The organism is Photobacterium angustum (assembly GCF_002954615.1).
Lineage (GTDB): Bacteria > Pseudomonadota > Gammaproteobacteria > Enterobacterales > Vibrionaceae > Photobacterium > Photobacterium angustum_A.
On the sequence record NZ_MSCJ01000001.1, the window covers coordinates 57,672 to 173,014 of the forward strand.

Consider the following 115,343-nt stretch of genomic DNA (forward strand, 5'->3'; position numbering starts at 1 on the left):
AGTATTGCTATTTATCAAGACTTGAAGGGTTATTCAATATTGTCTTTAGGCTGTAACATATTCTGTTGTAGTGAATAAGTATCAAAGTAATTGATGCAATCACAATAATGGCTTTTGTGATCTGAATCTGAAAGGGTTTAGATAAAACAAAAGGCAGAGAAGGATTAACCTTTTCTGCCTTTCTATGTTTGGTGGCCCCTCCCAGACTTGAACTGGGGACCAAGCGATTATGAGTCGCCTGCTCTAACCACTGAGCTAAGGGGCCAATATGGGGCAAATTATAGGGGATGGATTTGCCCTTGTCTAGCGATTAAGGCTAGGATTTTGTTTGCTTTTTCAACAGTTAGTATTCTATTCGAGATATTTGCAGCATAAATCAAATAAGTGGCTTTGTTATTTTATTGTGCGCATTACTTTAGATACAAAAAAGCGAGCGCTAGGCTCGCTTTTTTTAATGCTTAAGTTTACTCATCGAGGAAACTGCGTAGCACATCAGAACGGCTTGGGTGGCGTAATTTACGTAACGCTTTTGCTTCAATCTGACGAATACGCTCACGCGTTACATCAAACTGTTTACCCACTTCTTCTAACGTGTGGTCAGTATTCATATCAATACCGAAACGCATACGTAGTACTTTAGCTTCACGTGGTGTTAGGCCTGCAAGTACATCGTTTGTCGCTGCACGTAGATTGGTTGCCGTTGCTGCATCCATTGGTAATTGAAGAGTAGTATCTTCAATGAAGTCACCAAGATGTGAGTCTTCATCATCACCAATTGGAGTTTCCATTGAGATTGGCTCTTTAGCAATCTTCAATACCTTACGGATCTTGTCTTCCGGCATTTGCATGCGTTCAGCCAATTCTTCTGGTAATGGTTCACGACCCATCTCCTGAAGCATCTGACGAGAGATACGGTTCAGTTTGTTGATGGTTTCAATCATATGAACAGGGATACGAATAGTACGTGCCTGATCTGCGATTGAACGTGTGATTGCCTGACGAATCCACCATGTCGCATAAGTTGAGAATTTGTAACCACGACGGTATTCAAATTTATCAACGGCTTTCATCAAACCAATGTTACCTTCTTGGATTAGATCCAAGAACTGCAGACCGCGGTTGGTGTACTTCTTCGCGATAGAAATAACCAGACGTAAGTTTGCTTCAACCATCTCTTTTTTCGCACGGCGAGCTTTTGCTTCACCGATAGACATACGACGGCTAATGTCTTTAATACGTTCGATTGAAAGACCTGTTTCTTCTTCTAGCATGCGTAGCTTAAGCGAAGAACGACGAAGATCTTCTTCGTATACTTTTAAGCGCTCAGCATAAGGTTTGCCAGAATTTAGTGCTTCATCAATCCAATCTTGGCTTGATTCGTTACCCGCAAATAAGGAAACGAATGTTTTCTTTGGCATTTTGCTGTTATCAACACACATACGCATGATAAGACGCTCGTTAGTGCGTACTTTATCCATAGAGTCACGTAGTGAGCTAACCAAACGGTCAAACTGCTTAGGGATCAGACGGAACTGCTTGAATACTTCTGATAGCTCTTCAACTGCAACTTCAGTCGTCGCATTTTGACGACCGTTTGTTTCAATTGCTAACGCCATTTTATCGTAGGCTTGGCGTAGTTCTAAGAACTTCTCGCGAGCAAGCTCTGGATCGATGCTGCCGTCATCTTCTTCTTCATCGCTATCTTCAGCGTCTTCGTCATCTTCAAGATCTTTATCTTCGTCTTCAAGATCACTTTCGCTTAGCTCTGAACCAATGTGCGTTGCTGTTGGTGCAGCCGTTGCTTCTTCGTTAGGATCAACAAAGCCTGAAATAATATCAGTTAGGCGAAGCTCATCAGCTTCAACTTTATCGAATTGCTCAAGTAAGTGAGCAATTGCGGATGGGTATTCAGCGACAGAACATTGAACTTGGTTAATACCATCTTCAATGCGTTTTGCGATATCAATTTCGCCTTCACGAGTAAGTAGTTCAACAGTACCCATCTCACGCATGTACATACGTACTGGGTCTGTCGTGCGGCCGATCTCGCTTTCTACGCTAGATAATGCTTGCGCCGCTGCTTCAATGGCGTCTTCGTCGGCATTATCTTCAGTCATCATGAGTTCATCGGCATCAGGGGCAGTTTCAACTACCTTAATACCCATGTCATTAATCATTTGAATAATGTCTTCAACCTGATCAGAATCAACAATATCTTCTGGTAGGTGGTCATTTACTTCGGCGTAGGTCAGATAGCCTTGTTCCTTGCCTTTCGCAACAAGTAACTTTAGCTGTGACTGCGGATTTTGCTCCATAGACGGTATCCAACTTCGGGTCTGAGTGATAATTTAGTATGCAGAGTTGCAAACCGTTAATTATAACAAATTTCTTAATTGTTGACTACTTATTAAACAGGGCGATTCAGTATTAGTAACTGTAATTCCTGTTTTTCTTCGACTGATAAGCCGACAGTTCTCGATTTAGTCTGCAACTGTTCAATTTGTTGTTTGACGCACTGATCAATAATTTTGTCCATTGCGTCTAAAAATACATCTAAGCTGTTGTCTTCATCTTTCGACAACGGTAATACCCACGCAGCGAGACGAGCCATTGTGGCTTCATTCTTGGTACCGCGCCAGTGTTCTAAAAGTTGTCCAGTGCTAATATTGGGGTTACTTCGGCATTTATCAACTATCGATAGCAATAAATTTAAGCCTGATAATTCAATATTTTCAAATGCACTCATGTCAAACTCAAGTTGAGTGACAAAGTTAGGATGCTGAATCAATAATGCGATCACTTCTCGCATTGGTGTTCGTTTAATTTGTACTTGGCCAACAGGTTTTGATGTTTTGCCATGCATTGATATTAGTTGCTGAAGCTGTGCTTCGTCAGGCAAACCTAAATTTTTGCCAAGCAGCTCACGTAAGTATAGTCTGAGCGTGCCACCTGGGACCTTATCGATCAGTGGAACGGCGAGGGTGCTAAGTTTCGCTTTCCCTTCGCGGCTGGTGGTATCTACCTGTCGCATTAAACTGTTGAAGAGAAACTCTGATAATGGCATCGCTTCATCAACACGTTGTTCAAAGGCGTCTTTCCCTTCAGCACGAATACATGAATCAGGATCTTCGCCGTCAGGCAAGAACATGAATTTGAGTTGGCGACCATCCGTTAAATACGGTAGTGCTTGCTCCATTGCTCGCCATGCAGCGTCTCGTCCTGCTCTGTCGCCATCATAACAACACACAACCGTGCTCGTTTGACGAAATAGACTTTGAATATGATCGCCTGTGGTTGATGTACCGAGTGACGCTACGGCGTAATCAACACCAAATTGCGCTAACGCGACGACATCCATATAGCCTTCAACCACCATGATTTTATTTGGTTCACGGTGAGTTTGTAACACTTCATATAAGCCGTATAATTCACGACCTTTATGAAAAATATCGGTTTCTGGTGAGTTGAGGTATTTGGGGGTACCATCACCTAACACGCGACCGCCAAAACCAATGACTCGTCCACGTCGATCATGGATCGGAAACATCACTCGGCCACGGAAGCGATCATAACGACGACCATTGTCGTTTTCGATCAGCATACCTGTGTTTACAAGTGCTTTTTGCGATTCATTATCTCTGCCAAAACGACTACGTACCATGTCCCATTGATCAGGAATAAACCCGATCGAGAATTTTTTTACGATTTCACCGGATAAGCCACGACCTTTGAGATAATCGATAGCAATTTCACCTTCTTTGGTACGAAGTTGAGATTGGTAAAATTGTGAAACTTGGCCCATCAACTCATAGTAATTACGTTTGTCAGCGGCTTTTGGGCCACGATGGGTATTATTTCCATCATTTTCACGTGGCACTTCCAAACCTAGCTGTGAAGCTAATTCTTCAATCGCATCAACAAAATCAAGGCGATCAAACTCCATGACAAAATCGAGTACGTTACCGTGCACACCACAACCGAAACAGTGGTAAAACTGCTTTTCTTGACTAACAGAGAAAGAGGGCGTTTTTTCATTATGGAAAGGACAACAAGCACCAAAGTTTTTGCCTTGTTTTTTGAGTTTTACCCGTGCATCAATGACATCGACAATGTCATGTCGAGAAATAAGATCATCAATGAATGAACGTGGTATTTTTCCTGCCATAAGAAAGCAAATAACCTGATAGTGAAATGAAAGAAGATTGTTGTTGGAGTGTATTGAGTTCTTGTTCAATCAGATACGAACAAGCCGTGCATCCCCAAAAGGATAGCACGGCTTGTCGCTGAATAGGAGAGTGATTAACCTAGTTTAGTTTTCACTAACTTGCTAACAATCCCCATATCGGCACGACCCTGAATTTGCGGTTTCAGTACGCCCATCACTTTGCCCATATCTTGCATAGTGGCAGCGCCAGTCGCAGCAATAGCTTCATCCATTAACGCAGAGATTTCCTCTTCAGTTAGTGGTTGAGGCATAAACTCGGCTAGAACACTGATTTCAGCATGCTCAACATCAGCTAAGTCTTGACGGCCTGCAGCTTCATATTGGGCTACAGAGTCACGACGTTGCTTAACCATTTTTGTTAATACAACCAACACGTCGTCGTCGTTAAGAGTGATCTTTTCGTCAACTTCACGCTGTTTAATTGCTGCAAGAACTAAACGGATAGCGCCAAGACGAGGTTTATCCTTCGCCTTCATCGCCGCTTTTTGTTCGTCTTTAAGACGTTCAATTAGAGTCATTACGCGATCCTTCTGTATTAAAATCTAAAGATTAGTACAGACGAACGCGACGCGCGTTTTCGCGAGCCAATTTCTTCAGGTGACGCTTAACTGCCGCTGCTTTAGCGCGCTTACGTACAGTTGTTGGCTTTTCGAAGTGCTCACGACGACGAACTTCAGAAAGGATACCTGCTTTTTCGCAAGAGCGCTTAAAACGACGTAGTGCTACGTCAAACGGTTCGTTTTCACGTACTTTGATTACTGGCATGTAATACTCACCTCAGAGTGATTCTATTTAAAGCTGACGTTCAAAGTGTCAGCTGATTAAAAATGGTGCGAAATTCTAATCTGATCTGGGGGCATTTGTAAAGCATTCTACGCCTATGAACTGGTTAATTTATGTCAACAACGGTAACATGCCCCTTAATTAGTACTTCCTAACCCTATTTGAGTTATCGGTTGTTATTGAAACTATACCGATTTTTCATTTAAACCCCCTAATAGTATAGAGGTTGTTATGCGTATACTGGGCATCGAGACTTCCTGTGATGAAACAGGTATTGCGATTTTCGATGATGAAAAAGGTCTCTTGGCACATGAACTTTACAGTCAAGTAAAGCTACATGCGGATTACGGTGGTGTTGTGCCTGAGTTGGCATCGCGTGATCACGTTAAGAAAACGATTCCATTGATTAAGGCTGCGCTTGCTTCTGCCGGACTGACTCATGACGATCTTGATGGTGTTGCTTATACTGCAGGCCCGGGTCTTGTTGGTGCATTATTAGTGGGTGCAACCATTGGACGCAGCCTAGCGTACGCGTGGGATTTACCTGCCGTTGCGGTGCACCATATGGAAGGACACCTTCTCGCGCCAATGTTAGAAGATAATGCACCTGAATTCCCATTCGTTGCCTTGCTGGTTTCTGGCGGTCATACCATGATGGTTGAAGTTAAAGGTATTGGTGAATACCAAATCCTAGGCGAGTCGATTGATGACGCGGCTGGTGAGGCTTTTGATAAAACAGCGAAGATGATGGGTCTTGATTACCCTGGCGGTCCATTACTGTCTAAAATGGCAGAAAAAGGGATCAAAGGACGTTTTAAATTCCCTCGTCCAATGACAGATCGTCCCGGTCTTGATTTTAGCTTTTCTGGTTTAAAAACATTCGCGGCGAATACGATTCGTGCTAACGACGACGATGAACAAACCAGAGCTGATATCGCGTTTGCATTCCAAGAGGCGGTAGTCGATACCTTAGCCATTAAATGTAAACGTGCACTAAAACAAACAGGTTTAAAGCGCTTAGTGATTGCTGGCGGCGTTAGTGCTAATAAGTACTTACGTCAAGAACTTGAAAGCATGATGAAGAATCTAAAAGGTGAAGTGTTCTATCCTCGTACAGAATTTTGTACAGATAACGGTGCAATGATCGCTTATGCAGGCATGCAGCGTTTGAAAAACAAAGAGACGATGGATTTAGGTGTTAAAGCCTTCCCACGCTGGCCAATTGATCAACTTAAACCGATTGCTGACTAATAAAAGCTGGCATAGCAATAGAAAAGCGAAGCAAAGAGCTTCGCTTTTTTTGTTTAAGCGTCTTTGTTTTTCTTGGAAAACTTATCCCAAATCTTAGTTTCTTGTCCATCGAGTAGGCGACGAATATTTTCGTGGTGTCGCAAAATGATTAAGCAAGAGAGCATGGAGACGGGCATGGTGTATTCAGGTTTTACCAGCCAAGTGAGCATCGGTGCAGCAAGGGCTGTGATAAGTGAAGCGAGTGAAGAGTAGCCAGTTACAACCAGTGTGAGTACCCATGTTGTAATGAGCATGCCGCTTAAATCCCATCCAATAGGCGCTAATGCCCCAAGGGCTGTTGCAACCCCTTTCCCGCCTTGGAAATGAAAAAACAGCGGGTAGATGTGGCCTAGACAAGCCGCAATACCGATGATACCGAGTAAAAAAGGATTAATACCTAAAAAGTAGCTTAGCCACACAGGTAACATGCCTTTTAGAATATCTGACACTAAGACTAACGCAGCTGCACTTTTTCCACCTAAACGAAGCACATTGGTGGCGCCAGGATTACCGGAACCACTTTTTCGAGGATCGGGAAGTCGATACAACCGTGAAATTAATACGGCGCTAGAAATAGACCCAAGTAAGTAGGCGGCAATGATCATCAGTAGCGCTAGTGGTGTCATGCATTTTTCCGGATATCTAAGGTAAGTGCCAGTTCAACAGGAATTGAAATGTTAACTGGATCTTATCTGCGTCAATATTACGGAACAGTAATTTTGACTCGTTCATGGCTGTGGTATAGTTCCAGCCAAGTTAACAGTGATAATGTTGCATTGTTACTAACAACACTCATGTTAACGAATATTACCTGATAATACGCGCTTTTGCTGACATTGGGTATCCGACCTCTAACAAAATTAGCGATTGAGCATGGATACGGTATTTATCGAAAAACTAGAAGTTATTGCCACTATTGGGGTATATGACTGGGAGCAAGAAATTAAGCAAAAATTAGTGCTTGATTTGGAAATGGCGCATGATAATCGACCTGCAGCTAACAGTGACGATGTTACTTATGCGTTGGATTATTCAACGGTAAGTACCGCTGTCACTAACTTGATTGAACAGGGACGATTTCTGTTAGTTGAGCGTGTAGCTGAAGATGTGGCAAATTTAATCATGACAGACTTTAATGTGCCTTGGATCAAAGTACGAGTGACTAAACCTGGTGCTGTGGTGAATGCACGTGGCGTTGGAGTGCAAATAGAGCGAGGTAGTAAGTGATCACCGCGTATATCAGTATTGGTAGTAATATTGAACGTGAATATCATTTAAAAGCTGGCTTAGATGCGGTAAAGACACTGGCAAGCAAATGGCGAATGTCTCGCATTTTTGAAGCTGAGCCTGTGGGTTTTGATGGCGATAATTTTTTTAATGCAGTGATCGAAATACAGACATCGTTGTCGTTATCTGCATTACAATTTCAACTTAAAGAGATTGAACGCCAATTAGGGCGTCCGGCACATGCTGTTAAAAATCAAAGTCGTACAATTGACCTTGATTTGTTGTTGTATGGCGATGCTGTGAGTGATGCTTTACCGTCGTTACCACGTTCTGATATTTACCGTTTTGCTTTTGTTCTGTGGCCGCTCAGTGAGTTAAATCCTGATTTAGTGATACCACAAGAGACTCAAACATTAGCGCAACTTTGGCAAAATTTTTCTCAACAGCAAATATTATGGCCTGTTGAATGAGTCGTTTAGTAGAAAGTTAGTTATTACTCACTTTTTATGCTGTGTTTAATTAAGGACAATTAATGAGTCATTTTGAAGCATTTATGTTAGCCCTTATTCAAGGACTGACAGAGTTTTTACCCGTCTCTAGCTCTGCCCATTTAATATTACCGTCTGAGATCTTAGGTTGGCCTGATCAAGGCTTAGCGTTTGATGTCGCTGTACACGTCGGTACGTTGATGGCAGTTATTCTTTATTTTCGCAAAGAAGTGGTTTCATTATTAACCGCTTGGATTAACTCCATTTTTAAACGTGAACATAGCGCTGAATCGAAATTAGCATGGATGATTGTGATAGCAACAATTCCCGCCTGTATATTCGGTTTGGTGATGAAAGATTTTATCGAAATGTACTTGCGTTCAGCATGGGTGATTGCGTGTACTACGATTATCTTTGGTTTGTTGCTATGGTGGGTTGATAAACGTGCTAAGCAAACCGATAACGAGTATCAAGCGAATTGGAAGAGTGCGTTGTTTATTGGTCTAGCGCAGGCGGCGGCAATTATCCCTGGTACCTCACGCTCTGGTGCGACGATGACTGCTGCTCTTTATCTTGGCTTTACTCGTGAGGCTGCAGCGCGCTTTTCATTTTTAATGTCGATTCCTATTATTCTTTTAGCGGGCGGTTATCTAGGTTTAAAGCTGGTGACAGGCGCTGATCCTATTGATGTAGGAAACTTAAGTATTGGTATCGCAGTATCATTTATCAGTGCTTATGCGTGTATCCACGTATTTTTGAAATTAGTAACGCGTTTGGGAATGACGCCGTTCGTTATCTACCGTTTAATTTTGGGTATTGGTTTGTTCTTATTCTTGATGTCCAAGTAATTTGAACGCGCATTTATGCACAAAAAAGCCGACATCATGTCGGCTTTTTTTGTATTTATCATTGAGCGAGTATTGGAATTATTTTCTGGTTTCTTTTAGATATTGCGCGACGGCTTCGGTACGTTTTAAGGCAAGTTGCTCTCTGATCTCTGCGCCTCTAAAACCTGCGGCGACAATAGCTTTGACATCGACGGTTAGTGCAGTCTTAAAGACCGCTTGCAGAATGTCAGCTTGCTGATACGGTGTTTGTTCAAAGTGGGTGCGTCCACGAGCATCAGCACGGCAGCACGTTGCTAGTTGAGCAACACGGTCGGGTTTCCGCCATGCGTCAATTTGATCAAAGATTTTAATAAAGGTATCAGCACGCATTTCTTCGGCATAATGGATTTTGGTGTGTTGTTCACAGACTAATAATGCCAGATCGCGAAAGTCATTCGGTATACGTAATCGTTGGCACAGCGCTTTGATAGGTTTAATACCATCTCGACAGTGTGTCTTGTGATGAGGAAGATCCTCTTTTGGGGATAAGGCTTTACCCAAATCATGTACCTGTGCGGCAAAACGAATAGTTTTATCGGTGGTTAACTCAGCGGCTTTTTTAGCCACTAATAAAGTATGGATACCGCAATCAATTTCAGGATGCCATTTTTCAGGTTGTGGTACGCCAAACAGCGCATCAATTTCAGGCATGACAACCGATAAAGCACCACATTGGCGCAGTACCGTAAGAAATACTTGTGGATCATCACTAGAGAGTGATTTCTCCCACTCTTTCCATACCCGCTCAGGTGTGAGACTTTCTAATTCACCACTGATCACCATCTCTTGCATTAACGCGATAGTTTCAGGTGCGACAGTAAAACCTAAATGAGCAAAACGCGCGGCAAAACGAGCAACACGTAAGACACGTAAAGGATCTTCACTAAATGCAGGGGAGACGTGACGTAAAATTTTATCGTGAAGATCTTGTTGACCATGGTAAGGATCAATTAACTCACCCGTTGGTGCTTGAGCTATCGCATTGATGGTAAGATCACGGCGCTGTAAATCTTGTTCAAGTGTTACATCCGGTGCAGAATAACAAACAAAGCCAGTATAACCATGACCTGATTTTCGCTCGGTTCGAGCTAGAGCATGTTCCTGTTTCGTTTTTGGGTGAAGAAAAACAGGAAAGTCACTGCCTATTTGTTCAAATCCTGCAGCTAGCATTGCTTCAGGTGTTGTGCCAACCACAACCCAGTCTTTATCTGTTACCGTAAGGTTTAATAAGGTGTCACGAACGGCACCACCAACAAGATAGGTTTGCAATGAAAGCTCCTTATATTTGAAACAAATGAGACGAATCTCTACCGATTTTAGTTAAAAACTGACCATAATACTGTATTCAGTGTGAACTTGGTCTATGCGCTACTGCTTGGCAGTATACAATAACCCAATCAATACCCATGATAATAAATACCGCAATGTTGACGGGTATTTTAGAACAAAAGAGCATTTAACCTTGTTTTACGGTTATCACTTATTTTAAGCATCAGAGTATTTTTATGTATCAGGACTTTTTCGGGATCACTGAAGCGCCTTTTTCTATTGTCCCCAGCGCACGCTTTTTATATCTCAGTGAACGACATCGAGAAGCATTGACACATATGTTGTCAGGATTAACCGATGGTGGTGGTTTTGGTTTATTAACGGGAGAGGTTGGTACCGGTAAAACAACCGTACTACGTGCGATGATTTCCCGATTGTCACACCAAACACAAGTTGCTGTTATTTTAAACCCAGCGTTATCTGCTCATGATTTATTAGCTGCGATTTGTGATGAGTTAGGCTTACATTATCAATCCGACGCGAGCTTTAAACAGTTAACAGATATCATTTATCGCCATTTAATTGCGAATCATGCTGAAGGTCGACAAACATTGCTGCTGGTGGATGAAGCACAGCACCTTATGCCTGATGTATTAGAACAATTACGCTTATTGACCAACTTAGAAACAGACAGCAGAAAACTGCTTAAGGTTGTATTAATTGGTCAGCCTGAATTACAGCAATTATTGCAACAAGAGCGTTTACGTCAGCTTGCTCAACGTATAACTTCTCGTTATCACCTGTTGCCCTTAACCGAAACGGAAGTGAGTGAGTATATTCACTATCGTTTAACTGCTGTCGATTGTTTATATCCTGTATTTGATGCAAGTAGCATCAAATATATTGCGAAAGAAACCCAAGGTATTCCGCGCTTAATTAATCTTGTGTGTGATAAGTCGATGCAATTGGCTTGTCAAGCCGGTACGCATCAAGTGACTAAAACAATGGCGGTTCAAGCGTGTGAAGATATTTTAAGTTGGCAAGTCCCTGTTCAGTCAAAAGCGCGCTCAAAAGGAGCTAAAACTGCGGCATCATGGCTTCCATGGGGAGTTGCTATGACATTATGCTCAACTTTAGTGATAGGGGTATGGCATTATTGGCCATTACCTGTCGCGCCAGTTGCATCACCGATAGCACCGAACCATTCGTCATACGCTGCGGTAAATTTGTCAGCCGTTGAAACATCGAGTGAGCTGCAAAATCAGAAAATAACAACAGCCTTAAATCCTCCGGAAAATACCCAAGAGCGTTTAGCTAAACTGATTGATGCGAGTCGTAAAGAGCGAACTTCGATGCAAACGTTATATCGTTTATGGGGCTTTGATACCGCATTAAATCAAGCAACATGTGCTACCAGTTCGCGGATCAACTTAGCGTGTTTTAGTGGTAAAGCGACATTAGCAAAATTAGGCTTAATTAACCGTCCTGTGATCGTAACTTTAAAAGATGGCGCGCAGAAGCCTTTTTACGCGGTGTTATACGCGATTACCGATGATCGTATTGAATTACTCTTAGGGAAAGAGCGAATTTCGGTGACACCAAAATGGTTTGAATCACGTTGGGGTGGGCAATTTAGTTTATTGTGGCGCCCACCATTAGGTGATAAAACCAGTATTCGTTTTGGACAGAATGGTCCACGCGTTGCGTGGCTTGATCAACAGTTGAATGATTTTCTTGGTGAGGAGTCGCCAAGAAAAGGCTATTTTGATCAATCAATATTAGATAAATTGCGTCGTTTCCAACGTTCACAAGATTTAGCGGCTGATGGGATAGCAGGGCCAATGACACTTATGGTGCTGGATTCTGCGATGAACCTACCTGGGCCAACGTTACAGCCGGAGCACAGCTAATGTCTCAATTGCTAGATAGTTTAAAACAATCAGATAATAAAAATACGGATCAGTCTGAACGAGAAGCGGGTCAAGGAACCGTTAAAGTTGTGCATCCAATGCGAAGTGTTAAAGCTCAGAAAATGTCGACATCATGGGCATGGCCACTTGTTATTGCATTACTTCCTGCGGCTTCTATTGTTGGATATAAGTTTTATCAGCAAGCCAAATATGAGCAGGTTCAAACAACAGCGCTGAGTGCACCGTTAAAGCAAGTACCTCAATCGCAACCCTCGACATCAACATATGATCAGCGAGTATTGCAAGCGCCAGCAGAGAGCCGTCAGGCGACAGTATTATCACCAAATAAAGACGTCGTTTTTCTGGATTATCCTCAATTGGTGACAGAGCCTCTTCCTGTTGGTGATAGCCTGTATTCAGCCGCGCCTGCTTATCAAGATTATGAAGTTTCAACGCCAACTAAACCTTATTCAGCCGACGCTTCTACAGATAGTTATGCCCCGGTAACTAAACCAGCAGCAAAGCAATCTGGAGATCAAGATCCATATCAACTGGATAATTTAGATCTTTCTGGGTTATCACCTAAGTTAGCCGCTCAGCTTAAATCCGCGATTGTGGCAACAGATGGCGAAAGTTATCAAGATAATGAACTGGATCGCAGTGGGGATGAAGTCGATGCTCAACCTGTAGTTAAAGCGTCTAAACAATCACAAAGTAAAGTGATCCCAATTGGCTTGCTACCATCATCGATTCAAAACCAATTACCTAAAATGAACTTTGAGCAGCATATCTATTCTTCAGCTCCTGCTAAACGTTGGGTTAAGGTCAATGGTAAAGAATTGCATGAAGGCGACAGTATTGCGCCAGGCGTCAAATTAGCCCGTATAGAGTCACGTGATGTGGTATTAAAATTTGATGGTTATGAAATCAGTATGCCAGCATTATCAGAGTGGTAATGCGCGCTGACAATAGATAATAAAAAAGGCAGCTAAGCTGCCTTTTTTGATCCAGATATTGAGACCTCTGCCTCTTTGAGCATTAAGCCCAACCGTTATTTCGTTTACGACGGCGTGGGATAAGGTGAGGTAGCACAAGACCAAATAATAAGCCTGCACCTGCAACAAGACCACCATAAGTGAACCACTTCATTAAAAGGTCGTCTTTTTGGGTATCAATTTTTGCGCGAAGTTCACGGATTTGATCTTGAGATGAAGATAACTCGCTTTGCAGCTTATTATTGCGTGTTTCTAGATCATTAATCTGTGTATTACGTTGAGCTAATGTGTTTTTAAGCCCTGCGTTTTGACTATCGCTTGAAGTAAGCGCTTCAGCAAGTTTAGCCTTCACTTCTGTTAATTCAGTTTGTAGCGCAGGAACGCGCTCTTTTAGGCCAATTTCAGTTGAAACAAATTTTGAATCGACCCAACCACTACGACCACGGTCATCAGTAATTTGACTAAAGCCTGCTGCTTTATTGGTATTGATTAGGGTGATTTTGCTTCCTGCATCAATACTGCCAATAATGCGGTATTGTGTGCCGGGGCCTGAATGCATGTAAGTAAATAGGTTGTCGGAGATATAACGAACTTGTGCTGCATTTGCAACGGGCGTTATTACCGCACAAATAAGTAAACAAAGACTAATGAGGTACTTCACAATCTGATCCTTGGGGAGTCTTGATTTTGTTAAGGTCGTTGATAGTAAGAATTTTGGAAGGAAGGTGCAAGAAAAGAGGGAGGCTAAGCCTCCCTCTTTTGAACCTGTGCCACTATTTAACCAAATACGGCTTGCATAATGTAGAAGAAAATGACAGCAAGTAGTGCACCTGCTGGCAGAGTTACTACCCATGATGCAACGATGTTACGAACAACACCAAGATTCAATGCTGCAATACCACGAGCAAAGCCCACACCTAAAACTGCACCAACAAGTGTTTGTGTCGTTGAAATAGGTAAACCTGTACCTGATGCCAGCACAACAGTCGATGCTGTTGCTAGCTGAGCAGCAAAACCACGGCTTGGGGTTAGTTCTGTGATACCTGTGCCTACGGTAGCCATTACTTTATGACCTAGAGTCGCAAGGCCGATAACAATACCGATACCACCTAGTGGAAGGATCCACCATGCAATTTCACTTTTATCTGCAATTTGACCGGCATGTTCAACCGTAGAAACTACAGCAGACAGAGGACCAATCGCATTAGCTACGTCATTTGAGCCGTGAGCAAATGCCATTGCACAAGCGGTTACTACCATTAGTACGCTAAATACACTTTCAACACCGGCATAACCATTACTATCAACAGAAGAGCCGTCGTCTGTGTATTTACGTTGAATGTAGAAGTAACCTGCTACCATCACAAGTAGTGATACTACAAGTGACGCAACCCAAGCTTCACTGGTTGTTAAATGCAAACCAACGTGCTTTAGACCTTTCTTAATTGTTACTAGTGCAATGACCATCGCAGTAATAAACATGTAGACAGGAACAAAGCGCTTTGCATTTATCAGTGGAGTATCAGTGTCAAAAATTAATTTTTGGGCGCTGATAAATATTAGGTAAGCAAAAATACCTGCAATAAGAGGGGTAATTAACCAGCTACCAACAATACCTTGGATTGAATGCCAATCCACTGCATTAGTACCAACAGACACACACGCAAAACCGATAATTGCACCGATAATTGAGTGAGTTGTTGATACTGGCCAGCCCATATAAGAAGCGAGCAGTAGCCATGTACCAGCGGCAAGTAGCGCTGACATCATGCCGTATACCAGTACTTCAGGTTGGGCTGCGTAGAGTGAGGTATCGATAACACCTTTACGGATTGTATCTGTTACTTCACCACCAGCAAGATAAGCACCAGCGAATTCAAAAATCATCGCAATGATGATTGCTTGCTTCACAGTCAGTGCTTTTGAACCTACTGAAGTACCCATGGCATTGGCAACATCATTTGCACCAATACCAATCGCCATTAAAAGACCAAAAATAGCTGCCACTCCAATAATTAGAGTGCCGTAGTTAGCCAGGATTTCCATTGTAAAACCTTGTTTTGTTAATTCTCGTTATTAAGAACGCGAAAGCATAATCTCTAAACGCGAGCCTACACGCTGTGCTTGATCAGCAATCGCGCCTACCCACTCGAGAATCTTATACAGGAACATGACATCCACCGGGCTGTGTTGGTCTTCGATGGACATTAATTGTTGACGTAAGACAATCTGCATAGAATCAGTATCATCTTCGATAACATCTAGCTGATTAATCATTTCGGCAACAAGCGTCACTTCTCTGCCTTTGAAACCAGTCTCAAGAAGCTCATCCAATTCGTTAATTACACGGCGTGCTTGATCAGCAGCGTCTAAACAACGTTGAACGTAAGCGACAAAGTCTGGGTACATGATCGCAGGGATTTGTAGCTTACGACCTAAGACACGACCAGCGATATCTTTAGAGAGGTTAGCGAGTTTATCCTGCTGGGTTAACAGTCCTAACATGTCAGTACGATCTACTGGCATGAAAAGACCACGAGGAAGCTTCAGACGGATCTCACGCTTAAGCACATCCGCATCTTTTTCAAGTTGCGAGATCTGTTCGCGTAAAACTGCCGCCTTTTCCCAGTCTCCAGCATTACATGCTTCAAAGAATGGGATAAGCAAGTTACAACATTCAGTTACGCGAATAACGTGACGTTGCAGTGGTTTGATTGGGGATTTTGCAAAGAGCCCCATAATTGTATTTACTGGCATAGCCGATCAACCTAGAGAGCGCCCGAAAAAGGCTAAATCTTGAGCGATGGTCATTGAAGCGCGCATGTTAACGTATATGTGAGTATAGTGGAACTAATTTTGATCAAGGTTTTATCGATATTTCTGACTTGCCCTTAAGCGCAGAAGCAAATATCCTTGGATTGCCACTGTTTATAGGTATAACTATGGAAACCGAGATAGAACTGAAGTTTATCGTCTCACCAGAATTTTCTAGTCAATTATTGAACAAAATAACTGAAGCGAAAATTCTGCAGCAGAGCAGTCGAGAATTAGGCAATATTTACTTTGATACGCCAGACCAATTATTGCGTCAGCATGATATTGGCCTTCGGATACGTCGTTTTGACGATGTTTATGTACAAACATTAAAAACTGCAGGTCGGGTCGTTGCGGGGTTACACCAGCGTCCTGAGTATAATGTAGAAATTGATGGTGATGCGCCCACTTTGGCTTTACATCCAGCGGATGCGTGGCCAGAAGGTTTTGATGTTGATCTTGCTCAACAGCAAATTAAACCTTTATTCTCAACCGATTTCACCCGTCAGCAATGGTTAGTCGCCATGCCTGATGGAAGCCAGATTGAATTGGCCTATGATCATGGTGATGTCCATACTAATGGTAAATCATCGCCAATTTGTGAAGTTGAGTTAGAGCTTAAATCGGGTCAAACCGATGCTTTATTTACGCTTGCCCGTGAACTTTGCGCGGATGGTGGTATGCGATTAGGTAATTTGAGTAAAGCGGCTCGTGGCTACCGCTTAGCAGCAGATTATCAAGGTGATACACCAAAGCCTTTAACGCTGGTGGCAACGACTGAGCAAGATACGGTTGAATCGACGTTCATTAAAACGTTAGAGCATGCATTAGAGCATTGGTTATACCACGAACAAATTTATACTGAATCGCAAGATCAGCAAGCGTTAGTTCAAATCTCCCAATCATTAAGCTTATTGCGCCAAACCTTTGCAACGTTCGGCGGTATTATCCCGCGTCGTGCAAGTGCTTTGTTACGCCAAGAATTACAATGGTTAGAAGGTGAGTTGGTGTGGTTAGAGGATGCCAATAGTATTCAAGCGCTAACGGACGATAAATCTTATGTTTTGCGTAAGTTAAATGTCCGAAAATCGCTACAACAGCAGTTAGATACGCGCTATGAACAGTTACCCGATAGCGAAGATATGCTGCGCTTGATGAATTCTGCACGTTATTGCGGTTTATTGCTTGATTTAAGTCGTTGGGTATTAAGCCGTGGTTGGCAGCCGTTTTTAGATGATAAATCACGCGCAAAACTTGCTGGTGCGATTAAACCTTTTGCCGATAATATCTTATCTCGTTCATGGCGTGAGCTAATGGATGCTTTTCCTGCTGAGCGCCAATTAACACGTTCTGATTACATTGATCAGAAACCACGTTTGCAACGAAATTTGATGTGTGGTTTATCTTTTGCTGCGCTTTACGATCCTGAATTACGTCAAGCTTTCCGTATGCCATGGTTTGATTTATTGCAAGGCATTGACGACCTTTATGCCTTAGAGCCAATACGTCAGTTATTGCCGTTATTTGAAGGTGATGACTTTGTACAAATTGAGAAATGGTTGCAGCGTCAAAATGAATCATTGATCCATGCAATGGATCAAACACGTAAGATGAGTATTGAACTCGCGCCATATTGGCCTTAAGTGCTAGAGATAAAATAAAAGCCTTGCTCAAGCAAGGCTTTTTTATAGCGATATATTTTTGTTTTCTTAATGCTGGCTTGGTGTATTGGTGCTTTTATCTTGTGATAGTTGATCAAGTTTCGTTTCCAAACGATCTAACTTAGCCAGTAAGACTTGTTGATTTGCTAGCATTTCTCGCCATTCTTTTCGATGTGCTTTTTCGAGTAAGTCTTTTTCATGTTGTGGATCTGAAATTATTGAGCTTATCAAGCCTGCCACCATACCAAATAAACCTACGCCACAAATGATGATACCAATAGCAATCATCCTACCTAATGTTGTAACCGGATAATAATCGCCATAACCCACGGTCGATATAGTGACAAATACCCACCATAGTGCATCCCCTGCAGTATGAATGTTAGCTTCTGGAACATTGCCTTCTACAAACAAGATAGAACTTGCGCCAATGGTGATAAGAACCGTCAATAATAAGAAGATCGAAGCCAAAGTGGTTTCTCGGCGATTGTTCTGTAGCTGAAAGTAAATGTTTTTACTCGAACGTAATAAGCGAATAACACGCAGAACCTGTAAAATACGCATAAAACGTAACGGTTCGATAGCGGGAATACTGGCGATAAAATCAGGCCAGTGGTGCTTTAGGTAGGCAGCTTTACTTTTACTTCTAAATAAATCTATCAGTAGTTGGCACCAGAAAATCAGGCAGATAAAAGTGTCGATGGCAATAAAAATACGAAACGTTGGACTGTGTTTATTGAGAAAAAGTGTGCTAGTCACAATGATAAGCGAGGTAATAGAGAGAACCAATGCCATCAAACTCATGGGATGTAGCTCATACTTTACGTCATCAATTACTTTCATCACTAAGGTCTTTGTGGTTATTGTCGATATATTGCTATTAAGAAAGAAGATAGCAAAATTTATTGATAGTTATTGTGCTTCATCTTCATTTATTTGACTTGAAAATTGAAGGGCAATAGGGAGGCTCCAAATGGCAACGATGCATTTTTCATCATGGGAAAAAGGACTAACAAATATCCGTCTTGTGCCCAAACTGATCCTATTAATGGTGTTTAGTACGGTACTGCTACTTGGAAAGCAGTTATGGGATGCTCAAACATTTTATTCTGCTGTCTCACAAATCCAAAAAGATCGCGCTAAAGAACAAGCGGTTTCATATGCTAATTTGTTGAAAAACATGGATCAAGCCGACGCCGATATAACAAAGACCTTTCTTAATCAAGCTTCAGCTCAAGATGCGTATGTTTATATTATTGATCGTAAAAGTGGCAAGGTAGTTGGGCATCCATCTGTAACGAAACTTGCCCAACTCAATGCAACAACATCAGCGAATCAGCCTTTATCAGCTTTACTTCCTCAATTAACGATTTCTTCTCCCTTAACGTTAGAGCAAGGTCGTTATGAGTATGCAGAATTACTTCCCCAGCGTGATTTAGTGGTCGTGGGCTCTCAGTCAACTCAAGTTGCTAAAAATTATTACTATCAATACTTATGGCAAATTGCATGGCAAACAGGGGTCATGATCCTTGCTTTTATGGTGCTGCTATTAGGGGGCTCAAGGATAATGTTACGTCAAATTAATTACTTAAAACTAAGTATTAAAAATTTGGCACAACGTAATTTAATTGAACCGATTGAGATGAATTGCCGTGATGAATTTGGTGATTTAGCGCGTGAATTAGAAACAGCACGCTTTCAGTTACAGGAAGTATTGCAAGCTCAACGTACAGTGGCGAGCGAGCTTTCCAGCCTGTCCGATATTATGTCAATTAGCATGGTAGAGACGAAAGCGTCGGCACAAGAAGAGTTTGCTGAGATTGATCAATTAGCTTCTGCGATGTCAGAAATGACCTCTACGGTACAAACCGTCGCTGAACACGCAAGGCAAGCTTCTGATGCCACAGTTGGAACATCTGAACAAGCCGCGCAAGGGCAAGAATTTGTAGGCAAAACAATGAGCACAATTAATCAGCTTTCTGGCGATATTCGCCAATCAGCTGATGCGGTTAATCAGGTTGAAGCGCGTGTTGAGAAGATCAGTACAGTGATAGTGACGATCCAAAGTATCTCAGAGCAAACCAATTTACTGGCACTGAACGCTGCGATTGAAGCTGCACGTGCAGGAGATGCAGGACGCGGTTTTGCTGTTGTTGCTGATGAAGTTCGTAATTTGGCACAACGGACGCAAACTGCAACGGTTGAAATTCAAGAGATGATCAGCCAATTACAACAAAGTGCCCAGCAAGCAGTGGGTTTGATGGAGCAAAGTGTTGAAGAAGCGGCAGAAGGGGTCGATTTGGTGACCAGTGCTGGGGATGAATTAGAAAAAATTGTCGCACAAGTAAAAATAATCAATGACATGAATTTCCATATTGCAACTGCAGCAGAGCAGCAAACAACGGTTGCTGATGAGATGAACCAGAATTTAACCAATGTACGAGAGTTGGTAGAAGCGTCGGTAACAGTGGTTACTGAACTCGCCGAAACGTCAGATACCATGCATCAACATGCTAATGATTTAGAGACAAAAATTAAGGCATTTCAGGTGTAATACAGCATCTCATGTAATGAGATAATCAGTAATATATAAAATTATAACGCCCATCATTTGATGGGCGTTTTTCTATGCTAATGTAGAAACAATTCTGTCAGATTACTTGTTCAAGGAAAGCACATGACTGTAGAAAAGACCGCTTTTTTTCCTAATATTTCTCGTTTTACTTCTCTGGATGATGCAGCTGATCTTGCTATTCATAAACTTGCCGAACATCACCCTGAAGCGTTAGCGCAATGGCAAGGACAAGATAGAGAAGAGCTACGTTCTGTTTTAGGCTTAAGTGATTTTATTTTTTCGTCATTAGTGCAAGATCCTGAATGGCTAACTTGGCTACTACAACATCGTCAGCATGTTGGATCGATTGATTACCGTCAGTGCTTATCTGAGCAGTTAAATGATGTGAAAGATGAAAACCAATTAATGCATGTATTAAGGCAATTTCGTCGTCGACAAATGTGCCTTATTGCTTGGCATGACTTTACCAATGTAGTTCCGTTGGAGCAGAGTTTAGAGTCTTTATCGCAGCTTGCTGAAGCGTTGATCATGGAAGCCTACCATTGGTTATATCGTCAATGTTGTGCTGATTGGGGCACACCAATGAACGCAAGCGGTGAAGCTCAACCTATGTTGGTATTAGGAATGGGTAAACTGGGTGGTGGAGAGCTAAACTTTTCTTCCGATATCGATCTTATTTTTACCTATCCAGAAAATGGTGAAACGCAAGGTGGGCGTCGAAGTCTTGCCAATGCACAGTTCTTTACCCGACTAGGACAGAAGCTGATTAAAGCGTTAGATCAACAAACTTATGATGGTTTTTGTTATCGCGTTGATATGCGTTTACGTCCTTTTGGCGACAGTGGCCCATTAGTGATGAGCTATGCTGCACTTGAAGATTATTACCAAGAGCAAGGACGTGATTGGGAACGTTATGCGATGATCAAAGCGCGCGTTATGGGAAAAGAAAGCTTTAGCCAGTATCAAGAATTACGCCAAATGCTACGCCCCTTTGTTTTTCGCCGTTATATCGATTTCAGTGCCGTACAAGCTTTGCGTCGAATGAAAGCGATGATCAGCAGTGAAGTAAGACGTCGAGGACTTAGCAATAATATTAAATTAGGCGCTGGTGGGATCCGAGAAGTTGAATTTATTGCCCAGTCATTTCAGTTGATCCGTGGTGGACGTGAACCGAGTCTGCGAGGACGAGGATTACTTCCTACGTTATCAGCGATGAATGAATTAGGTTTATTGCCATCACAAGAGGTGGCTGTGTTACAAGATGGCTATTGTTTCTTGCGCCGTTTAGAGAATTTACTCCAAGCAATCGACGATAAACAAACGCAAACGTTACCAGATAAAGCACTTGATCAAGCGCGTTTAGCGTGTGCAATGGGATATGCTGATTGGGCTGCTTTAATGCAAGATGTCGAATCACATATGTCTGCAATTCACTTAATTTTCGAAGATATCATCGGTGTGGAAGAGCAAGATGATCAAACAAGTGTAGATGCTCAATACCATGAAATGTGGGCAATGGTACTCAATTATGAAGTTTTACTTGCGATTCTAGCTGAACTAAATGAGCCAGCATCAATTGAGTTAGCAGAGCACTTAATTGGTTTTAAAGCTGAGCTATCTAAACGTACATTGGGCCCTCGTGGGCGCGAAGTGTTAGCTCGTCTAATGCCCGAAGTGTTATCGAAAGTGGTGATGCGCGATGATGCCACTCAACTGTTACCGCGTTTAACCAAATTAATCATTCGGATTGCAACACGTACCACTTATCTTGAACTATTGGTTGAACACCCAGCGGCTTTACAGCAATTAATACGACTTTGTGCTGCAAGCCCTATGGTTGCGGATCAACTGGCGTTATATCCACTTTTATTAGATGAATTACTCGATCCACAGCACCTTTATAAGCCGACAGAACTCACCAGTTATAAAGACGAACTGCGTGAATATCTTGCTCGTATTCCAGAGGAAGATATGGAGCAGCAAATGGAGGCGATTCGACAGTTTAAACAAGTTCAGTTATTGAAAATTGCAGCGGCTGACATTGCAGGCATTTTACCGGTGATGAAGGTTAGTGATCACTTAACTTATTTAGCTGAAGCGATTGTTGCAGCTGTAGTGAACCAAGCATGGTTACAAATCGCTCAGAAATATGGTGAGCCGAGCCATTTAGTTGAACGACAGGGTAAAGGGTTTGGTGTTGTGGGCTATGGCAAAGTTGGTGGTTGGGAGCTTGGTTATGGCTCTGATCTTGATTTGGTCTTTATGCATGATTGCCCTGATAATGTTTACACCAACGGCCTTAAAGAAATAGATGGCCGCCAATTTTATTTACGTCTAGCGCAACGAATCATTCACCTATTTTCAACTCGAACTGCATCAGGCGTGTTATATGAGGTTGATATGCGGTTACGTCCATCAGGTGCTTCAGGATTATTGGTTAGTACCGTTACCGCGTTTGCTGATTATCAGCAGCAAGATGCGTGGACATGGGAACACCAAGCGCTTGTTCGTGCCCGCATGATTTATGGTGATCAACAACTGCAACTCGCTTTTGCTGATGTTCGTCAGCAGATATTATCAATTCCTCGCAAACGAGATGAATTAGCCAAAGCAGTTGTCGAGATGCGCCATAAAATGCGTGATCATTTAGGTAAGAAAAAAGCGGGAATGTTTGGTTTAAAACAAGATAAAGGTGGGATCACCGATATTGAATTTCTAGCCCAATTTCTTGTGTTAGCGAATGCTGCTGAGCAACCTGACGTAACCCGTTGGTCTGATAATATCCGTATCTTTTCATCGATGACACAAGAAGGCATTATTTCTGCTGAGGATGCAAACTTACTCCAGCATGCTTACTGTGAAATGCGTAATGAAACGCACAAGCTTAATTTATTAGGTTCAGATGCGTATGTATCCGATCAACAATTTGTTGAGCTACGAGAAAATGTTGAAGCGATCTGGCAGCAAATTTTAGAGCCAATCAATATTGATGATAATTAACTGAATAACATTGTCCTGATGCATCTTGATTTTAGTTTATGCTAGTATTTGAGCGTTTTCACATTCCCGGAGAGAAAAATGAAACTGACCCTTCCTGATTATAACCAAGCAGGTGTCTTGATCGTTGGTGATGTCATGCTAGACCGTTATTGGACAGGTCCTACAGGACGTATTTCACCAGAAGCGCCAGTACCTGTTGTTAAGGTTGATCAGATTGAAGAGCGCCCGGGTGGTGCCGCGAACGTTGCAATGAATATTGCAGCATTAGGCGGACATGCAAAATTGATAGGTTTAACCGGCATTGACGAGCAGGCGAAAGCGCTGACTGAGAAGTTATCTTCACTGAACGTTTACTGTGATTTTGTTTCACTGCCTAACTATCCGACAATTACTAAACTTCGTGTAATGAGTCGAGGGCAACAGTTGATCCGTTTAGACTTTGAAGAAGGTTTTCATAACGTTGATCCCGCACCGATCATTGCGCGCATGAAGCAATCATTAACGGATGTGAAAGCCGTCATTTTATCTGATTATGCGAAAGGCGTATTAGAGCACGTTCAAGGTATGATCCAATTAGCGCGCGAAGCAAATGTGCCTGTGTTAATTGATCCAAAAGGTTCGGATTTTGAACGTTACCGTGGTGCTACGCTACTTACACCGAACTTATCTGAGTTTGAAGCGGTAGTAGGTAAAGTCACGTCAGATGAAGACTTAGTTGAGAAAGGTTTAGCCCTTATTGAAAAGTTTGACTTTGAAGCCTTGTTAGTCACTCGCTCTGAGCATGGTATGACGTTACTTGAAAAAGGCGGTGAGCCTTTACATATGCCAACGCAAGCGCAAGAAGTGTATGACGTAACAGGTGCTGGTGATACGGTGATTTCAGTGCTTGCCGCTTCATTATCTGCAGGTAAATCGTTATCAGATGCTTGTAAATTAGCGAATGCTGCGGCTGGTGTCGTTGTCGCTAAACTGGGTACATCAACCTTATCTACTATTGAATTAACAGATGCCATTCATGGTAGCCAAGACAGTGGTTTTGGTGTTATTTCCGAGCCTCAATTAATTCAAGCCGTAAAATCAGCACGTGCACGTGGTGAGACGGTAGTTATGACGAATGGTTGTTTTGATATTTTACATGCCGGCCATGTTGCTTATTTAACTGAAGCGGCAAAATTAGGCGATCGTTTAATTGTTGCGGTGAACTCTGATAGCTCAGTTAAAGGTTTAAAAGGTCCTGGTCGTCCAGTCAACCCAGAAGATCGTCGTATGGCGGTATTGGCAGGCCTTGGTGCCGTTGATTGGGTGGTACCGTTTACCGAAGAAACACCACAACGTTTGATCAGTGAAGTGCTTCCGAGTATTTTGGTGAAAGGTGGCGATTATAAACCTGAAGAAATTGCGGGTGGTAAAGAAGTGGTGGCGGCTGGTGGTCAAGTACTGGTACTTAACTTTGAAGACGGCTGCTCTACGTCAAAAATTATTGAAGCGATCCGTGGTGGTCGTGGCTAATAAGTTATAGCGACAAAAATCGCAGATAATAAAAAAGCGCCTTTAGGCGCTTTTTTATTTTTGATGATTAAAGCTTATTGTTTAATTAAGCCTTTATTTATATCAACAATATCTTGCTCACTCAGGGTACCTACCGCTTGTTTTAGCTGTAGTTGTGCAAGAATGTAATCATAACGAGCATTAGCTAATAGGCTGTTTGCTGAATAGAGGCTCTTTGTTGAGTCAAGAACATCAACAATAGTACGCGTACCCACATCAAAGCCCGCTTCTGTTGCTTCTAAAGCTGATTTAGCTGAAATAACGAGTTGTTTGTATGCTTTTATTGAACCAGCAGCGGCATGAATGTTGTTGTAATAGTTACGTACATCTTTTACAACCGTGCGGTATTGACCTTCAAGCTCTTCACTTGACGCTACATACGCGTATTGCGCTTGTTTTACTTGAGAGCTGATATTACCACCAGAATAAACGGGCAGGTTTAACTGAATTCCTGCAGTTAAAGAACCTTGATCTGGATCGCCTACTGGTCCTGACTTATCGTATTTATAACCCGAAGTGAACGATAAGGTTGGTAGGTGCCCAGATTCTGCAAGTGAAATATTGTCTCTTGCGATATCTTGACCAATTCTTGACGCCAATAATGATAGGTTGTCAGTTTCAGCTGTTTTTACAAACGTATCAGGTGATTGTTGTAATGGCGTCACTGAGAAAGTCTTGGTGTTCAAGGTATCCAGAGAGGTGTACTCACGGCCTGTAATTTCACGCAATTCTTCGTAGCTATTTGCAACTGCATTTTCTTTTAGAATCACATCAGCCGCAACTTGATCGTATTGTGCTTGGGCGTCATGGACATCTGTAATGGCAGATAGACCCACTTCAAAGCGTTGTTTCATCTGTTCTAGTTGTCGGCCTACAGCTTTCTTTTCGGCCTCACCAAAACTTAGATCGTCTTTAGCTTTTAAAATATTAAAGTAAGCCTGTGCAACACGAAGAATTAAGCCTTGCTGCTCAGCTGAGTATGCAGCATCACTTTGACGTGCTGTTTTTTCTGATACGTCTAAACCAATCCAGCTTGAGCGATTATAAATTTCTTGGTCAAGCTGAAGACCGCCAACAAATCCATCTTTATTGTTTTTGGCATCTAAATGGTAAGTATTGTAGCCCGCGCTTAAGTTAATTTGCGGTAGTAATACACTACGAGAAGAGTTAATTGCTTCAAATGCTGCATCTTTATCTGCTGCGGCTTTTAGAAGTTGTGGATCATTTTGTTTTGCTTGCTGATAAATTTGAGCGAGATCATCAGCAAGAGCTGATTGACTTAGTGAGCCAAATGCAAGGCTGATAACGATTGGAAGCAATTTTTTCATGGATGCCTTTCCTGGTCTTGCTGACAAAATGGGAGCTAAAAATATAATTACAAACTGTAGTTTACCTCAACATGCCTTGCTTGAAACTGATCATTGCAAAAATTTACCTAAATATGATGGTTTATTTTTTATTTATGGTGGTTGAAATTTGAACTTTGAGCAATTGATTTAAAAAAAATTGTAATCTTTATTAATTTTGTTGAAGTAAATCATTGCTGATAATCTGATTGAATGAAAAGATAGCCAACCTTCTCTGTTTGTTATGGTTATCTGTTAATTATTGCGAGCTAGCGCACTTTATTTATAAAGGGAATAATGATGAGCCAAAATAAGACAAGTCCACTGCAGTTTGGTGTGGATGATGTAAAAGTTGAGGCGAAAGATATTGTCTACAATGGCTTTTTTAAAATGGTGAAATACCGTTTTCGTCATAAACTATTTGCTGGTGGATGGAGCGATACGGTCAACCGAGAAATGTTTGAACGTGGGCATGCCGCTGCTTTATTACCTTATGATCCTGTCACTGATGAAGTGGTTTTAATTGAACAATTTCGTGTCGGTGCGATGGTGGCTGGATGTGAGCCTTGGCAATTAGAAATTGTCGCGGGCATGATTGATCACCAAGATGAATCTGCAGAAGATGTCGTTAAACGAGAAGCGGTTGAAGAGGCGGGGTTAACCGTCACTGAACTTCAAAAGGTGACGCGTTATTTATCAAGCTCTGGTGGTTGTTCTGAAATGCTGGATATATTCGTTGGCACTGTTGATAGCACAATAGCGAGTGGTATTCATGGTTTAGCTGAAGAAAGTGAAGATATTCGTGTTCACGTTGTGCCGAGAACACAAGCCTATCAGTGGGTAGAATCTGGTAAAATTGAAAATGCAGCCTCGATTATTGCCTTACAATGGTTACAGCTTCATTATTTACAGCTACGACAATAGGCCAATAAAAGGTTATAACTATTTAAAGGATTTTATCATTGAACTCTCGATATTCAGTCGATTTATCAAGCCTTATGCGCTTGTACGAAACCAATTATGCTAAGTTGCTCCCGTTATTACCTCGTAGTGACGAAGTAGGTGATGAAAGGTTTTATCGAGTGTGTGATGATATATATCGCTTAAAAATCATAGAATCCACACGCTATACTACGATGATTTCTCTAGGATTAAAGAGTGATCAAGATGTTGTCGATTATTTATCGCCAGTGTTAACAGTAAGGCTTTATCATGATGCTAGAGTCGCAGAAGTGTGTTCCGCTCAACAGATTTCTCGTTTAAAGCCAATATATGATTATCCTAACTTGCGTATGCATCAGAAAGATGAGAAACATCAAGTAAATCGTTTTTTAGGCGATTGGTTAAACCATTGTTTACGCCGTGGGATCAGTAACCAATCTGTTTGTTAATTGTTTTTGATTGATTAAAAGACAAGGTTTTTGACGTTTTGCAGACCTATTCGCTGCCACAGACGAACCCTGATAGTGTGGTTCTTCTTCAAATTACAGACACTCATTTGTTTGCCAATGAATCAGGCGCTCTGCTTGGTGTGGCAACTCAACAGAGCTTTCATGCCGTACTTAATGCGGTAGATGCTTCTTCGCGTAAATTTGATGCAATTGTTGCAACAGGAGATATTTCCCAAGATCACACTCCCGATTCTTATCAACGTTTTGCTGAAGGCATTTCTCGTTGGGAACAACCGTGTTTTTGGTTACCGGGCAATCATGATTACCAACCAACAATGGCATCAATATTACCTTCTGAACAAATTAAAGATTGTGAGCAAATCTTAGTCGGTGAACATTGGCAAGTTGTACTACTTGATAGCCAAGTTGCTGGTGTTCCACATGGTGAATTATCACATCATCAATTAGCATTACTTGATCACGCTTTATCGCTACACCCTGAACGACATGCATTGGTATTACTCCATCACCATCCGTTACCCGCTGGGAGCGCATGGCTTGATCAACATCAGTTACACAATAGTGATGCACTGTGGCAGGTCATTGATAAACATCCTCAAGTGAAAGCTATTTTATGCGGCCACATTCATCAAGAGTTGGATCGTATTCATCGTGATGTCAGAGTGCTAGCTACACCTTCGACGTGTATTCAATTTCTTCCCGATTCTGATGATTTTGCATTAGATCAAGTAACCCCTGGTTGGCGTTATTTAGAATTAACCGCGACAGGGGATATTATTACTCATGTTGAACGCCTTGAAGGTGATGTATTTCAACCAACTTTTGATTCAGCAGGGTATTAATGGCACCGCTACTTATTTATTTACACGGCTTTAATAGCTCGCCACAATCACTAAAAGCGCAACAGATGGCGCAGTATTGTGCAGACCATCGACCTGATATTAAGGTTGTGATGCCGCAATTACCTAGCTATCCTGAAGAGGCGCAGGTTTATCTTGAACAGTTGATCCTTCGCTTTAAAGACGAGTACAAGATAGGTTTAGTAGGGAGTTCATTAGGTGGGTATTTATGTACTTGGTTAAGTGAACGGTTTGCTTTACCTGCGGTATTAATTAACCCAGCAGTAAAACCTTATGAGTTGTTAGTTGATTATTTAGGACCACAGCAGAATCCATATAGTGGTGAAAATTATGTACTTGTTCCCCAGCATATGGCGCAATTACAACAACTAGATGTGGCGACAATACATGCTCCACAACGCTTTTGGGTGCTATTGCAAGAAGGTGATGAAGTATTAGATTATCGCCAATCCATGTTGAAATATGCTGAATCAAAATTGACCGTTGAACCTAATGGGGATCATAGTTTTGTCAATTTTGAACGATTTCCTGCGTCAATTATCCAATTCTTAGAATTATAACTGGTAGAATGCTGCCATGTTTAGCATTCGCGAATGACTCAGTGTCGCGATATGTTTTCTGATAATGCTTATATTTCTATGACATGTTCTATCTGATGTTCTTGTAAATAACATCATTACTCACAGTCATGAGCCTTCATGTGTCCCAGAACTTGACATATAGCGCTGGGTTACTGACTATTATTTTCAAAACTTTCCCGTAAATTTCCGTGATATGACAGATCAAAGCTATAACGCTGGAGCCATTGAGGTTCTTAATGGCCTTGAGCCAGTACGCCGCCGTCCCGGTATGTATACCGATACGGCTCGACCTAACCACTTAGGTCAAGAAGTTATCGATAACAGTGTCGATGAAGCATTGGCTGGACATGCCCGTAAAGTTGAAGTGATTCTTCATGCCGATCAATCATTAGAGGTGGTTGATGATGGTCGTGGTATGCCTGTTGATATTCACCCCGAAGAAGGTGTATCAGGGGTTGAACTTATTTTATGTAAGCTTCACGCCGGTGGTAAGTTTTCTGGTAAAAACTACCAATTTTCAGGTGGTTTACACGGGGTAGGCATCTCGGTTGTAAACGCCCTTTCTAAGCGTGTTGAAGTCACGGTAAAACGTGATGGTCAAGTGTATCAAATTGCCTTTGAAAATGGCGATAAAGTCTCAGAGCTTGAGGTGATAGGCACTTGTGGCCGTCGTGCAAAAGGCACACGAGTTCACTTTTGGCCAGATCCAAAATATTTCGACAGTGCCAAGTTCTCAGTTTCCCGCCTGAAGAGCAATCTAAAAGCTAAAGCAGTGTTATGCCCTGGTTTAGAAATTGTATTCACCAATAAAATCACTGATGAAACGATTCGTTGGTGCTATGAAGATGGCTTAAAAGACTACCTTGCTGAAGGTGTAAAAGGGTATACATTACTGCCAGAAGAACCATTTACTGGTGTGTTCAGTTCGCAAACAGAAGCCGCTGATTGGGCGCTGTTATGGCTACCTGAAGGTGGTGAATTGATCACTGAAAGTTATGTTAACTTGATCCCAACAGCGCAAGGGGGTACTCACGTTAACGGTTTACGCCAAGGCTTGTTAGATGCGATGCGTGAATTCTGTGAATTCCGTAATCTTCTGCCACGAGGTGTGAAATTAACGGCTGATGATATTTGGGATCGTTGTGCGTATGTCCTGTCGGTAAAAATTCAAGATCCACAATTTGCCGGTCAAACCAAAGAACGTTTATCGTCGCGTCAATGTGCGGCGTTTGTTTCTGGTGTGGTAAAAGATGCCTTTAGCTTATGGCTTAATGAACGTCCACAACTGGCAGAGCAATTAGCAGAAGTCTGTATTGCAAATGCGCACCGTCGTATGCGTGCAAGCAAAAAAGTGGTACGTAAGAAAATTGCATCAGGCCCTGCACTACCTGGTAAGTTAGCGGACTGTTCACAACAAGATCTTAATCGCACTGAATTATTCCTTGTCGAGGGTGACTCGGCGGGCGGCTCGGCGAAACAAGCTCGTGATCGTATGTTCCAAGCGATCATGCCACTTCGCGGTAAAATTTTAAATACGTGGGAAGTGTCTGCCGATCAAGTCCTTGCCTCTCAAGAAGTACATGATATTTCGGTTGCACTTGGTATTGATCCAGATAGTGATGATTTAAGTGGACTACGTTACGGTAAGATCTGCGTCCTTGCGGATGCGGACTCCGACGGTCTTCACATTGCTACCTTGTTGTGTGCGTTATTTATGAAGCACTTTGAAACCTTAGTACGTGCCGGACATGTGTTTATTGCGATGCCTCCTTTGTACCGTATCGATTTGGGTAAAGAAGTGTACTACGCCCTCGATGAAGCTGAGAAAAACAGTATTCTTGATCGCCTAAAAGGTAAGCGTGGCAAAGTTAACGTACAGCGATTTAAAGGTCTGGGTGAGATGAATCCATTGCAATTGCGTGAAACCACCATGGATCCTAATACTCGCCGTTTAGTGCAGTTAACGATTGATGACGACAGTGAAACCAACGAAATGATGGACATGCTACTTGGTAAGAAGCGTGCTGAAGATCGTCGTCACTGGCTGCAAAGCAAAGGCGATATGGCTGAAGTGTGATCAGCCTTTTACTCTATTTCATCTGTTAGTGATAACTGGCAGATAAGCAAAATTAAAGACGGATTATCTAACGATGACTGATGTCTCAATGGATGGCGTTGAACAACTTCCTCTTAGGAAGTTTACTGAAGACGCTTATTTAAATTACTCCATGTATGTAATCATGGATCGTGCTTTACCGTTTATCGGTGATGGTCTTAAACCTGTACAGCGACGTATTATTTATGCGATGTCTGAGCTGGGTTTAAGTGCAACGGCAAAATATAAAAAATCAGCCCGTACCGTGGGTGATGTATTAGGTAAATATCACCCTCATGGTGATTCTGCCTGTTATGAAGCTATGGTATTAATGGCACAGCCTTTCTCTTACCGTTACCCGTTAGTTGACGGGCAAGGTAACTGGGGTGCGCCTGATGATCCTAAGTCATTTGCTGCGATGCGTTATACCGAATCTCGTTTATCACGCTTTTCTGAAGTGTTGCTGTCTGAATTAGGCCAAGGCACCGCAGATTGGGTACCAAACTTTGATGGTACAATGCAAGAGCCTAAGATGTTACCTGCACGTCTGCCGCATATTTTGCTTAATGGCGTAACGGGTATTGCTGTTGGTATGGCAACTGATATTCCACCGCACAATGCGCGTGAAGTTGCCAATGCAGCAGTACACATGATTGAAAATCCAAAGGCAGATCTTGATGCGCTAATGGAGTTTGTTCAAGGCCCTGATTACCCAACTGAAGCGGAAATCATTACCTCTAAAGCTGACTTAAAGAAAGTCTATAAGAGTGGCCGAGGCAGTATTAGAATGCGCGCGGTTTGGCACAAAGAAAACGGTGATATTGTTATTACCGCATTGCCACACCAAACGTCAGGTGCAAAACTGCTTGAGCAAATCGCTAGCCAAATGCGTGCGAAGAAATTGCCAATGGTTGAGGATTTACGTGACGAATCTGATCACGAAAACCCAACTCGCATTGTGATTGTGCCACGCTCTAACCGCATTGATTGCGAACAGTTGATGAATCACTTGTTTGCTTCAACGGATCTTGAAAAGAGCTTCCGTGCGAACTTGAACATGCTGGGTCTAGATGGTCGTCCACAAGTTAAAGGTTTAGTGGAGATTATTGCTGAATGGCTGGAATATCGCCGTACAACAGTACGTCGTCGTTTACAGTACCGTTTAGATAAAGTGAATGCACGCTTACATATCTTAGAAGGTTTACTGGCCGCTTACCTTAATATTGATGAAGTGATTGAGATCATCCGTAATGAGGAAGATCCAAAAGCAGAATTCATGTCACGTTTTGGTTTATCAGCGATTCAAGCAGACGCAATTTTAGAAATTAAACTGCGTCAGTTAGCCAAGCTTGAAGAAATTAAGATCCGTGCAGAACAAGACGAATTAGCCAAAGAGCGTGAGCAACTAGAAAAGTTACTTGGCTCTGAGCGTCGCTTAAATACATTAATTAAGAAAGAAATTCTCGCTGATGCTGAGAAGTACGGTGATGATCGCCGTTCGCCATTAGTTGAACGTGAAGAAGCGAAAGCATTAACTGAACGTGACTTGATCCCAAGTGAGGCGATCACCGTTGTGCTATCAGAGAAAGGCTGGATCCGTCATGCTAAAGGGCATGAGGTAGATCCAAGCACGCTAAACTATAAGTCGGGTGACAGTTACCTTGCGCATGCTCGCGGTAAGAGTAATCAGCCTGCGATTTTCTTAGGCTCTGATGGACGTAGCTATGCGTTAGAATCACATAGCTTGCCATCTGCGCGTAGCCAAGGTGAACCTATCACGGGGCGTTTAAATTTAACCCCAGGCACAAATATGCGCCAAGTGTTAATGGCAGAAGACGATCAAATTTGGTTAATGGCATCGGATGCAGGTTACGGATTTATCTGTAAGAGCACAGATATGGTATCGAAAAATAAGAGTGGTAAAGCCTTATTAACGGTACCTGAAAATGCTGCTGTGCTGCCGCCACAGCCTGTTGCTGATATTGAGAATGATCAGATATTAGCCATTACCAATGAAGGTCGAATGTTATTGTTCCCAATTAAAGATTTACCGCAACTGGGTAAAGGTAAGGGTAACAAGATCATCAACATTCCATCTGCACGTTCAAAAGCGCGTGAAGAATTCTTATCCTACTTAACGGTAATTAGTGCAGATACCCATGTCACTCTTTATGCGGGCAAACGTAAACTAGGATTGAAACCGTCGGATCTCGATAATTTCCGTGGTGAGCGTGGACGTCGAGGAGCGATGTTACCTCGAGGTCTACAGCGAGTAACACGGATGGAGATTGATTCACCAAACGAGCAATCTTCTGATATTGCATCGGAATAGTTATTTCTGATGAGCTATTCAAAGCCCTCAAGTTGAGGGCTTTTTTGATCTAAGCTGTGCGTATCGTTTCTATTGATAAGCGAATAACAAGTGAGTAAAGAATACACATAAAACGTGTATTTTCTCTTGCTGTGAGTATACTAGCGAACGCTTGTACGCTGAGGAGAGCTAGAATGATTTTTGTTTTGCGGATATTTGCTATCGCAATTTTTGCTATTGTGACGTTTATTTTTGGTTGCGGATATTGTTTATTAAGCCCACGTAACCCTAAACACGTTTATACCTTTGGACGTTTGTTTAGCAAAATGTCACGTGTATTAGGGATCAAATTAGAGTTCCGATACGCAGAGGGTGCTGAAAAAGTAGGCTCTGCTATTTATATTGCGAACCACCAGAATAATTATGATCTTTTTACGGTTTCTGGTGCAATCATGCCTCGTACCGTTACCGTGGGTAAAAAAAGTTTAGTATGGTTACCGTTATTTGGTCAGCTATACTGGATCACGGGTAACATCTTAATTGATCGTGCAAACCGCAGCAAAGCAGTGGGTACCATAGGTCAAGTTGTCGATAAAATTAAGCAAAACAAAGTTTCAGTGTGGATGTTCCCTGAAGGCACTCGCTCTCGTGGTCGTGGTTTATTACCGTTTAAAACCGGTGCTTTTCATGCTGCAATTGGCGCGAATGTTCCCGTTGTACCGATTGTTTGTAGCTCAACGGAGCATGTCAGCTTAAATCGTTGGAATAACGGTGTAGTGATTGTTGAAGTGATGAAGCCGATTTCAACTGATGGCTTAACAAAAGAAGATGTTCGCAGTCTCTCTAGCCGTTGTCATGATGTCATGGAAGAAAAATTAGCAGAGCTTAATGCAGAAGCGAGTGAACGTAGTAAACGCTAATTTATTTGTTTCGTAAGTATTAATAAACAAGGACATGTTTATCACATGTCCTTGTTTTATTTTAACCCCTGAATATCAGGGGGTAATTTATAACAGTAGTAAAGAGTGATGACTGAAGAATATGTAGTCTTGGTTGATAGCCAAGGTGAATTTCAAGGCTTACAAGAGAAAATGGCAGCACATAAACAAGGTGCTTTGCATTTGGCTTTTTCGGTTTTGTTATATCGAAATACCACGTCTGGTCGTGAATACTTACTTCATCAACGCGCGTTGCACAAATATCATAGTGGTGGATTGTGGACTAATACGTGTTGTTCACACCCTCGCCAACATGAGTCGATAGAGCAAGCTGGTATCCGACGTTTAGCAGAAGAAATGGGGATCACGGAAGTGACTTCGTTGTCTGATATTGGTCACTTCTGCTATTACGCAGAGCTTGATAACCAACTGTTTGAGCATGAGCTCGATCATGTGTTGGTGGCTGATGCTGGCGAGATAAAGGTTGTTCCTAACGCTGATGAAGTGATGGATTATCGCTGGTGGTCTGAAGAGGCGATTAAACAAACGCTAAAGACTCAGCCTGAGTTATTTACAGCATGGTTTAGTCAAGTGTTTGCTTTTGCCACTAAGTAATTAGCGTTGTTTTATTAATAAAAAAGCTGCTAACGAGGTTCCGTTAGCAGCTTTTTTTATGGCAAATTAAGACGTAATTAAACGTTTATTAGCAACGATTATTTACGAACAGCAATTGCTTCAATTTCAATTTTTACGTCTTTTGGTAAACGTGCAACTTCAACACAAGAGCGTGCTGGGTAAGGTGCGTTATGTTCATCAAAGAAGCTACCATATACTTCGTTAACGGCAGCGAAGTCATTTAGATCTTTAACAAAAACAGTCATCTTAACAATGTCAGAAACCTGAAGACCTGAAGATTCAACGACTGCTTTTACATTGTCTAAAGATTGGCGAGCTTGCGCTGCAATTTCTTCTGGTACTTCACCTGTTGCTGGGTTTACAGGGATCTGACCTGAAGTTAGCACCATATTACCAAGATCAACACCTTGTACGTATGGACCGATTGCTGCAGGAGCTTGCTCTGTATGAAGAACCTTAGTCATTGTTTACCCTTACTTATATTTAATTGTTATAGCGTAAGTGACACGTTACGCTACCTGATTGATGATGTTATGGGGTCTAAATCTGAAAGATTCAAGCTGATTAGAACGTTTTTATATCATACCAAGGCTTAGACAAACGGCTTTTTCACAATCACTGATCCGATCAATATGACAAGGTGCAACCATAATAGTGTCATTGCCAGCTATGGTTCCTAAAATCTCTTGATGCGGATGAAGGTCAATAATTCTTGCGATGAGTTGTGCAGAGCCTGGGTGGGTTTTAACAACAACCACTAATTTATTATGAGTAACAAATTCAATTTGTGAAGCGATCTCAGAATCAATATATGTAGGATTGGTGGTTTCAATAACACAATACACCCGTTTACCATAAACATTCGGTGCTTTTATTATTTTGAGCTTAGTGAGTAGACGTGAAACGGTAGATTGGCTGATATCATCAAAACCCTCTTTAATTAGAGCGTCGCGAATATGATCTTGAGTTGAAAAATTGTGCGTTTGTAATAATCGTTTACAAACGGTTGTCATGTTTTTTTCGCAATAATGACTGGTGATTCCGTGTGGGGATTCATGCCCATTCATGGACAGCTCCTTGTTATTCTTTATGCATTTGACTGGTGCAATACTGCAAGAATAATCACTTATAGTGATATTTGATGCAAAGAGGATAGCAAGGAATAATGATAAGAAACTTGATGGTTATCACTAAAACAATACCTAATAGGTATTTTTGTCGTTTGCGGATGACATTTTTAGAATAAAGCCCGCTATGGAAGCTAACGGGCAGTTGATAACAAAGTTATGCGTTGCACTCTGTCACGATTTCACGAGAGAAAACTTTTTCGCAGTATTTACATTTAAGTTGAATATCCGCTTTTTTAGTCAGTACCTTAAAGCCACTACTTACTGGCTCACCGTGTGAAATACAATTAGTGTTTGGACACTTAAATACCGCACTAATAAAGTCAGGTAATGATACGTTAAGCTTCTTTACTACTTCATAATTTTCAATTTGGTTAACGGTTGCTTTCGGTGCATACAATGCCAGTTGGTTAGCTTGATCTTCATTGATAAAGACATTTTCAATCTTGATCAGATCTTTTGCACCAAGGGCTGATGAAGGCAGGTTCAAACCAATTGTCACTCGTTGGTTCGAGTTATCCATACTAAATAGTTTAAGTACCTTGATACCTACATGCGCAGGAATATGGTCGATAACAGTGCCGTTTTTGATTGCTTCAACTTTAAGTTGGGTTTCTTTAGACATGATCATCGCTCCTGCTTATAAGTTTTCGTTAAGAACTAGGGCTAATAGCGCCTGACGTGCGTAAACACCATTTTCTGCTTGCTGGAAGAAGTAAGCATGCTTAGTTTTATCAACATCCACGGTAATTTCATCAACACGTGGCAGTGGATGCAGCACTTTTAAGTTGTCACGTGCGCCTTCTAGCATCTTCGCCGTTAAGATATAAGCCGCTTTCATATGGGCGTATTCTGATTCATCAAAACGTTCTTTTTGTACTCGCGTCATATAAAGGATATCAAGCTCAGGGATCACATCTTCCATATCATTATGAAGGCTATAAGCAATACCTGCGTCATCTAACTCTTCACAAATATAGTCAGGCATCGCGAGTACCTCTGGCGCGATGAAGAAGAATTTTACGTTCTCAAATTTAGATAAGGCTTGGGTTAACGAGTGAACCGTACGTCCGTATTTTAAGTCGCCAACAAAAGCTATATTAATATTATCTAACGTGCCTTGGGTTTCGTAGATGGTGAACAGATCTAAAAGGGTCTGCGTTGGGTGTTGGTTTGCACCATCACCACCATTGATAACAGGAATACCGTTAGAGAATTCAGAAGCCAAGCGAGCAGCGCCTTCTTGAGGGTGACGCATAACGAAAGCGTCAACATATGAAGTAATCACTTGAACTGAATCAGAGAGCGTTTCGCCTTTGTTCGCTAGAGACGTATTACCTGCACTATCAAACCCCACCACAGTACCACCTAAACGTTGAATGGCGGTTTCAAATGATAGTCGGGTACGGGTTGATGGCTCAAAGAAGCAACTTGCAATCACTTTGTTTTTGAGCAGTTCAGGATTAGGATCGGCTTTCAATTGTCCTGCGGTTTGGATAATTAATTCAAGCTCTGCGCGACTAAGCTCTGGGATGGAAATAATATGCTTTTTAAACAGCGAATTAGCCATGGTTTCTTTCCCTCAAAATAAAATAAATAACGCTCAATACGGCATTCACCGTGATCCTTGCCGATTTACAGACAAAAAAAAGCCTCCTTAATAAAAGGAGGCTTTTTTTAGAAAAATAGAAACACGAACCTGCGTTAAAAAGCGGTGACGATAATTCTGTAGTGGAGTTATTGTCAGGTTCATCTCTTAGCTCGTGTTCGACAAATTGGCAAGGATTATACCGTCATTTTTAAGTGACGCAAGCGTTTGCGAAAACTATCAACAGGCATTTATTAATGCCCCAGTGTGGCAACCATGACTGCTTTAATGGTGTGCATACGATTCTCTGCTTCATCAAAAACAATCGAATGTTTGGATTCAATGACTTCATCGGTGACTTCAACGCCTTGGGCAAGCTCAGGGTATTCTTGCGCGAGCTCTTTACCAATTGTGGTATCTTCGCCATGGAAAGCAGGCAAGCAATGCATAAATTTCACATGTGGATTACCTGTTGCTTTTAGTAAGTCCATATTGACTTGATAAGGTAGCATTAACTGAATACGCTCAGCCCATGCTTCTTTTGCTTCGCCCATTGAAACCCATACATCGGTATATAAAAAGTCACATCCTTGAACGCCTTCTTGCACATTTTCTGTGAGAGTGATTTTCGCGCCTGTTTCTAATGCAATTTTACGACACTGTGCCACTAACTCGTCTTCAGGCCAGAACGCTTTTGGCGCAACGAGACGAATATCCATCCCCATTTTCGCCGCCCCAACGAGCAATGAATTTCCCATGTTATTACGTGCATCACCTAAATAAGCAAAGGTGATTTCATGGAGTTGCTTGCCACGGCCATGTTCTTGCATCGTTAGAAAATCAGCTAAAATTTGAGTCGGGTGGAATTCATCGGTTAACCCATTCCAAACAGGTACTCCAGCGTATTGCCCCAACTCTTCAACAATGGCTTGACCAAAGCCGCGGTATTCAATGCCATCATACATACGACCCAATACGCGCGCGGTGTCTTTCATTGATTCTTTGTGGCCGATTTGTGAGCCTGATGGGCCAAGATATGTCACTTTTGCACCTTGATCAAAAGCCGCCACTTCAAATGCACAACGAGTACGGGTCGATGCTTTTTCAAAGATGAGCGCAATATTTTTTCCGCTTAAGCGTGGCTGCTCGTAACCATTGTATTTGGCTTTTTTTAATTCAGCAGATAAATCGAGAAGATGTTGAATTTCTCGTGGAGTAAAATCTAATAATTTAAGGAAGTTACGGTTACGAAGATTAAAAGCCATGATAGTTCCCTCTTTCATTTTATAATGTTTCTAACCGAATACCCCTTGTTGTGACGAGGTTGCTAGATATTCGTTATTGTTACTTTATGTTTATCTTATTATTACTGCATTGTGAATAGCTGTGCGCTTATTATGCAAGATTATTTGGTTTTCTTGGCTTTTACGAGAGTAATAAGGTTGCTGAATATGAACGCTAAAACCCAAGGTAAGACTAATTATCTGTGCTTCTCACTAACAGGTGGTAATTGATGGCAAACCATGCGATATTTGCCAGCAAATTGATTCCACAGTCGGAGTGAACCCATGTCTTATGCAGAACTGATCGAAGAGCAAAAAGAAGAAACACGCGAAATTATTGCCGCGTTACTTGAAGATGGCAGTGAGCCAGATGCTCTTTATACGATTGAGCACCACTTTTCAGCGGATACGTTTGAAGAGTTAGAAGGTGCTGCTGTAGAAGCCTTTAAACTTGGTTTTGAAGTTTTAGAAGCAGAAGAGCTTGAGCTAGCACCAGAAGATGGCGGCGGTAAAGTTGTTTGTTTCGATGCTGTAATGGAATCAGCACTGAACGCTGAGTTGATTGACGAACAAGCAGAAAAGTTAATCAAACTTGCTGAAAAACACAATATAGATTACGACGGTTGGGGCACTTACTTCGAGTCTGATGAAGATGACGAAGAAGAGCTAGAAGACGAAGAATAATCGTAAAAAATCAGATTGAATAATTAAAAGCCGGCATTTTGCTGGCTTTTTCTCCTTTTAGCCGTGGTTATCGATCTTTTTATGTTTTGAGATGATCAAAGCGTAATCACGATCACGGTGCACTAGCAAAAATTGCGTAAATTTATTTGTTTTATTATCAAGCTGACTGAGTACGCTCAGTGCTGGAGTTATTGATGACAATTTCGCTTAATGGTCAATGGCAGTTAACCTGTGTTCAACGAGCGGCACTACAAGATCTTCATATTGAATTGCCAGGCGATGTACATTCTGCGCTTTATGCTGCAGGTGAGATCCCTGATCCATATTGGGCTACCAATGAAAAGAAAGTTCAATGGGTCGGTGAATGCGATTGGGTTGTTAGTCGACAGTTTGAGTTAACCGAAGAGCAGTTAGCTTGTAATGCGATGGACTTGGTGATGGATCACTTAGATACCGTTGCCGAGATCCGTGTGAACGGCCATACCGTGGCTGATTTTAATAATATGTTCATGCGTCATAAAGTGGATGTATTAAGCTGTCTTCAAGTGGGTAGCAATCGTATTGAGATTGTTTTACATCGTGCTGATTTAGCTGCAAAAAAACGTGCAGACAAACTACCGTTCCCAGTGCCATGGGCAGAAGGAAATAACCAAATTCCTCACATGAATACTTTGCGTAAAACACAATGTCATGCAGGTTGGGATTGGGGAATTTGTTTATCGGTACTTGGTGTTTATGGTGATATTGAACTTCAGCCGATAGAGCATGTTCGAATCAGTCATGTGAGTACGAAACAAAAGTGGCTAGATCAAGAGTGCGAGCTATCTGTCACGCTCAATTATGAAGTGGTATCAGAGAAAGGGTTAGCAAACGCGGCTGTCACGTTTAACGATCAAACCTTCCACCTGACGCTTGATCGTGACGCAACGAAAACATGTGTCTTGTTCCGTATTGCAGAGCCTCGTCGTTGGTGGCCTGCTGGGTATGGCAAACCACGTTTATATGATCTTAAAATTGAAGCTGACGGCAGTTATATCAATAAGAAGATTGGTCTGCGCAAGCTTGAGTTGATCACTGAAGATGATGAACTGGGCCAAAGTATGGTCTTTAAAGTTAATGATGTTGAGATCTCTGCATTGGGTGCCAATTGGATCCCGATGGATGCGATGCCTTCACGTATGACGGATAAACGGTATCGTTCTTTGCTTGAAGATGCGTTAGCTGCCAATATGAACATGCTACGTGTGTGGGGCGGAGGCATGTATGAAAAAGATATCTTCTATGAGTTATGTGATGAATTAGGGATCATGGTATGGCAAGATTTGATGTTTGCTTGTGCGCTGTACCCCTCAACACCTGATTTTGTAGCAGAAGTAAAACAGGAAGTTGAATACCAAGTCCGCCGATTAAAAGATCATGCAAGCCTAGCCTTATGGTGTGGTGATAATGAAGTGATAGGTGCGATTAGTTGGTATCCGGAATCCCGTCAAAACCGCGAAAAATATCTTGTTAATTATGATCGCTTAAACCGTGCATTAGCTGAAGTGGTTGAAAAAGAAGATCCTTCTCGCCGTTTTTGGGCGAGTTCGCCGTGTAATGGAGAGTTAGATTTTGGCGATGCGTGGCACGATGATAAACGTGGCGATATGCATTTCTGGGATGTATGGCATTCAGGTAAAGATTTTGAAGCCTACCAAACTGTCACGCCCCGTTTTTGCTCTGAATTTGGTTTTCAATCATGGCCATCACTGCCGACTGTGAAGACCTTTGCTCCTGAGCAAGATTGGAATATCACGTCACCAAGTTTTGAATGCCATCAGAAAAATAGTCGTGGTAATTCTATTATCACTGAAATGTTTACTCGCTATTTCCGCTTCCCTAATGGTTTCGTCAATATGTTGTACCTATCGCAAGTACAACAAGCGATGGCGATTAAAACGGCAGCAGAATATTGGCGTGCACATAAGCCGACAAACCGTGGCATTTTATTCTGGCAATTGAATGATTGCTGGCCAGTAAGTTCGTGGTCTTCGCTAGAATATAGTGGTCGTTGGAAACAGTTGCACTATCATACTCGACGTTTCTTTGCGCCACAGATGGCGACCTTTATTCGTGATGATCAAGGGGTAAAACTTCATTTAATCAATGATGGTCGTAATAGTGCAGAGTTAAAAGGTGAAGTGGTATGGCAGAGTTGGGAAGGCGAGATTTTATATCGTGAACCTATTTCAGAGTTCCTTGATCCTGATTGCACTAAAGTGGTGTGGGAATGGTTAAACGAGGATCTTGATGGTCACGAGACTGAAGGCTTCTTCCATGTGCATTTACGTAACGGTGATAAACTGATTGAAAACACATGGTTCCCAGCTAAACCTAAAGAATGTGAATTAGAAGATCCTGATTTACGTTTTGAAGTTGCTGAAATGAACGGTGAAATATCAGTGATGCTGAGTAGTAGCAAACCTGCTTTCTATGTTCATTTGGAATTTGAAGGGGAAGGTCGCTTTGAAGATTCAAGCTTCACACTCGTCCCTGAGCACCAACGCCAAGTGAAATATATTGGCTCAGCCAGCTACGATGAAGTTGTGCAAGGCTTACGTGTTTACCATTTAAAACAAAGCTACTAATATATTATATCGTTTAAAAAAGCCTGCTGAGAGAGTCTCTGAGCAGGCTTTTTATTATCTATTAATATGTTAGAAGGTTTTAAGCATGTGAATTTCACATACACTGTGCCCTGTATTACCAAGCGCAGTTGGAATATCGACAAAACCTAAAGATTGATAGAGTTTCACTGCTTCTTTTAATACCTCAGTAGTTTCTAAATAGCAGCCTTTAAAGCCGTTTTCTCGGGCAAACTTTAATGCTTTAACGGTTAATACTCGTGCTAATCCCTTACCTCTAAGCTCTGGTAAGAAGAAGACTTTTTGCAGTTCACTCCACTGCGCATCTCCTGCTAATGGTGCGACACCGCCACAGCCTAAAATACGATTGTTTTTTTCTATCACCCAATAACGACTTTTCGGTAATTGGTAATGCTGACAGAGATCATCAATATGAGGATCCGCAACGCTAAATCCTCTATCTGGGGTTAATCCATATTCAGCTGAAACACGACGAATAAGTGCAGCAACGGCGGCATTATCTAAAGGCGTGATTTCTCTTAGTACGTATCCCTGTTGATGCTCTGTGATTGTCAAAGCTTTATGGTAACGACGTAAACTTGTTTCTAACTGCTCTATTTCATCTTGATCCAGTTGATCTAAAATCGTTTGGGTATCTTTATCAAGCTGGTGGTGAAGAGCGGTGAGTGTTTGAATACCGTTGGGGGTTAACTGAGATAGTTGGCTACGTTTATCGTTAGGGTTGGCAATTGAATGGATCAATCCTTGATTGAGTAACATGGCTAAATTACGGCTGGCATTGGATTTATCGACACGTAAACGCTCTGCCATTTGATTAACCGTACAAGGCCCTTGTTCGAGTTCAATCAAAGTGTGGGCTTGCACTGGGGTAAGGGCGAGTTGGCCACATTGACTATTTAACATGCCGAGTTGACGGACTAATTGGCGCGAGAGCTGACGAAGTTGTTGGGGCTGCATGATCCATCCTTGAATTTAATTGCACTACGCAATCAAAATAGTTGCAGCCTGCAACAATGTCAATCTGTTTAATCTATCTTGGTGTTTATCAGTGCTGACAAGCCATTGCATCTAGCCAAGTTGGCTGATGTGTCTCTGCTTGGTTGTGATCTTTACGTTGCCATACACGCTCATGGAAATAGTAAGCCATGGTATTAATTGCAGGTTCGATCATTGCCATTAGGCTACCAATCAGTATGTCACCTGTAAGAAGGTACACTACACTAAATGCGACACTGAAGTGCACAATAGCAAAGCTTACTGTTTTGCGACTTGGCGTATTAAAGTGTGATTGTTTGAGTGTTTTGCTTTGCCACACTTTTTCATGGAAATAAAACGCAACGGTATTAACCATCGGCTCAATCATTGCAATTAAACTACCAATAATGATATCGCCAGTAAGAAGGTAAGCTACGCTAAAAGCGACAGTAAAATGGATGGCGGCAAAACTGATTGTCTTTTTCATAAGGTGATCCTCAATTCGATGAGGTCATTATCATTGAATATTTGCAATAACTAAATTTGTTATTTTATATATTATTAATAGGTAAAAGCTATTATTTGAAAAGAGATGATGGAATTTTAGGTATAAAAAAACCGACAGTATGTGACTGTCGGTTTTTATTAATCAAGAATGGTTGGTGAGATTATAGCGCAGCAATCGTTGCTTTTTGCTCAATAAGCTTCACTAATGTTTCTTCATAACCGGCTAGCTTTTCACGCTCTTTAGTGATCACGATTTCAGGCGCTTTAGCAACGAAGCCTTCGTTACTTAGCTTGCCAGAAGTACGTTTGATTTCGCCTTCCATTTTCGCGATTTCTTTGTCTAAACGTGCAAGCTCTGCATCTTTATCAATTAAGCCCGCCATTGGGATCATCAATTCAGATTTGCCTACAAGTGCAGTCGCACAAGCTGGTGTTGCTTCACTGTCAGCCAATACTTTCACTTCTTCTAGTTTTGCTAGAGATTTCAGTACTGTCAGGTTTGCTTCAACACGTGCAGTATCAGCAGCATCAGCCACTTTTAGCATTACTGATAATGGCTTACTTGGCGCGATATCGTATTCTGCACGTAGGTTACGAATACTCGTGATAAACGCTTTAACAAACTCAATGTCAGTAATTGCAGCTTGGTCAAATTGCGCTTCATCAAACTGAGGTAATGCCTGAGTCATGATGGTTTCACCTTCAACACCGTCAACAAGTGGCTTAACGCTCTGCCAGATAGATTCAGTGATGTAAGGAAGAACAGGATGCGCAAGACGTAATGTCTTCTCTAGCACTGTGATTAGAGTATGACGCGTTGCACGCTGTTGTGCTTCTGTACCTTTCCATAGAACAGGTTTAGTTAGTTCTAGGTACCAGTCACAGAATTGGTTCCAGATGAACTCGTAAAGTACACCAGCAGCCATATCTAAACGGAAGTTATCAATGTGAGCATTGAACTCTTTTGCCGCTAGCTGGAATTGTGATTCAATCCACTTGTCTGCTAGTGAGTAGTCAAGCTCGCTACCTGCTGCGAAACCGCAATCTTGATCTTCTGTGTTCATTAGTACGTAACGACTTGCGTTCCATAGCTTATTACAGAAGTTACGGTAACCTTCAAGACGTTTCATGTCCCAGTTGATGTCACGGCCCGTTGAAGCCATAGCAGCAAGAGTGAAACGTAGGGCATCAGTACCGTAAGGTTCGATGCCGTTCTCAAATGTTTTACGTGTCGCTTTTTCGATCTTCGCTGCAAGTTGTGGCTGCATCATATTGCCACAACGCTTCTCTACTAGAGACTCAAGATCAATACCGTCGATCATGTCGATAGGATCGATAACGTTACCCTTAGATTTCGACATTTTATCGCCGTTTTCGTCACGGATAAGACCCGTTACGTAAACTGTTTTAAATGGTACTTGTGGCTTGCCGTCTTCATCTTTACAGAAGTGCATGGTCATCATGATCATACGTGCAACCCAGAAGAAGATGATATCAAAACCTGTTACCAACACATCAGATGGGTGGAAGGTTTGAAGATCAGCGGTGTTTTCTGGCCAGCCTTGCGTACCGAATGTCCATAGTGCTGAAGAGAACCATGTATCAAGTACATCATCGTCTTGGCGTAATACGACAACCGGTGCTAGGTTATGTTTTTCACGTACTTCAGCTTCGTTACGACCAACGTAAACATTACCGTCGTTGTCGTACCAAGCAGGAATACGGTGACCCCACCATAGCTGACGTGAAATACACCAGTCTTGAATGTCACGCATCCAAGCGAAGTACATGTTTTCGTACTGCTTAGGTACGAATTGAATATCACCGTTTTCAACCGCTTCAACAGCAGGTTTTGCTAGCGGAGCTGCACGAACGTACCATTGGTCAGTTAGCATTGGTTCAATAACCACGCCACCACGGTCACCGTAAGGGATCGTTAGGTCGTGATCTTTGATTTCTTCTAGTAGACCTAGTTCATCAAATTCAGCAACAATCGCTTTACGTGCAGCAAAACGTTCCATGCCATGGTATTTCTCTGGCAGCGCAGTGCTGTATGCATCACTTGGCTCGCCATTAGTTGTGAATACTTCTGCAGCATCACGAATATCGGCATTGAACGTTAGGATATTGATCATAGGTAGGCTATGACGTTTACCTACTTCGTAGTCATTGAAATCATGTGCAGGTGTGATTTTTACACAACCGGTGCCTTTTTCCATATCAGCGTGCTCATCACCTACGATAGGGATGCGACGGCCAACGATTGGAAGAATGATTTCTTTACCGATCAGATCTTTGTAACGTGGATCTTCAGGGTTAACGGCAACACCAGTATCGCCCAGCATAGTTTCAGGACGTGTAGTTGCAACAACGATGTAGTCTTTACCTTCCGCTGTTTGTACGCCATCAGCTAATGGGTAACGGAAGTGCCACATGTGGCCTTTTTTATCTTTGTTTTCAACTTCTAGATCTGAGATCGCAGTGTGTAGTTTAGGATCCCAGTTAACTAGACGCTTACCGCGGTAAAGAAGATCTTCTTGGTATAGACGAACGAAAACTTCTTGAACGGCATTTGATAGACCATCATCCATCGTGAAGCGCTCACGATCCCAGTCTACTGATGCGCCAAGGCGACGAAGTTGCTTAGTGATCGTGCCACCAGATTCGCCTTTCCATTCCCAGATCTTATCGATGAAAGCATCACGACCGTAATCGTGCTTTGTTTTGCCTTCTTCAGCAGCAATCTTACGTTCCACAACCATTTGGGTAGCAATACCTGCGTGGTCAGTACCAACCTGCCATAAGGTGTTTTTGCCTTTCATACGCTCACAACGGATCAGGGTATCCATAATGGTATCCTGGAACGCGTGGCCCATGTGTAGGCTACCTGTGACGTTTGGTGGTGGGATCATAATGCTGTAAGCATCTTTAGATGTATCACCATGAGGCTTGAAGTAACCAGCCTCTTCCCAGCGCTGATATAGCGCTTGTTCAATTGATTGTGGGTTGTATGTCTTTTCCATAGCGCTCTTAGAAGGATTCTATGTGGAATTAGGGCGTCTCAGTAGCAGTGGCAGTCGTAATTTGAATGCCAGCAAGGCGATATGCCTTGTAACGCTCGCGCGCTAACTGCTTGAGCTTTTCATCGCAAGGAACGAAGTCTACCACTTGTGCAAAGCTAACCGCAAAATTTGGTGCGTTTTCCGCTAAATTAATTAGCGTAGCACGGCGTCCAGTATGACGTAATGTTGACCATCCTATCTCAACGGGAGAGCCGCCATTAGGCCCTTCGCCGACAAGATTGTGGGGCACAAAACTATCAGGATCCTGCTGCCATAGATATTCATCTATTTGTTCTGCTTGCTGTTTATTTGCTGCTAGTAGGTAAACGTTGTTACCTTGCCGGTAACTCATCGCTGCTAAATGACAGGCAAAATGGCACTGAAAGTGACTATCAGCACTCTCTTGCTTGTCATCGATTATATAAAACGTAGCATGAGTCATGGTTTTTTGTTCCTAAAGAAAAGGGCCTTACGGCCCTTTTCGATGTCTTTTACTCGACGATCTCTTGGCCTGCTCTATTTAATAAGAACTGGACAAGTAGAGGGACTGGTCGACCGGTAGAGCCTTTTGCTGCGCCACCTTTCCAAGCAGTACCTGCAATATCAAGATGCGCCCAGTTGTACTTTTTAGTAAAGCGAGATAAGAAACAACCTGCGGTTATAGTACCTGCACCAGGCGTGCCTAAGTTTGCCATATCAGCAAATGGGCTAGCAATTTGCTCTTGGTATTCATCGCTCATCGGTAGACGCCAAGCGCGATCACCGGATTGCTCTGATGCATTTATAATTTCATGCGACAGTGGATTATGGTTACCCATTAAACCACTAATGTGATTACCTAAAGCAACAACACAAGCACCTGTTAATGTCGCAACGTCAATCACACATTCAGGTTCAAAACGCTCAACATAAGTTAATGCATCACAAAGCACTAAACGACCTTCTGCATCGGTATTTAATACTTCAACTGTTTGACCTGACATAGTGGTTAAAATATCACCAGGACGATAAGCGTTACCACCAGGCATATTCTCACAACCCGCTAATACACCAACTACATTGATTGGTAAATTAAGCTTAGCTAATGCTTTCATGGTACCGAACACAGAGGCTGCACCACACATGTCGTACTTCATTTCGTCCATTTGAGCGCCAGGTTTAATCGAAATACCACCTGAATCAAAAGTTAACCCTTTACCGACAAGGACGATTGGCTTAGCGTCTGAATCGGGGTTACCTTTGTACTCAATAACCGACATCATAGCTTCATTTTTAGAACCACGACCCACAGCAAGATATGATGTCATCCCTAAAGATTGCATCTCTTGCTCACCAATGATCTTAGTACTTACGGTCTCAAAATCATCGGCTAGACGGCGTGCTTGTGAAGCAAGATAAGCTGGATTTGCCACGTTTGGTGGCATATTACCCAAATCTTTACTTGCGCGAACACCAGATGCTACTGCCAGACCATGGCTGATCGCGCGTTCACCTAAAGATAGCTCGCGACGAGTCGGTACATTAAAGACTAGTTTACGCAGTGGACGACGAGTCTCTGGTTTATTACTCTTAAACTGGTTAAAGGTATACAAGCTATCTTTGGTTGTTTCGACTGCTTGACGTACTTTCCAGTAAGTATCACGACCTTTAACATGAAGCTCTGTTAAGAAGCACACTGCTTCCATTGAGCCAGTTTCATTTAAAGTACTGATCGTTTTTTTGATGATTTGCTTATATTGACGTTCATCAAGTTCACGTTCTTTACCACAACCAACCAGTAAAACACGCTCTGATAATACATTTGGTACATGGTGTAGTAAGAGCATTTGCCCAGGCTTACCTTCTAGGTCGCCACGACGCAGTAAGGAGCTAATATAACCATCACTGATTTTATCTAGCTGTTCCGCGATTGGAGAGAGGCGACGTGGTTCAAAGACACCAACAACAATACAAGCACTACGCTGTTTTTCGGGGCTGCCGCTTTTTACACTGAACTCCATGCGTACTCCTAACATCCTAATAAAGACAATTAACGCTAAATGTTGGATAATACCACACTTGTTTGCTCTGCCGTGATTTCGGTATACGCTTAGAGTGCGGTCTTTCATTTAGCTGAAAGATAAAAAAATAACTGATTTAACGAAAAACTATAGTGATTCCATCAAAAAAACAAGTTTTCTATGGGAATATAACGCGTGATTATTGTTAGGTATTTGACAAGAGAGACATTAAAGAGCCAATTAGCGGTACTTTTTGTACTTTTTCTTGTCTTTATTAGCCAAAAGTTTATTAGCATTTTAGCCGATGCAACCGATGGCTCGATCCCGAGTGATCTCATTCTAACCTTCATGGGATTATCTATCCCTTCGATGGCACTATTAATGCTCCCTCTGAGTTTATACATCGGTATCTTACTCACGTTCGGCAGATTATATGCTGAAAGTGAAATCACGGTGATGAATGCTACGGGGATGGGGAAAAAATTATTACTCCAATCTGCATTAGCTTTGGCCGTTATTACGGGGGCAATTGCAGCGATAAATTCTTTTTGGGTAGCACCTTGGTCGCAAGAGCATATAGAGCAACTTAAAGAAGAAACAAAAGCTGGGCCAACGTTAAATATGTTGGTAAAGGGAACGTTTCAGCCGGCACCGAATGGAAGTGGAGTTATCTTTATTGATAATATTACTGATAAAGGCTCGAAGCTTCATAAGGTTTTTGTCGCGCAATTAAAAGCAACCGACACCTTACAGCCTAGTGTCATAGTTGCTGATAATGGTACTGTCAAAGAGTTATCTGATGGTCGTCAAATGTTAGAATTAAATGACGGCGCTCGATATGAAGGTATTCCCACTCAGCTGAATTACTCGATTACTCATTTTAATGACTACCAAGCACTAATAGGACAACGTGAAGTAAAAGCAGGAAATCGTGATTGGGAAGCCCAACCCACAATGACCTTAATAAAAGATCAAAGCTTGGCAGCAAAAGCTGAATTACAGTGGCGTTTCTCTTTAGTGCTTTGTATTCCATTGTTAGTGATGATTGTTGTTCCATTATCAGCTGTTAATCCACGTCAAGGACGATTTGCAAAATTAGCACCGGCTGTGTTGATTTATCTGGCTTATTTCTTAGCGATCTCATCGGCAAAATCTGCGATTGAGGATGGTATTATCCCATCAGCTATTGGCATGTGGCCGATTAATATTACAACCTTGTTAGTTGCTCTTGCTTTAAATAGCTGGGATTCAATGCCTGTGCGACGCCTTAAAGATAAATTACGGAGACGCAGTTAATGTTTAAAATTCTCGACTGGTATATAGGTCGAACGATCATTGCAACTTTCTCACTTACCCTATCAACCTTAGTTGGCTTATCTGCGATCATTAAATATGTTGAGCAGTTAAGAAAAGTGGGGCAGGGAAGCTACGATCTCCTAAAAGCGCTGTATTTTGTTTTATTATCAATGCCGCAAGACATCATTATGTTTTTTCCTATGGCGGTATTATTAGGTGCATTGATTGGTTTAGGTATGCTGGCATCAAGCTCTGAGCTGGTGGTAATGCAAGCGGCAGGTTTTTCTAAGCTTGATATCGGTCTATCGACTTTAAAAACGGCAGTCCCAATGATGATAGTTGTTGTTTTACTGGGGCAGTGGGGAGCACCGCAAGCGCAGAAAATGGCACGTGAATATCGTTCGGCATGGATTTATGGCGGTAGTGTGATTGCTGCACAAAGTGGCGTATGGGCTAAAAATGATAATAGCTTCATTTATATGGGGCGTGTTCATGATCTCAATAAAGTGGATGTTGTTAACATTTGGCAGTTTGACAACAAAGGTCAGTTGGAAGATGTAACATCAGCAAAACGCGCGTCTTATGATAAAGCGACGGGGTGGACAATGCATGATGTGACTATAACTGACATGACTGGTAGTAGTCAGTTAACCAATAGCCATATTGAAAGCAAGCATTGGGAAACAACATTAACACCAGATAAATTAGCAGTTGTGACGGTGAAACCTGAAGAGTTATCGTTGTCTGGCTTATATCATTATGTGAGTTATCTTAAAGAGACCAAGCAAGATGCTTCTCGTTATGAGTTGGCATTCTGGCGTAAAGCGCTTCAGCCGGTATCCATTGCTGTTATGATGCTATTAGCATTATCTTTTGTTTTTGGTCCTCTTCGCTCGGTTACGATGGGTGCTCGTGTCCTTTCAGGTGTCATTTTTGGTTTTGCATTTTATATTTCAGACCAAGTGTTTGGCCCGATGATTTTAGTGTACCGATTACCGCCTATTTTAGGGGCTTTAGGTCCAAGTTTAGCGTTCTTGTTTATCACGATATATTTGTTAAGACGCAAACTATAGAACGAAAAAAGGAGCCTAACGGCTCCTTTTTTATTAGTGAATATCTTTTGTCACTATCATTTCACATTCCGCCATCACGTCTTGTAGCGATCGACGTTTAGTGTTGTATGCGAGCAAATTCCCCAACCCTAAGGCTGCCGTTGCAGCGCGGATCAATGCTTGAGTTATATTAATTGGGCGTCCATCTTTATTTTGTATTTTTAATTTCCATGCTCGCATACCCAGCGTTTGGCCACCATGAGTCCAAAAGTAAGTATAAAATCCAATAATTACAGCGCCTAAGTAGCTAGAGTAAAGCAAGTTAGCTTGTGGATGATGTGTTAAATAAGCACTTACATCCTCATAATTAGCTAAATCGAGAATATTAAAATGCAGTAGGATCGCTATTCCTGCCATTGCTATACCGCCTGCTAGCATAAGAATTGCAGCGACAATTAAAGCATCATAAAACCAAGCGGCTAAACGCCGAAATAAGGTGGGATATTGTGGGGAAGTCACATTTTTTATTTTTGCTGATTTTGACATAAAACATCCGATTTTATCTAGCTGTATCCATATGTGCTGAGTGTAACAGCAAACGATAAGTCAGAGAACGTTTGATATTGCTACAGAATGTGTAAAGAGGTGGTGCTATTATCATCAACAAGCAAGAAAATAGAGTGAAAATATAGCGGTCAAAAAGATTGGTTGAATATCTTAACGATAAAGGCTTGCCTCGCAGTATTGTATACGTATAATAGCCGCCATAAGCCCGAGTGGTGAAATTGGTATACACGACGGATTCAAAATCCGTTTCCTTCGGGAGTGACGGTTCAAGTCCGTCCTCGGGCACCAAATTTCAAACAAAGCCTCAGTCGAAAGATTGGGGCTTTGTTGTATCTGGGCATTAGACTATCCCTTAATTTCTCCTTGAGATTCGTGTCATATTGATTAGTTATATTAAGCAGAAAGTTATCTGATTTGGTTATAGAATTACGTCGATTAAATCGAGTAACGTAGTTATTCAACTATTTCGTTTATAATCTGGCATTCCATCTTATTTACTTATATATAACAGAGGGATAGATATGGTTTTTCAGAGTGGTTATACAACCTCTCATTTTTATTTATAATAATTTATGTGAAGGTGTTATCTGAAATGAGAGGGATACTTTGATTATAAAAAAACTGTGCAATAATTATTTCAGGTTCATCTTTGAGTTTTCATCTCGTGGTTAAAAATAATTTTGATATATTACGAATTTTCCTCGCTGTACTTGTTTTCTATTTTCATATAGGGATAGAAACTCAAAATGAATACCTAATGTATGTACCAGGTGGTTTAGCGGTACATTGCTTTTTTGTTATTAGTGGTTATTTGATAGTAAAAAGCTACTTAAAAAGAAAGCCTTTATCTACTTATGTAAAGTCGCGTTTCTTACGTATTTATCCACTGTATTTTATTGTAATCACAACGGCGTTTATTTTTGGATACTTTCATTACTCAGGTAGTTTTCTTGACTACTTAAATAATGGTGCAAGTAAATACTTAGTGTCTAATTATTTGTTTGCTAATTTCTTACATCCGACGTTACCAGGTTTATTTGAAAATAATTTTCAACCCTTCGTTAATGCAGCATTATGGACCATTAAAATTGAAGTAATGTTCTATGTTTGTGTACCTATTATTTATGGTGTAATGAATAAAAAAGTAAATGATAAAAAGCTGACAGTACTATTAGGTTTAGTATCAATTTGCTGTTTTTATACTGGACAATACTTAATTGAGTATCATGGTTTACCAGCAAGCATTAATCGACAATTACCATCTATGTTAGTGTTCTTCATGCTAGGAGCATATTGGAATTTTGCAGAACCTAAGCTTTTAAAAGCTTGGCATCTACTTATCTTGATCCCGATAGTATTATTTTTACAAAGTTGGTTTGTGCTTTATGCGTTCGCGGTGAGTTTTACGGTGTACGTTATTGTCTTTAGGTTAAAGCCAATAGCAGTTAGCAAGCGTATTGGTGATATCTCATACGGTATCTACATTTGGCATTTTCCAATCTTACAAACATTAATCATGTATGGATTTTTCAAGAATATTTATCAAGGTGCAGCAATTGCTACTGTACTTGTTTTCTCATTTGCAATGATTAGCTGGCACTTCATTGAGTCCAAATTAGTCGTTAGACATTAATAGATTGAAGTTGAGTTGTTATATGGCAAGACGATTTGAAGCCCTTGATGCCTTTCGCGGCTTATGCGCATTATCTGTTGTGTTATTTCACTTTCGTGCTGTTGGGAGTGTGACTGAGTTACCTTTTTTTAGAGGTAGCGAATTATTTGTAGAGTTTTTCTTTGCTCTAAGTGGTTTTGTGCTCGCTCATAGTTATGGTTTTAGGAGCAATCTACGTTTTAAATCTTATATAGCATCGCGTTTTTTTCGACTATATCCATTGTATGTTTGCATGCTAATGGTATTCATTGGATTAGAGGTAGTGAAATATATTGCGTACAAAACCATTGGTTTTAGTTTTAATACTTTACCATTTACAGGCCATGGCTCTTTGTCTGAAATACTCCCTAATCTATTAATGGTGCAATCATGGACAGCATTCACCGATCCTTTATCGTTTAATTATCCATCGTGGAGTATAAGCATTGAGTTTTATCTCTATGTTTTACTCTTCCTAACGCTGCATTTGTTTGGTCGTTACAAAGTATGGAGTTGGTTGACGATAGCCGTTATGGTTTTAGGCTTAATGGGGAATAATTCAACATTACTTCAACCGTATGTATTTAATGGGTTATCATGCTTTTTTGGTGGTGCATTCACATATGTTGTATTTACCAAAGTAAAGCACATATCCATCCCTTTCATTGCTGGCTCTGTTATTGAAGTAGCGCTTTTAAGTACTGTAGCTTATTTGGTTTCAAATGAAATTGCAGACAGATATATATACGCAACGCTATTGTTCTATTTTGTTGTACTGTTTTTTGCTTTTGAGTCTGGTGCGATTTCAAAACTGTTAAACAGAAGTGTATTTCAAGCCTTGGGTAAATGGTCTTACTCTATCTACTTAACGCATGCCGCCATTCTGTTTATGGTTACATCGTTCGCATTAGTAGGACAGAAAATATTAGGTAAAGATATCGCCCCAATGATAGAGGGGGCGCGGTTTATCGATTTAGGGTCGACGTTTTATAATAATGTACTTGTTGTTTCTGTTCTTTTGATAGTTATTATTGTTTCGATTACGACATATAAATATATAGAGCTTAAAGGACAAGCATTAGGAAAACGGGTAATGAGCTCTAAATAGATATAAAACGTCAGACGTTCAGTGTGCAAAATATACGATTATTACATTCGTGATTATATCTTGAGCTATCGCGTTTTTTTGGTGTTTTTTATAGAAAAAAAACTTGCCAATGTGATCTGAATCTCTATAATGCGACCTCACTGACACGGAGCGAGCCACTGGCTAGCAACGAAATCAGTATTGTTCTTTAACAATTTGACCATGCAATCTGTGTGGGCACTCGTTGAAAAGTTAAGTCGAAAGATTTATCAATGATACTAGTGACCAATACAAATAACTCATCTCTTTATAGAGAAGGATTATTTGGCACAGTCAATTCAAATATCCTAACTAGCTTCTAGTTAGTGGTATTTAACAGTATTCATTGAGCCGGTTGAAAGACCAACAAAACTTTAATTGAAGAGTTTGATCATGGCTCAGATTGAACGCTGGCGGCAGGCCTAACACATGCAAGTCGAGCGGTAACAGATTGATAGCTTGCTATCAATGCTGACGAGCGGCGGACGGGTGAGTAATGCCTGGGAATATGCCCTGATGTGGGGGATAACTATTGGAAACGATAGCTAATACCGCATAATCTCTTCGGAGCAAAGAGGGGGACCTTCGGGCCTCTCGCGTCAGGATTAGCCCAGGTGGGATTAGCTTGTTGGTGGGGTAATGGCTCACCAAGGCAACGATCCCTAGCTGGTCTGAGAGGATGATCAGCCACACTGGAACTGAGACACGGTCCAGACTCCTACGGGAGGCAGCAGTGGGGAATATTGCACAATGGGGGAAACCCTGATGCAGCCATGCCGCGTGTATGAAGAAGGCCTTCGGGTTGTAAAGTACTTTCAGTTGTGAGGAAGGCAGTAAAGTTAATAGCTTTGCTGTTTGACGTTAGCAACAGAAGAAGCACCGGCTAACTCCGTGCCAGCAGCCGCGGTAATACGGAGGGTGCGAGCGTTAATCGGAATTACTGGGCGTAAAGCGCATGCAGGTGGTCTGTTAAGCAAGATGTGAAAGCCCGGGGCTCAACCTCGGAACAGCATTTTGAACTGGCAGACTAGAGTACTGTAGAGGGGGGTAGAATTTCAGGTGTAGCGGTGAAATGCGTAGAGATCTGAAGGAATACCGGTGGCGAAGGCGGCCCCCTGGACAGATACTGACACTCAGATGCGAAAGCGTGGGGAGCAAACAGGATTAGATACCCTGGTAGTCCACGCCGTAAACGATGTCTACTTGGAGGTTGTGGCCTTGAGCCGTGGCTTTCGGAGCTAACGCGTTAAGTAGACCGCCTGGGGAGTACGGTCGCAAGATTAAAACTCAAATGAATTGACGGGGGCCCGCACAAGCGGTGGAGCATGTGGTTTAATTCGATGCAACGCGAAGAACCTTACCTACTCTTGACATCCAGAGAACTTTCCAGAGATGGATTGGTGCCTTCGGGAGCTCTGAGACAGGTGCTGCATGGCTGTCGTCAGCTCGTGTTGTGAAATGTTGGGTTAAGTCCCGCAACGAGCGCAACCCTTATCCTTGTTTGCCAGCACATAATGGTGGGAACTCCAGGGAGACTGCCGGTGATAAACCGGAGGAAGGTGGGGACGACGTCAAGTCATCATGGCCCTTACGAGTAGGGCTACACACGTGCTACAATGGCGTATACAGAGGGCTGCCAACCAGCGATGGTGAGCGAATCCCAGAAAGTACGTCGTAGTCCGGATTGGAGTCTGCAACTCGACTCCATGAAGTCGGAATCGCTAGTAATCGTGAATCAGAATGTCACGGTGAATACGTTCCCGGGCCTTGTACACACCGCCCGTCACACCATGGGAGTGGGCTGCACCAGAAGTAGATAGCTTAACCTTCGGGAGGGCGTTTACCACGGTGTGGTTCATGACTGGGGTGAAGTCGTAACAAGGTAGCCCTAGGGGAACCTGGGGCTGGATCACCTCCTTACCTAAAGACTTACTGTTTAATGCAGTGTCCACACAGATTGCTTGGTTAAAATGTAAGAGAGCCACTTAATGTTGCCCAACAACATTAAGTATGAACATTGTCCCGTTCGTCTAGAGGCCTAGGACACCGCCCTTTCACGGCGGTAACAGGGGTTCGACTCCCCTACGGGACGCCACTTCTCTTTGAAGTGAAAATTGGGTCGTTAGCTCAGTTGGTAGAGCAGTTGACTTTTAATCAATTGGTCGCAGGTTCGAATCCTGCACGACCCACCATTCTTTCTCACGAAGGAATTAAAACTATCGTGGGCGATTAGCTCAGTTGGGAGAGCACCTCCCTTACAAGGAGGGGGTCACTGGTTCGAGCCCGGTATCGCCCACCACTCTCTAAAAGTTTTCTGCACGGAATTCGCAGATTTAATGAAGAATACCTTTGTTAAGTCCGCATTTTTTTCGCTGAAAATCGTTAGAAAGTGGTTATCGTTAGATAATTGCATGCTCTTTAACAATCTGGAAAGCTGACTAGTAAATTCAATCGATAGATTGATTTAAAAATGTTCTTCGAAAGAAGAACGAGTTCTCAAAACATACACATTCAAGTGTCTGTGTTTGCTTTCACTTTTTAAAAGTGAAGACAAATAAATGAGTCCGGCGAAAAACCAACGTTTAATACTTTCTTGATCGAAGTATTGAAGACAAACCTTGGTTGTTTGAACATACGAAACCTCTTGGGGTTGTATGGTTAAGTGACTAAGCGTACACGGTGGATGCCTTGGCAGTCAGAGGCGATGAAGGACGTATTAACTTGCGATAAGCCCAGAGAAGGTAGTAAAAACCGGTGACTCTGGGATTTCCGAATGGGGAAACCCACGTGCATAAGCACGTATCATAGTGTGAATACATAGCACTATGAGGCGAACCGGGGGAACTGAAACATCTAAGTACCCCGAGGAAGAGAAATCAACCGAGATTCCGGTAGTAGCGGCGAGCGAAACCGGATTAGCCCTTAAGCTAGTTTTGCGTTAGGTGAAAGTTCTGGAAAGTTCTGCGATACAGGGTGATAGCCCCGTAACCGACAACGCATTATCAGTGAAAACGAGTAGGACGGGACACGTGATATCCTGTTTGAATATGGGGGGACCATCCTCCAAGGCTAAATACTCCTGACTGACCGATAGTGAACCAGTACCGTGAGGGAAAGGCGAAAAGAACCCCTGTGAGGGGAGTGAAATAGAACCTGAAACCGTGTACGTACAAGCAGTAGGAGCCCACTTGTTGGGTGACTGCGTACCTTTTGTATAATGGGTCAGCGACTTAATTTTAGTAGCAAGGTTAACCGTTTAGGGGAGCCGTAGGGAAACCGAGTCTTAACTGGGCGAATGAGTTGCTAGGATTAGACCCGAAACCGAGTGATCTAGCCATGGGCAGGTTGAAGGTGAGGTAACACTTACTGGAGGACCGAACCGACTAATGTTGAAAAATTAGCGGATGACTTGTGGCTAGGGGTGAAAGGCCAATCAAACTCGGAGATAGCTGGTTCTCCCCGAAAGCTATTTAGGTAGCGCCTCGGACGAATACTACTGGGGGTAGAGCACTGTTAAGGCTAGGGGGTCATCCCGACTTACCAACCCTTTGCAAACTCCGAATACCAGTAAGTACTATCCGGGAGACACACGGCGGGTGCTAACGTCCGTCGTGAAGAGGGAAACAACCCAGACCGCCAGCTAAGGTCCCAAAGTTATAGCTAAGTGGGAAACGATGTGGGAAGGCTCAGACAGCCAGGATGTTGGCTTAGAAGCAGCCATCATTTAAAGAAAGCGTAATAGCTCACTGGTCGAGTCGGCCTGCGCGGAAGATTTAACGGGGCTAAGCTATACACCGAAGCTGCGGCAATGAAGTTTACTTCATTGGGTAGGGGAGCGTTCTGTAAGCCGTTGAAGGTGAATCGTAAGGTTTGCTGGAGGTATCAGAAGTGCGAATGCTGACATGAGTAACGATAAAGGGAGTGAAAAACTCCCTCGCCGGAAGATCAAGGGTTCCTGTCCAACGTTAATCGGGGCAGGGTAAGTCGACCCCTAAGGCGAGGCCGAAAGGCGTAGTCGATGGGAAACGGGTTAATATTCCCGTACTTCTTATAATTGCGATGGAGGGACGGAGAAGGCTAGGTGAGCCTGGCGACGGTTGTCCAGGTCCAAGTATGTAGGCTGATGGTTTAGGCAAATCCGGACCATCCTAAGGCTGAGATACGATGTCGAGTTACTACGGTAACGAAGTCATTGATGCCATGCTTCCGGGAAAAGCTTCTAAGCTTCAGATTATAAGAAATCGTACCCCAAACCGACACAGGTGATCAGGTAGAGAATACCAAGGCGCTTGAGAGAACTCGGGTGAAGGAACTAGGCAAAATGGTACCGTAACTTCGGGAGAAGGTACGCTCCTAGCGGTGATGAGACTTGCTCTCTAAGCTGCCGGGAGTCGCAGATACCAGGTGGCTGCAACTGTTTATTAAAAACACAGCACTGTGCAAAATCGAAAGATGACGTATACGGTGTGACGCCTGCCCGGTGCCGGAAGGTTAATTGATGGGGTTAGACTTCGGTCGAAGCTCTTGATCGAAGCCCCGGTAAACGGCGGCCGTAACTATAACGGTCCTAAGGTAGCGAAATTCCTTGTCGGGTAAGTTCCGACCTGCACGAATGGCGTAATGATGGCCACGCTGTCTCCACCCGAGACTCAGTGAAATTGAAATCGCAGTGAAGATGCTGCGTCCCCGCGGCTAGACGGAAAGACCCCGTGAACCTTTACTATAGCTTGGCACTGAACATTGACCCTACATGTGTAGGATAGGTGGGAGACGTTGAAGCAACCGCGCCAGTGGTTGTCGAGTCAATCTTGAAATACCACCCTTGTATGCTTGATGTTCTAACGTTGGTCCCTTATCGGGATTACGGACAGTGCCTGGTGGGTAGTTTGACTGGGGCGGTCTCCTCCCAAAGAGTAACGGAGGAGCACGAAGGTGGGCTAATCACGGTCGGACATCGTGAGGTTAGTGCAATGGCATAAGCCCGCTTGACTGCGAGAATGACAATTCGAGCAGGTGCGAAAGCAGGTCATAGTGATCCGGTGGTTCTGAATGGAAGGGCCATCGCTCAACGGATAAAAGGTACTCCGGGGATAACAGGCTGATACCGCCCAAGAGTTCATATCGACGGCGGTGTTTGGCACCTCGATGTCGGCTCATCACATCCTGGGGCTGAAGTCGGTCCCAAGGGTATGGCTGTTCGCCATTTAAAGTGGTACGCGAGCTGGGTTTAGAACGTCGTGAGACAGTTCGGTCCCTATCTGCCGTGGGCGTTGGATGATTGAGAGGGGCTGCTCCTAGTACGAGAGGACCGGAGTGGACGAACCGCTGGTGTTCGGGTTGTGTCGCCAGACGCATTGCCCGGTAGCTAAGTTCGGAATCGATAACCGCTGAAAGCATCTAAGCGGGAAGCGAGCCTCAAGATGAGTCATCCCTAGACCTTTAAGGTCTCTAAAGGGTTGTTGAAGACTACAACGTTGATAGGTCGGGTGTGTAAGTGCTGTGAGGCACTGAGCTAACCGATACTAATTGCCCGTGAGGCTTAACCATACAACACCCAAGGGGTTTTATACGGACTCCAAGTACACTTGAACGTGTAGAGAACACTAGTTACCTTTCCCAGATTGCTATTTATTGTCGAATGACAATAAATAAACCGAATTTGCTTGGCGACCATAGCGTTATGGACCCACCTGATCCCATGCCGAACTCAGTAGTGAAACGTAATAGCGCCGATGGTAGTGTGGGGTCTCCCCATGTGAGAGTAGGACATCGCCAGGCTTCAAATTTTAGTTTTTGTTGTTATAACAAGAACGGTAAAGAATTTACTTAGCAACCATAGCGCAGCAGAACCACCTGATCCCATGCCGAACTCAGAAGTGAAATGTTGTAGCGCCGATGGTAGTGTGGGGTCTCCCCATGTGAGAGTAGGACATTGCTAAGTTCTAAATTGCATTATGCTGAATAGACACGCTGCGGAGCGGTAGTTCAGTTGGTTAGAATACCGGCCTGTCACGCCGGGGGTCGCGGGTTCGAGTCCCGTCCGCTCCGCCACTTACATTAAGCCCTAGTCGAAAGACTGGGGCTTTTTTACATTTGGAATAAATGAGTTAAATGTATTTGAGTGAGTTGGTAGTTCAGTTGGTTAGCCTCTTTATTGGAGAGCTTAGCGGCCTGTCAGACCGGTGGGGCGAGTTCGAGTCCCGTCTTGCTCTGCCACTTCTTAAGAAGCCTCGCTAGTCATAGCGGGGCTTTTTTCGTCTATAGTAAATAGATTAATTGTCTATTAATGAAAAAGCCCTGCTGAAGTCACAGGGCTTTGGTTTTACTTAGTTGCCATTGAAAATAGTTAAGATGATGTGAGACCTCCTTTCCTACTTTATCTGAGCTTTAATAAGTGAAGCTCTGAGCTTTGGTAATAGTATCGTTGTTGGTTATATTTACCTCCTTGCTCTTATTTCAATGTTATGCCTTAAATTTGTTCATAGAGACCTGTATGTAATATCTCCTTTTGTTGATTATCACTACGATCACGACGATATGCACGGTAACGTGATGCTAGGTAGGTAATGAGAGCTGAAAAAACAGTATAAGCCACTAAGAAAGTGATTGGTGAATGAATAACGTTGTTAGAAAAGACCCAAATAACGCCACTGATAGTGATAGCTAATTTTGTGAGTACAGCAAGTACAAGGTAGCTCATGACATATTGAGGTTGGCGAATTGCCTGATAAGCAATGAAATAGCTTATTCCAACTGCGATAATGGCAAGGCTAAAGCCCACTGTAAATGAGTGGAAATGTTCGGTGAAAAGTATGGCTAAAACGATAGCTATGATACTAAAGATAATCTTTTTCATACCGATTTCCTTGAGTGCGATAAATTTAACGCCTTTTAATCATGGACCTCAAATCGATATTTTTATGTGATTGGGCTATCTATTTTTATTTTTAGACGGGGTTATTACTGTAAATGGGCTCGATATCAAATTTTTATATGGAGGTAAATAGAATGGCAAAATATAAAAGAAAAGGGTAACTGAATGGTTACCCTATAGCAAAGATCAGCGGTGTGATCTGCTAAAACAACAGCTATGATTGTTTAAACAGAAAGGAATGCTTTTAATTGAGCAAGTACTGCTTCTGCTTGCGGTTGATCTTCCATTTCAACAAAGATACGGAGTAATGGCTCAGTACCAGAGAAACGTGCAATCGCCCAACCACCATTCTTAAAGTAAACTTTCGCTCCATCGGCATAGCTTACTTTTTCGATTTCATAGTCAAAATCAGGCAATGCTTTTTCTACATAGATCTTGTTGTAAAGACGCTCACGATCAGCTGGTTTAAAGGTACAATCGCCTTCTGCTGTGTAGGCATAGCCAAAGCGCCCATAGATCTCACCAAGTAATTCAGACAATTTCTTACCTGTAGAGCTGATCATTTCGACCAGTAAACTTGATGCGAATACACCATCTTTACCTTTGATATGACCACGGATTGTTAAACCACCTGAGCTTTCTCCACCAATGAGAGAATCATCAGCTTCCATTTGTGAGCTAATGTGCTTAAAGCCTACTGGCACTTCAAATGATTTCTCACCATAAGCTTTTGCAACTTTATCTAAAAGGTGGGTGGTTGCGATATTACGTACTACCGATCCTTTCCAGCCTTTATATTCAAGCATGTAGTAATAAAGTAGAAGTAGTACTTCATTCGGGTGAATAAAGTTACCTTTCTCATCAATAATACCTAAACGATCAGCATCGCCATCAGTACCAATACCGATGTCATAACCTTCGTGAGCGACAAGGTGCTTTAAACGGTAAAGCGTTGCAGCACTCGGAGATGGCATTAAACCACCAAACCCTGGGTTTTCACTGTCGTTGATCACGTCAACATCACAGCGAGCACTGATTAGTACCGTTTGTAGTGCATTTTTTGCCACCCCAAACATAGGATCGATAAGAACGCGAAGGTTTGCTTTTTTAATCGCTTCCATATCGATGAAATCAATAATTGAATCAACAAACTCGTTCATTGGATTGATGATTTCAACTAACTTATCGTTTTGTGCTTGTTCAAAATCAACACGTTTAACATCCGCATCGGTTAACACTGCGATTTGTTGTTCAATCTTTTGAGTAATGATTTCATCAGCATCACGACCGCCTTCAATGAAGACTTTGATGCCGTTGTAATCTGCGGGATTGTGAGACGCAGTAATACAAGCTGAATATGTCGCACCTGTTTGTTTGGCTTTAAACATTACAACAGGGGTTGGTACGAACTTATCGATGAAGCTACATTTAATGTTGTTACCCGCTAAAACTTCAGCAAACCACGTTGCGGCTTTATCGGATAGAAAACGACGGTCGTAACCAATAATGAAACCATTTTCAGTTACTGACTCTTTGATCATGATGTTAGCAAGGGCCTGAGCCACTAAGCGTACATTTGCTTGAGTAAACTCTTCACCAATGAAAGCACGCCATCCACCTGTTCCAAACTGAATCATGGAGGAACTCCTATTTCTCTCTCAAATAAAAAGAGGGAGGTGAATTCACCTCCCTAACCGTTTTAGCCCATTACAACTGTAACAGTATTGGTTGTGCCTTCAGCTTGAGGAGCGATTGCGCCTTCGACTGTTTCACCGTTTAGCGTTATAGATTTAACGCCTTTACTTACACCATTTGGGTTTTCAACTTTAATGTTGTAAGTCGCGCCACGCCATTCACGAGTCACTTCAAAACCAGGCCAGCTTGTTGGAATACAAGGATTAACAGTTAGACCTGCAAAGCCTGTTTGTACACCTAGGATAAAGTTAGTCACGGCAAAATATGCCCAACCAGATGTACCTGTTAACCATGGGTGGTTTGCACGACCGTGATCTTGGTGATCACGTCCCATGATGAACTGAACGTATGAGTAAGGTTCTGCAATACGTTTTTCAATGATGTCGTTTTGGTTGTATGGGTTAAGTGCATCGTAGAACTTCATTGCACGATCACCACGACCTAGTTTCGCTTCAGCCACCCATGCCCATGGGTTTGGATGTGAGAAGATAGCACCGTTTTCTTTCACGCCTTGATATACGCGAGTAACGAAACCGATATCATCGTTAGGGGTTGCGAATGATGGCGCATTTAGGTGTAGACCGTATTCAGAGAATAGGTTTTCATCAACGGCATCCATTGCTTTCTCACCACGATCTTGTGATGCCATACCAGAAAGCACTGCTAGGGTATTTGACTCTAAGTGAATACGACCTTCAGTCTGTTGCGCTGTACCGATCTTGTCACCGTCTTTAGTTAGACCACGGATGTACCAGCCACCTTCGTCATCCCATAGGTGTTTTTCACACGCTTCACGCACGTTTGCTGCCATTTCAGTGTATTTAGCAACATCTGCGTCTTTACCTTGATGCTTAGCAAGCTCGATGAATTCTTGTAATGCCCAGAAGTGAAGGAATGACACCATTGCTGACTCACCGCCACCAAGGTTTAGACAGTCATTCCAGTCTGCACGAAGACCTTTACAGATACCTGTGCGGCCTACGTATTCCGCTGAGAAATCGAGTGCGGCTTTCATGTGCTCATAAACAGATGCATCACCGCCGTCAGCGTATGGGATCACTTCGTCAATGAAGCTCTCTTCACCTGTTTCTGTTACGTACTTACAGATTGTTGGTACTAGCCATAGGTGGTCATCAGAACAGGTATCTTCGATACCGTGGATCTTATCTGCATCACTTGGGGTTGGAACAACTGTTGGTGATTTTGATGGCTCAACATCAGCCATGTCTGGATCGAACCAATCTGGATCAAATAGGTGTAGGCCGTAACCTGCTTTAACTTGACCACGTAGTAAGTCAACAAGACGCTTACGTGTCATCTCTGGGTTTGAGTGAGGAACAGAGATTGCATCTTGTGCGGTATCACGGTAACCAAGACCTGTACGACCGCCCACTTCGATAAATGATGCGAAGCGTGACCAAACCACACATGTTTCAGCTTGGTATAGAGTCCATGCGTTGATCATGGTATCTAGACCTTCGTTCGGTGATGTCACCTTGAACTTGTTACAACGGCTGTTCCAGTGTTCTTTAATTTCAGCAAATGCAGCATCGACGGCAGCGACATCTTGGTATTTTTGACGTAGGCGTTGACCTTCGTTTTTACCGACACCTAGGATGTAGCTAAAGCGTACTTCTTCACCCGGTTGGATAGTGAATTGCTTGTGTAGTGAGCCACAGTGGTTGTAACAGGTTTGTACGTGGTTAGAACAACGTCCTTTTTCAACCGCAATAGGGTTAGCTTCATCACGGTAAGCACCAAGGAAAGTGTCACGTTGACCATCATAGCTATCAGGATCAAATGTAGAAGCTAGGTAGTAGAAACCTTCTTTCTCATTGGTGTTGTAGTAAAGATCATATTCAATCACGCCATCTTCATAAGATGTACCAGCTGAGTACAGGCTCATCTGGTGGTTTTGGTTATCAGATTGAATGTGGCTGAAAGAGAACTCAACAAATGAGAATGCACTAATGGTGCGCACTTCATCTGTCGTATTTTTAATTACAACATCCCAAACTTCAGCATCTTCGCCTTTTGGTACGAATAATGTTTTAGTTGCTTCAATGCCATTGTAGTCACACTTAAACTTAGAGTAAGACAGACCATGACGCACTTCATACGATGCTTCATCTAGGCTTTTTGCTACTGGTTGCCATGAGATTGACCAGTAATCGCCTGTCACATCATCACGAAGGTATACGTAGTGTCCAGGGCGATCAAATGTCGCATTTGGACGGAATTTCGTTACGCGATTGTACTCTGGAGATTTGTAGAATGAGTAACCACCTGCGTTTTGTGAAATTACTGTACAGAATTTCTCTGTACCTAAGTAATTTGTCCATGGTGCTGGGACATCAGGACGAGTGATAACATATTCTCTGTTGTCGTTGTCAAAATAACCGTATTTCATTGCTTTTTAATCCTTAAAAAATTTCACTCTACTGTGCGTGGTTATTCACAGTGGCGGTAATTAATACCAGCCTTGTCCAGGTAGCTAAGTTGACCTTTTAAACGTGCTTTGAAGTCATCCCAGTTACGATGTTTAGGGTCGCTCCAGCAAATCTCCGAGACTGCCAGTAAGCGGGGGTAAATCATATATTCAAATCGGCTTTGGTTATTTACTAATTCTGACCAAAGGGCGGTTTGAATGCCTAAAATGTGCTGCCGCTCAGAGTTTTCCTCGGATAGATCACTGAGTGGGTAATAATTGTAAACTTTATCGAGGGGTAACTTTCCAGCCCAATCAACACCTGCTTCATCTGCTGAGTAACCTTGAGCTAAATCCAAGTACGTCGCTTGCGCTGGTTGCATCACAATGTCGTAGCCTTTTTGGATACATTCCAATCCAGCCTGTTCACTTTGCCATGAGAAGATGATGGTATTTTTACTGACCTTCTCACCATGGGTTGCTTCTTCCCAACCCATCATGCGCTTACCTTTACCTTCTAGTACTTCTTCGGCAAAACGTAATAGGTGCCCTTGCAGCTCTTTGGGATCGTTATAGTCATGCTCTGCCATGAATTTTTGGCAAGCAGGGCTATCTGTCCAAACACCGACAGGGACTTCATCTGCACCAATATGAACGAAAGGTGCAGGGAATAGATCGCAAATCTCAGAAAGTACATTACTAATAAAGCTGTAAGTGCCTTTTAGCGCAGGAGATAAGATGTTATCGCTATAGTTTTGAATGCTGCGATAGACAGATTTATCATCTGGATCAATCAATAAATCAGGGAGTGATAAAATAGCAGCACGACAATGGCCAGGGATATCAATCTCAGGAATGATCATGATTCCACGGTCAGCGGCATACGCAATGACATCACGAATTTCTTGTTTTGAATAAAATCCACCATAGCGTTGAGCAATATGACTAAACTGGGGAGCGAGCACTTCATTTGGCCCACGCCAAGCACCGATGCGAGTGAGTTCAGGGTATGCATCAATTTCAATACGCCAGCCTTCATCATCGGTTAAATGCCAATGAAAAGTATTAAATTTGTAGCGCGCTAATTGATCAATAAGGTGCTTTATACGATCAACAGGGTGAAAGTGGCGACCACAATCGAGCATCATGCCGCGATAGCTAAAATGCGGTTTATCATTAATATCTACCATTGGGATCTGGTAGGTGCTATCAGCTTGATGCGATGGTTTACTTGGTATTAATTGAAGTAAGCTTGAAGTCGCGTAGACAAAACCAGATGCTGAATTAGCTTGGATCCAAACGTTATCGTTTTCAACTAATAAGCGATAGCCTTCATCTGCGATGTCTTTATTTACCGCGTAATGGATGTTGCCTTGTTGTTTAACCGATACGTGTTCATTCAATAAGGTATTGAGCTCTGCTTGTAACCAATTTACTGCACCTTGCGCTAATGTGGGTGGTGTTGAAATTGCAGTATGTTGATTTATATGAAATGAGCCCTGTAATTGCGTTATCTTGTTAGGTTTAGGGATCAAAGCAATATCAGCCGCTTGGACTGGTAGCGGTGTGTTATAGCGTTCAACAGCAGGTTGATCGAGATTGATAGTACTGATGTCGACTTTTAATGGCTTAATGTACTCTGCGGTCGATGCTAATGAGATAAAGGCATCTAAAATGCCGTCATCATAAAGCGTGAATGGTGCAGTACCGACCGTGAATTCGGTATAAAAAAGACCATTTGCAGGCAAATTGTCTGTGGCTGTTAATGTACAGTAACTCCCCGTTTGGCTGATAACGCCTTTGCTTAACGTCTCTGCTCTAACGAAACGATTAAACAAAAAGTGTAATGACCAATTTTGTAGTGGAGTATCGGTTAAATTATGTAAGCTTAATGCAAAACGAGATTCGTTTTCTTTTTTATCGATTACAGTTAAATCAAGGCGGTAACTCATCATTCCCCCTTAAAGCTTATATAAATCGTGATTGCCACGTGCCATAGCAATCGCGCCATCCATAGCATCACCTTGCGGTGTTGCTATACGTTGCTGCATAGGTGGTACTAGCCATGCGTGAATACGTTCTGCAATGCTTCCCATCAAGCAAATCTTGTCTGCGCCACGTTGGATAAGTGCATTCATCCACATTTCTATATCGCGCGCTGTTTGCGATAGCATATCTATCGCGAGTTTATCGCCTTGTGCTGCATGGGCAAAAATGCTCGGTGAAAACTGACCATAATCACAAGGACGTGCTGCTTTTGACCACAATACAATATTGTCGATATCATGATTAAAATATTCGAGTACTGAACGAGCAAGCGGTGTTTGTTCAACAATACCATCAACACTTAATAGTACTTGTTGGATCAAACGCAGACCCATAACAGCACCGCCGCCTTGATCTGAAATCGGGAATTCACGACCGCCAACCACATGCTGTTGACCATCTTTTAATAAGATCCCACAAGAGCCAGTACCAGCAATTAAGATCGCGCCATCTTTACCTCCCCAAGCACCTAAACAAGCACCATACGCATCGGTATTTAATGTTATGGCACCGTAAGGGTGAGGCTGTTTCATGAAGTTATACCAAGCCTCTTGTTGTTCAGCGCCTGCGAGTGCTAGGCCTACTGACATATAACGAAAATGGCTATTATTAAGATTTGCTTGGCTGGCCGCTGTTGCTATCGCATCATTGATCGATGCCATTGCGACAGCACTGCCTAATAGAATATTCGCACTACCCGTTTTTGCTTCACCTAAAGTATTACCATCAAGATCACAGATGCGTGCACGGCAAGATGTACCACCGCCGTCAATGCCAACTAAGTAACGAATATCAGCCATGACAACGCTCCTTAAATTGCATCGTAATTGCAAGTAAGTACCAGCCACCATGAGGGATCCACTGTTCACCCCAGCGCCAGTTTTGCAGCATATCGTCTTTTTGACCATCAGGGTTGAATGCGATGTCGTCTTCGTTTTCAAAGCCAGATGTGATGCCGTTACAAACACCGCCTTTGGCGTTACTGAACCCTAAGTGAGGTAAGTAATTTGGGTTATTATGACCATGACCATCTAACATACACATGTCATACGGGTTTAAACCAACTATCCAGTCAAGTGAGCGTTGACCAAATTGCATTAAGCCTTGACGTAATGTTGGATCTTGAACATAGTTCTGTGCCATAAAAGCCATGGTTGCTAATGACGCGAGACGTGCATTTTCGCCTTGCCACCAGTAACCTGACTCATTGTTATGGGCAACAAAGAAAGCCGTTTTCTTTTCACCATCGACAGCTTTAGTGTATTGGCGAGGGTAGTGAAATGGGTTATTCACTTCTTTTGTAATCGCTAACTCAAAATTAAGCGCGTTACATAACACTTGTTCAATTGGCTTTTTGAAATTGGAATCCGTTTCTGCACTTAAATATTGCATCAGAGCAATGGCAGGAAGGCCAGCTTCAGCGGCATGGAAATAAGGACGTTCCCCGTTTTCAGTCGCAGACCAGAAATATTCAATATTCTGATCTGACATTTGACGCTTAGCCAAACGTGTAGCCCACTCACGCATTTCTACTAAATAGCGATCTTGGGAAGTACTACGGAATAACTCAACGGCGGCTAATAAGGCACAATACTCATCAATAATATTTTCCGTACTATCGTTTAAGTATTCAGTATTGTGTTGTTTTAAATGCCAATAGCCAAGTTCAGCCGCTTGAAGGTAACGCTCGGTCTCGATGCCAGTAAAAGCCCCTAAGCGAGTGCTTGATTCTAGTTGAGCAATACGAGAAAGCGCTGCTAATGCTGCAATGGTAACTCCACCACCTTGACGGAAGCCGGCTTGATAATCGTCTGACTTGATGCCTTCTTGAGTTGAATAAGCACAAATGTCACGTTGTTGCGGGGATTTGCTCCATTTGTCGAATACCGTCATATAGAAATAGCCCTGCGCGTGTTGCATGCGCAGTAAGAAATCGGCACCGAAAGTGGCTTCTTCAAGTAAACGTACACGAGTAAAGTCTGCAATATCGTCTTGCTGATCTAACTCTTCATAGGCTTTTAGCATGTTCCACACAATCATTGGTGTTTGTTGTGGATTTAAAAAATTACTAAAAGATAAGTGGCTTAGGTATTTACTTACATCGCCTGATGCATCATACCAACCACCGTGAACGTCTACGGTTTGATCTGAATTGAGTACAACGGCATTTTTATCAGCTTGATCGAAAATACCGCTGCAACGTTGAGATTTAAAGTAGTGAAGAACATCACTAAAGGTTTGTTGCATTAACACACCTTCAGCAATGGTAAAAACAGTTGATTCGCTGTTTGCGTAGCGAATACGGAACTCACCAAGTTGTTGGCAAGAAGAGAAATCAATAAGGTAAATATTACCGGTATGCCATTGTGCTATGTTGTCATAGGCATGTAATGGCAGCTGCATGATAGTGGTGTTCGTCTGGTTACAAACAAGTTCTGCAGTACCGGTTAAAGTCTGAGAGTTGGTTTGTAATAAAGCGTGTTTTACGTTGAAACGCTCATAGCCCAGATGGTTAGTTAACAGCTGCATGGATCCTCCTAGTGTCGCCAAATAAAGGTGGTTTCAGCATTGTGAAACCACCATTTAACAGCTAAGGCGACCAATAACGCAGATAAGTCGTTTTTAGTAACGAGCTATTATTAATTTTCGTATAAGTAACAACGTACAAAGTGATTGTCAGATAACTGAGTCACACCTGGAAGTTTTTCACGGCACATATCGGTAACGTGAGTACAGCGACCTGCAAATGGGCAACCAGCGCTTTCTGGTGTCCATAGCGGGATCTCGCCTTTATTACCTTTTAGTTTTTCATGAATAGACTTACTTGGATCTGGAACTGCTGATACAAGTAACTGGGTATACGGGTGTTGTGGATCGTGAATGATCTCTTCCGTATCGCCCCATTCAACCATGTGACCAACGTACATAACCGCTAGATCTTCAGCAATGTAACGTGCTGTTGCGATATCGTGGGTGATGTACAGCAGTGCCATCTCACGTTCAAACTTCATTTCTTCCATCAGGTTTAGTACACCTGCACGGATAGAAACATCGAGCATTGAGGTTGGTTCATCAGCAAGTACGACCTCAGCACCTACAGCAATGTTACGCGCTAAGTTAACACGTTGACGTTGACCGCCAGACAGCTGGTGGGGGAATTTCGCAGCTGTCTCTTTTGGCGGGATCAAGCCAACTTGTTCAAGTAGGTTGTAAACCGTTTCTTCTAGCTCTTTTTTATTGCCTGACTTCACTTTGTTGTGGATCAGTAACGGACGAGCAATATGGTGGAAAATAGTATGAGTAGGGTTTAAAGAACCGAATGGATCTTGCCATACCATTTGCACACCTTGGCGGTAATTCATTAAGTCATCATGTTTAGTGATTGACTGGATATCACGACCAAAATATTCAATTGTGCCATCTGTTGGCGCGTACATTTTTGCAATCATTTTCGCAGTCGTTGATTTACCAGAACCTGATTCACCAACAACTGAAAGACCACGACTTTTGTACATTTTGAAAGACACGTCGTTGATTGCACGCATCTTTGATTTCTTTAATGAATTACTGTTAACGGAAAAATCTTTAATTAGATTTTTACCTTCAATAATTGGATTTCCGACAGGTTTGCTCATAATGCCTCCTAAATACTGCCTATTATTTTATTAACCACGTTTAGTGAATAGGTGGCAGTTTGATAAACGTCCTGGTTCAATTTGTGTCAGCTGGGTTGGTGTTTTAAAACAAGCATCGGTTGTTTTGCTACAACGTGCTTGGAAACGACAACCTTGTGGTACTTCTAGTAAGTTCAATGGGTTACCAGGAATACCTGTTAACTTTGTTTTTGGACCAGTTAGAGGAGGGAATGAGCTACCCAAGCCCTCAGTATATGGGTGGAACGGTGTTTCTAGAATTTGCTTAGAAGGGGCAACTTCAATTAATTCACCTGAATACATGATGCCGATACGGTCAGAGAACTCGACCATTAATGACAAGTCATGAGTGATGAATAGGATTGAAAAACCAAACTCTTCTTTTAATGCGTAAATCTTTTGTAGAATTTCACGTTGAACCACAACATCAAGTGCCGTAGTTGGTTCATCCATGATGATCATCTTAGGATTTAGCGCAAGAGCAATCGCGATAACCAAACGTTGACGCATACCACCAGAGAACTGGTGAGGGTAATCACGTAAACGGCTAGGGTGGATATCAACGATTTCTAATAGGCCTTCAGCACGGCGAACTGCTTGCTGACGAGACATATTAGTGTGGCGCATGATTACGTCACAAAATTGCTCTTCCATGGTTAATACAGGGTTCAAAGCGTTCATTGCACTTTGGAACACCATCGACATTTCGCTCCAACGGAAGGCTGACATTGCCGCATCCGATTTTTTCAAAATGTCACCATGGCCTTCAAAAATTACTTCACCACCGGTAATGAATGCTGGCGGCTTATGCAGACGCATCAGTGAGAAGGCAACAGTGGATTTACCACAGCCTGATTCACCTGCAAGACCGAATATCTCACCTTTACCAATGTCAAAGCTGACATTATTTACTGCGCGAACATCACCGGCATCTGTAATGTAATCAACACACAAGTTACGAATTGAGATTTGTGGATTGGTCATTATTTATCTCCCCCTTGTAGGGCTGGCTGAGGAGCGTCCACAGCGTTTGCTTCTTTTTCTTCTTTTGCATTCTTAGCATTTTCTTTTGCTAAGTTTTTCCAGCGGCGCATGCCTTTGTGTGAACGTAACTGCGGGTTGGCAATTTCATCGACAGCAAAGTTAAGCATTGCAAGACCGACAGCAATTAGTGTTAGTGCAATACATGGTGCTAATAGCTCCCACCAAGCGCCAACCAACATTGAAGATGATGTTTGTACGTTGTACAGCATCACACCCCAACTTACAGAGTTCGGATTACCTAAGCCTAAGAATGACAGTGTTGCTTCAGTCATGATGGCAAGCATTACCGAGCCGATGAAGCTTGCACCAACGATTGAGATTAGGTTCGGTAGAATCTCAACAAAGATAATACGCCATGAAGATTCACCTAATACTTCCGCTGCTTTTACAAATTCTTTTTCACGAAGTGATAATGTTTGCGCTCGAACAACACGTGCGCCCCATGCCCAGGAGGTCATGGCGATAACCACCGCTATCGTGACCGGACCGGCTTGACCAATAAATGCCGCGATAACAAACAGTAAGGGAAGCTGAGGTATAACGAGCATGATGTTCATTGCCGCGGTTAATATTTCATCGACTTTACCGCCGAAGTAACCTGCTGAGATACCAATGATGGTTGCTAAGAAACACACCATTAAACCTGCACCAAAACCTACCGCTAGTGAAGTACGTGCGCCATATACTAGTTGAGACCAGATATCACGACCCATACGAGATGTGCCTAGTACGTGTTCTGCATCTTTTGACATTAACAGGCGACGCTTGTTATCAGCTAAGTTTTCAGCGATCCAACCGTCTGGATTATCTTGTGCCGCTTTTACTACAAACGCAGGGTACTCGTGAGGTTTACCTGTTCGTTTGTCTGGTGAGTACTGGGTAATCAGCGGAGCAAAAATAGCACCTAAAATAAATATAGTGATGATGCCTAGGCCAAACATTGCCTTAGGGTTACCAGATAATAATTTAAATAAGGCTTTCATAATTATTTGCCTCCTTTACGTAGGCGAGGATCTAGCACAACGATCAGGATGTCGGCCATGAAGTTAAAGAACAGCATGAACATAGTCATAATCAGTAATTGTCCCTGAAGAACTTGGTAATCACGTGAGTGAATAGCGTTAAGCATTACCGTACCAAGACCTGGGTAGTTAAAGATGATTTCGACAATCAACTGACCACCGATAGCCATACCCAATGCCATAGAAAGTGCCGTTACACTTGGTAGCATTGCGTTACGTGCCGCATAGTTAAAAACAACGCGGTTTTCGCTTAAGCCCTTACCTTTTGCCATTGTGATGTAATCTTCGTTTAGCAGGTTGATCATGTTATTACGCATGTTGATCAAGAAACCGCCGATTTGAATGACTGTGGCACAGAATAGTGGCAGTGCTGCGTGGTACATGACGTCTTTATAGAAAGCCCAACTTGACCAGTCGGGAACAACGCCTGGGGTAAATGCGTTACCCGTAGGGAACCAACGTAAGCCTATAGCAAAGGTGAACATTACAAGCATTGCAATTACAACCGGTGGAACCGCTTGAATAACCAACATACCTGGTGAGATAAATGCATCATAAGTACTGCCGCGTTTCCATGCCGCGAAAATACCTAAGACCGAACCAATACAGAAAGAAAGGATTACTGCAGAGCCAGCTAAAAATAGCGACCAACCTACAGCGCCACCTAACAGTTCATTAACTGATAGTGGGTAAAATTTGATAGAAGTACCTAGGTTCCACGTAAATACGTTAGCTAGATAAGAAAAGTATTGTTCATATAATGGACCATCAACAAAGCCTAATAGCTTTTTCATGGCTTCAATACGCTCAGGGGTTACCTGCGCGGTTGCGTTTGCGAACATCATGGTAACAGGGTCACCAGGCATCGCACGCGGAAGAATAAAGTTTAGCGTTGCCGCGAAAATCAGCGCGATAAAATAAAACGATAAACGACGTAGAAAAAATCCCATAACTCACACCTTACACATCCAGCTTGCCTTCCTGAGCTGAATTCAGGACGTAAAACCCCCTGACGCAAGGCGCCATACCTTTTATAGAAGAAAGGATTTAGGGGAAGAGGCGGTGCACAAGGTGTGCACCGCAAATATTAAGCAGATATTATGCTTTTGGTTTTAGATCCAGTACTTGAAGTAGACGCTCAGGAACACCTGCCCATACCATTGGACGGCCTTGAGGGTTCTTCTCATTCCACCAACCAGTGAAGCGAGTTTCGTTGTATTGGAAGTTGTTCGCACCAGACATTACTGGAACCGTAACTTGGTTTTCAGCGATGATTTTCTGGATGCTATGAGCAATCTTAGTTTGCTCACCTTTGTCAGCTGTCTTGTAGAAGCTGTCTAGTAGCGAGTCTAGCTCTGCATTTTTGAAGTAGTGCATTGCAAAACGAGGCATGCCGTCACCAGACTGGTAGCGTGAGTTGTATGCGCTATCCCAGTATAGGTATGGATCAGCACCGTTGAAGTAGTTTGTGTAAGCTACATCGTAAGTACCGTTTAGCATTGCTTCGTTGTAAACAGCGAAGTCAGGTGTACTTGCTTTCGCGTTAATACCAGCTTCTTGAAGCTGCTCTACACCTAGCTGTACAGTGTTGTTGAAGTCAGTCCAACCGTTTGGAGATTGAACTGTAAGTTCGATCTTCTTACCTGTTGGTGATTCTACAAAACCGTCGCCATCAGTATCTTTAAAGCCAGCTTTCGCTAGAAGCTCTTTAGCACCTTTCACATTGTATGTGTTAAATGCTTTGTACTTGTTGTGTACCGCTTCATCAGACCAAGTTTTGAAACCATCACCTAGGCCCGATGCGTAATCGTTCGGAGTACCCGCACCGTAGAATGCGATATCGATGATTGTTTGACGATCGATAGCCATTGAGAACGCACGACGGAAATCAACATTGTTGATTGCTTCTTTGTTACCAGCTTTTGGCGACTTGAAGTTCAACATGAATGACTGAGTACCTGCTGCTGGGTACCAGTATTTGTGATTTGGGTTCGCTGCAGCGTAAGTGCTGTCGATGTCAGGAATGAACGATGAAGTCCAATCTAGCTCAGAGTTGATGATCTTCGTTAGCAACTGATCGTTGTTCGCGATCTGAGGAACACGTAGACAGTCAACGTCTAGGTTGTCGTTATCCCAGTAGTTAGGGTTACGACATTGAACGTATAGCTGAGGAGTAAATGTTTCAATCTCAGTAAACGGACCTGTACCTACTGGGTTTTCGTTAGTGAAAGTTGATGGATTTTCAACTTTGCTCCAGATGTGCTTAGGCACTACTGGTACGAAAGAAATTTCGAAAGGAACGTTAGAGTTCGCTTCAGTTAGATCGAAGATAACCTTGTTACCGTCTTGCTTAACTGATTTAACCCACTTATTGATACCACGTTGGTCTAGCTCAGGGTTCTTCTTAACTAGATCAAAAGAGTAAACAACATCTTCAGCAGAGAACGCTTTACCGTCAGACCACTTAACGCCATCACGGATTTCGAACGTAACTTGCATTAGATCGTCAGACATGTAGTAGTCTTTCGCCAAACGCATTACTGGCTCGTTACCTTTCATTTGGTTGAAAACAACCAATGGCTCGTAAACGAAGTCACTTGTAGTGTGTAGGTTTGTTGATAGGTACGGGTTAAAGTTGCGTACCATTGTAGGGTAGAAATTTGGTACGACTGTTAGTTCACTTTTTTCTGCTGCAGATACTACTGGTGCTGTAAAAGCGGTTGCTGCTGCAACAACGGCAAGTGCTAACTTAGTTTTGTTAATATTGGCAAGCATAGCTGTTCCTTACTCTTAGCTCTGTTTCACTTAACGGAAATTAAATTGCTCCATCATTGGAGCCCTTGAACTTACTTCATCGGAACTGAGTAACGCTGAACCGGTGAATGGCCTTGTAAGCTCTCAGTGGGTTAAATATTCGCTGTAATAGATAAATCGTCAATCAAGCTTCCCGTCAAAATCGTCAAAATGTCCAATAACAACGTCAAAAACGTTAATATCAGGTTTTGTTGTTTCCGATGGGTAGATGTTAAATGTGTGTTACATCACATTTATTCCTATCATCAACGAAATCACAACCTAAATTATAAACCATTTAAGTTGTTGTTTTGTAATGAATAGTTTTGATTTATTTTGATTTTATCTATGCAGTGGTTGCTTTTTTTGTCGTTATTTCTGTGTGTAAAATTTATCGCTAATGTTTGTTGTGATTCGCTTCTCATAAACAAAAACTAATTGCTCCTTCTATCGTTACGAACCTAAATTAGCTGAAATTGCTTTAAAAACAGTCAAAAAATAGAGTGTGACTCATGTCATTTTTATGGTTTTTAATGCGATATTTTCTTATTAAAAAAAACAGTTTTATTCGATGAATAAGAATAAATTTTCGTACGAAAGGGCATATAGCTATGGTGCTAGATGAAGGCTTATCTGAGGTCATTATTTGCTTATGGATGTAATCTTAAAGAGGTAATAAGAGGGATAGCTTTCACATTTGTATATTGCTGGCATAAAAAAGGCTCCCTTAAGAGCCTTGATATATTCAGAATTAAATAATACCTAATCAACTAGTACTAATTGTATGGTGTAGTTTGTCTCGCATTGCTACAACATGCTGACGCTCTACTGTTGTTTGAGTACAGCGCTCTAGTACGTAATCCATTGTGTTGATTACTGTTCGCCAACGTGGTGTTTTTGGTAACGTATCGATATGTAGATATTTATCAAGGGTACGTGTTTGTAAGGTGCTGCGATCAAGATAGACTCGCCACAACCCACTTTCTTCTGCTAATTCAAATTTGGTTTTCTTAGCATCATTTTCCCATAATGAAAGAGTCATCGTCATCGACTCAACCATAAGTTGACGAATAAGATCTCCTTTATTTTGTCCGCTACCATCCAGCTTATCAGCCAAGCGTGTGAATTCACCACCAAGCTCTCTAAGTTGTTGTAAGTTATTTTTGTCGCCGTTAAAAGCAAACTCTGACAACATATCAACAGCATTTTCTAGTAAGCCTATACGATGATCTGCCGAAGGACCTTGGTTGTCAAAAACAAACATTTGTTTAAGTCCTGATTCTTCAGGAAGGTTAATAATATCGGTTGATAACGTTTGGATCTCATCATTAATTATGAAGCTTAACTTGCCACTGTAATGGTGGCTTTCGTTAATACCTATCGGTAGCTCTGTGGCGATAATATCCGAAATTGTATGGCGCTCTAGTTGCTCTGGTGGACGTTTAAATAACTTACCAGCGGCACTGTTAACATAGCGAATACGACCTTCATTTTGTATACAAATAATCGCTTCACTTGTCGAGTCAAGGAGCCCGAGTAAGCGGCTTTGTGCTTCAATTAAGCTGACTTCTACTTGCTCTCGACGATGAATTTCTTGCTGTAAGCTTTGGTTCTTTTGCTTTTCATGTTCAGTCTTACTGGCTTGTAGGTAAGCTTGAATACGAGCAATTAACTCTTCTTTATTAAAAGGTTTAGTTAAATAGTCATTAGCCCCACACTCAAAGCCTTTGATGCGATCTTGAATTTGCCCAAGTGCAGACAACATCATTATTGGTAATTCAAAAATCGAGTATTGCTTTCTTAATAGGGTACAGACTTCGTAGCCACTCATCTCGGGCATCATAATATCGAGTAAGATCAGATCTGGACGTTGTTGTTGGACAATATCTAATGCCTGATGGCCGCTCTCTGCTGTTTTTACTCGATAGCCAGCAAGTCGTAGAAAATTATTTAAAATCTGAAGGTTTACGGGCTCATCATCAACCACGAGAATAAGATCACCTTCAGGATTTTCAGGTAAATTGGTGCTTTCACAACTTCTGGAGTCTAGCGCTGGTACTTGGAAGTGCTGAAGTATTGAGTCATTAGATATCGCATTGATTTGCTCATTAGTAGCAAGATTTAAGGTAAAGCTAAAGGTTGTGCCAATCATAGGCTGACTGCTTACATATAAGCGGCCACCCATTAATTCAATAAGTTGACGACTAATTGATAAGCCTAGACCTGCGCCTTGTCGGTAGTTTGCCGAATTTGAGTTTGCTTGGATGAGAGGCTCAAAAATATGTTCTAACTGTTCACTTGGAATTCCTTGTCCCGTATCGACGACTTGTACACGTAATTGCTGTTCTAATACTGTGGCAGAGATAATGATCTTACCTTCAGATGTGTACTTAATCGCGTTACCGACAAGGTTATAAAGTACTTGTTCTAAACGTTGCTCATCGGCATCAACGAGTGGCAAATCTGCTGGAATTTGATTAATGATCCTTACCGGTTTGTTGCCAAGTAAATGACTAGAAAGCTCCAGTACTAATCTCACCGCTGCGGACAGATCAATCGCATGGCGATGAATATCTAAATCGCCATAACGCATTTTGTGGTAATCCAGTAGATCATCAACAAGGTTAGTTAAACGTTGTCCACTGTTGATGATCATTTCTAACTGACGACGTTGAGAATCTTTTACGGGTCCATTCGCTCCAGCAAGTAAAGATTCTGCAATACCCACCATGCCATGAAGTGGGGTGCGTAATTCATGGGATGTGGTTGCAAGGAATTCATCTTTAAGTTTATCTGCTGTTTGTAGCTCATTGTTTTTCTGTTTGATAATCTTAAGGCTTTGTTCTAACTCGTCATTTTGAGTTTTTATTAAACCTATTTTTTCGCGAATAGATCGCTGCATACGTGAAAAGCTTATCGCAAGACGACCAATTTCATCACTACGTTCAGTGCCTTCAATGACTTGGTCTAAATCGCCACCAGAGGCTTTTTCTGCTGCCCAAGTTAACCGCAGTAATGGAGCTGTAATTGAATTAGACAATAAGTGAGAGGCAAAGATCACCAAAATAATAGCGCTGATCATTGCTACGCCGAATATTTTTTCTAGTTCAGTAATACGAGCAAAAGCTTCTTTTTCTGGTAGTTCAACGACTAATGCCCATTTATTGTTAAGGATATCGAGTGGTGAAAAGGCACTCAATACTGAAATGTTATCGTAGTTTTTAAAGCTACCCACACCAGATTTACCAGCCAGTGCCTCCCTGATACTTTCACTTTTTAGCGTTGCGGGAACCCCCGTTTCTGCAGAGAAACGCAGTTTGTGATCTTGACCAATCAATAAGGTTTGAACGTAATTCGCATTATTACCAAGATCTTGAATAAGCTCAGAAATCGCCTTATTACTTAACTCCATAAAGACATAACTGTGTAAGTAGCCTTGCTGAATGATCGGTGCGGCGAACCATGCGGTTGTGTCGTCTGTGTTTGCTGATTGACTAAAGTCGGTAAATGTAACCGGTACTTGATCAGGTTTAGCCTGACTTTGTTTGGTTTTTTCGGTAATCGCTTCAAAGGTTTGTTTTAATGCTGGTGATGCTTGTGCGTTGGTAAGTAAATTGACGCCAAATAACTGGTGATTGTGAACGGAGTAAACCACGTTACCAGAACGATCAACTAACATAATGTCTTTGAAGTCAGAGCGTTTTAAATACTCTTTATAAACAGCGTTGTAGCGCTTATACATTAAACGATAGCGCTCATGCCCTACATAAGTCGTTTTATTATGGGACTCATTTTTTTTGGTGAGGGTTTGTGAGAAATAATGAGCACGTCCTTGAGATGCAAGTTGCTGCTCTATGTCTCCGAGTTGATGGTAAGCACCGACTAAGCCATAAAAACGACCACCACTGTTATTCGATAATTCAGAGCGAGCGAAACTCTTCACCTCGGATTCTTTCGCTGCGAAAAAGCTATAAAGTTGCTTTTGCTTATTATCACGTAAAGAAGCTAGGTGATTGATACTTTGTTCAGCAAGATCTTTGGTATGAGAGTTTAGAAAATATAAAGCAGATAAAACCAAAGGGGTGATGCTAAGCACAATAAAGGCCAACATTAACGTATGTTGGAGACGTTTAAATCGTTTGGTATTCTGCATTCCGGTGCCTGAATAAAATGATTATCGTTCGATTTGGATTGAGGAACAGTGACTAACGTTAAATTATAAAACGTTTTAAAAGTGACGTTTTTAACAATTTTTCCGTTCGTTAGAAATCACTAAGTCCATATATATTAATATAATACTGCTTATACTCACTTATTTAAAGTGATCAAGTACAGCGATAATGAAGCGTGTCGTAAAACACAGAATTAACGGTTTTGACGGAGTTTTGATTATAAAAAAGGGACAACAATGTCCCTCTTTAGATAAATGTTCCGTTAAAATCAATTAACGGTTATTTGGTTGCGGCGTAAATATTAAATTTATTTGTTTTTGCCGTAATGTTGCACTCACCAAGGCTTGCTTCAATTAATGGCGGATATTGTAAGAAGCTGTTAGCTACAATGACGAGCTGACCGTTATGGCTAAGGTATTGTGGTGCATCATTAATAAATAGCTCAGTAGCGGCATAAAATGTTTTTAACCCAGCATGGAACGGTGGGTTGCTGATCAAGAACTGGTATGGGCCCGTTAACGTCTTATATACATCGGTAGCGGTGAACTTACTCGCTTCAAGGTTATTGACCTTAAATGTTTCTTTTGCCGATTCAATGGCTAACGCACTGATATCACACAGCTCTAAATCAATAGTGGGGTATTTAGCTTTCATCACCGCGCCAATCACACCAGCACCACAGCCAAAATCTAATACTTTGCCGTGTAATTTAGGCAGGTTGTTAAGCAGTAATTCTGAGCCTTTATCAAACTCACCATGGCTAAATACGCCAGGTAATGAGCGAACAGTAAGTTGTACGCCAGCAATATCGATAGGATAACTACGGAACCAATCTGATAAATTAAAGGCTTTTGGCGTGTTATCACAACGTCCCCAGTAAAAACTGCAGCGACGTGCCGAATCATATTTGTTCAGTGGGCCATATTCTGCAAAGAGTTTTTCTGCACTGCGAACCCCTGAGCGGTTTTCACCAACGATACAAATTTCAACGCCAGTACCGAACTTATTCAGTAGCATAGTTAATAAGTAATCTGCTTCTGCTTTTGCTTTAGGCCAGTAAAGCAGGATCATATCGATATCTAATGTTTCTGTTAATTCAGCACCGAAGTAACTACTTACATTATTAAAACGTTCGATATCTGAGTAGAAGCCATAGTTTGTGGTAAATACCGATACCGTTTGAGCGGTTTGACATAGCTCTGATGCGAAGGTATCACTTAATTCGCCAGCGATAAGGACTTTACGGTTTTCAAAAAACTCAGATTGACGAGCAACAACCTGGCTCGCGGCGCAATAAGACATGTAACTGGCCTCAATGTAGACATCATAAATTTGGGAGCGAATTGTTCCATAATTATGTGCAGTTGAAAAGAAATCAGCAGTAGAGAGGAAGATTGAATAGAAGAAAAATGCCGCCCTAGAATAGAGGCGGCATTGTAATGACGGGTTAGTGAGAATCTTGTTGTTCTAAGAAGTCTTTAAATTCAACTTCATACATTTTAAATAACACGAGTGTTACACCAAAAATGATTGGACCGTAAATCATACCGATCAAGCCAAATAATTGGATACCCCCAATGATTGAGAAGAAGATCAGTAGGGTATTCATGCTTGAACTGCCTTGCATCAGCAATGGACGGACAACATTATCGATCGAACCGACGACAACCACTCCCCAACCCGCTAAGAATAATGCCCATTCCCATTGACCGACTAACAGTAAGTATAGAGATGCAGGTAGCCAGATCAGTGCGGTACCTACGACAGGGATTAATGAAGCAAAAGCCATCATTGAGCCCCAGAATAGCCCAGGAAATCCGCATAGCCACATTGCAAAACCACCGGCTAAACCTTGCGCGACAGCGGTTAAAAATGAACCAAGTACGGCAGATTTTGCGACTTGTTCAACTTCTTCCATAATCGCATCTTCTTGACTACGAGACAGTGGGATCACATGGCGGATCGCGGCAATCATCTTGTCGTTATCACGTAGCAGGAAGAACAGTACAAATAGCATCATCATAAAGTTAACCAATATGCTAGTAGCGTCTCCAAGAATACGTGCACTAATGTTTATTGCTTGAGAGCCCACCTGAGATGCTGTGGTTGCAATTTTCTGAATGATGACCTGAGGATCAAAATCATGGAACGGCGAGTATTTATCAATATAGAACAATACTTTTTGAGCGTAAGGATGAGCAAATAGCTCTTTCGGGCCACCGGATGTGATCCATTGATAGCTTTCTTTAGAAACGGTTGTACCTTGATGAACAATGGATGAAAACACCACAAGTAGTGGGATCACAATAATGACGGTTAGCACAAAGCAAGATAGCATTGCAGCAGTATTTGCACGGGTTGGCATTAACGCTAATAAACGTTTATGTAGCGGTGCAAAGAGTAATGAAATAATAAAGGCGAGAACAATCGGCCCTAAATAAGGTTCGATGAGTTTGTAACTGGCAAATGCAGCAACAAATAAAGCAATAATAAGGAGCCAATGGCGTGGCTCGATTTTAAATGGCTGTGGCACTGTATGTATCCTTTAATTAATAAGCGTCTTCATTACTGCTGTTATTGATAAAGATTATCATTATAATCATTGTCGCTATAACTTATCGATTATACCCTTTATCGCGGAGATGGCTTATGGGATGTTGTAATTGTGGCTGTGATGACAAAAAAAAGCGCAGACCACCGATTGCACTAATTATTTTAGTCATCATGGTACTGCTTGCGTTATATTTTTGGCAATAACCTTAGCCTTGAGCTGTGGCTATAGTTAAATACAATTTCTGTGTTTTAGATACTAAAATAATGTCATAAAAAAAGGTCACTAATTGTGACCTTTTTTATTTTTATTTATTTCAGCTTTCTGAATTATTCAGGGCTGTTTTCATGTGCAAGCGTTGCAAAAGCAAAATCAGCCGCTTCAAGTGTTGCGTCAATGACTTGATCTGTGTGTGCTAGCGACGTAAAGCATGCTTCATATGCAGAAGGTGCAAGATATACACCTTTCTCTAGCATTAAATTAAAGAAACGCTTGAAACGTTCTACATCGCATTTCGTTACATCGTCGTAGCACGTTACAGTTTCTTGATCAGTAAAGAAGAAGCCAAACATTGCACCTACTTGATTAACTGTCAGTGGAACACCGTGCTTATCTGCTAATGCTTTAAAGCCATCAGCAAGACGTTTAGTGGTATGAGCTAAGCGTTTTTCATTACCATCTTCAGTTAATACACTTAAACACGCATGACCTGCCGCCATTGCAACAGGGTTGCCTGATAGCGTACCCGCTTGATAGACAGGACCTGTTGGTGCAACAAATTCCATCACTTCACGACGACCACCAAACGCACCAACTGGCATACCGCCACCGATGATTTTACCTAGTGTTGTTAGGTCTGGTTTAATGTTGTAGTAGCCTTGAGCACCGCCTTCAGATACACGGAAGCCTGTCATTACTTCATCAAGAATTAATAGTGCGCCAAATTCATCACAGATGTCGCGTAGTCCTTCAAGGAAGCCCGGTACTGGTGGAATGCAGTTCATGTTACCCGCAACAGGCTCAACGATAATACAAGCAATCTCTTCTGGGTGAGTTGTAAACGCTTCACGTACAGAATCTAGATCGTTATAGGTTGCTGTTAGGGTATGTTTTGCAAAATCTGCAGGTACACCTGGTGAGCTTGGTTGACCTAGGGTTAATGCGCCAGAGCCTGCTTTAACGAGTAGACAATCGGCGTGACCGTGGTAACAACCTTCAAATTTTAAGATCTTATCGCGACCAGTAAACCCGCGTGCCAGACGAATAGCGCTCATGGTTGCTTCAGTACCTGAGCTCACCATGCGAACCATTTCCATCGATGGTACTAGTTTAGATACAAGATCTGCCATGGTGATTTCCATTGCCGTTGGCGCACCAAAACTTAAACCTTGTTGTGCTGCATCGATCACTGCATCACGAATAGCGGCATGGTTATGGCCTAAGATCATTGGACCCCAAGAGCCTACGAAATCGATGTATGCATTGCCATCAGCATCAAAAATATAAGCACCATCGGCACGCTCAATAAAGAGTGGTGTGCCACCAACACCGGCGAATGCTCTCACTGGAGAGTTAACGCCACCTGGAATTTTTTGTTTTGCTTTGGCAAATAAATCAGCCGATTTGCTCGTTTTGCTCATTGTGAGGTCCTATATAAAATAATCAGGCGTAGATCCAATCCACATAGTTTTCTGTCCTAGGGATTGTAGGCCAGAGAAGTGTGTAGATTGTTATTAGTCTATTGTACCTAAAAGGATGTAATATAGGGAGGGCGATTTATGGTGGTTATTTGCGCGTATTGAACAATTAAATACAGCAACATTGCTATACAAGTCACAGTTGCAAAGCTATTTTTCAACATTAGCAGTATAATAAACGCCCATCTTGGATTACTCTTCCAAATCCAATAGTTTCATTTATCCTTCCTGCATTCTATATGCAATCTTTTGACAATACGGCCGAAAAATGACTGATAAAACGCATGGGATTCACATGCCTCCTCATCTTCAACCTCGCGTTTTGGTAAGGCAATTGCTTAACCGTGATAAAACGCCTGTCTCTGTTCTATTTTTATCAGCGATTGTCGGTATTTTAGCGGGCTTAGTCGGAACCTTGTTTGAAATTGGTGTTAACTGGGTAACCGATCAACGTACAGAGTGGTTACGTGATGAAATAACCAGTGTACTTCCTCTGTGGCTTGCAGCGTTTATTGTCAGTGCTTTTCTTGCCTTTGTTGGTTATTACCTTGTTAGTCGTTTTGCCCCTGAAGCTGGTGGTTCTGGTATTCCTGAAATTGAAGGTGCGATGGAAGAAATGCGTCCTGTTCGCTGGTGGCGCGTGATCCCAGTGAAATTTTTCGGTGGTTTAGGTGCGTTAGGCTCAGGTATGGTACTGGGTCGTGAAGGTCCAACCGTGCAAATGGGCGGTAATATTGGACGAATGATCTCTGATATTTTCCGTTTAAAAGATAAAGAAGGTCGACACTCTTTACTCGCAGCTGGTGCTGCAGGTGGCTTAGCTGCTGCATTTAATGCCCCAATGGCGGGGATCATGTTTGTACTTGAAGAGATGCGTCCGCAGTTTCGTTACAGTTTAATTTCGGTGAAATGCGTAATGATCTCTGCGGTGATGTCAAATATCGTATTTCGTCTTTTACGTGGCCAAGAAGCGGTTATATCTATGCCGCAATATGACGCTCCTGCACTGAAATCATTATGGTTATTCTTAGTGTTAGGGATGCTATTTGGTGGTTTCGGTGTCCTATTTAATCGCATGATTATTTTTGCGTTAGATAGCTTTGTTAAAATTCACCGAAATGAGCGTAAGCGTTACCTTATCACTGGCGCTTTAATTGGCGGTTGCTTCGGTTTACTTCTGTTGTATTTCCCAGAATTAACCGGTGGCGGTATTTTCCTTATTCCTCATGCGACTAACGGTGATTACGGTTTAGGTATGTTAATGCTGTTGTTCTTTGCTCGTATTGCAACAACATTACTGTGTTTTGGCTCCGGTGCACCTGGTGGTATTTTTGCCCCAATGTTGGCGTTAGGGACATTGTTTGGCACTTTCTATGGCATGATCACACAAGGCATTTATCCTGATTTAGGCATTGATCCGGGACTATTTGCAATCGCTGGTATGGGGGCGCTTTTTGCTGCAACGGTACGCGCGCCTATTACGGGGATTTTGCTTGTTATTGAAATGACCAACAACTATCACCTAATTTTACCATTGATTGTTACGACTCTCGGTGCGACTATGCTTGCTCAAATGTTAGGCGGCCAACCGATTTATTCGCAGTTGCTACACCGAACAATTAAAAAAGAGCGTTTACGTCATGATTCTCCAACAAGTGAGCCTAATACTTGAACAACATAGTCAGGTATTGGATAATCAGCATAATTAACGGAAGTGTGTGAGAGGTTTTGTAATGAGCGATGCTAATTTGCCGCTAACTTTTTCTGATGTTGCAGCGAATAAAGTAAAAACACTGATCGCTGAAGAAGAAAACCCGAATCTAAAGCTACGTGTTTATATCACTGGTGGTGGCTGTAGTGGCTTTCAATATGGCTTTACTTTTGATGAAAAAGTAAATGATGGTGATATGACCATTGAAAATAGCGGTGTAACGCTAGTGGTTGATCCTATGAGTCTCCAGTACCTAATGGGTGGTACAGTTGATTACACTGAAGGTCTAGAAGGTTCGCGTTTCTTTGTTAACAACCCAAATGCAACAACGACTTGTGGTTGTGGCGCATCATTTAGTGTTTAAATGTTGATTCAATAGCTTTTGAGCTAAATAAAAGCCGACAATATGGATTGTCGGCTTTTTTGTATCTAAACAAATGCTTAGTTTAATAATATGTCATTATTAGCAACCAATGTGCTCAATTGCTGAATATGTTCAAGTTGTTGTTTAGCTTGCTTTTTAAACGTTACTTGCTCGTTGCCTGATAATGAATTGGCTTGCGGTAAATCTACTGTGCGAGGGTTTTTATGCTGACCATTTACCAAGAATTCATAGTGTAGGTGAGGGCCTGTGACGCGACCAGTACCCCCTAAAGTACCGACAGTATCACCCTGTTTTACTCGTTGCCCTTTTTTGACCATACGCTTAGTTAAATGCAGGTATTTGGTGACATATTTAGCACTATGCTTGATAAAAACGTAGTTACCGTTGTATTTGTTATACGCCGATTCTAACACAACACCATCACCTGCAGCCCAAATCGGTGTACCTACAGGAGCAACATAATCAGTGCCTCGGTGTGGCTTTACTTTTCCTGTAACGGGGTGGAGACGACGCGGATTAAAATTTGAACTGACATAACGGAAGTTTACAGGAGAGCGCAAGAATGCTTTACGCATGGCTAGCCCGTCTTTATCGTAATATTTGCCGTCGTTATTGCGAACTGCGGTAAAAGTTTGCCCCATATTGGTGAAGGTTGCGGCTAAAATCTCACCGCGATCGACTGGATTACCATCTAAATAATGTTGTTCAAATAACACTTCAAATTTATCACCAGCTCGAATATCGAGAGCAAAATCAATGTCCCAACCAAATAGCGCAGCAATTTCCATGATCTGATTGGCAGTTAATCCTGCTTTATCTGCGGCACTCCAAAAACTGGTTTCAATGGTGGCATGAGAGAAATTGGTATGCGTTTCAATTTCTTTTTTATCCATTTCACTGGAAAAGGTATTGCCATCGTGGCGAACAATCAAGGTTTCTAAATGATTACGAGGTTGGCGAAGCTCAACTAACTTCCCTTCCTTATTAAAGCCAAATTTCAGGATGTTACCTGGGCGAAGTCTTTCTAATTGTTTGGTATTGGCATCGGTATTGATAAGAGAATGTAGTGTTTTACCATCTAAGCCGATGTTATCAAATGCGATCGCTAAACTTTCACCACTTTCAATAACGTGCTTTTTCCACGTAAGCTCATCTGTTTTACCTTTACCTGAAAGAGGTGTCACCGAAGCGGTTGCAATGGCAATAGGGTAAGGTGTACCAATTTTAAATTTGCGCTCAACATGAGAAGCGGTTTCTTGCTGGGAACTCGGCATTATCGCAAGCCCTAGCATTGCTATGCCGATCAATATGATAAAAAAGATGTTCTTCCGTGGAAAACGAGGTGATGAAGTTCCTTTCATACTAAATTTTTCACATATATTCCGAAAAAATAAACGGCCTTCAGTCTAACTGGTTTCAAAAAAGCCTGCTATTCAAGTAAGATGGTCGGCTTATTATTTTTGCCAATTTTGTGGGAGCGAACAAGAATGGCCAGCATTGAACAAGCACTTATTGAGATAAAACGTGGGGTAGAAGAACTTATCCCAGAAGCCGAGCTAATTGCAAAGCTAAAAGAAAACCGTCCATTACGTATTAAATTAGGTGCCGATCCTACGGCGCCAGATATCCACCTTGGACACACGGTTATTCTTAATAAGTTGCGTACTTTTCAGGAATTAGGCCACGAAGTCACTTTCTTGATTGGTGATTTTACGGGTATGGTCGGCGATCCTACCGGTAAGAACACGACACGTCCGCCACTAACGCGTGAAGATGTATTACGCAATGCGGAAACGTATAAAGAGCAGGTATTTAAGATCCTTGATCCTGCCAAAACTACGATTGCGTTTAACTCGACATGGTTATCAGAGTTAGGTGCAGAAGGAATGATCCGTTTAGCGTCTAATCAAACCGTTGCTCGTATGCTAGAGCGTGACGATTTTAAAAAGCGTTACGGCGAGAATCGTCCAATCGCTATCCATGAATTCATGTATCCATTACTACAAGGTTACGATTCAGTAGCAATGGAAACAGATGTAGAGCTAGGCGGTACTGATCAGAAGTTCAACTTGCTAATGGGTCGTGAGTTACAGAAATCGCATGGTCAAAAACCACAGGTTGTACTGACGATGCCATTGCTGGTGGGTTTAGATGGCGTGAAGAAAATGTCTAAATCTGCGCATAACTACATTGGTGTTGCCGATGCGCCAAGCGATATGTTTGGTAAGATCATGTCTATCTCTGACGATCTGATGTGGAGCTACTTTGAATTGCTTTCATTCCGTCCAATGGATGAAATTGCTCAGTTTAAAGCCGATGTCGATGCTGGTAAAAACCCACGTGATGTGAAGTTCTTATTAGCAAAAGAGATCATTGCACGTTTCCATTCAGAAGAAGCAGCAGAAGCGGCATTGCAAGAATTCATCAGTCGCTTCCAAAAAGGTAACCTACCTGATGAAATGCCTGAGTTTGAATTCGAAGCCGGTCTTCCTATTGCGAATTTATTAAAAGAAGCAGCACTGGTTAACTCAACATCTGATGCAATGCGTATGATCCGCCAAGGCGCTGTGAAGCAAGATGGTGAGAAAGTAGAAGACACGAAACTGGTACCGACTGCTGGCAACTATGTTTTCCAAGTGGGTAAACGTAAATTTGCTCGTGTGATGATTAAATAATCACATTTATCTCGCAGCGTTATTCAAATAAAAAAGGATGCATTTGCGTCCTTTTTTATTGTCTATCAAATAGTCTTAATTAATAATAACTTGGCTTTAAATCTTAATGTTTGGTGGTTTATGAAAGCTTACTTTCTAGCTTTGATCATTATGCCGACGACAAGAGACAAGCTACTATAAAAAATTACTCTTCATTTTTATATCGACTGGCTATGGAATCGATTCAACATATTATTACTGATCTCACCCCGCTGCTGCAGCAATACGGGTACTATATTCTGGCATTGGCAATTGCTGTTGAAGGTATGGGGATCCCAGCGCCTGGTCAGTCGTTATTAATCGTCGCGAGTTTATTGGCATCGTCAGGTAAAATGTCGTTACCTATGGTGCTATCTGTTGCTTGGGCAAGTAGCTTTATTGGTAACAGTATTGGCTACTTTATTGGACGCCAATTTGGTCATATCTTAACGAAGAAAGAATGGATTAAACCGCGAACGCTGACCAAGTTACATCAGTTTATTGACCGCTATGGCATGCTAGGGCTTGTGATCAGTCGTTTTGTTGAAGGCATTAAACAGTTCATGTGTATTGGCTGTGGTATTGCGCAAATGCCAATTCAACTTTTTTTATTAGGTAACTTCTTAGCGGTAACGATCTGGCTATTGGTATTTGGTGTGGCTCCTGCTTATCTACATGACGAATTAGGGCCTATTTTAGCCTTCTATCATAAATATCAGATGCAATGTTGGTCTGTCGTCGTTGTACTTGCTTGTATACTTGGATGGTGGCTTGTCCGTCGATTCAAGCGTCGTAAAATCTCGATTGAAGAATAAGTTAGCCTTGTTTGTATCACATTAAAAAACCGCCAGTGTTGGCGGTTTTTTGTTAATTACGCAGTGCAAAAATAGGTAGAGACAGATTCCACTTAATGGCTGCAAGTCTTATGGTGAGTGTAGTAAAGATACCGATCACTGCAGCAACAGAAGGCAGTACGCCTAAAGATAAGCCTATGGTGTGTACCATACCACCTAGAATACAGGCTGTTGCATAAACCTCTGTACGTAATACCATTGGTATTTCTCGTCCGAGTACATCTCGGATCACGCCACCACCACAACCTGTTATTACACCCATGATCACAGCAACCATTGGCGATGCACCATAACGTAATGACTTTTCGACACCGATAGCAACAAAGACTGCTAATCCAATCGCATCAGCGACAGGAAGAAAATACCATGGCATCCGTTTTGGACGTTGAGTTGCGAGCATAGTAATAATGCAGGTAATAAAAATCACCCATAAGTAATTGGTATCTTTGATCCAAAACACAGGGGTAGCACCTAGTGCCATATCACGAATAGTGCCGCCACCAATAGCTGTTACGCTGGCTAGCACGACAACGCCAAAAGGATCCATGCGTAATCGTCCTGCCATGAGTACTCCCGAGGCTGCAAAGATTGCAGTACCAAACATATCGAGAATATAGATGAGCATGTTTATCCCTATTTAATAGAAAAGGGGGAAAGTAGGCAGGCGATTGTACTGCCTAAATAGCTAGGTACAACTATAAAATCCATCTTTAGTGAGGTTATTCACAGCAAAGGTGAGGTGTTTCTTGCATTATCCAGTAGTTGACACACTTGCTTTACGGCTTTAAGAGTGCGAAGTGTAGGGCGGTTTAACCAATCGCTATTGAGTTGATAAAGCTGATGATTATCAACTGCAGGCAGTTTTCCTTGCCACTTTAACCATGGGCTATTTTCTTTTGATGTTGCATGACGTGAACCGAAAATGACGCTAGGTTGGCGAACAACAACTTGCTCTTGATTGACTTGTGGGTATGCCGCGGTGCTGGTGGCAAAAATATTTTCTCCACCGCAAATATCAAAGACAGGACTCGGCCAGTTGCCATCTGAAATCGTCAACATAGGGCTATCACTTAATTGATAAAAGTAACGTACAGGAGACTTGTTCTGATAGCGTGCTTTAATTTTGGCGAGTTGTGTTTTAAATGTTGTAGCTGCAGTAATCGATTGACTTGGATCATCAGCAAATTTACCCAGTTTGATAATCGTATCTGCAATATCGGTTAATTGCGTTGGATTTGAATAAAAGATCTTAATCCCAAGTTGTTGTAAGCGAGCCATTTCACGACTAGGGTTCCCTCCTTTCCACGCCAAAATTAAATCAGGCTTTAAAGTAAGAATTCGTTCCATTTTAATGCCGCGATAATTTGCAACACGTTCTAATTTTTTCGCCTGATCTGGGTAGTCACTGTAATCACTGGCGGCAATCAGTTTATCCCCCAAGCCCGCACTGTAAGCCAGCTCCGTCATGTGTGGCGATAAGCTAATAATGCGTTGAACAGACTGTGATTGTTCTGCAAAGGCTGAGGTGAATGGGAATAGAACCGCAATGAGAAGTAGGAAGCGCATTAAGCTAGTCCGTGAAAAATAATTAGTAAGCCGCTTTCGATAATGATCCAACACCATAAACGACTTGTCATTAATTGCTGAATTTGTGCAAGGTGTAACGATGCGGGGGCAATTTTCCCTCCGATACGCGGTCGTTCCATTTTCACTTTGTTGTACATCGCGGGGCCGCCAAGGGATAAAGACAGTTTATGTCCGGTTGCGGCTAATAACCAACCCGGCCCTGGTAGCTGCCAATTTTCACCTTGCTGCATTAAACCATGAAAAGCATTTTTGGCATTTTGGCCAAGGGTAATTAATAGAGCAAACAGGCGAAGCGGCACAATATCTAAAATAAGTGCGATGCGAATCGCAGGTAAACCAAAAAAGCGGAACTGTTCACGGCTTGGTGACCAAGATCGCGCAAGACTAATGGCTAAACGATACATAATCGCCGCAATACCACCACCAATGGCATACCAGAATAAGACGCCAATGACATTACGGCCGTAACCAAGTAATAGGGTTTCAGCACCCGCTTTACCTAGTCCAAGTAATGATAAATTTTCAGTATTACGATTAACGTGATCGGCTAATAACTCACGGCATCTGCCTTTGTGTTCAAGGTTATAGGCTTGGTTAAATTGTTTGCCTAATTTAGCCGATGTTTGCCAGTCTATTGCCATCCACAATAGGGTCATTTGGAAAATCGTTTGATACCAAACCAGTTGGCTAAAAGCGAACAATAAGATCAGTACCGTGCCTGACATTAAAAACCAAGCAAGTGAGCCTGCGAGAATACGTTGAGAGGGATTCTCTTTCGGGTGATTAACACGCTCTGCAATGAGCAGTGCGAGACGTTGCCAAATAACAATGGGGTGAAGCGGGTAGGGAATGGGTAAAACCCAATGCAATAATAACGCTCCCCACAAAGCGAGTAGGGAGCTATTAGTTGTGAGTAACGCAACAAGTGATTCCATCATCCGTGACAGCTATTCTCGTTTTAGGCTAGATGCTAAGCAAGGCCACTTAAATTAGTTACTACAATGAGGTTACTTAAGTAACTCAACCATTTTCTCAACCATGATTGATGAGCTTTTTGCTGCAAGAGGCAGGAACTCATCAAAGCTCATTGGCGATTCTTTATCTGCAACATCAGAAATGGCACGAACCACAACAAATGGTACTTTGAATTGGTGACAAGCTTGAGCAATAGCTGCTGCTTCCATTTCAACTGCAACTACTGATGGGAAGTGAGTGCGAATGAAGTTTTGTTTTTCAGCACTACATACAAATGCATCGCCAGTACAGATCAGTCCGCGAACAGCGTGTGGCTTTTCAGGTAAAGCAGATAGTGCTTGCTCTGCTACATCCATCAGTTTTTCGTCAGATAGGAAAGCGGCTGGCTGCTGTGCCATTTGACCGATCTCATAACCAAATGCTGTCACGTCTGCGTCGTGGTAGCGAACTTCCGTTGAGATCACAACATCACCAACGTTAAGGCTTGATTCAAAACCGCCAGCAGAGCCTGTATTGATCACAACATCAGGTTGGAACGTTTCAAGTAATACGGCTGTGCCTACTGCTGCTGCAACTTTACCAATACCTGATTGTAACAAGACAACATCAGCACCATTTAGCGTACCAGTGTAGAGAGTACAACCTGCTTTGTTGTGTGTTTCGCAGTTTTCTAGTTGTGCTTTTAGGATCGCAACTTCTTGCTCCATTGCGCCAATAATGCCGATTTTCATTGATTCGTTCTCTTGTTGTTCAAGCGGTGCACCGAGGGTGCTGTCGTGTTAATTAGTGTACCATGAGCAATAGAATTTATACCAAAAGTTATCGAACGCTAATTTTTGATCAATAAAAAAAGCGGAAGGTTGCCCATCCGCTTTAGTTTGTTTAATTAACGTATTTAGACGTTTAGATAATCCAGTATGCCATCAGCGGCTTTACGGCCTTCATCAATGGCTGTTACCACTAAATCTGAACCACGAACCGCATCACCGCCAGCAAAGATTTTCGGGTTTGTGGTTTGATAGGCAAAGTGTGCATCGAATGAGGTTTTGATCCGTCCCCATTGATCCAGTTCAACATCATATGGTGTCAGCCATGGCATCGCGTGAGGTTGGAAACCAAACGCCATGATCACAGCATCTGCACCTAATACGTGCTCACTACCTTCGACAGGCTCAGGGCGACGGCGTCCAGCGCTATCTGGCTCACCTAGCGCTGTTTTCACAACTTTAACGCCAGTTACTTTGCCTGAATTATCCACTTCAATACCTAATGGCTGAAGGTTAAACATAAAGTTTACGCCTTCCTCGCGGGCATTTTTCACCTCACGTTTTGAACCCGGCATATTGGCTTCATCACGACGATAAGCACATACCACATCTTTTGCACCTTGGCGGATTGATGTACGCACACAGTCCATCGCGGTATCACCACCACCGAGTACGACCACGCGTTGATCTTTCATATCTAAGAATGTCGATGGACTTTCTAGTTCCATTACCTTGTAGGTATTAGAAATCAAAAATGGCAATGCGTCATATACGCCTGTTGCTTCTTCATTTTCCAATCCTGCACGCATGTTTTTATACGTGCCGACACCTAAGAACACCGCATCGTAGTCAGCCAGTAGCGATTCCATCGTGACGTCTTTACCGATTTCAGTATTGAGCTGAAACTCAACTCCCATTTCAGTAAAGATTTTACGACGGTTAACCATTACATCTTTTTCAAGCTTGAATGATGGGATACCAAAGGTCAGCAAGCCACCAATTTCAGGGTAGCGGTCAAATACCACGGGTTTTACGCCGTTACGAACAAGAATATCAGCACAAGATAATCCGGCAGGGCCTGCACCGATGATCGCAACTTTTTTATCTGTCCACTCTACCCCTGACATGTCAGGTTTCCAGCCCATCTCAAAGGCTTTATCGGTAATGTATTTTTCAACATTACCAATTGTCACCGCACCAAAGTCTTCGTTTAAGGTACAAGAGCCTTCACATAGTCTGTCTTGAGGACAAACACGACCACATACTTCCGGTAAGGTATTAGTCTGGTGAGATAGCTCAACGGCTTCAATAATACGTCCCTCATTAGCCAGTTTTAGCCATTGAGGAATGTAGTTATGAACAGGACATTTCCATTCACAATAAGGGTTACCACAATCTAAACAACGATCCGCCTGCGCACCTGCCTGCTGTTTAGTAAACGGTTCGTAGATTTCAACGAACTCGATTTTACGTACATTTAGTGGTTTCTTTGGTGGGTCGATACGTTCGACGTCAATAAATTGGTAAACATTCTGGCTCATTCGGTTTCCCTCCCTTATTGCGCCTGAAGACGTAGTTCAGAAGCTGAACGACTTTGGTGACCCAGCAGGGTATTAATGTCTGCTGACTTAGGCTTCGCAAGATAGAATTTCGGGATCCATTGATCAAAGTTCGCCAAAATTTCTTGTGCTCGACTTGAACCTGTTTCTTGTAAGTGACGGTCGATTAAACCACGTAAATGTTCTTGGTGGATCTGTAGCTCGTCAAGAGGTAATGCTTCAACTAGCTCTGGATTCACGCGTCCTGCGAAATCGCCATCTTCATCAAGAATATAAGCAAAACCGCCCGTCATACCTGCGCCAAAGTTAACGCCTGTTTTACCTAAAATAGCTACGATACCGCCAGTCATATATTCACATGCGTTATCACCAGCACCTTCTACAACGGTAATGGTGCCAGAGTTACGCACAGCAAAACGCTCACCCGCTTTACCTGCAGCAAATAACTTACCGCCCGTTGCGCCATACAAACAAGTATTACCAATGATGGTCGCTTCACTTGATTTAAATGCAGAACCTTGTGGTGGACGAATAGTAATAATGCCGCCCGTCATGCCTTTACCCACATAGTCGTTTGCATCACCTGTTAATTTCAGGTTTAGACCGCCTGCATTCCACACCCCGAAAGACTGACCCGCAGTACCGGTTAAGTGCAGTGTTACTGGACTTGCTGACATACCTTGGTTGCCATAACGCTGGGCGATTTCACCAGATAGACGTGCGCCAATAGAGCGGTCGGTGTTACAGATGTCAAAGTAGAAATCACCACCGCTACGACTTTCAATCGCAGGTAAGATTTGATCGACTAAAGTCTGGCTTAGCTCTGCGTTATCAAATGGTGTATTAGGCTCGCTGCAGTAGAGTGTTTTACCTTCTTTTGGTGTTGGAGCAACCAAAATTGGGCTTAAATCAAGCTTGGCTTGTTTTGCTGTAAAGCCTTCCAATGTTTCAAGAAGATCGGTACGACCAATTAGGTCTGTGAGTTTTTCTACGCCTAATTGCGCTAATAGTTCACGTACTTCTTGCCCAACACCGATGAAGTAATTCATAACTTGTTCAGGCAAGCCTTTAAAGAAGTCACGACGCAGTTTTTCATCTTGGGTAGCGACACCTGTCGCACAGTTATTAAGGTGACAAATACGCAGGTATTTACAACCTAGAGCAACCATTGGTGCGGTACCAAAACCGAAGCTTTCCGCACCTAAAATTGCTGCTTTTACAACATCAAGGCCGGTTTTCAAACCACCATCGACTTGCAGACGGATTTTGTGACGTAAGCCATTACTCACAAGTGCTTGCTGAGTTTCAGCAAGACCAAGCTCCCATGGGCTACCGGCATATTTCACCGATGTTAGTGGACTTGCGCCTGTACCGCCGTCGTAACCTGAAATGGTAATTAAATCAGCATAGGCTTTAGCCACACCCGTTGCGATAGTGCCAACCCCAGGTTCTGATACCAGTTTGACCGATACCATGGCACTTGGGTTAACTTGTTTTAAATCGAAAATCAGCTGAGCTAAATCTTCAATCGAATAAATATCATGGTGAGGTGGTGGTGAGATCAGGGTAACACCCGGTACCGCATAACGCAGTTTCGCGATTTCGGTTGTCACTTTATGGCCGGGTAGTTGACCACCTTCCCCAGGTTTAGCTCCTTGTGCTACTTTGATCTGAATAACATCCGCATTCACAAGGTAGTGTGGAGTCACGCCAAATCGACCTGAAGCCACCTGTTTAATCCGTGAGTTACGTTCGTTACCGAAGCGACGAGGATCTTCACCGCCTTCACCGGAGTTTGAACAACCGCCTAAACGGTTCATGGCGATAGCTAATGCTTCGTGCGCTTCTGGGCTTAATGCACCAATCGACATTGCGGCTGAGTCAAAACGCTTATAAAGCTCAGTCGCAGCTTCAACCTGTTCAACCGGAATCGATGTTGTGCCATCTTTTAGCTTAAACAAGTCACGAATAGCAGCTACTGGGCGCTCATTCACTTCTTTAGCAAAGGCTAAGTAATCTTGATAATCGCCTGATTTCACGGCTTTTTGCAGTGTACCGACAACATCAGGGTTATAAGCATGGAATTCACCACCGTGAACGTATTTCAGTAAACCGCCATGTTCAATCGGTTTACGTTTCAACCATGCTTTACGTGATAAGTTAAAGAGATCTTGTTGGAAGTCACTAAAGTCAGCGCCTGCAATACGGCTCGAAACACCTTTAAAGCAAAGTTCAACGACTTCATCACTTAAACCGACAGCTTCAAATAGCATTGAGCAGCGGTATGAAGCAATGGTCGAGATCCCCATCTTCGACATGATCTTAAATAGACCTTTATTCATGCCATTTTGGTAATTACTCATCACTTCACGGTAAGACTTATTAATTGCCCCCGCATCGATCAACTTACCCAGTGATTCATAAGCAAGGTAAGGGTAGATAGCGGTAGCACCAAAGCCGAGAAGTACGGCAAATTGGTGAGGATCGCGAGCGGTTGCTGTTTCAACCACGATGTTAGTGTCACAGCGTAGGTTATTATCAACCAAACGTTTTTGAACCGCCCCTACAGCCATTGCTGCTGGAATGGGTAATTTATCTTTATTGATCCCGCGATCTGATAAAACAACCAGTACAGCGCCATCTTTTACGACACGTTCAGCTTCATCGCATAGATCTATTAGTGCTTGCTTGAGATCTTTTTCATTTGGATTGTAGTTAATATCAATAATGCTGTTGGCATAATATTGATCATCTAACTCAAGTAATTGAACAAGATCAGAATACACTAACACTGGCGATCCAAACGCCACACGTTGTGCATGGCTATCGGTTTCACAGAACACGTTAATTTCGCGACCAATACAGGTAGCGAGTGACATGACATGCTTTTCACGCAGTGGATCGATAGGTGGGTTAGTGACCTGTGCAAACATTTGACGGAAGTAATCGGTGATCGGTCGTTCTTTTGATGACAATACTGCCATTGGCGCATCATCACCCATAGAGCCTGTAGCTTCTTGGCCATTTTCACCGACAACACGCAGTACTTGATCTAGCTCTTCACTGCTTACCCCAAATTGCTTGTGATAAACCGACAGTTCGTCATCAGTTAGCGAGCGGCAACCTACTTGCTCATCCCCTAATTGTTCAAAAGGGGTTAAGCGTTTAACGTGACTATCCATCCATGCTTTATAAGGATGACGTCCCATTAGCTCGTTATCGATATCTGATGAATGCCAAATTTTGCCAAACTTTGTATCAATAACTAATAATTCACCGGGACCAACACGACCTTTTTCAGCGACCTCATCTGGGGTGTAATCCCAAATGCCGACTTCAGACGCTAGGGTGATCAATTTATCTTTGGTGATCACATAACGAGCTGGACGAAGGCCGTTTCGGTCAAGGTTACAAGCTGCATAACGTCCATCAGACATTACGATACCTGCTGGGCCATCCCATGGTTCCATGTGCATCGAGTTAAAATCGTAAAAAGCACGCAGTGCTGGATCCATATCAGGGTGGTTTTGCCAAGCTGGTGGAACAAGCATGCGCATGGCACGGAATAGATCCATACCACCTGATAAAAATAGCTCTAGCATGTTATCAAGGCTAGAAGAATCAGAGCCTGTTTCGTTAACAAATGGCGCTGCTGTCTTTAAATCAGGCAGCAGTGGCGAGCTAAATTTATAGCCTCGAGCTCGTGCCCATTGGCGGTTACCTGTAATGGTATTGATTTCACCATTATGGGCTAAATAACGGAAAGGCTGTGCTAACGGCCAGCGTGGCTGAGTATTGGTTGAGAAACGCTGGTGGAATAAACAAATCGACGACTCTAATCGAATGTCACCCAAATCTAAGTAGAATTTCGGTAGATCAGAAGGCATGAATAAGCCTTTGTAGACAATCACTTGAGTTGAAAGGCTACAAATGTAGAAATCACTATCTTCGGTAATACGTTTTTCAATGCGACGACGAGCGATGTAGAGGCGGCGATCAATATCGCGAGGCTTCCAACCTGCAGGGGCATTGATAAAGACTTGCTCAATATTAGGTAGGGATTCTTGAGCAATAGGACCGAGAACGGCAGGGTTTACAGGCACTTCACGCCAACCTACTACCGATAATGTTTCTGTTGCCAGCTCTTCATTAATAATAGTTCGAGCTTGTTCGGCAAGTACCGGATCTTGGCTTAAGAAGATTTGTCCCACGGCAAATTCACGGGATAGGTTCCAGCTTTTTTCATCAGCAATAATACGGTAGAAATTATCTGGTTTTTTAATCAATAGACCACAGCCATCACCTGTTTTACCGTCTGCGGCGATACCACCACGGTGAGTCATGCGATCTAGTGCGGATATAGCGGTACGAACAAGTTTGTGGCTGGTTTGGCCTTCGATATGGGCAATCAGACCAAACCCACAGTTATCTTTTTCCAGTGATGGGTCATACAGTGACATTGCAACTCTCCCTTGCACCTGTTTGGTATAAACAGGTTTACTGCATTAATATGATAATCATCCTGATCATCAGTATGCTTCCTGCGATTCATCAAAGTACCCATAATTTACAAAAAGGTCAAATAGACATAACAACTAGCGCTAAATATTATGATGTACATTAAAATAGTAATAACATCTTAAAGTTCAATTAAATATAGTGAATAGCAAGTGTTTATCCTGATTGGAAGGGCGTGATTAAAGTCTTAATATTAATAATTAAGTATAGGTTTTCAGGGGGGTACGGGGAAATGTTGAGGCTAACATTGAATATTGAGAGTTATAACAGTAAAAAAGCCAGCTCATTTGAGCTGGCTTTAGATTAAAGATTAACTTTACGTAGAAGTTAAGAAAGCATTAATGAATCAGCTTTTGCTTCAAGGTTTGTATTACCCATAAGGTAAGCATCAACTGCACGAGCAGACTCTCGACCTTCGTTAATACAACGTACAACCAATGATTGACCTGTACGCATATCACCTGCTGCAAATACACCTGCTTGGTTAGTTGCGAAATCTTCAGTTGCAACATTACCACGCTCATCTAATGCGATATCAAGTTGAGCAAGAACGCCTGTTGGTTCTGGGTGTAAGAAGCCCATTGCTAAGAAAGCAAGATCACAGGCAATCACACGCTCTGAACCTTCAACTTCATCAAACCCTGGGCGCTCGCCTGGTTTTGCTTCTTGCCAAACGATATCAGCAATACGTAAGCCTTTCACATTACCGTTATCGTCAGAGATAAACTCTTTGGTTAAGATGTTCCAGTAACGATCACAACCTTCTTCATGTGAAGTTGATGTTTTCATGATCATTGGGTATGACGGCCATGGCTGATTAGCTGGACGCTTTTCAGGTGGAACAGGCATGATCTCAACTTGAGTAATACTTGCTGCACCGTGACGGTTTGATGTACCTACACAGTCAGAGCCTGTATCACCGCCACCAATAACCACAACATGTTTACCTTTGGCGTGGATCTCTTCGGTTTTTAAATCCATATCGTTGGCACGACGGTTATTTTGCGCAAGAAATTCCATCGCAAAATGTACGCCATTTAGCTCACGACCTGGGATTGGCAGGTTACGAGGAACGGTTGAACCGCCTGTAAGTAGCACGACATCAAAGTCTTGGCGTAATTGCTTAGCATTGATATCTACACCAATATGCGCGTTAACTTCAAATTTAACGCCAGCTTCAGCCATTAGGTTGATCTTACGATCAATGATATCCATACCTAGCTTAAAGTCAGGAATACCAAAACGAAGAAGACCACCGACTTTTTCATCACGCTCAAACACTGTCACAGTGTGACCAGCGCTGTTTAGCTGCTCTGCGGCTGATAAGCCCGCAGGGCCTGAACCGATAATTGCAATGGTTTTACCTGTTCGAGAACGTGGTGTTTTAGGCTTGGCATAACCTTCACGGTAAGCCGTTTCAACAATTGTTTTCTCGATATTACAAATCGTGATGGGATCTTGGTTGATACCTAATACACAGCCACTTTCACAAGGGGCTGGACACACACGACCAGTAAATTCTGGGAAGTTATTCGTTGAGCTTAGGATGTTCCACGCTTCTTCCCAGCTATCGCGGTAAACCGCATCATTAAATTCAGGAATAATATTCCCAATTGGACAAGAGTTATGGCAGAACGGTACACCACAATCCATGCAGCGTGATGACTGTTCATTGATCTTGTCACCAAATTCATCGTTTAAAACGAATTCTTTGTTATCTTGAATACGAACACTCGGGTCCAATTTTTTTGGCAATTCACGGCCAAATTCTAAAAATCCTGTTGGCTTACCCATTGATTGCCTCCAACGCTTCCTTGTCTTGAGCTTCAGCTTCAGCTTTACGCTTTAGTAATACGGCTTTGTAATCCCTTGGCATAACTTTCACCATCTTCTTCAAGTTATCTTCGAAGTTAGATAGGAAAAGCTCTGCAACCGTACTACCTGTTAATGCAACATGTTTAGTTAGCATGTTCAGTAGCAGTGCTTGATCTTCTTTTTCGATTGGATCTAAATCGACTAACTCAGGGTTTAATTTGGTTTCAAAGTCATCGAACTGATCCCAAACATAAGCAACACCACCACTCATACCCGCAGCAAAGTTACGACCTGTTTGACCAAGGATAACGGCAACACCACCAGTCATGTACTCACAACCGTGGTCCCCGACACCTTCAACCACAACTTGAGCGCCTGAGTTACGAACACAGAAACGCTCGCCAGCAAGACCGCGAATGTAAGATTCACCTGATGTTGCGCCGTAGAAACAAACGTTACCCACAACGATGTTATCTTCAGCAACAATGTCTGATTTCGCATCAGGGTAAAGTACTAATGTACCGCCTGATAGGCCTTTACCCCAGTAATCGTTAGCATCGCCTTCAACTTCAAATTTCACGCCTTTAGCAAGGAATGCACCGAAGCTTTGACCTGCTGAACCAAAGAACTTCACGTTCATCGGCTGTGGTAAGCCGCTGTCTTTGTATACTTTCGAAATTTCATTCGACAGCATAGTACCTGCACTTCGATCGGTATTGATGATAGGCAACTCAGCATTCACTGCTTTACCTTCCGTCAGTGCTGGCTGTGCAAGTTCAATCAATTGACGGTCTAGTACGTTATCCAAACCATGATCTTGAGGACGTTGGTTGTAAATACCATCTTCAGCACGTGGCTTTTCAACGTAAAGTACAGGGCTAAGATCGAGGTTCTTGTATTTCCAGTGACTGACATTATCACGGACTTTCAGCTTGTGAGATTGCCCTACCATTTCTTCAATAGTGCGGAAGCCAAGCTCTGCCATTACTTCACGTAAACCTTCTGCCATGTATTGGAAGAAAGTCACAACGTCTTCTACGCGACCATCAAAGCGTTCACGTAATGTTTTGTTCTGTGTTGCGATACCAACAGGACAAGTATTCTTGTGACACTTACGCATCATGATACAGCCTTCAACAACTAGTGCAGCTGTTGCTACGCCCCATTCTTCAGCACCCAGAAGAGTGGCGATAGCAAGGTCACGTGGTGTTTTCATCTGACCATCAGACTGAACAACGATACGGTTACGTAAACCATTCTTCAGTAGCGTCTGGTGCGTTTCTGCTAGACCTAATTCCCACGGTAGACCTGTGTGGCGAATAGATGACATTGGTGATGCACCTGTACCGCCATCAAAACCTGCAATAAGAACAACATCGGCTTTGGCTTTAGCAACGCCTGATGCAATCGTACCTACACCTGCTTCTGATACCAGTTTGACGTTGACACGACCTGCGCGGTTAGCATTTTTCAAATCGTAGATCAGCTGGGCTAAATCTTCGATTGAGTAAATATCATGGTGAGGCGGCGGAGAAATTAAGCCAACCCCTGGTGTTGAGTGGCGTGTTGCACCAATCCAGTCATCGACTTTATCACCTGGAAGCTGACCACCTTCACCGGGTTTCGCACCTTGAGCCATTTTGATTTGCAGCTCATCAGCGTTAGTTAGATAGTAAGAGGTTACACCAAAACGACCTGATGCCACCTGCTTGATAGCAGAACGTTCCCAATCACCGTTGTCTTTCTTCTCAAAGCGAATTGGATCTTCACCACCTTCACCTGAGTTAGATTTTGCGCCGATGCGATTCATCGCAACAGCCAGTGTTGAGTGCGCTTCGTAAGAAATCGAACCAAAGCTCATTGCACCTGTGGCAAAACGCTTAAGGATATTCTCGATTGGTTCTACTTCTTCAAGTGGGATAGAGCCTGCAGGGTTTTTGATGAAATCAAGTTGGCTACGCAGTGTTGCAGCGTTATCACCTTGATCATCAACCGCTTTCGCATATTGCTTAAATTGCGCGTAATCTTTTTCACGTGTTGATTGTTGTAGCAGTGAAATGGTTTCAGGGTTAAACAAGTGTTTCTCACCACGTTGCTTCCACTGATATACACCACCTACATCAAGTACTTGTACTGGGATTTCACGAGTAGGGTAACCAACACGATGACGGACTAAGACTTCTTGCGCGATATCATCAATCGTTAGACCTTGAATACGCGTTACAGTACCTGTGAAGTACTTATCAACCACAGATTTACTGATACCAAGTGCTTCAAAAATTTGTGCGCCGTGGTATGACTGTAGCGTTGAAATACCCATCTTAGAGAAGATTTTCAGCAGACCACCGTTAACCCCTTTACGGTAGTTATCAAATAAAGTGTCTGTCGGTAATTCAGGATCCAGTTTACGCTTGCGTTGTAAATCAACCAGTGTTTCAGTGACTAGATATGGGTTAACGGCGTTAGCACCGTAACCAACTAGGGTTGCAAAATGGTGTGTTTCACGTGCATCACCGGTTTCAACCACGATGTCACATTTCGCACGAAGACCTTTACGGATCAGGTGGTGGTGCACCGCGCCAACAGCCAGCATTGCAGGAATAGCCGCATGGTTAGAATTAACCGCACGGTCAGTTAGAATAATGATTGAATAACCATCAACGACTGCATCTTCTGAATATTGACAAATACGTTTAAGTGCACGCTCTAGTTTGCCATCTTCGCCACTTGCATTAAATACAATATCCAATGTTTTCGATTGAAGATGTTCATTATCAATCTCACGGATTTTCTCAAGTTCAGCATTAGAAAGAACAGGAGATTCAAGTTCAACTTTTTGGCAATGCGCCGGTGTTTCAGCTAGCAGGTTTTGATCCTTACCGAGGTAAGTATTCAATGACATAACCATACGCTCACGAATTGGATCGATTGGCGGGTTAGTCACCTGTGCAAATAGCTGTTTAAAGTAGTTTGATAAGTGCTGGGATTGATGAGAAAGCACGGCTAGCGGCCAGTCTGCCCCCATCGCACTTAGTGGCTCATAAGCGGTTTTCGCTAAGGGAACGATAATGTCGTTCACTTCTTCTGAGCTCACACCAAACGCTTGTTGATGATGTAACAAACGCTCAGGTGTTGGCTGATGATGCATATTATCAGCTTCAGGAAGCGTTTTTAGGCTTAATAGATTGTCTTTAACCCATTGCTCATAAGGTTGTGCTGTCGCAATGCTGTCTTTTACTTCTTCATCAGAAATAATACGACCTTGCTCTAGATCAGCAACGAAGATACGACCCGGTTGTAGACGACCACGGAATTGGACATTTTCAGGCTCAATTTCAACCACGCCTGATTCAGATGCCATAACAAGGAAGTCATCTTTGGTCACGGTATAACGTGATGGACGTAGACCGTTACGGTCAAGCGTTGCACCTACTTGAACACCATCGGTGAAACAAACAGAGGCAGGGCCATCCCATGGTTCCATGATATTGGCGTGGTACTGATAGAAAGCACGACGCTTAGGATCCATGTTTTTGTTTTCTTGCCACGCTTCAGGGATAAGCATCATTAATGCATGTGGCAAACTACGACCAGAAAGTACTAGCAGTTCTAGTGCCATATCGAAGTTCGATGAATCTGAGCTACCTTCCTGACAAATAGGCAGTAGCATATCGATTTCTTGCTGACTAAATAAATCAGACTCAAGAATCGCTTCACGGGCTTTCATCCAGTTCAAGTTACCACGAACGGTATTGATTTCACCGTTGTGAGCAATGTAACGGAAAGGTTGTGCTAAGCGCCAACGTGGGAATGTATTGGTTGAGAAACGAGAGTGAACTAATGCAAGTGCAGTCACCATCGTTGGATTTTGTAGATCAAGGAAGTACTGAGGTACTTGCTCTGTAGTTAACTGGCCTTTGTAAACCAGAGTTTTGTATGACAGAGAGTTGATGTAGAAGTCATCGCCAATGTTCGATACGCTTTCCAGACAAACACGTACAGTATAGTTACGTAATACATAGAGTTTACGTTCTAATACGGCAGGATCTAAGTTTGCGCCACCAGTGATGAAGACATGCTCAAATTGTGGTTCTGTGCTCAATGGATCTTCACCGATCATTGAGTTATCAACTGGAAGCACACGGTAGCCGATGACTTCAAGATCAAGGCGTTTAGCGTTACGCTCTAAGATCTCACGACATTGCTGGCGTTTATGCTCATCTTTTGGAAATAGCACAACACCGACGCCATATTTATCGAAGGCGGGTAATTTAATACCGAGTGTCAGCGCTTCTTCTAATAAGAATTCGTGGGGCTTTTGCAGCAAAATACCTGCACCATCACCACTACATGGATCACAGCCTTGACCGCCACGGTGCTCCATACGCGCTAGCATATCGAGAGCCTGAGTAACAATCTGGTGAGACTTACGGTTTTTTAGGTGGGCGACAAAGCCGATACCACAGGCATCGTGCTCCATTTCAGGCACATAAAGTCCCTGATCGTTCAGCTCTTGATCTGTCATAGATACATCCTTCCAGTTGCATCAAGCCATATTCCTAAGGCTTGGTTATCCCTAATTTATTGTCACAACCATGCGGTATTGAAATGAACTATCCTGTTCTACCCAACATGATTGAGTGTCTGCACAAAGATAAAATCGTCCTTTATTGGCAAACTTAATTTTGCTGTTTCGTTTTGCTATGAACGAACACACTGTATTTCTTGAGAAAGGGCGACACAAATCACTTTAAAGTAGGGTGATGGCGTCACTTTTATTGTTCAGAAATTGCACACAAGTGTAACTATCCTACAATTTTGATACATTAATTACCAATAAAAATTAACACTTAGGCATCATAATATTGCTATTTTGTTGCATTGTTAAACATAAAAAAGCCTTTTTAACGATGATAATTATTCGCAGTTGCGTTTAAATGCAAAAAACGTTCGTTGAGTCGTTATTAATAAGAAGACAACATTGCGTTGTAAGGGACTCTTTTTTGTATTTTATTTACGATTAAGTGTCTTTTTTGTTGAGGAAAGGAAAGGGCTTTGTTTGTTTTAGCACAAATTTATTACTTGTAATTGATGCTATCTTGCGACTCTTTTTAATATTGCTCGCTATTCATCGCGGTGTTTACGGCTATTTATTTGCAATCAGGTAAATCAATGCAACTGCACGAACTCGTTAATACATTTGGTCAAGACTTACAGCGCCGTTATGGTGAAAAAGTCCATAAGTTAACTTTGCATGGCGGTTTTAGCTGTCCTAATCGTGATGGAACGATTGGTCGGGGTGGTTGTACATTTTGTAATGTGGCCTCTTTTGCGGATGAAAATACCCAGTTTTTACCTATTAAACAGCAATTAGCAGAGCGTGCTGATGAAATTCATCGTGCAAAACGTTATTTAGCCTATTTTCAGGCTTACACAAGTACTTATGCTGAAGTTCAAACGCTAAAGAAAATGTATGAAGAGGCGTTAAAAACGACGGATATTGTAGGGTTATGTGTGGGAACTCGACCTGATTGTGTGCCTGATGCGGTATTAGAGTTACTGTCTGATTATGTACAACAAGGCTATGAGATTTGGTTAGAGTTAGGTTTACAGACCGCAAATGATAAAACATTAAAGCGTATCAACCGAGGTCATGATTTTGCATGTTATGCCGCTATCACTCAACGTGCACGGGCATTAGGGATCAAGGTTTGCACTCATTTAATTGTTGGACTGCCAGGTGACACCAAACAAGATAACCTTGATACGATCAGTAAAGTGGTGGCAGTAGGGATGGATGGGATCAAATTACATCCACTACATATTGTTGAAGGCAGTAAAATGGGACAAGCATTTAAAGCTGAACGCCTAGAGCCCATTAGCCTTGAAGAGTACACAAGCATTGCAAGTGAAATGATCCGATTAACACCTGCTGATGTGATTTATCATCGCGTTTCAGCATCAGCACGTAGACCAACCTTGCTGGCGCCAATGTGGTGTGAAAATCGTTGGTTAGCGATGACTGAAATTGGACGTAACTTAGATACTCATGGTGGGCAAGGAAGTCTAATTAATGATGCTTTTGTATATCAACAGCCACAATTAAAATAGAATACATAACAAAGCCTACGTGATGTGGGTTTTTTTATATGTAAAGGTTACAGTTTCAGCCTTTTATTTTGGCGCTATTAATATCAGCGCTTATGATTAACAGGTTTACTCGTCACTTTGACGGCATCTTTCTTCTTTTGGTATTCAGTGATGAAACAAGTCAAAATATTAGCTCAGTTTTATGTCGATCTTCTGGTTAAATTGGGGATCGTGCGTTTTAGCCTACTTCTTGCGTTAGCCTTGGTTGCATTAGCCGTTGTTGTTCAGGTGAGTGTGACGTTGGTGTTACATGGCACCGTGAATAATATTGATATCGTGCGATCGGTGACATTTGGTTTATTAATAACGCCTTGGGCTGTTTACTTTCTATCTGTTGTCGTCGATCAGTTAGAAGACTCACGTCAACGCTTGTCGAAGTTAGTCACTAAACTGGAAGAGATGCGCTCGCGAGACATGGAGTTAAATAAGCAACTTCAAGACAATATTGCGCAGCTAAATCAAGAAATAGAAGAAAGAGAAAAAGCGGAAGAAGCACGTGAAGAAGCGATGCATGATCTTGAGAATGAAGTTTATCAGCGTGAGAATGCTCAGCTTGCTGTGGCAGAGCAAAGTGCATTATTAAAGTCTTTCTTAGATGCTTCACCTGATTTGATTTATTACCGCAATGAAAAAAATCAGTTCTCAGGGTGTAACCGAGCAATGTCAGAGTTGCTTGGTAAAACAGAAAAAGAGCTCGTTGGCTTAACACCTTGGGATGTTTACCCTGAAGAAGTTGCTAAGAAAATCATTAAAACTGATGAAGAAGTGTTTAGTGAAAATAGTGCAACAACGGATGAGCAGTGGTTAGTTTATCCAAATGGTAAACGTGCGTTATTTGAACTTCGTAAAGTGCCATTTTATAACCGCAACGGACGTCGCCTTGGTCTAATGGGCTTTGGACGTGACATCACTGAGCGTAAAAAATATGAAGATGCGTTAGAAAAAGCAAGTAGCGATAAAACTTCATTTATTTCAACCATTAGCCATGAGTTACGCACCCCACTCAATGGTATTGTTGGTTTAAGTCGTATGTTACTCGATACAGATCTTACTGATGAGCAACGTGGCTATTTGCGTACAGTACATGTTAGTGCGATCACCTTAGGAAATATCTTTAACGATATTATTGATTTAGATAAATCAGATCGCCGTCGTTTAGAGTTGATGCCAAAACCATTGGATTTCAACGAGTTCATTGATGAAATGGGGAATATTTCTCAGTTAATGGCAGAGCAGAAAGGATTGCGTTTTGACCTAGAGTGCTTAACTGAACTGCCAAAAAATATTGAAGTCGATAGCACGCGATTGCGTCAAGTGTTGTGGAATCTTATTGGTAATGCGACCAAGTTTACTAAACAAGGTGGTGTGATTTTATCGGTTAGCAGCGAAATTCATGAGCACGATGCTGATATTATCTTTGAAGTAGAAGATAGCGGTGTTGGTATTCCTAAGTCTGAAATTGATAATATTTTTGCAATGTATTATCAGGTGAAACAAGGTGACGATAATATTCATGCAGTAGGAACAGGGATTGGCCTTGCCGTTTCTCGTCAGCTTGTTCAGCTAATGGGGGGAGACATCACTGTTCATTCTGAAGTGGGTGAAGGCAGCACCTTTACGGTGAAAATTCGCGTTCCGTTAGTGGAAGATGTTATTGAAGAAGAAATCGTGACCGAAGTAAAACCAGAGCTTACTGGTTTAAGTATCTTCATGGTGGAAGATATTGAGTTAAATATCACGGTTGCTAAATCCTTGCTTGAAAGTTTAGGTCATGAAGTCACGGTGGCAATGCGAGGTGATGAAGCCTTAGCGATGTTTAAACCAGAAGATTATGATTTGGTCTTGTTAGATATTCAATTACCCGATATGACAGGCTTTGATATTGCGCAGAAACTACGAGAAAAATACCAAGATTTGCCTGCATTGGTTGCTCTAACTGCTAATGTTATCAGTGATAAAAGCGAATACCTTGAAAAAGGTATGGATGAAGCCATTAGCAAGCCATTAAGCGTGAAGGCTATTACTGGTGTGATTGAAAATCTCGTTCTAAGTTGTAGTTATGAGGAAGATGAAATTAACGATTTAACCGATACAAACAGTGATGGAACAGGGCCTAGCGATAAAATGATCGACAAGTTACTCGACTTGGAGATGTTGACCTCTTACGTTGATATTGTAGGGACAAAACCTGTTTATGCGAGCATCGAAATGTTTGAAAAAATGATGCCAGATTACATTGCGATCTTAGACTCGAATATGGTCGCGAAAGATCAAGATGGGATTAAGTTTGAAGCGCATAAAATTAAAGGTGCAGCAGGCTCTATCGGTTTAAAACACATTCAGCAAGTCGCACAAAAAGCACAGTCTCCTGAACTTCCTGCTTGGTGGGAGAATATCAATGACTGGGTTGATGAAATTAAAAATGGTTACCAAAACGATATTGATGTGCTGAAAACATGGTTAAAGCAGTACGAGAAATAGAGTGATGACTATGCATTAAATATAAAAAAGGCTCCTTAGGAGCCTTTTTTATTATGGTCAGAACTTAACGAATTACTCTTCGCCAAGATCGCCACAGAAACGGTAACCTTCACCGTGAATTGTCGCAATGATCTCTGGCGTATCAGCAACAGATTCGAAGTGTTTACGGATACGACGAATAGTTACATCAACTGTACGGTCATGTGGCTTAAGCTCACGGCCCGTCATCTTCTTAAGAAGATCTGCACGAGTTTGGATCTTGCCTGGGTTTTCACAGAAGTGAAGTAGCGCACGGAATTCAGAACGTGGAAGTTTGAATTGATCACCGCTTGGGCTTACTAGTGAACGACTGTTGATTTCAAGAGACCAACCGTTGAACTCGTAACGCTCAACCAATTTCTTATCTTCAGTAGGAAGACCTTGGTTCATAGCACGAGTCAGTAAGTTACGTGCACGGATTGTTAATTCACGAGGGTTGAAAGGTTTTGTGATGTAATCATCAGCACCAATTTCAAGACCAAGGATCTTATCTACTTCGTTGTCACGACCTGTTAAGAACATTAGCGCCATATCGCCTTGTTCACGAAGCTCACGAGCAAGTAGAAGACCATTTTTACCTGGTAGATTAATATCCATGATCACAAGGTGAACAGGATTCTCAGAAAGCATTTGGTGCATTTCTGCGCCATCGTTAGCTTCAAAAACTGTGTAACCTTCCGCTTCAAAAATACTTTTTAGGGTGTTACGTGTTACGTGCTCGTCTTCTACGATAAGAATGTGAGGGGTTTGCATTGGCAGTACCTAATATCAAAAAACAAATCTGTATGAACAGAGTAAGTTAAATTCTATAAAAAAAATTCACATATAGGCAAAGTATTAACAAGAATACTTATTTGTTACGAAATCGCTGCCTATGTTGGTACACCATCCTTTTCCCGATAATTAAAACTATCGAAATACCTCATATATTGAGGTGTTGGCTACACTCTCCCTAATTGATGCAGCGATTGTATTCACTTAACAGCTCTCTAACAATGTTGTGCGTTTGTTTAGTATAGCTATTTATATGTTTGTTGATTTATATCAAACAGAATGAGCAAAGATAGGTTATTCACTCTTATTTTTAACAATATCGACAAAACTCTAGTAAGTAGATTACTTTCACGTTAAATATTGATGCAAAACATACCGATTGTGTGTTTTTCGAGCTATAACTTACATTAACTACAACATGTTATTTACGTTATGTTTTTAATTGTAACATTGACGTCGTTATGTTGCATGTTTTATGTGTGATGAATTTAAACCTGATTTTTTATTAGATTGGCGCTAAAAGCAGTTAATACGTCTTCTATATAGCTATTTTGTTTATAACGTTACCTTTATTTCGAGCTACGCTGTTTTCTGCGTTTAACTATTAAGAGGTAGATAACATTGTTAATTTGCTTTTTGATGTTAAACAAGATGAGTATTGATGAAGTTAACTGATACTAAGGAGAGTGAGTGATGAAAGATTTGCTACCGGATTTATGCGATCACTATGAACAAGATATCCACTTTTTACCTATCGGGTGCCATGATTATGGTGGGAGAAACATTTTTTATGGACAGTGTGTCACGCTCAGATGTTTTGAAGATAATAGCTTAGTACGTGACATATTATCTCAAGACGGTACTGGTAAAGTGTTATTTATTGACGGCCATGGTAGTTGTCGACGTGCGTTACTTGGCGATCAATTAGCATTGTTGGCGATTAAGAATAATTGGCAAGGGATCATTGTTAATGGTGCGGTTCGTGATATAGCAACACTCGCGACATTAAATTTAGGTGTTAAGGCATTAGGAGGGTGTCCAATTAAGACAGTGAAGCGTCAAATGGGAGAGCTTAACGTGACATTAAATATCAGTGAAAAATTAGTTTATCCAGGTGATTATATTTATGCAGATTTAAATGGAATTATCTTGTCTAAGCAGGCGTTAGATTTATCTGTCTTAAATGACTAATATCTAACTTTTACTTAGAAGCTAAACCCTAATCCAAACTCTATGACTTGTTCGAGTTCTTCATAATCAACCGTTGCTCTAAGGTTTAGTTGGTCAGATACATCATATTGACTACTGACTTCTATCCCTAACTTAGTTTTTTCTTGAGTTGTTGCAGTATTTATTTCACTTTGTAGGCTGACTTTGGGCGTGAGATTATATTTAACACCTGATGCAATACCTCTAGACCCCCGCTGGGTTACTGTACCTGATGTTAATTGGGTACTTAAATAAAGTTGAGTATTTTTGGTGATGGTATAAGCGTACCCGCTGTCAATTTGCCAAACATCAAATGCGTTTTTATGACGTGACTGTGACGATAAAAACCATCCTGATGATTGTTCTTTATTGCCATTATAAGTGAGTTCGAAATCATCGTATTCAGAGGCAAATACAGGCTGAATCCCTAGTAACAAAATCATCCATAATAATAATCTCACCATACCATTATCTCTAATTATTATTTTATGTTACTAACTTTAGGGTATTCGTAGATAAAATGGCATTTCAGATTTGAGAAATAGACATCCTGTTTCACATTGTATGAGCCACTACGCTTATTTTATGCAAATAGTGCTTTCATTATTACAATTTGATGGCGTTTTTGTACGGTTCATTAGTGCTGATGGAATCGATATTCCGATGGATAAGGGATCACATCGGGATAATTTTCCTCCGCTATATTCTGTTGTAGTTTTTGCCAATAGCTAGCTTCAAATAGATCACTATGTAGTTCGTCAAATAATGTGCGTACTTTGGGGTTTATTAATAAAAAAGTACGAAACTCTTCGGGAAAGACATCATTGATTCCTACGCTATACCAAGGCTCTGCTGCCAGTTCATCTTCTGGATATCTCGGTGGTGGAATTTTACGAAAATTCATCTCTGTCATGTAGGTGATTTCGTCATAATCGTAAAACACCACACGTTTATGCCGAGTCACGCCAAAGTTTTTAAATAGCATATCACCAGGGAAAATATTAGCTGCTGCTAACTGCTTTATAGCTTCGCCGTATTCATTAATGGCATAGCGTAGTTCATCATCGTCTGCTTTTTCAATATAGAGGTTAAACGGCACCATGCGTCGCTCCATATATAAATGCTCAATCATAATCGTATCATCAGTCAGCGTAACGATTGAGGGAGCGATAGACTGTAGCTCTTGGATTAAATCTTCGCTAAAACGCTCTCGAGGGAAACAGAAATTACGATACTCCTGCGTATCCGCCATACGACCAACACGATCATGCTCTTTTACTAGCTGATACTTTTCTTTGACAGTGTTGTGGCTTATATCCTTTTGAGGTGCAAATTTATCTTTAATAATCTTAAAGACAAAATCATAAGATGGCAGAGTAAAAACCGACATCACCATGCCTTTTATTCCAGGCGCTACGACAAATTGATCGTCAGTCGTTGCCAAATGAGCTAAGAATTCACGATAAAACTCTGTTTTTCCATGTTTTTGGCAGCCAATCGCTGTGTAAAGTTCAGCAAGGGTTTTATTGGGAATTAACTGTGAAAGGAAACGCACTAATGCGGCTGGTGCTGGTGCATAAACCATAAAATATGAGCGAGCAAAGCCAAAAATAATACTGACATCGTTTACATCACAAATACATGCATCAAGATAAATCTCATGACTACTATCGTTTAAAATCGGAACGACAAAGGGACAGAAATCGCCATTAGAGAATGTGAGTTTTCCGATTAAATAGGCGGCTTTATTACGATAAAAAGGCTCACGAATAAGCTCTAGCGTTGTATCTTGATCGAACTTATTGCCTAGATCCCGTTGTAAGTGTTTGAGTAGTAGCTGGATATCTCTCGATTTATCTTGCCAAGTTAACGTAAAGGGCGTGTCGTCGAGCATTCTTTCAAACATCGCACTTAGGGTCGTTTTAACACGATAGTGGCGAGTTAGTGATGTTGGGTAGGGGGGAACACGATCTTCTTGTGAAGTATGAACGAACAATTTATCGCGATTAATATTTCGATGTTTGAATATACGGCAATATACTGAATTGAAGAAGCTCTCAGCAATATCGTAACGAGGATAGTCTAAAAGTAAATCTTGGTAGGCCATTTTCACAGCCATTAAAAAATCATGATTGGCGTATCGTTCACCTAGCATAATTTGAATTTGGTTTGTGACTAATTCAACATGATGATCATAAAAGCTGATGCGCTTCTTTAAAGCATTATGTACAAGCCCCCAATGCTTTTTTTCAAAACGTTCTTGTGCTTCAGCTGTTACATCGAGAAAGCGACCGTACATGGCATCAAAGCCTTGTAAGATGGTATGGGCAATTAATGATTCCATGGCAGCGCTCATTTGGTACTCCTCCCGATGCAATATATTCACGCCTAACTATGCAACGTAGTCCGCATGACTGCAAATAGAATAGCCATTTTTGTTAATTAAAGTGACTGATAATTGATTAATTTCGCTATCTATTGTGTTGTGCAATTGTAAAGATATTATTGACTCTAATGTATGATTGCTGTAAACGTAAGCTATTAGCAAAAAAGAATTTGTAGACCAATGAAGAATGTATTCAGCTCTCACGCCATTACACGCATTATTATTACCATTAACATCTTCGGTGTTAGTGCGGGCTGATATACGCAAAGATTAATAATAAGCCCGCAACTCATAATGAGCTGCGGGTTTTTTTTTAACGATTTTAAATTCACATATTTGAGTATATCTAGATGCGATAACTAGATAGATCAGGATAGTCACTCGGGAGTAGGGAATGCGAGTATTTAAATTTGGCGGTTCATCATTAGCCGATGCAGAGCGATTTTTAAGAGCAGCAGATATTATTGCGAGTAACGCTCAGCAAGGTGACGTTTCTGTTGTGCTATCAGCACCAGGGAAAGTAACAAATAAATTAGTTTCAGTGATTGATAACACCGTGAAAACTGGTGAATCATCACTACAGTTGGCCGATCTTGAACAGGTGTTTACTGAATTGTTCAATGGCTTAAAAGCTTTAGAGCCTCAGTTTGATAAAGCTGCTTTAGATGCAAAACTGGCGAGCTCTCTAGGACAACTAAAAGAGTATGTTCACGGTATTAAACTATTAGGTTTATGTCCTGATAACGTGTATGCGACGATTATCAGTAAAGGTGAACGTCTTTCTATTGCTGCGATGAAAGCTTTACTTGAAGCGAAAGGACAGCCTGCGAGCCTTATCGATCCTATTAAATATCTTTATGCTGAAGGTGATTACCTTGAGGCGCATGTCGATATTGAAATTTCAACGCAGAATTTCCGACGAGATCCATTACCTGCTGGGCATGTTTGTATTATGCCGGGCTTTACCGCAGGTAACAGCAAAGGTGAGCTAGTAACACTGGGTCGTAATGGTTCTGATTATTCTGCTGCAGTACTTGCTGCATGTCTACGC

Annotated in this window: 82 protein-coding genes, 6 tRNA genes and 4 rRNA genes (1 of these 92 only partly in view); 42 read left to right on the forward strand and 50 right to left on the reverse strand. The window is 42.1% G+C overall.

The features are described 5' to 3' along the window. Positions 1–189 precede the first annotated feature (189 nt). The 5 genes from BTO08_RS00255 to rpsU all read right to left on the reverse strand — a co-directional run bounded on the left by BTO08_RS00255 (position 190) and on the right by rpsU (position 4,990). Positions 190–265 (reverse strand) — tRNA-Ile (locus BTO08_RS00255). 199 nt (positions 266–464) lie between these two features. Next, positions 465–2,315 (reverse strand): RNA polymerase sigma factor RpoD, encoded by a 1,851-nt coding sequence (gene rpoD, locus BTO08_RS00260; RefSeq protein ID WP_045128295.1) that lies wholly within the window; start codon positions 2,313–2,315, stop codon positions 465–467. A gap of 92 nt (positions 2,316–2,407) precedes the next feature. Then, entirely contained in the window at positions 2,408–4,165 is a 1,758-nt protein-coding gene (gene dnaG, locus BTO08_RS00265; protein ID WP_105059437.1) for a DNA primase, read from the reverse strand. A gap of 134 nt (positions 4,166–4,299) precedes the next feature. Further along, a complete protein-coding gene (locus tag BTO08_RS00270) occupies positions 4,300–4,743 on the reverse strand; it encodes a GatB/YqeY domain-containing protein (protein ID WP_005369839.1) in 444 nt (147 codons plus the stop codon). Between the two features lie 31 nt (positions 4,744–4,774). Continuing rightward, a complete protein-coding gene (rpsU, locus tag BTO08_RS00275; protein ID WP_005301411.1) occupies positions 4,775–4,990 on the reverse strand; it encodes a 30S ribosomal protein S21 in 216 nt (71 codons plus the stop codon). A gap of 249 nt (positions 4,991–5,239) precedes the next feature. On the opposite strand from rpsU, the gene tsaD reads away from it, so the two are divergent. Beyond that, on the forward strand, positions 5,240–6,259 hold the full coding sequence (tsaD, locus tag BTO08_RS00280) for a tRNA (adenosine(37)-N6)-threonylcarbamoyltransferase complex transferase subunit TsaD (RefSeq protein WP_105059438.1): 1,020 nt from the start codon (positions 5,240–5,242) through the stop codon (positions 6,257–6,259). 53 nt (positions 6,260–6,312) lie between these two features. On the opposite strand, the gene plsY is transcribed toward tsaD, so the two are convergent. Continuing rightward, positions 6,313–6,924: a glycerol-3-phosphate 1-O-acyltransferase PlsY gene (plsY, locus tag BTO08_RS00285; RefSeq protein WP_005369836.1), complete on the reverse strand. Its 612-nt coding sequence runs from the start codon at positions 6,922–6,924 to the stop codon at positions 6,313–6,315. Positions 6,925–7,171: 247 nt separating this feature from the next. Between plsY and folB the strand changes: the two genes are divergently transcribed. The 3 genes from folB (at position 7,172) to BTO08_RS00300 (ending at position 8,861) form a co-directional block, all read left to right on the forward strand. After that, entirely contained in the window at positions 7,172–7,525 is a 354-nt protein-coding gene (gene folB / locus BTO08_RS00290) for a dihydroneopterin aldolase (protein WP_045130746.1), read from the forward strand. Further along, the gene (gene folK / locus BTO08_RS00295) at positions 7,522–7,995 is read left to right on the forward strand and encodes a 2-amino-4-hydroxy-6-hydroxymethyldihydropteridine diphosphokinase (RefSeq protein WP_105059439.1); all 474 of its coding nucleotides are present in this window, start codon (positions 7,522–7,524) and stop codon (positions 7,993–7,995) included. The genes folB and folK overlap by 4 nt, the downstream gene beginning before the upstream one ends. Positions 7,996–8,057: 62 nt before the next feature. Further along, positions 8,058–8,861, forward strand: a complete 804-nt coding sequence (locus BTO08_RS00300; RefSeq protein WP_105059440.1) for an undecaprenyl-diphosphate phosphatase — start codon at positions 8,058–8,060, stop codon at positions 8,859–8,861. A gap of 78 nt (positions 8,862–8,939) precedes the next feature. Here the strand turns inward: BTO08_RS00300 and BTO08_RS00305 are convergent, their stop codons facing one another. After that, complete coding sequence (locus BTO08_RS00305; RefSeq protein ID WP_105059441.1) at positions 8,940–10,169, reverse strand: multifunctional CCA addition/repair protein; 1,230 nt, start codon at positions 10,167–10,169, stop codon at positions 8,940–8,942. 236 nt (positions 10,170–10,405) lie between these two features. Between BTO08_RS00305 and BTO08_RS00310 the strand changes: the two genes are divergently transcribed. Together BTO08_RS00310 and BTO08_RS00315 are read left to right on the forward strand one after the other, a co-directional pair. Next, positions 10,406–12,079: an AAA family ATPase gene (locus tag BTO08_RS00310; protein ID WP_198038392.1), complete on the forward strand. Its 1,674-nt coding sequence runs from the start codon at positions 10,406–10,408 to the stop codon at positions 12,077–12,079. Continuing rightward, positions 12,079–13,035, forward strand: a complete 957-nt coding sequence (locus BTO08_RS00315; protein ID WP_105059442.1) for a general secretion pathway protein GspB — start codon at positions 12,079–12,081, stop codon at positions 13,033–13,035. Before BTO08_RS00310 ends, BTO08_RS00315 begins: the two co-directional genes overlap by 1 nt. An 82-nt stretch (positions 13,036–13,117) precedes the next feature. Here BTO08_RS00315 and BTO08_RS00320 read toward each other — a convergent pair whose 3' ends face one another. The 3 genes from BTO08_RS00320 to BTO08_RS00330 all read right to left on the reverse strand — a co-directional run bounded on the left by BTO08_RS00320 (position 13,118) and on the right by BTO08_RS00330 (position 15,831). Next, complete coding sequence (locus BTO08_RS00320) at positions 13,118–13,735, reverse strand: TIGR04211 family SH3 domain-containing protein (RefSeq protein WP_105059443.1); 618 nt, start codon at positions 13,733–13,735, stop codon at positions 13,118–13,120. Positions 13,736–13,851: 116 nt separating this feature from the next. Continuing rightward, positions 13,852–15,120 (reverse strand): inorganic phosphate transporter, encoded by a 1,269-nt coding sequence (locus BTO08_RS00325; protein WP_105059444.1) that lies wholly within the window; start codon positions 15,118–15,120, stop codon positions 13,852–13,854. Positions 15,121–15,150: 30 nt separating this feature from the next. Continuing rightward, positions 15,151–15,831 (reverse strand): TIGR00153 family protein, encoded by a 681-nt coding sequence (locus BTO08_RS00330; RefSeq protein WP_005369822.1) that lies wholly within the window; start codon positions 15,829–15,831, stop codon positions 15,151–15,153. 185 nt (positions 15,832–16,016) lie between these two features. On the opposite strand from BTO08_RS00330, the gene BTO08_RS00335 reads away from it, so the two are divergent. Then, positions 16,017–17,531 (forward strand): inorganic triphosphatase, encoded by a 1,515-nt coding sequence (locus BTO08_RS00335; RefSeq protein WP_105059445.1) that lies wholly within the window; start codon positions 16,017–16,019, stop codon positions 17,529–17,531. A gap of 66 nt (positions 17,532–17,597) precedes the next feature. Here the strand turns inward: BTO08_RS00335 and BTO08_RS00340 are convergent, their stop codons facing one another. Further along, the gene (locus BTO08_RS00340) at positions 17,598–18,392 is read right to left on the reverse strand and encodes a potassium channel family protein (RefSeq protein WP_105059446.1); all 795 of its coding nucleotides are present in this window, start codon (positions 18,390–18,392) and stop codon (positions 17,598–17,600) included. A gap of 130 nt (positions 18,393–18,522) precedes the next feature. Here BTO08_RS00340 and BTO08_RS00345 point away from each other — a divergent pair, with 130 nt between their 5' ends. The 3 genes from BTO08_RS00345 to hldE all read left to right on the forward strand — a co-directional run bounded on the left by BTO08_RS00345 (position 18,523) and on the right by hldE (position 24,633). Continuing rightward, positions 18,523–20,103 carry a methyl-accepting chemotaxis protein gene (locus BTO08_RS00345; protein ID WP_105059447.1) on the forward strand — a complete coding sequence of 527 codons (1,581 nt, stop codon included), beginning with the start codon at positions 18,523–18,525 and terminating at the stop codon, positions 20,101–20,103. A gap of 123 nt (positions 20,104–20,226) precedes the next feature. Beyond that, entirely contained in the window at positions 20,227–23,124 is a 2,898-nt protein-coding gene (glnE, locus tag BTO08_RS00350; RefSeq protein WP_105059448.1) for a bifunctional [glutamate--ammonia ligase]-adenylyl-L-tyrosine phosphorylase/[glutamate--ammonia-ligase] adenylyltransferase, read from the forward strand. A gap of 78 nt (positions 23,125–23,202) precedes the next feature. After that, entirely contained in the window at positions 23,203–24,633 is a 1,431-nt protein-coding gene (gene hldE / locus BTO08_RS00355; protein ID WP_105059449.1) for a bifunctional D-glycero-beta-D-manno-heptose-7-phosphate kinase/D-glycero-beta-D-manno-heptose 1-phosphate adenylyltransferase HldE, read from the forward strand. A gap of 74 nt (positions 24,634–24,707) precedes the next feature. Here the strand turns inward: hldE and tolC are convergent, their stop codons facing one another. Then, positions 24,708–26,000 (reverse strand): outer membrane channel protein TolC, encoded by a 1,293-nt coding sequence (gene tolC / locus BTO08_RS00360; protein ID WP_005369810.1) that lies wholly within the window; start codon positions 25,998–26,000, stop codon positions 24,708–24,710. Here tolC and BTO08_RS22275 point away from each other — a divergent pair. From BTO08_RS22275 to idi, 9 genes are all read left to right on the forward strand, one after another. Then, on the forward strand, positions 25,999–26,145 hold the full coding sequence (locus tag BTO08_RS22275) for a hypothetical protein (RefSeq protein WP_198038393.1): 147 nt from the start codon (positions 25,999–26,001) through the stop codon (positions 26,143–26,145). The two genes, tolC and BTO08_RS22275, sit on opposite strands and share 2 nt — an antisense overlap. Positions 26,146–26,318: 173 nt before the next feature. Beyond that, positions 26,319–26,942: an ADP-ribose diphosphatase gene (gene nudF, locus BTO08_RS00365; RefSeq protein WP_105059450.1), complete on the forward strand. Its 624-nt coding sequence runs from the start codon at positions 26,319–26,321 to the stop codon at positions 26,940–26,942. Between the two features lie 38 nt (positions 26,943–26,980). Then, positions 26,981–27,409: a DUF1249 family protein gene (locus tag BTO08_RS00370; protein ID WP_080896193.1), complete on the forward strand. Its 429-nt coding sequence runs from the start codon at positions 26,981–26,983 to the stop codon at positions 27,407–27,409. 38 nt (positions 27,410–27,447) lie between these two features. Further along, positions 27,448–28,272, forward strand: a complete 825-nt coding sequence (cpdA, locus tag BTO08_RS00375) for a 3',5'-cyclic-AMP phosphodiesterase (protein ID WP_105059451.1) — start codon at positions 27,448–27,450, stop codon at positions 28,270–28,272. Further along, positions 28,272–28,850 carry an esterase YqiA gene (yqiA, locus tag BTO08_RS00380; RefSeq protein ID WP_105059452.1) on the forward strand — a complete coding sequence of 193 codons (579 nt, stop codon included), beginning with the start codon at positions 28,272–28,274 and terminating at the stop codon, positions 28,848–28,850. The genes cpdA and yqiA overlap by 1 nt, the downstream gene beginning before the upstream one ends. Positions 28,851–29,064: 214 nt before the next feature. Then, the gene (parE, locus tag BTO08_RS00385; RefSeq protein ID WP_105059453.1) at positions 29,065–30,948 is read left to right on the forward strand and encodes a DNA topoisomerase IV subunit B; all 1,884 of its coding nucleotides are present in this window, start codon (positions 29,065–29,067) and stop codon (positions 30,946–30,948) included. Between the two features lie 73 nt (positions 30,949–31,021). Then, entirely contained in the window at positions 31,022–33,298 is a 2,277-nt protein-coding gene (gene parC, locus BTO08_RS00390; RefSeq protein ID WP_105059454.1) for a DNA topoisomerase IV subunit A, read from the forward strand. A 173-nt stretch (positions 33,299–33,471) separates the two neighbouring features. Beyond that, positions 33,472–34,197: a 1-acylglycerol-3-phosphate O-acyltransferase gene (locus tag BTO08_RS00395; protein WP_105059455.1), complete on the forward strand. Its 726-nt coding sequence runs from the start codon at positions 33,472–33,474 to the stop codon at positions 34,195–34,197. 108 nt (positions 34,198–34,305) lie between these two features. Then, the gene (gene idi / locus BTO08_RS00400; protein WP_105059456.1) at positions 34,306–34,830 is read left to right on the forward strand and encodes an isopentenyl-diphosphate Delta-isomerase; all 525 of its coding nucleotides are present in this window, start codon (positions 34,306–34,308) and stop codon (positions 34,828–34,830) included. A gap of 98 nt (positions 34,831–34,928) precedes the next feature. On the opposite strand, the gene BTO08_RS00405 is transcribed toward idi, so the two are convergent. The 5 genes from BTO08_RS00405 to BTO08_RS00425 all read right to left on the reverse strand — a co-directional run bounded on the left by BTO08_RS00405 (position 34,929) and on the right by BTO08_RS00425 (position 38,831). Continuing rightward, positions 34,929–35,315 carry a RidA family protein gene (locus BTO08_RS00405; protein WP_005369791.1) on the reverse strand — a complete coding sequence of 129 codons (387 nt, stop codon included), beginning with the start codon at positions 35,313–35,315 and terminating at the stop codon, positions 34,929–34,931. A gap of 111 nt (positions 35,316–35,426) precedes the next feature. After that, positions 35,427–35,918, reverse strand: a complete 492-nt coding sequence (locus BTO08_RS00410) for an arginine repressor (protein WP_105059457.1) — start codon at positions 35,916–35,918, stop codon at positions 35,427–35,429. A gap of 217 nt (positions 35,919–36,135) precedes the next feature. Next, positions 36,136–36,603 (reverse strand): aspartate carbamoyltransferase regulatory subunit, encoded by a 468-nt coding sequence (gene pyrI / locus BTO08_RS00415; RefSeq protein ID WP_105059458.1) that lies wholly within the window; start codon positions 36,601–36,603, stop codon positions 36,136–36,138. 15 nt (positions 36,604–36,618) lie between these two features. Continuing rightward, a complete protein-coding gene (gene pyrB, locus BTO08_RS00420) occupies positions 36,619–37,548 on the reverse strand; it encodes an aspartate carbamoyltransferase (RefSeq protein ID WP_105059459.1) in 930 nt (309 codons plus the stop codon). A gap of 272 nt (positions 37,549–37,820) precedes the next feature. Beyond that, on the reverse strand, positions 37,821–38,831 hold the full coding sequence (locus BTO08_RS00425; RefSeq protein ID WP_105059460.1) for an ornithine carbamoyltransferase: 1,011 nt from the start codon (positions 38,829–38,831) through the stop codon (positions 37,821–37,823). Positions 38,832–39,134: 303 nt separating this feature from the next. On the opposite strand from BTO08_RS00425, the gene rraB reads away from it, so the two are divergent. Next, positions 39,135–39,533, forward strand: coding sequence for a ribonuclease E inhibitor RraB (gene rraB, locus BTO08_RS00430; RefSeq protein ID WP_105059461.1), 399 nt, complete (start codon positions 39,135–39,137; stop codon positions 39,531–39,533). A gap of 194 nt (positions 39,534–39,727) precedes the next feature. Beyond that, positions 39,728–42,160: a beta-mannosidase gene (locus BTO08_RS00435; protein WP_105059462.1), complete on the forward strand. Its 2,433-nt coding sequence runs from the start codon at positions 39,728–39,730 to the stop codon at positions 42,158–42,160. Positions 42,161–42,229: 69 nt separating this feature from the next. On the opposite strand, the gene BTO08_RS00440 is transcribed toward BTO08_RS00435, so the two are convergent. From BTO08_RS00440 to pepA, 5 genes are all read right to left on the reverse strand, one after another. Beyond that, complete coding sequence (locus tag BTO08_RS00440; RefSeq protein ID WP_105059463.1) at positions 42,230–43,135, reverse strand: bifunctional helix-turn-helix transcriptional regulator/GNAT family N-acetyltransferase; 906 nt, start codon at positions 43,133–43,135, stop codon at positions 42,230–42,232. Positions 43,136–43,223: 88 nt separating this feature from the next. Continuing rightward, a complete protein-coding gene (locus BTO08_RS00445; RefSeq protein WP_105059464.1) occupies positions 43,224–43,640 on the reverse strand; it encodes a DUF2061 domain-containing protein in 417 nt (138 codons plus the stop codon). Between the two features lie 181 nt (positions 43,641–43,821). Next, positions 43,822–46,683, reverse strand: coding sequence for a valine--tRNA ligase (locus BTO08_RS00450; protein WP_105059465.1), 2,862 nt, complete (start codon positions 46,681–46,683; stop codon positions 43,822–43,824). A 28-nt stretch (positions 46,684–46,711) separates the two neighbouring features. Beyond that, positions 46,712–47,164 carry a DNA polymerase III subunit chi gene (locus tag BTO08_RS00455; RefSeq protein ID WP_005369774.1) on the reverse strand — a complete coding sequence of 151 codons (453 nt, stop codon included), beginning with the start codon at positions 47,162–47,164 and terminating at the stop codon, positions 46,712–46,714. A 49-nt stretch (positions 47,165–47,213) separates the two neighbouring features. Continuing rightward, positions 47,214–48,722, reverse strand: coding sequence for a leucyl aminopeptidase (gene pepA, locus BTO08_RS00460; RefSeq protein ID WP_006646080.1), 1,509 nt, complete (start codon positions 48,720–48,722; stop codon positions 47,214–47,216). Between the two features lie 195 nt (positions 48,723–48,917). Between pepA and lptF the strand changes: the two genes are divergently transcribed. Both lptF and lptG read left to right on the forward strand, forming a co-directional pair. Further along, entirely contained in the window at positions 48,918–50,018 is a 1,101-nt protein-coding gene (gene lptF / locus BTO08_RS00465) for an LPS export ABC transporter permease LptF (protein ID WP_105059466.1), read from the forward strand. Continuing rightward, positions 50,018–51,091 carry an LPS export ABC transporter permease LptG gene (lptG, locus tag BTO08_RS00470; protein ID WP_105059467.1) on the forward strand — a complete coding sequence of 358 codons (1,074 nt, stop codon included), beginning with the start codon at positions 50,018–50,020 and terminating at the stop codon, positions 51,089–51,091. Before lptF ends, lptG begins: the two co-directional genes overlap by 1 nt. A gap of 33 nt (positions 51,092–51,124) precedes the next feature. On the opposite strand, the gene BTO08_RS00475 is transcribed toward lptG, so the two are convergent. Beyond that, positions 51,125–51,616: an RDD family protein gene (locus tag BTO08_RS00475; protein WP_105059468.1), complete on the reverse strand. Its 492-nt coding sequence runs from the start codon at positions 51,614–51,616 to the stop codon at positions 51,125–51,127. Between the two features lie 224 nt (positions 51,617–51,840). Here BTO08_RS00475 and BTO08_RS00480 point away from each other — a divergent pair. The 11 genes from BTO08_RS00480 (at position 51,841) to BTO08_RS00530 (ending at position 60,465) form a co-directional block, all read left to right on the forward strand. Beyond that, positions 51,841–51,925: transfer RNA gene (locus BTO08_RS00480), tRNA-Leu, on the forward strand. A 361-nt stretch (positions 51,926–52,286) separates the two neighbouring features. Then, on the forward strand, positions 52,287–53,270 hold the full coding sequence (locus tag BTO08_RS00485) for an acyltransferase family protein (RefSeq protein ID WP_242446218.1): 984 nt from the start codon (positions 52,287–52,289) through the stop codon (positions 53,268–53,270). 22 nt (positions 53,271–53,292) lie between these two features. Beyond that, on the forward strand, positions 53,293–54,396 hold the full coding sequence (locus tag BTO08_RS00490) for an acyltransferase family protein (RefSeq protein WP_105059470.1): 1,104 nt from the start codon (positions 53,293–53,295) through the stop codon (positions 54,394–54,396). Positions 54,397–54,789: 393 nt separating this feature from the next. Next, positions 54,790–56,334 (forward strand): 16S ribosomal RNA (locus BTO08_RS00495). A gap of 99 nt (positions 56,335–56,433) precedes the next feature. Continuing rightward, positions 56,434–56,509, forward strand: a tRNA-Glu gene (locus tag BTO08_RS00500). Between the two features lie 21 nt (positions 56,510–56,530). Further along, positions 56,531–56,606 (forward strand) — tRNA-Lys (locus tag BTO08_RS00505). Positions 56,607–56,637: 31 nt separating this feature from the next. Beyond that, positions 56,638–56,713, forward strand: a tRNA-Val gene (locus BTO08_RS00510). A 357-nt stretch (positions 56,714–57,070) separates the two neighbouring features. After that, positions 57,071–59,961: ribosomal RNA gene (locus BTO08_RS00515) — 23S ribosomal RNA — on the forward strand. Between the two features lie 115 nt (positions 59,962–60,076). Next, a 5S ribosomal RNA gene (gene rrf, locus BTO08_RS00520) occupies positions 60,077–60,192 on the forward strand. A gap of 47 nt (positions 60,193–60,239) precedes the next feature. Then, positions 60,240–60,355 (forward strand): 5S ribosomal RNA (gene rrf, locus BTO08_RS00525). Together the 16S, 23S and 5S rRNA genes with 4 tRNA genes alongside form the textbook arrangement of a ribosomal RNA operon. A 33-nt stretch (positions 60,356–60,388) precedes the next feature. Beyond that, a tRNA-Asp gene (locus tag BTO08_RS00530) sits at positions 60,389–60,465 on the forward strand. 418 nt (positions 60,466–60,883) lie between these two features. Here the strand turns inward: BTO08_RS00530 and BTO08_RS00535 are convergent. The 15 genes from BTO08_RS00535 to hemL all read right to left on the reverse strand — a co-directional run bounded on the left by BTO08_RS00535 (position 60,884) and on the right by hemL (position 84,332). Then, on the reverse strand, positions 60,884–61,270 hold the full coding sequence (locus BTO08_RS00535; protein WP_105059471.1) for a hypothetical protein: 387 nt from the start codon (positions 61,268–61,270) through the stop codon (positions 60,884–60,886). 242 nt (positions 61,271–61,512) lie between these two features. Then, a complete protein-coding gene (locus BTO08_RS00540; protein WP_105059472.1) occupies positions 61,513–62,925 on the reverse strand; it encodes a phosphoglucomutase/phosphomannomutase family protein in 1,413 nt (470 codons plus the stop codon). A gap of 62 nt (positions 62,926–62,987) precedes the next feature. Then, on the reverse strand, positions 62,988–65,393 hold the full coding sequence (locus BTO08_RS00545) for a GH36-type glycosyl hydrolase domain-containing protein (protein WP_005369749.1): 2,406 nt from the start codon (positions 65,391–65,393) through the stop codon (positions 62,988–62,990). Between the two features lie 41 nt (positions 65,394–65,434). Further along, on the reverse strand, positions 65,435–67,363 hold the full coding sequence (locus BTO08_RS00550) for a beta-N-acetylhexosaminidase (protein WP_105059473.1): 1,929 nt from the start codon (positions 67,361–67,363) through the stop codon (positions 65,435–65,437). Between the two features lie 9 nt (positions 67,364–67,372). Continuing rightward, the gene (locus tag BTO08_RS00555; protein WP_105059474.1) at positions 67,373–68,257 is read right to left on the reverse strand and encodes an N-acetylglucosamine kinase; all 885 of its coding nucleotides are present in this window, start codon (positions 68,255–68,257) and stop codon (positions 67,373–67,375) included. Next, positions 68,250–69,986: a glycoside hydrolase family 9 protein gene (locus BTO08_RS00560; protein ID WP_105059475.1), complete on the reverse strand. Its 1,737-nt coding sequence runs from the start codon at positions 69,984–69,986 to the stop codon at positions 68,250–68,252. Before BTO08_RS00560 ends, BTO08_RS00555 begins: the two co-directional genes overlap by 8 nt. A gap of 110 nt (positions 69,987–70,096) precedes the next feature. Next, positions 70,097–71,092 (reverse strand): ABC transporter ATP-binding protein, encoded by a 996-nt coding sequence (locus BTO08_RS00565; RefSeq protein WP_105059476.1) that lies wholly within the window; start codon positions 71,090–71,092, stop codon positions 70,097–70,099. 30 nt (positions 71,093–71,122) lie between these two features. Beyond that, the gene (locus BTO08_RS00570; RefSeq protein WP_105059477.1) at positions 71,123–72,094 is read right to left on the reverse strand and encodes an ABC transporter ATP-binding protein; all 972 of its coding nucleotides are present in this window, start codon (positions 72,092–72,094) and stop codon (positions 71,123–71,125) included. Then, positions 72,094–73,137, reverse strand: a complete 1,044-nt coding sequence (locus BTO08_RS00575; protein ID WP_105059478.1) for an ABC transporter permease — start codon at positions 73,135–73,137, stop codon at positions 72,094–72,096. The genes BTO08_RS00570 and BTO08_RS00575 overlap by 1 nt, the downstream gene beginning before the upstream one ends. Positions 73,138–73,139: 2 nt before the next feature. Then, positions 73,140–74,126: an ABC transporter permease gene (locus BTO08_RS00580; RefSeq protein ID WP_105059479.1), complete on the reverse strand. Its 987-nt coding sequence runs from the start codon at positions 74,124–74,126 to the stop codon at positions 73,140–73,142. Positions 74,127–74,274: 148 nt separating this feature from the next. After that, positions 74,275–75,951 (reverse strand): ABC transporter substrate-binding protein, encoded by a 1,677-nt coding sequence (locus tag BTO08_RS00585; protein ID WP_105059480.1) that lies wholly within the window; start codon positions 75,949–75,951, stop codon positions 74,275–74,277. A 784-nt stretch (positions 75,952–76,735) separates the two neighbouring features. Further along, entirely contained in the window at positions 76,736–80,122 is a 3,387-nt protein-coding gene (locus tag BTO08_RS00590) for a response regulator (RefSeq protein ID WP_242446219.1), read from the reverse strand. 298 nt (positions 80,123–80,420) lie between these two features. After that, on the reverse strand, positions 80,421–81,443 hold the full coding sequence (gene rsmC, locus BTO08_RS00595; RefSeq protein ID WP_105059481.1) for a 16S rRNA (guanine(1207)-N(2))-methyltransferase RsmC: 1,023 nt from the start codon (positions 81,441–81,443) through the stop codon (positions 80,421–80,423). Between the two features lie 145 nt (positions 81,444–81,588). Then, complete coding sequence (locus BTO08_RS00600) at positions 81,589–82,674, reverse strand: AI-2E family transporter (protein WP_105059482.1); 1,086 nt, start codon at positions 82,672–82,674, stop codon at positions 81,589–81,591. 347 nt (positions 82,675–83,021) lie between these two features. Continuing rightward, complete coding sequence (gene hemL / locus BTO08_RS00605; RefSeq protein ID WP_105059483.1) at positions 83,022–84,332, reverse strand: glutamate-1-semialdehyde 2,1-aminomutase; 1,311 nt, start codon at positions 84,330–84,332, stop codon at positions 83,022–83,024. Between the two features lie 325 nt (positions 84,333–84,657). Here hemL and clcA point away from each other — a divergent pair, with 325 nt between their 5' ends. Both clcA and erpA read left to right on the forward strand, forming a co-directional pair. Beyond that, a complete protein-coding gene (clcA, locus tag BTO08_RS00610) occupies positions 84,658–86,061 on the forward strand; it encodes a H(+)/Cl(-) exchange transporter ClcA (protein WP_105059484.1) in 1,404 nt (467 codons plus the stop codon). 61 nt (positions 86,062–86,122) lie between these two features. Next, entirely contained in the window at positions 86,123–86,464 is a 342-nt protein-coding gene (gene erpA, locus BTO08_RS00615) for an iron-sulfur cluster insertion protein ErpA (protein WP_005369727.1), read from the forward strand. 77 nt (positions 86,465–86,541) lie between these two features. On the opposite strand, the gene BTO08_RS00620 is transcribed toward erpA, so the two are convergent. Next, the gene (locus tag BTO08_RS00620) at positions 86,542–87,759 is read right to left on the reverse strand and encodes a peptidoglycan DD-metalloendopeptidase family protein (RefSeq protein ID WP_242446220.1); all 1,218 of its coding nucleotides are present in this window, start codon (positions 87,757–87,759) and stop codon (positions 86,542–86,544) included. Between the two features lie 213 nt (positions 87,760–87,972). Here BTO08_RS00620 and tyrS point away from each other — a divergent pair, with 213 nt between their 5' ends. Together tyrS and BTO08_RS00630 are read left to right on the forward strand one after the other, a co-directional pair. Next, positions 87,973–89,160 carry a tyrosine--tRNA ligase gene (gene tyrS / locus BTO08_RS00625; protein WP_105059486.1) on the forward strand — a complete coding sequence of 396 codons (1,188 nt, stop codon included), beginning with the start codon at positions 87,973–87,975 and terminating at the stop codon, positions 89,158–89,160. 212 nt (positions 89,161–89,372) lie between these two features. Beyond that, positions 89,373–89,993 (forward strand): DedA family protein, encoded by a 621-nt coding sequence (locus BTO08_RS00630; RefSeq protein ID WP_105059487.1) that lies wholly within the window; start codon positions 89,373–89,375, stop codon positions 89,991–89,993. Positions 89,994–90,045: 52 nt separating this feature from the next. On the opposite strand, the gene BTO08_RS00635 is transcribed toward BTO08_RS00630, so the two are convergent. From BTO08_RS00635 to gltB (BTO08_RS00670), 8 genes are all read right to left on the reverse strand, one after another. Beyond that, positions 90,046–90,657 carry a trimeric intracellular cation channel family protein gene (locus BTO08_RS00635; protein WP_045083709.1) on the reverse strand — a complete coding sequence of 204 codons (612 nt, stop codon included), beginning with the start codon at positions 90,655–90,657 and terminating at the stop codon, positions 90,046–90,048. A gap of 98 nt (positions 90,658–90,755) precedes the next feature. After that, positions 90,756–91,598 carry a vitamin B12 ABC transporter substrate-binding protein BtuF gene (gene btuF, locus BTO08_RS00640; RefSeq protein ID WP_105059488.1) on the reverse strand — a complete coding sequence of 281 codons (843 nt, stop codon included), beginning with the start codon at positions 91,596–91,598 and terminating at the stop codon, positions 90,756–90,758. Next, positions 91,598–92,554 (reverse strand): cobalamin biosynthesis family protein, encoded by a 957-nt coding sequence (locus BTO08_RS00645; protein WP_105059489.1) that lies wholly within the window; start codon positions 92,552–92,554, stop codon positions 91,598–91,600. The genes btuF and BTO08_RS00645 overlap by 1 nt, the downstream gene beginning before the upstream one ends. Positions 92,555–92,626: 72 nt before the next feature. After that, positions 92,627–93,325 carry a 5'-methylthioadenosine/S-adenosylhomocysteine nucleosidase gene (gene mtnN, locus BTO08_RS00650; RefSeq protein ID WP_105059490.1) on the reverse strand — a complete coding sequence of 233 codons (699 nt, stop codon included), beginning with the start codon at positions 93,323–93,325 and terminating at the stop codon, positions 92,627–92,629. Between the two features lie 164 nt (positions 93,326–93,489). After that, the gene (locus BTO08_RS00655; RefSeq protein ID WP_105059491.1) at positions 93,490–94,902 is read right to left on the reverse strand and encodes an FAD-dependent oxidoreductase; all 1,413 of its coding nucleotides are present in this window, start codon (positions 94,900–94,902) and stop codon (positions 93,490–93,492) included. A 14-nt stretch (positions 94,903–94,916) separates the two neighbouring features. Further along, a complete protein-coding gene (gene gltB / locus BTO08_RS00660) occupies positions 94,917–99,380 on the reverse strand; it encodes a glutamate synthase large subunit (protein WP_105059492.1) in 4,464 nt (1,487 codons plus the stop codon). Positions 99,381–99,765: 385 nt separating this feature from the next. Then, positions 99,766–101,232 carry a glutamate synthase subunit beta gene (locus BTO08_RS00665; protein WP_045083715.1) on the reverse strand — a complete coding sequence of 489 codons (1,467 nt, stop codon included), beginning with the start codon at positions 101,230–101,232 and terminating at the stop codon, positions 99,766–99,768. Continuing rightward, positions 101,225–105,778, reverse strand: coding sequence for a glutamate synthase large subunit (gene gltB / locus BTO08_RS00670; RefSeq protein ID WP_105059493.1), 4,554 nt, complete (start codon positions 105,776–105,778; stop codon positions 101,225–101,227). The genes BTO08_RS00665 and gltB (BTO08_RS00670) overlap by 8 nt, the downstream gene beginning before the upstream one ends. A 647-nt stretch (positions 105,779–106,425) precedes the next feature. Here gltB (BTO08_RS00670) and BTO08_RS00675 point away from each other — a divergent pair. Both BTO08_RS00675 and arcB read left to right on the forward strand, forming a co-directional pair. Further along, a complete protein-coding gene (locus BTO08_RS00675) occupies positions 106,426–107,364 on the forward strand; it encodes a TIGR01212 family radical SAM protein (RefSeq protein WP_105059494.1) in 939 nt (312 codons plus the stop codon). A 150-nt stretch (positions 107,365–107,514) separates the two neighbouring features. Beyond that, the gene (gene arcB, locus BTO08_RS00680) at positions 107,515–109,884 is read left to right on the forward strand and encodes an aerobic respiration two-component sensor histidine kinase ArcB (RefSeq protein WP_105059495.1); all 2,370 of its coding nucleotides are present in this window, start codon (positions 107,515–107,517) and stop codon (positions 109,882–109,884) included. 72 nt (positions 109,885–109,956) lie between these two features. Here arcB and arcA read toward each other — a convergent pair whose 3' ends face one another. Continuing rightward, entirely contained in the window at positions 109,957–110,676 is a 720-nt protein-coding gene (gene arcA / locus BTO08_RS00685) for a two-component system response regulator ArcA (RefSeq protein WP_008988472.1), read from the reverse strand. A 714-nt stretch (positions 110,677–111,390) separates the two neighbouring features. Here arcA and BTO08_RS00690 point away from each other — a divergent pair. Beyond that, positions 111,391–111,888: a putative 4-hydroxy-4-methyl-2-oxoglutarate aldolase gene (locus BTO08_RS00690; RefSeq protein WP_105059496.1), complete on the forward strand. Its 498-nt coding sequence runs from the start codon at positions 111,391–111,393 to the stop codon at positions 111,886–111,888. Positions 111,889–111,902: 14 nt separating this feature from the next. On the opposite strand, the gene BTO08_RS00695 is transcribed toward BTO08_RS00690, so the two are convergent. Both BTO08_RS00695 and aceK read right to left on the reverse strand, forming a co-directional pair. Further along, positions 111,903–112,370 carry a hypothetical protein gene (locus BTO08_RS00695; protein WP_105059497.1) on the reverse strand — a complete coding sequence of 156 codons (468 nt, stop codon included), beginning with the start codon at positions 112,368–112,370 and terminating at the stop codon, positions 111,903–111,905. 173 nt (positions 112,371–112,543) lie between these two features. Further along, positions 112,544–114,262 (reverse strand): bifunctional isocitrate dehydrogenase kinase/phosphatase, encoded by a 1,719-nt coding sequence (gene aceK, locus BTO08_RS00700; protein ID WP_105059498.1) that lies wholly within the window; start codon positions 114,260–114,262, stop codon positions 112,544–112,546. Between the two features lie 424 nt (positions 114,263–114,686). Between aceK and thrA the strand changes: the two genes are divergently transcribed. Further along, positions 114,687–115,343, forward strand: partial view of a bifunctional aspartate kinase/homoserine dehydrogenase I gene (gene thrA / locus BTO08_RS00705; protein ID WP_105059499.1) — the 5' end (the start) only. The gene runs 1,803 nt beyond the window's last position; 657 of the gene's 2,460 nt are visible here — the first part of the coding sequence; its start codon is at positions 114,687–114,689; its stop codon lies beyond the right edge, outside the window.

Coding starts and splice junctions, on each gene's coding strand:
- tyrS (WP_105059486.1), top strand. CDS start 87,973: ATGGCCAGCATTGAACAAGCACTTATTGAGATAAAACGTGGGGTAGAA.
- BTO08_RS00410 (WP_105059457.1), bottom strand. CDS start 35,918: ATGAATGGGCATGAATCCCCACACGGAATCACCAGTCATTATTGCGAA.
- BTO08_RS00665 (WP_045083715.1), bottom strand. CDS start 101,232: ATGGGTAAGCCAACAGGATTTTTAGAATTTGGCCGTGAATTGCCAAAA.
- BTO08_RS00475 (WP_105059468.1), bottom strand. CDS start 51,616: ATGTCAAAATCAGCAAAAATAAAAAATGTGACTTCCCCACAATATCCC.
- BTO08_RS00555 (WP_105059474.1), bottom strand. CDS start 68,257: ATGGCTGATATTCGTTACTTAGTTGGCATTGACGGCGGTGGTACATCT.
- lptG (WP_105059467.1), top strand. CDS start 50,018: ATGTTTAAAATTCTCGACTGGTATATAGGTCGAACGATCATTGCAACT.
- BTO08_RS00300 (WP_105059440.1), top strand. CDS start 8,058: ATGAGTCATTTTGAAGCATTTATGTTAGCCCTTATTCAAGGACTGACA.
- dnaG (WP_105059437.1), bottom strand. CDS start 4,165: ATGGCAGGAAAAATACCACGTTCATTCATTGATGATCTTATTTCTCGA.
- BTO08_RS00630 (WP_105059487.1), top strand. CDS start 89,373: ATGGAATCGATTCAACATATTATTACTGATCTCACCCCGCTGCTGCAG.
- gltB (WP_105059493.1), bottom strand. CDS start 105,778: ATGACAGATCAAGAGCTGAACGATCAGGGACTTTATGTGCCTGAAATG.
- BTO08_RS00310 (WP_198038392.1), top strand. CDS start 10,406: ATGTATCAGGACTTTTTCGGGATCACTGAAGCGCCTTTTTCTATTGTC.
- BTO08_RS00455 (WP_005369774.1), bottom strand. CDS start 47,164: ATGACTCATGCTACGTTTTATATAATCGATGACAAGCAAGAGAGTGCT.
- BTO08_RS00450 (WP_105059465.1), bottom strand. CDS start 46,683: ATGGAAAAGACATACAACCCACAATCAATTGAACAAGCGCTATATCAG.
- BTO08_RS00580 (WP_105059479.1), bottom strand. CDS start 74,126: ATGGGATTTTTTCTACGTCGTTTATCGTTTTATTTTATCGCGCTGATT.
- BTO08_RS00445 (WP_105059464.1), bottom strand. CDS start 43,640: ATGAAAAAGACAATCAGTTTTGCCGCCATCCATTTTACTGTCGCTTTT.
- BTO08_RS00675 (WP_105059494.1), top strand. CDS start 106,426: ATGCAACTGCACGAACTCGTTAATACATTTGGTCAAGACTTACAGCGC.
- BTO08_RS00560 (WP_105059475.1), bottom strand. CDS start 69,986: ATGCAGCTGTTAACTAACCATCTGGGCTATGAGCGTTTCAACGTAAAA.
- folB (WP_045130746.1), top strand. CDS start 7,172: ATGGATACGGTATTTATCGAAAAACTAGAAGTTATTGCCACTATTGGG.
- BTO08_RS00570 (WP_105059477.1), bottom strand. CDS start 72,094: ATGACCAATCCACAAATCTCAATTCGTAACTTGTGTGTTGATTACATT.
- clcA (WP_105059484.1), top strand. CDS start 84,658: ATGACTGATAAAACGCATGGGATTCACATGCCTCCTCATCTTCAACCT.
- yqiA (WP_105059452.1), top strand. CDS start 28,272: ATGGCACCGCTACTTATTTATTTACACGGCTTTAATAGCTCGCCACAA.
- BTO08_RS00655 (WP_105059491.1), bottom strand. CDS start 94,902: ATGAGCCAGAATGTTTACCAATTTATTGACGTCGAACGTATCGACCCA.
- arcB (WP_105059495.1), top strand. CDS start 107,515: ATGAAACAAGTCAAAATATTAGCTCAGTTTTATGTCGATCTTCTGGTT.
- parC (WP_105059454.1), top strand. CDS start 31,022: ATGACTGATGTCTCAATGGATGGCGTTGAACAACTTCCTCTTAGGAAG.
- BTO08_RS00425 (WP_105059460.1), bottom strand. CDS start 38,831: ATGGCTTTTAATCTTCGTAACCGTAACTTCCTTAAATTATTAGATTTT.
- arcA (WP_008988472.1), bottom strand. CDS start 110,676: ATGCAAACCCCTCACATTCTTATCGTAGAAGACGAGCACGTAACACGT.
- BTO08_RS00395 (WP_105059455.1), top strand. CDS start 33,472: ATGATTTTTGTTTTGCGGATATTTGCTATCGCAATTTTTGCTATTGTG.
- pyrI (WP_105059458.1), bottom strand. CDS start 36,603: ATGTCTAAAGAAACCCAACTTAAAGTTGAAGCAATCAAAAACGGCACT.
- mtnN (WP_105059490.1), bottom strand. CDS start 93,325: ATGAAAATCGGCATTATTGGCGCAATGGAGCAAGAAGTTGCGATCCTA.
- btuF (WP_105059488.1), bottom strand. CDS start 91,598: ATGCGCTTCCTACTTCTCATTGCGGTTCTATTCCCATTCACCTCAGCC.
- BTO08_RS00440 (WP_105059463.1), bottom strand. CDS start 43,135: ATGCAGCCCCAACAACTTCGTCAGCTCTCGCGCCAATTAGTCCGTCAA.
- BTO08_RS00645 (WP_105059489.1), bottom strand. CDS start 92,554: ATGGAATCACTTGTTGCGTTACTCACAACTAATAGCTCCCTACTCGCT.
- BTO08_RS00325 (WP_105059444.1), bottom strand. CDS start 15,120: ATGGAAATCCTGGCTAACTACGGCACTCTAATTATTGGAGTGGCAGCT.
- BTO08_RS00695 (WP_105059497.1), bottom strand. CDS start 112,370: ATGGTGAGATTATTATTATGGATGATTTTGTTACTAGGGATTCAGCCT.
- glnE (WP_105059448.1), top strand. CDS start 20,227: ATGACTGTAGAAAAGACCGCTTTTTTTCCTAATATTTCTCGTTTTACT.
- BTO08_RS00435 (WP_105059462.1), top strand. CDS start 39,728: ATGACAATTTCGCTTAATGGTCAATGGCAGTTAACCTGTGTTCAACGA.
- BTO08_RS00585 (WP_105059480.1), bottom strand. CDS start 75,951: ATGCTTGCCAATATTAACAAAACTAAGTTAGCACTTGCCGTTGTTGCA.
- BTO08_RS00270 (WP_005369839.1), bottom strand. CDS start 4,743: ATGACTCTAATTGAACGTCTTAAAGACGAACAAAAAGCGGCGATGAAG.
- BTO08_RS00620 (WP_242446220.1), bottom strand. CDS start 87,759: ATGCCGAGTTCCCAGCAAGAAACCGCTTCTCATGTTGAGCGCAAATTT.
- BTO08_RS00405 (WP_005369791.1), bottom strand. CDS start 35,315: ATGACTAAGGTTCTTCATACAGAGCAAGCTCCTGCAGCAATCGGTCCA.
- BTO08_RS00575 (WP_105059478.1), bottom strand. CDS start 73,137: ATGAAAGCCTTATTTAAATTATTATCTGGTAACCCTAAGGCAATGTTT.
- BTO08_RS00635 (WP_045083709.1), bottom strand. CDS start 90,657: ATGCTCATCTATATTCTCGATATGTTTGGTACTGCAATCTTTGCAGCC.
- BTO08_RS00490 (WP_105059470.1), top strand. CDS start 53,293: ATGGCAAGACGATTTGAAGCCCTTGATGCCTTTCGCGGCTTATGCGCA.
- BTO08_RS00315 (WP_105059442.1), top strand. CDS start 12,079: ATGTCTCAATTGCTAGATAGTTTAAAACAATCAGATAATAAAAATACG.
- gltB (WP_105059492.1), bottom strand. CDS start 99,380: ATGTCACTGTATGACCCATCACTGGAAAAAGATAACTGTGGGTTTGGT.
- BTO08_RS00565 (WP_105059476.1), bottom strand. CDS start 71,092: ATGAGCAAACCTGTCGGAAATCCAATTATTGAAGGTAAAAATCTAATT.
- tsaD (WP_105059438.1), top strand. CDS start 5,240: ATGCGTATACTGGGCATCGAGACTTCCTGTGATGAAACAGGTATTGCG.
- BTO08_RS00590 (WP_242446219.1), bottom strand. CDS start 80,122: ATGCAGAATACCAAACGATTTAAACGTCTCCAACATACGTTAATGTTG.
- hldE (WP_105059449.1), top strand. CDS start 23,203: ATGAAACTGACCCTTCCTGATTATAACCAAGCAGGTGTCTTGATCGTT.
- rsmC (WP_105059481.1), bottom strand. CDS start 81,443: ATGTCTTATTGCGCCGCGAGCCAGGTTGTTGCTCGTCAATCTGAGTTT.
- hemL (WP_105059483.1), bottom strand. CDS start 84,332: ATGAGCAAAACGAGCAAATCGGCTGATTTATTTGCCAAAGCAAAACAA.
- BTO08_RS00330 (WP_005369822.1), bottom strand. CDS start 15,831: ATGCCAGTAAATACAATTATGGGGCTCTTTGCAAAATCCCCAATCAAA.
- BTO08_RS00690 (WP_105059496.1), top strand. CDS start 111,391: ATGAAAGATTTGCTACCGGATTTATGCGATCACTATGAACAAGATATC.
- BTO08_RS00540 (WP_105059472.1), bottom strand. CDS start 62,925: ATGATTCAGTTTGGAACAGGTGGATGGCGTGCTTTCATTGGTGAAGAG.
- idi (WP_105059456.1), top strand. CDS start 34,306: ATGACTGAAGAATATGTAGTCTTGGTTGATAGCCAAGGTGAATTTCAA.
- tolC (WP_005369810.1), bottom strand. CDS start 26,000: ATGAAAAAATTGCTTCCAATCGTTATCAGCCTTGCATTTGGCTCACTA.
- BTO08_RS00335 (WP_105059445.1), top strand. CDS start 16,017: ATGGAAACCGAGATAGAACTGAAGTTTATCGTCTCACCAGAATTTTCT.
- erpA (WP_005369727.1), top strand. CDS start 86,123: ATGAGCGATGCTAATTTGCCGCTAACTTTTTCTGATGTTGCAGCGAAT.
- aceK (WP_105059498.1), bottom strand. CDS start 114,262: ATGAGCGCTGCCATGGAATCATTAATTGCCCATACCATCTTACAAGGC.
- parE (WP_105059453.1), top strand. CDS start 29,065: ATGACAGATCAAAGCTATAACGCTGGAGCCATTGAGGTTCTTAATGGC.
- BTO08_RS00550 (WP_105059473.1), bottom strand. CDS start 67,363: ATGAGTTACCGCCTTGATTTAACTGTAATCGATAAAAAAGAAAACGAA.
- BTO08_RS00340 (WP_105059446.1), bottom strand. CDS start 18,392: ATGAAAGTAATTGATGACGTAAAGTATGAGCTACATCCCATGAGTTTG.
- nudF (WP_105059450.1), top strand. CDS start 26,319: ATGAGCCAAAATAAGACAAGTCCACTGCAGTTTGGTGTGGATGATGTA.
- BTO08_RS00545 (WP_005369749.1), bottom strand. CDS start 65,393: ATGAAATACGGTTATTTTGACAACGACAACAGAGAATATGTTATCACT.
- pepA (WP_006646080.1), bottom strand. CDS start 48,722: ATGGAGTTCAGTGTAAAAAGCGGCAGCCCCGAAAAACAGCGTAGTGCT.
- BTO08_RS00535 (WP_105059471.1), bottom strand. CDS start 61,270: ATGAAAAAGATTATCTTTAGTATCATAGCTATCGTTTTAGCCATACTT.
- plsY (WP_005369836.1), bottom strand. CDS start 6,924: ATGACACCACTAGCGCTACTGATGATCATTGCCGCCTACTTACTTGGG.
- pyrB (WP_105059459.1), bottom strand. CDS start 37,548: ATGGCTAATTCGCTGTTTAAAAAGCATATTATTTCCATCCCAGAGCTT.
- rpsU (WP_005301411.1), bottom strand. CDS start 4,990: ATGCCAGTAATCAAAGTACGTGAAAACGAACCGTTTGACGTAGCACTA.
- BTO08_RS00345 (WP_105059447.1), top strand. CDS start 18,523: ATGGCAACGATGCATTTTTCATCATGGGAAAAAGGACTAACAAATATC.
- rraB (WP_105059461.1), top strand. CDS start 39,135: ATGTCTTATGCAGAACTGATCGAAGAGCAAAAAGAAGAAACACGCGAA.
- BTO08_RS22275 (WP_198038393.1), top strand. CDS start 25,999: ATGGATGCCTTTCCTGGTCTTGCTGACAAAATGGGAGCTAAAAATATA.
- rpoD (WP_045128295.1), bottom strand. CDS start 2,315: ATGGAGCAAAATCCGCAGTCACAGCTAAAGTTACTTGTTGCGAAAGGC.